Genomic DNA, 113,638 nt, shown 5'->3' on the forward strand with positions numbered 1-113,638 from the left:
TAACCGAAACGCAACCGTCCGAATCCGATCTCGCCGACGCAGACAGGGCAGCGGGAATTCTGCGGGCCATGGGGGCTGCTGATATCGGCCAGGCCTGCGCCGTGTCCAAGGGGCAGGCTTTGGCTGTCGAGGGCATCTTTGGCACAGACTGGATGTTGCAGTCTTTGACACAGCGCCCCGATGCGGGGGGCGGGGTCTTGTTCAAGGCGCCCAAGCCCCATCAGGATCGCCGTGCCGACCTGCCGACGATTGGTCCTGACACCGTTTCGGGCGCTGTGGCTGCGGGGTTGACGGGGATTGTCATTGAAAAGGGGGGCGTGATCGTCCTGCAACAGGACCGTATCATTGCCGAGTGCAACCGCCTAGGATTGTTCCTTTACGTTCGTGAGCGGGCCAGCTGATGCGCGTGTTCGTGGTCGCCGGAGAACCATCAGGCGACCGTTTGGGCGGCGCATTAATGGAGGGGCTGCGAAGACTTGTTCCTGACATACAGTTTGACGGGGTTGGCGGGCCACTGATGCAAGCGCAGGGTTTGGAAAGCCGCTTTCCCATGGCTGAATTATCGGTGATGGGTTTGGTCGAGGTTTTGCCCAAGTTTTTCCACCTGAAGCGTCGGATTTCCGAGACGGCGCAGGCGGTTCTGGACACGCGGCCTGACGTATTGATCACCATCGACAGCCCCGACTTTTCGCTGCGTGTCGCCAAGCTGGTGAAGGCGCAAAGTAACATTAGAACTGTGCATTACGTCGCCCCCAGCGTATGGGCGTGGCGACCAGGGCGCGCGGACAAGATGGCCAAGGTCATCGACCACGTTCTGGCTTTGCTGCCCTTCGAGCCGCCCTATATGGAACGCGCTGGTATGGAGTGCGATTTCGTAGGGCACCCGGTGGCCAGTGAACCTGTCGCTTCGGCTAACGATATCCAAGATTTCCGCGCTGCATATGCGCTTGGCAACGCTCCGATTGTTCTGGCTCTTCCAGGGTCTCGCGGTGGTGAGATTGACCGTCTGGCACCTGTGTTTGGGCAAGCTTTAGGGCTGTACATGAAAGACAAGCCTGACACCCGCGTTGTTGTTCCCGCCGTCGCACACATGGTCGAGAAGGTGACCGAGCAGCTAAAAAGCTGGCCGGGTAACCCCGTCGTTTTAGACCCGCGTGAATTACCGTCGGATCAAGCGGTTCAGCAGAAGCGGGCGGCGTTTGCGGCTGCTGATCTGGCTTTGGCCGCTTCGGGGACTGTTTCGCTTGAGCTGGCCGCGCAAGCTACGCCCATGGTCATTGCCTATAAGCTGAGCTGGTTGACCCAAAAAATGGCCGAACGGATGGTGAAACTGGACACGGTGACGCTGGTTAATTTGGTCTCGGACACTCGGACCGTACCTGAATGCTTGCTGGATAACTGCCAGCCTGAAAAAATCGCTGAGGCCTTGAAGCAAGTGGCCGAAGCACCGGATGCCCAGCGTGATGCCATGGCGACAACGATGGAACGTCTTGGGCGTGGGGGCGAGGCGCCCGGTTTGCGCGCAGCAAGGGCCGTTCTTAGACGGATGAATGTGTGATGCTGGATTTCATTCTATTTGGACTGTCCGCATTCATGGCTCAGATTCTGACCAATCTGGACAATCTGGCGGCGCTTCTTGCGCTGACATTAGTCTCGGGCGCAAAGCGGTCGATTTTTGGGTTCCTTTTGGCCCAAATGGTTGTGATCAGCGCGGCGCTATTGCTTGCATTGGGGGTCGAGGACGTGGTGCCTCATTGGGCCGGTTATTTGGGCCTTATCCCTTTGAGCCTTGGTATTCTGGCTTTGATCCGGCGGAAACGCGGCAAGGACTCAGACTCAAACCCAAATCTGGAAACCGGAGCCTCTGTGATCATGGTAACGCTGCTGTTCATCAGCTTGTCGATGGACACATTCGCGGTACTTGCTCCGCTGTTGGCCGACTCGGCCCCTGCGTTCCGAACCGCGGGCGTTATTGGCGCGGTAATGGCAGCCCTAGGCTTGGCGTCGGTCGCCTTGTTTGGATCTAAAGCACCGTTCATGAGCGGTACACTGGCGCGACGGTTAGAGCGGCTTGTGCCTTATGTGATGATCTGTGCCGGGCTTTATATCCTCAGCAACTCGTGGACTGACGCGGTTTAATATCCGCGCCAGATCCAACCGCCTCCAAAGATGCGGCTACCCTCCGAGGCGTAAAACACGCAGGCCTGACCGGGCGACACGCCTTCCTCGGGCGTCAGCAGCTCGACTTCCGCCGTGGTGTCGGACAGCGGACGAATGATCGCCTCGCGCGGTGGGCGGGTCGAGCGGACCTTGACTGACACGTGCCATTCATCGCGCGATGTGAAGGGTTCATCGCCCAGCCAGTTGATCTCACGTACGGGAATGGTGCGGGTGGCCAACATTTCTTTCGGGCCAACTACTACCTGTTTCTTGTCGACGTCCAACTTGACCACGTAAAGCGGTTCGCTAAGCCCGCCGATACCCAGCCCACGGCGTTGTCCAATGGTATAGTGGATAACGCCGTCGTGCTGCGCCAGAACTCGGCCGTCGGCGTGAACAATCTCGCCGGGTTCAGCGGCACCGGGGCGCAGCTTTTCGATGACGCTGGCATAGTTGCCGTTGGGCACGAAACAGATATCCTGACTGTCGGGCTTGTCGGCTACAGCCAGCCCATATTGCGCCGCCATCTCTCGGGTTGCGTCCTTCGAAGGCAAGTGGCCCAGCGGGAATCGCAGAAAGTCCAACTGCTCGGGCGTGGTCGAGAACAGGAAATAGGACTGGTCGCGGTTGGCATCTTCGGCGGAATGCAGTTCGGGCCCATTCGCTCCCATCTTGCGTTGGATGTAATGACCGGTGGCCATACAGTCCGCCTCAAGGTCCTTGGCCGTTTCCAACAGGTCCTTGAACTTCACCCGTTCATTGCAGCGAATGCATGGAACAGGGGTCGCACCGGCAAGGTAGCTGTCCGCGAACTCGTCGATCACGGCGTCCTTGAAGATGTTTTCGTAGTCCAGAACGTAATGAGGAAAGCCGCGTTCCTCGGCCACACGGCGCGCATCGTGTATGTCGATGCCGGCGCAACATGCGCCTTTCTTGGCCAGTGCCGCACCGTGGTCATACAACTGCAACGTCACGCCCACCACTTCATAGCCCTGATCTGCCAGATGGGCCGCGACAACCGAACTGTCCACGCCTCCGGACATAGCAACAACAACCCGTGTTTCCGAGGGTGGTTTGGCAAAGCCAAGCGAGTTTAGCGGTGTCTCGGTATCGAGGGCCATAACGTGTCCAGTGTGGGTTAAGAAAGACCGGCAGAATATAGGAAAATTCTACACACTCTCAAGGGGCGGTTTCATTCTGCATTAAGTAGCCTGATGTCAGCTTTGTCGCAGCTGGAAAAGGTGAGAATGATGTTTTTGCACAAAGTTGAAGGGCCAAGGTCCGTAACCCTGCCGGATGGCACGGTTTTATCGCGCGCGGATTTACCTCCCGCCGACACGACCAGATGGGTTGCCTCTCGTAAAGCCATCGTGGTTCGGGGGGTGGTTTATGGATTGATCACGCTGTCAGACGCCAAAAAACGGTATGGGTTAAGCGATGAGGAGTTCAATTCGTGGGTGGCCGCCGTCGCAGAGCATGGGATGGACGCCTTAAAAGTCACGGCGTTAAAAAGATATCGACAACCTAAAGGAGAAAATGAATAAATGAATCAACGGTAACGTCAGATTAACCATTTTTGAGCAGGCTCAGATTGAATTGGTAAATTGACCCGAATTGGAGCAGTAAATGCGTATACTTCTTGTCGAGGATGATCCGACCACGTCCAAAAGCATTGAACTGATGCTGACGCACGCCAACCTCAATGTTTATGCAACGGACCTTGGCGAGGAAGGTATCGATCTTGCAAAGCTCTATGACTACGATTTGATCCTACTGGACCTGAACTTGCCAGACATGAACGGGCACGAAGTTCTGCGGCAATTGCGTATCGCACGCGTGGAAACACCCATCTTGATCCTGTCAGGTGCGGATGACACCGAAAGCAAGATCAAGGGATTTGGTTTTGGTGCCGATGACTACATGACCAAACCGTTCCACCGTGAAGAACTGGTGGCGCGAATCCATGCCATTATTCGCCGATCCAAAGGGCATTCTCAGTCCGTGATCCACACGGGCAGGGTCGCGGTGAACCTGGACGCTAAAACCGTCGAGGTGGAAGGCAAAACGGTTCATCTGACCGGTAAAGAATATCAGATGCTTGAGCTTCTGAGTTTGCGCAAAGGGACCACGCTGACGAAAGAAATGTTCCTGAACCATCTCTATGGCGGAATGGATGAGCCTGAACTGAAGATTATCGATGTTTTCATCTGTAAATTGCGCAAGAAACTTAGCAACGCTACTGGCGGGGATAACTATATCGAAACCGTTTGGGGCAGGGGCTATGTCCTGCGCGATCCGCAAAGTAGCGGTGTCGATGAAACCCGTATGGCGGTTGGCGCTTGACCTGAATTTAAGAATGGCCGTTGCCGGTCCGGGGCGGCCCCTCACTCACTGAACAGCACATCTGGACCTGACCATGGCCTCGCCCTATCACTGGGGTCCAAGAACACATGACGGGGCGAGGCCATGAGCAAATTGATTCCGGTATCAGACCTGACCGAAGATGCCGCACAGGCAGAGTTGGCACGGCTTGCCGACCAGTTGGCTCGGGCAAACCGGCGATATCATTCTGAGGACGCGCCAGAGATTTCGGACGCGGAATACGATGCTCTCAAACGTAGAAACGCCGAGATCGAAGCTCGTTTTCCGAATCTAAAGCGCGCAGACAGTCCATCGGACCAAGTCGGCGCCAGACCGGCCGACGGGTTTTCCAAGGTCACTCACGCTGTTCGGATGATGTCATTGGGCAACGCCTTTGACGACGAGGATGTTCGCGACTTCGACCGTTCGGTCCGAAAATACTTAGGGCTGGATGGAACGGCGTCATTGGCATTTACGGCAGAGCCAAAGATCGATGGTTTATCGCTGTCTCTTAGGTACGAACGGGGAAAGCTCGTACAGGCAGCTACCCGTGGTGATGGTGAGGTTGGCGAGAATGTAACGGCAAACGCCCTGACGATTTCTGACATTCCAAGAGTGGTTGAAAACGCACCAGATGTTCTTGAGGTTCGGGGCGAAGTTTACATGTCTCACGAAGACTTCGACCAACTGAACGTTCGGCAACATGAAGCGGGTGAAAAAACTTTTGCAAACCCGCGAAATGCCGCCGCCGGATCGCTGAGACAATTGGATTCCAAAATTACACAATCTCGACCTTTGCGGTTTTTTGCATATGCGTGGGGGGAAGTGTCAGAGCCTTTGGCAGAAACTCAACAGGGGGCAATCGAGCGTTTGCGGACATTGGGGTTTTCCACGAACCCTTTGACGAAGCTCTGCCAAACAACTGACAAGATGTTGGAGCACTACCGAGAGATCGAGGCGCAGCGTTCAACGCTTGGGTACGATATCGACGGTGTTGTTTACAAAGTGAATGACCTTTCGCTGCAGGGGCGTTTAGGTTTTCGGTCCACGACTCCTCGTTGGGCGATAGCGCACAAATTTCCCGCTGAACTGGCCTGGACCCGCCTCGAGGCGATCGACATTCAGGTGGGTCGCACCGGCGCACTCAGCCCTGTGGCCCGGCTTCATCCGGTTACCGTGGGTGGAGTGGTTGTGTCGAATGCAACACTGCACAACGAAGACTATATCGCTGGTAGAGATGCCAAGGGTGGTACGATCCGTGACGGCAAGGATATACGGGTCGGTGATTGGGTTCAGGTCTATCGCGCGGGTGATGTGATCCCTAAAATTGCCGATGTCGACATTTCAAAACGTCCCGAAGGAGCAGAGCCTTTCGACTTTCCCAAAACCTGCCCCGAATGCCACAGCGATGCCGTTCGGGAAGAAGGTGATGCTGTTCGTCGTTGCACCGGAGGCGTGATCTGTCCGGCGCAGGCTGTTGAAAAGCTGAAACATTTCGTATCCCGCAAAGCCTTTGACATCGAAGGGTTGGGAGCGAAGCAGATCGAAATGTTTTACGACGACCCGGATCTTCCGATCCGAGCGCCGGTTGACATCTTCACCTTGCAAGAGCGTGACGCGGATAACCTGAACAAGCTCGCCAATCGCAAAGGCTGGGGGGCGCAAAGTGCCGGGAACCTGTGGACGGCTATCAATGACAAACGGAAAATTCCCTTTGGGCGGCTGCTGTTTGCCCTGGGTATTCGCCATATGGGCGAAGCAGCGTCAAACCTGATTGCTACACATTACGGCAATTGGCCAAATTTCGAGCTTAGTGTCACTGCAGCCGCTGACTTCGAAGGACCGGAATGGGACGATCTTCTGAGTGTCGACGGTGTCGGTGAAGTGATGGCCCGAGCTCTGGTTTCGGCTTTCGCACAGCAAGCTGAGCGTGCCAGCATAGATGCGTTGGTCGCTCAACTGGACGTGCAAGAGGCCAAGCGCCCGGACACCGCCGACAGCCCGGTTGCAGGCAAAACCGTTGTTTTTACAGGTACGTTGGAGAAAATGACCCGTGCAGAAGCCAAGGCCCGAGCCGAGGCTTTGGGGGCCAAGGTGTCCGGTTCTGTGAGTAAAAAGACTGATCTTCTGGTTGCTGGTCCGGGCGCTGGGTCCAAGGCCAAGAAGGCAGCGGAGCTTGGAGTTGAAACGCTGGACGAAGATGGCTGGCTCGAACTGATCGGCCGCACATGAGCGGTCGGCCCGAAATTCTTTTCCCATTGTTTGCCCGTCTTGAAACGCTGGAGGGTGTGGGGCCCAAGACGGCTCAGGTGCTGACGCAAGCGGGCACGGAGTCGCCACGCGACGTGTTGTTCAGCTTGCCCTACGCGGTGATTGACAGACGTCGCCGTGACACCATCAAGGGCGCCGACCTACCGACGACATTGACCGTTGAGGTGACTGTCGGCGCGCACAGACCGGCGCGCAACAAGGGTGGGGCTTACCGGGTGCTTGTCGAGGATAATCAGACGGATTTCCAACTGGTTTTCTTCCACGCACGCGGTGACTATCTGAAAAAGGTGCTGCCAGTGGGGTCGCGCCGGGTGATCTCAGGCAAGCTCGAATTGTTCGATGGCATGGCTCAAATGGTCCACCCAGATCACATGCTACCCCCTCAAGAAGCACAAGAGATTCCTGATTTTGAGCCGGTGTATCATCTGACTCAGGGGATCACCCAAAAGACGGCCTTTAAGGCCGCCCGCAGCGCCTTGGCCCGGGCACCGGATTTGGCCGAATGGATCGATCCTGCGTTGCTGGTGGAGCGTGGTTGGGTGAACTGGACGATGGCCATTTCCGCAGCACATAATCCGCAGGGTGCGGACGATGTTGCGGCCTTTGCACCGGCAAGGGAACGTCTGGCTTATGATGAGTTGTTTGCCCATCAGTTGACCTTGGCGCTGGCCAGGCAACGGGAACGGAAGGCAAAGGGCGTCGTCAGTGTCGGAACTGGCAAGTTGCAGGCGAAGGTTCTGGCGGGGCTGCCATATAAACCGACAGTCGCGCAATTGAGGGCAATTGACGATATTGCAGCCGACATGGCTTTGGGCTCGCGGATGAACAGGCTGCTGCAAGGGGACGTTGGTGCAGGGAAAACCCTGGTGGCCTTCATGGCGCTTCTCGTTGCTGTCGAAGCGGGCGGGCAGGGCGTCATGATGGCGCCAACCGAAATTCTGGCCCGCCAGCATCTGGAGGGTCTGCGCCCCTTGGCCGAACAAGCTGGGGTCGTACTGGAAATTCTGACTGGCCGGGACAAGGGGACCGACCGTCGTTCGAAATTAGCTGCCCTGAAAAACGGCGATATCCAAATCCTCGTCGGAACGCATGCAGTGTTCCAAAGCGATGTGGAATTCAAAGCGCTCAGATTGGCGATTGTCGACGAGCAGCATCGGTTTGGCGTGCGCCAGAGGATGGAGCTATCGGAAAAAGGGCAGGGCGCGGATGTTTTGGTGATGACGGCGACTCCGATCCCGCGCAGTCTTGCGTTGGCGCAATACGGCGACATGGACGTATCGGTGCTGGACGAAAAGCCACCTGGACGAAAGCCCATAAAAACCGCGATTGTCAGTACCGAGCGCATGGGCGAAGTCGTCTCGCATTTGCGCAGTGCAATTGACGAGGGGCGTCAATGTTATTGGGTTTGCCCCTTGGTCGATGAATCCGAGGTTTCGGACCTAACCGCTGCCGAAGAAAGGTTCAAACGCCTACGTGCCATTTTGGGCGAGGGGACAGTCGGGTTGGTACATGGGCAAATGCCGTCTGCGGAAAAAGACGCCGCGATGAAGGCTTTCCAAGACGGGCACACCAAGGTTCTGGTTGCGACAACGGTGATTGAAGTCGGTGTTAACGTTCCAAACGCATCTATCATGGTCATCGAACGGGCAGAGATTTTTGGGCTGGCCCAATTGCATCAATTGCGCGGGCGGGTCGGGCGCGGTGAGGCGGATTCGACGTGTCTTTTGATGTATCAACCCCCGCTCAGCGAAGGCGGTCGCAAACGTCTTGAAGTTTTGCGTGAAACGGAAGACGGGTTTCGGATCTCGGAAACCGATCTGCAAATGCGTAGCGCGGGCGACTTGATCGGTACGGCTCAGTCGGGGTTACCGAAATTCCGTATCGCGGATCTCGAACGTCAGGCCGGGCTGATGGCCATAGCGCAGACGGATGCGCGAACCTTGCTGTCAACCGACCCGCAACTGCACTCGGATCGGGGGCAGGCGGCGCGTGTTCTCTTGTGGCTTATGAAGCAGGATCAGGCAATTCGTTTGATTTCAGTAGGTTAGTCATTATTGTTCCGATAAGTTCGCAAATGTTCTCAAAAAGTTCTTTACCGACTCGGCAAAATATGAGAACAAAAGGTCAACAAAGGATTAAATCTCGACCGGAGGTGAGACTATGCTGACCCAGATCAAGACTGCCATTACCCGTTCGCAATCAACACTTTTGCAAGATGCGGTTGGCGCAGTGTCGCTGGTGGTCATGTTGATGGTTGGTCTTCACTTGCCCGGCGCGTTCTAACCCTTTCTGCCTGCGATCTCGTGCCGACCATACCGTGCTGTCATCCCCATTTCAGTCAAGGGTGACCTGCCTGTCCCAATTCCCTTGAGGGGCCTTGCCTCGGCCCCGTGCGGCTATCCGGACCCCACACGAGAAACGCATTGCCTGCCGCCGCCCTTTCCGCCCGGAAGGAGCGGCGGTTTTTTTTACAACTGTCCGGTTTTCATAATCTCAAGTACCGCAGAAAGCACCGAGTTCACTGCAACCGATGCAAGGATCATCCCCATCACACGGCTAATGATGGCTGCGCCAGAATAGCGAATAAGTCGGATGATCGGGTCGGCCAACAACATCAGAACGAATGAAATCAGGATGACCGACAACATGACCAATGCCGTTATGCCCTGATCCGCTGCACTATAGCGGTTGTTGTCAGTCAGAATGACAATGGCAAGCATCGCACCGGGTGAGGCCAGAGATGGAACCGCCAATGGGAAAATAGCCGGATTGGGTTTGTGCGCCGACAATTCCAGTTCTTCCTCTGCTTCGTGCTGTTCGACGACCTGCTTGCTTTCGCCAAAGATCATTGTCAGCGCAAAGAGGAAAAGGATTATACCACCAGCAACCTGGAACGAGTTCAGGCCGATATCCAGCGCCTCGATCAACAATTGGCCGAAAATCAGAAAGAACAGAAGAACTCCGGCGCTGACCAGCGCGGCAAGCAGGGCGGTTTTGCGACGAGACGCAGCTGTCAGGCCTGCAGTTACTGCTATGAAAACAGGGATTGTCCCGATCGGATCTATGACGACCCAGAGTGTAACAAAGTGCTCAAGCAATTTTTCCATTCCAATCCCCCCAACATCATGCGGGGTGATTAAACCGGATTGCCCGCAAAAAACTATTTTTATGCGCAGTTAGCCTGCTCGGCTTGGTCCATAGCTTCAGCCGTGGCATCCAGCGCCAAGAGAATCGAGGCATGACGGTTCTTGTAATCGCGCGCCGGAATCAGAACCTCGAGCCCATCGAACGGAGCGTCCGGCACGGGGCCGTCCTTTTTCAGCATGGCCGACAATTGATCTCGCGCAGTTTCTACCTGCGCCCGAGTGGCACCAATAACAGCGTTGCCAACGACGGAAGCAGACGCCTGACCCAAAGCGCACGCTTTGACGTCCTGCCCGAAGTCGGTGACCTTCCCGTCCCGCACCTTAACATCGACGGTTACAGTTGATCCGCACAAAGGCGATCGCTTTTTCACCGTAGCGTCAGGTTCCTCAAGCCGGTCCAGATGCGGAATGTCCGCCGCCAGCGCAAGAATGCGGCCGGAGTAGAGCTTAATCAGGTCGTTCTCGCCGGACATGGCTTTCCCTCGTTGTCTGTTCCCCATACATAGTGAGCATCCAACCGGATGCAAAAGGTTTTTCTCATGTCCACAACCGCCGTGTTTGACCCATCGTCATTGAAGTTTAACGAAGCCGGCCTTATCCCTGCCATCGCTCAGGACGAGGGGACCGGTGACGTGCTGATGATGGCCTGGATGAACGTCCAAGCCATAGAAAAAACGCTTGAAACCCGACGTGTTACCTATTGGTCTCGGTCTCGCCAGTCGTTCTGGATCAAGGGTGAATCTTCTGGCCACGTGCAGGAGTTGGTGGACTTCCGCTTTGACTGTGATCGCGATTGTCTGCTTGTCATCGTGCGACAGACAGGCGCGGCCTGCCACACCAATCGGCGCACCTGTTTTTATACTGCAGTTCGCAACGGGGATGAGGTTGAATTGATGTCACCGATGGAGTGACGCGGTTACAGCGCAACCATTTTCCGGATGTCCGCTGGGCTGGCTCCGTCTACGCGATATTTAGAAATTGCACGGGCATCATCCCGTTTTGCCAAACGTTTGCCCGTGTCGTCCCGGATCAGACTGTGATGAACGTATTGTGGCGTCGGAAGACCGAGCAGCGCTTGTAAAATGACATGGATGCGGGTTGCCTCGAACAAGTCCCGACCTCGTACGACATGGGTAATACCTTGCTCTGCATCATCGACGACCACTGAAAGATGGTAGGAAGTCCCCATATCGCGACGAGACAGCACAACATCCCCGATGGTGTCGGTCAGTTCACCCAAGGTGAAATCCACAACACCCGTCTCACCATTCGGCCCTGAACCGGTTTCCAGAAAAGAACCAACTTTTGCGTCAGCATTATCAGAGTCCGCCAGGGTCTGCCCTGCAGCGGCCATGTCCAGTCTCAGTGGGATATCTTTGGGTCGGTGCAGTAAGTCATTCGCCGTTGGGTTCCACTTCTGCCGACATGTGCCGGGGTAAATGATGCCATCCGGACCAAGCAAAGGCGCGCCTTCCTGCGGGGCACTGGCGGCGGCGGCGATATCTTTGCGATTACAATTGCATGGGTATAGCAAACCACGAGACCAAAGCGCATCAAGGGCGGCGTCATAGCTGGAAACCCTGTCTGATTGCCGCATTACGGGCTTCGGCCACTCCAATCCCAGCCATTGCAGATCGTCATATATTTGGTTTTCCCAATGCAGACGCGAGCGCGAGCGGTCAATGTCCTCGATCCTTAGCAGGAACTGCCCATTCTGAGAGGCGGCAAGATCATGTGCAAAGATCGCCGAAAAAGCATGTCCCAAATGCAGGGGGCCCGTTGGGGAAGGCGCAAATCTGGTTTTAAATTTCACGCTTTTTCAACAATATATACGTCTGACTTAAGGTCCATTCCTGGAAGGTGTGGGCCGTACTCCCGAAACAACAATCGGGCTGCTCCCATATCAAGCCAATCATTTAGTCGAGAGGTGTAGGATCTATCCGCAAGTGTGTGATCATTAAAGGAAAAGGCAAGAAATCCACCCAAGGGTAGCGCACGCATGAGCATGTCGAAAACCTCTGGTGGTGCAGCCCCTGTTCCGATAACGCCAATTGCGGTGATCGCTTTGTACGCTCCTTGCTCCAATGGGTCAGGGTCTGTGATTTCGAAAGTCGAGAGGTTTCGGTACACTCCCTTGGCTTCGGCCCCTTCCAGCATCATTGGCGTGGGATCAACCCCGTCGATCACCTCAAACCCCGCGGCACGCAATGCGACCCCAGACAGGCCGGTGCCACACCCATAGTCAAGAATGGGGGTCTGCGGTTCAGGTAATTTGGACCACAACGCCTCTGCCACGCGGCCTGGGGTAGCGTATCCATGTGCGCCCACCTCGGCATCATAGGACGAGGCCCACCTCTGATAATGCGCCCGAGTGGCTTGTGGCGTATCCAAGTCGTAGGCGTCTTTGAGAAATTTATCGCTCATTTGCTAATGGTAAGCCGCCTGGATGGGGTGCGTCCAGTCAGCACTGCGCCAGCCAGCTCGTCCATTTAGCTTTTGCGCGGTCCGTATACGCCTTGTACCTGTCCTTGCGACCGCGACGCCCACCTTTCAGCCCTTCTACAGGGCGGAAGAGGCCAAAGTTCACGTTCATGGGCTGAAAGGTCTTGGCTTCGGCCCCGCCGGTAATGTGGTGGATCAGGGCCCCCATGGCGCTGTCCTGCGGGATCTCGGGCAGGGTTTTGTCCAGAATCTCGGCTGCGGCCATGCGACCGGCCAACAATCCCATGGCCGCGCTTTCGACATAGCCTTCAACACCGGTGATCTGCCCGGCAAAACGGATGTTTGGTTTGGATTTCAACCGCATCTGCGAGTCCAGCAGAGTGGGCGAATTGATGAATGTATTACGATGGATGCCTCCCAAACGTGCAAAGCTGGCGTTTTCGAGGCCTGGAATCATGCGGAAAACCTCAGTCTGCGCGCCGTACTTCATCTTGGTCTGGAAACCTACGATGTTGAACAGCGTGCCCAGGGCGTTGTCGCGCCGAAGCTGAACCACCGCGTGCGGTTTGATATCGGGTTGATGGGGGTTAGTCAGGCCAACAGGCTTCATCGGCCCATGGCGCAGCGTTTCGCGCCCACGTTCGGACATCACCTCGATCGGAAGGCAACCGTCGAAGTAACCCGCTGTCTCGCCTTCGTGAAATTCGGTTTTGTCAGCGGCCAGCAGGGCATCAATGAACGCCTCATACTGATCACGGTCCATCGGGCAGTTCAGATAGGCCGTACGCTCTTCTTCGGTTTCACCTTTGTCGTAACGCGACTGCATCCACGCTTTGCTCATGTCGATGCTGTCGGCATAGACGATCGGTGCGATAGCATCGAAGAAAGCCAATGAGTCAGCGCCGGTCTCAACGCGGATAGCCTCACCCAGAGCCGCGGACGTGAGCGGCCCAGTGGCAAAGATCCAGTGGCCGTCGTCGGGCAGGGTGGTGATTTCCTCGCCTGTAACCTCAACCCGGGGGTGGGCGTGCAATTTGGCTGTCACGGATTCGGCAAACGGATCGCGGTCGACGGCTAGCGCACCACCAGCAGGCAGGCGGTGAGCATCTGCCGTTGTCATGATCAAACCACCGGCCTTACGCATTTCCCAATGCAGCAGACCAACCGCGTTTTGTTCATCATCATCTGAACGGAAAGAGTTCGAACACACCATTTCCGCCAGGTTGCCGGTCTGGTGCGCAAATGTGCCAACTTTGGGCCGCATTTCGTGGATCACAACATCCACGCCCATCTCTGCTGCCTGCCAGGCGGCTTCGGACCCGGCCATGCCGCCGCCCACGATATGCAATTTCTGTGTCATGCGCTGCCACATAGGGCACACCACTACACAACGCAACACAGGCTGCTCGTGATCTGTTTCAAATGGGGGATCTTGGGGTCGCCGCTGCGGGAATGTCTACGCCGGTGAGAGAAACCAGCTTGGAGGGACCTTCCGCCCACGGCGACCCAAAAGAGTCTTCAGAGCCTTTGCTCTGTCCCAGCTTTGCCACAGTGTTGCCCTTTTGGAAAGTGCAAAAATGAGAACAGTGGCGAAAAATGTTGATAACAATCGCCTTATTGGTGCCAATTTGGCGGTCTTTTTTCGATAAATGCAGATATTCCTTCTTCGGTATCCCGGTGCAGCATATTCTGTACCATTACCTCACCGGTATAGCTGTAAGCCTGCACAATCGGCATTTCCAACTGTTCGTAGAATGCCTTTTTCCCGATTTTCACGGCTGTTCCTAGCTTGGTCGCCAGTTGATCCGCCAGCGCATTGGTTTCATGTTGCAACAACATTTCGGGCACGACGCGATTGATCAGCCCCATCTCGGCTGCGGTTTCAGCCGAGATGAATTCACCGGTCGTCAGCATCTCGAAGGCGCGCTTGCGCGGAATGTTCCGGCTAAGCGCCACCATGGGCGTTGAGCAGAACAACCCGATATTCACACCGTTCACACCAAACCGCGTGCCTTCTGCTGCGACCGCCAGATCGCAAGTGGCCACTAATTGGCATCCGGCTGCCGTGGCAATGCCGTGAACTTGCGCTATGACGGGTTGGGGCAAGGTTTGGATTGTCATCATCATGCGTGCGCATCGGGCGAAGAGGTCTTGGAAATAGGCTTTACCACCATCTTCGGACTGCCGACCTGCAGTCATCTGTTTCAGGTCATGGCCTGCACAAAACGCTTTACCTTCCCCCGACAAAACCACCGCACGTATCGAAGAATCGTCTTGCAACGCGTCGAACTCGGATTGAAGCGCCGCCAGCATCTCATCGCTTAAGGCGTTCAGGCGGTCCGGCGCGTTCATTTTCAAATTGGCGACGGCCCCTGTGTCGCTACGTTCCAGAATTGCCATCTTGCCCTCCGATCTGATGTCAGGCCAACTCTAGGTCGGCAAATCGTGGAGGGAAAGTATGACGTTGGAAATGAGCCGGGACGAACTGACGGAATACATAAAGGAGATCTTTCCTCAGGTGTATCGCGACTTTGTTGTCGAGGAACTGAACGAAGATTCGATTGTCATGCGATTGGTCGTCGAGGATAGGCATCTGCGCCCGGGCGGAACCGTGTCAGGCCCGTCAATGTTCGGGCTGGCCGATGTTTGTGTGTACGCGATGATTCTGGCGCGTCGTGGGCGTCAATCGCTGGCGGTAACCACGAATAGTTCATTGGATTTCCTGAGAAAGCCGGGTGGCGGCAAAGATTTAATTGCACATTGCCGCTTGCTGAAACTTGGACGTAATTTGGCAGTTGGCGATGTGCTGATCTATTCAGAAGGTTCAGACCAGCCTGTTGCGCGGGCTGCGATGACATATTCGCTTCCGCCAGAAGGGTCCGCGGCCGCGGCGTTTGGATAAAAAAGGCCGGGCTGAGCCCGGCCAGGAAGAGGTCCCATCAAAGGGACTGGGGAAAATTAATCCTGCCAAAACGGTCGGGTGAATTCCCGACGGGCCTGATACGGAGTCAAACCGACATCCTTCAAAAGCCGATCATCCAGCTTTGACAGATTTATTCTGCTGCGACGTTGACGTTCCCATTTTGTGACTGTCGCTGCAAACCGCACGGCCAGCGCGGCGATCAGCGGCAGCCGGGGACTGTCGTTCAGCAGCATGAGGGCGGGGTTGTGCATTGCGCGTGTCATCTTGGGTATCCTTTCAAATTGTATTGACACAAACGTAATATGTTCGGTATATGTGCTTGATACATTCAGGATTGTGTCAAAATCAAAGGAAGAATTGTAATGGATACAATTTGGCCAGAGGCGTTACCAAAATCCAAAGGGCCTAAATACACACTGGTTGCTGACACAATCCGAAAGGCTATAGATAACAAATTGTTGGAGGTCGGCACAAAACTGCCACCAGTGCGGGAACTTGCGTATCGACTGCAGATTACCCCTGGCACGGTTGCGCGGGCCTATACGATTTTAACAGATGAAGGATTGTTACAAGCCGAGGTCGGACGTGGTACATTTGTGGCGCCTCCGAAATCGCCCATTCTGGATGATGTTTGGGCAAGGCAGCTTCACCTTCAGGACGACAAATACAACGCCAATGTCAGCCTGTTCAGTCCGCGATTGGCAGATGTGGGGCAGGTGGCGTTGATCCGGGAATGCCTGCAAAAGGTTTCGCAGGCCGATCCGGGAATGTTCATGAATTACCCAACGCGCGACGCCTATCAACCCACACGCCAGGTGGTAGTGGATTGGCTATCGGATTTGCCGCTGGGGGCATTGTCACATGACGACATTGTTCTGACCCACGGCGGCCAGAACGGAATATGCCTCGTGTTCCAGACGATTTTACGGGGTGCAAAGCCAATCGTGCTGGTCGAAGACCTGTCCTATGCAGGTTTTCGCCGGGCAGGGGAGCTAATGCGCGCTGACGTAGTTGGGGTGAAAATGGATAAATGGGGAGTTGATCCCTTGGCGATGGAGCACGTCTTGCGCCAGTCTCCGGCGCAGGCGATTTGCGTCTCGCCCGAAGTGCAAAACCCCACCGGGTCACACACCCCCCTTGAACGACGCAAAGAGATTGTCGAAGTCGCCCGCCGTTACGATGTCCAGATTATCGAGGACGACTGCTATCGCATGGGCGATGCGCGCGAACCCAGCTTTCGTGCGTTGGCCCCAGAGCGGGGGTGGCATGTCTCGTCGATTTCAAAAGTTCTGACGCCCTCTCTGCGCGTCGGGTTTGCCATCGCGCCCCGAGAAAGAAGCGTGGATCTTAGGCGGTCTGCCGAATACGGGTATTTCGGGCTGGCTCAGCCGTTGGCTGAACTGACGCGGCTTTTGCTGTCTGATCCAAGAACACGGCAAGTGACCAAAGACGTTCGCGCAAAAATGGGTGAATACGTGCGGGTGGCCGTCAATGCTCTGGGAGGGTTTGAACTAAACTGGGCACCCGATGTACCATTTGTCTGGCTGAGCCTCCCGTCTGGTTGGCGCGCCGCCGCCTTCAGTCGCGCGGCCGAGCGTGAGGGGATACAGCTGCGATCCGCTGACGAATTTGCCCTGCGAGACGGAAGAGCGCCAAATGCTGTGCGCATTGCCATGAACGGGCACGTCTCATTGGAACGGTTTGAGGATGCGATGCAACGATTGCGGCTACTGCTGGACAATCCGCCCGAGCAAATCAGCGTTTGATCGTGGGGTAAAATAATACCTATTTTTTAAAGCATTGTTATTGCAGCGATAAAACTGATTTGCTGCGCTTGACCAGCATTGCACACACCTCTAAACACGCTGCATCGAATTCGGGCCGCTCCGTCGTGGGGCGGTCTTTCACATCAAACAGGACTATCCTGCCATGAAAACCTTTTCTGCAACACCTGCAGACATCGACAAGAAGTGGATCCTGATCGACGCCGAGGGCGTTGTTCTGGGTCGTCTTGCCTCGATCGTCGCCATGCGCCTGCGTGGCAAGCACAAAGCGTCGTTCACCCCGAACATGGACATGGGCGACAACGTCATCGTGATCAACGCTGACAAAATCCAGATGACCGGCAAGAAGCGCGAAGAGAACTTCTACTGGCACACTGGCCACCCGGGCGGCATCAAGTCGCGCACCAAACAACAAATCCTTGAGGGCGCACACCCCGAACGCGTCGTGACCCAAGCGGTCAAGCGCATGCTGCCGGGCAACCGTCTGGCGCGTCAGCAAATGACCAACCTGCGCGTTTACGCCGGTGCCGAGCACCCGCACGAAGCCCAGGCCCCCGAAGTTCTGGACGTTAAGTCCATGAACAAGAAAAACACCCGGAGCTAATGACCGATGGCTGATCAGATCAATACTCTCGAAGAGCTGAGCGCCGTCGCAGGCGTTGAAACCGTGGCCGAAGAAGTCATCGTGCGTGAACCCGTACGTGACGAGCTGGGCCGTTCGTATGCCACCGGCAAGCGTAAAGACGCTGTTGCCCGCGTTTGGATCAAGCCGGGTTCCGGCAAGGTCACCGTAAACGGCAAAGACCAGGACAAGTACTTTGCTCGTCCGGTTCTGCAGCTGATCCTGCGCCAGCCGTTCCAGGTTGCCGGTGTTGAAGGCGAATTCGACGTTGTCGCAACCGTCAAAGGCGGTGGCCTGACCGGTCAGGCCGGTGCGGTCAAGCACGGTATCTCGAAAGCGCTGCAGCTGTACGATCCGTCGCTGCGTGGTGCTCTGAAAGCCGCTGGCTTCCTGACCCGCGACAGCCGCGTTGTGGAGCGTAAAAAATACGGTAAGCGCAAAGCGCGTCGTTCGTTCCAGTTCTCGAAGCGTTAATCGCTACGAAACTTCGAAATGCAAAAGGGCTCGCGTTTGCGAGCCCTTTTCTTTTGGCGTTTGGCTGTGCCGCATCTCTCGAAACCGGAAAAATGCGGATATCTATTTTACCGTCAGGAATGGGCTGCCCTGAACGGGCAACCCGTTAGGTTTATTGCCCGGACAGAAGGTCACGGAGTTCCTGTATCTTCGCTGCAATTGTCTCGGGTGATGCCTTGATGTCATCCAGGATCTCTATGGCTTGTGTTTTCAGGTCCTGCGCCAAAGTGCTTTCCTGAACTGCGGCTACCATAGTGTCATAGTCGAAGTTTTCGAGGGTAAGCGTGCCATCCTCAATCCATGAATTGACTAGATCCTGACCCTGTCCTGCAAGGGCCGCAACTTCTTCACCGGCCTGATTGGCCAGATCCGTAGCTGCCTGGCTGGCCTGATCGGCCGCCTCTGACGCTTGATCGGAAATCGAAGAAGCTGCTTGGCTTGCCTGTTCTGTAACTGCGTCAGCCGCGTCGCTGACCGCGTCACTTGCGTCTTGCGCCGCAGATTGAAGTTGTTCGGCGGGCGTGGGATCAGGTTGGGAGGCGTAGTAATAGATGCCGGTGCCAATAGCGGCGATGACTACAGCTAATAAGATAGTGCGCGACATGTGTCTCTCCTTTTGGAATGTGTCGCCGAGATGGGTTAAAGTTAGCGGGTATCAAAGGGGAATTCCCGGAAAATCCCTTCAAAACGAGGGATTGAGCCGGGGAATGCCAATTGGATGAACCCATACGGCGATTTAACGCCGCCCGGCAGCAGCCCGCTTTGAGCTGAATGTTCTCAAAAGCCGATTAGGAAATGTATGGCAGAGAGACAGGGGTACGAACCCTGGGTAGGCTTGCACCCACAACGGTTTTCGACCCGTTTCTGATATTAAGCTAAAGTCGTCACATTATAAATAAGGGCTTTGCGGCGGCAAAATCGGCACAGTCGGCGCGGAAAGCGGGCAGGGGTGTCATAGAAAAGCGTCATAGTGATTAGAGATGATTGAACCTCTTCAGCGGCTATCGAAACGGCACTGAGGATCGGAAAGGCGGGAAGTAGTCATTCGTTGCAAACTGCAAGAATGTCGGCAGTGAGGAAGGCGCGTTCTATGGAACAAGCGGGGCCATCAATCAAAACCCATCCGATATTTCCGTACTGGTCAGGAACAAGAACCTAATTGGCAAATCTATTACGGCCAATCGGGAAAAGAAGAGAGATCGTCGGGAACAGACCGCATCCTTTGCGCACAGTCCAGTGCAGCGGTTTTGGCACCCAGTATTAACGGCAGCAAGCGGCCATCAGGCGGTAAGTGATCTGGGCAGCGGTGAAATCCCACGCCGCGTCACCGTTGGGCGCGAGTTCTACCACATCAAAGCCAACGCAGCGCCGCCCTTTTAGCGCATTTTCCACCAGGTGAAGCGCCTGATAGAACGACAATCCGCCAGGGACAGGTGTTCCGGTTGCGGGCATTTGGCTTGGGTCGAGCCCATCCACGTCAAAGCTTACATAGATCAGTTCGGGAAAATCTTCGGGCAGTTCTACGGCGTGGATGTTACTTGTTACCAAGTCTTCCGCATCAATGTGAAAGACGTTGTAGGTCACCCGGCTTTCGGCCTCTTGCGGGCACAGAGCCCGCACACCGAACTGGGCCAGACGCACACCGTCCTCGGCCAAGAGATGCATAACCGACGCATGTGAGTGTTTCTGGCCTTGATAGGCAACGCGCAGGTCAGCGTGGGCATCGATTTGCACAATCCCAATCGGCTGCCCCAGTGCACGCACGACGCCAGAAACGGCCCCGTAGCTCAGCGAATGCTCGCCGCCAAGGGTCACGGGAATCTTGCCCGCTTTCACGACGGATTCGGTCTGCGCAGCAATGGCTTCCATAACGTCGGGCAACGCGCCATCACAATCCACTGGCGCGTGGGTATGGATGCCTTCGGCGCAAGGTTCCTTGCCTCTGCACAGGCGCTCAAGTTCATTTGACGCCTCGATGATCGCAGCGGGGCCGGCCGCGGTACCAGATCCGTAGGAAACTGTGCGCTCCAAAGGCACGGGGATCACATGAAATCGCGCCGCTTCGCCGCGTTCGCCTTCAGTAAGCTCACTGTCGAGAAAAACGCTCATGAGAGGCGCTCCTTAAAGTCTTGATAGCCAAACTGTTTCACGATGTGCAGCGCGTCGGTCTCGCTGTTCCACAAGGCTATTGTGGGCAGTGGTACGCCGTTGAAGGTGTTGGTTTTGACCATCGAATAATGGCCCTGATCGAGAAAGGCAAAGCGTTGGCCGATCTCAAGCGGCGTAGCCCATGTGAAGTCGCCAATTACATCGCCTGCCAGACAGGACGGGCCGCCAAGCCGATAGGTGTTTCCCGCCTCAGCTTCGCCCATCAGAGCAGGGCGGTAGGGGGCTTCGATTACGTCGGGCATGTGACACGTCGCGGAAATGTCGGTGATGGCAAGGGGCATGCCATTTACCGGCAAGTCGAGGATTTCACCCACGAGAATGCCTGCATCAAGAGCAACCGCCTCACCGGGTTCCAGATAGACCTCGACACCGTGTTTCGCCTTGACCCCTTTCAGAAATGCCACCAAAGCCTCGCGATCATAATCTGCGCGGGTGATGTGGTGTCCGCCACCGAAATTCACCCACTTCAGATTGGGCAAGTAGGGCGTTAGTTTTGCTTCGACCGAAGCCCAGGTTCGAGCCAAAGGTTCAAAACCCTGTTCACAAAGCGTGTGCATGTGAATGCCGTCTACGCCCGTCATGGTATCCGCTGCCAGCATGCTGACCGGAGTTCCCAATCGAGAACAAGGCGCGCAAGGGTCGTATTTTGGGATTTCGCCCTCGGAATGTTCTGGGTTGATGCGCAACCCAACCTGAACCCTTGCAGCCTGCGCCTGAGCAAGAAATCGGTCTTTCTGGGCGGGGCTGTTGAAGACTACATGATCCGAGAGGTCGAGGATTTCTGCCATCTCCTGCTTTTTATAGCCCGCGCAGAAGGTTGCGACTTCACCGCCATATTCCTCACGGCCCAGACGCGCCTCGAATACACCGCTGGCACACGTGCCGCCGAGATACTGCCGGACCAATGGCGCTAAAGAGAACATGGAAAATGCCTTGAGCGCGCTCAGCACATGGGCACCAGAGCGGTCGGACACGTCCTTGAGAATAGTAAGGTTCCGCTCTACTGCCTTTTGGTCGACGACGAAACAGGGACTGGGCACGCGGTTCAGGTCAAAGTCGCGAAACGCTCCGGCATCACCGGCTTGGGTGGTCATCAACTCGGACATGGCACCCTCCTTGGATTGGAAAGAAACCCGCCCCGGACATGGTCAGGGGCCTTTGGGATTTTTGCGCGACGCCCCGGGTCAGGCCCGGGGCGCACAGGTCTTAGAACTCGACCGGGCCGTCCAACTCATGCACCTGCCACGGCAGACCGTGGTCGTTGAGCATGTCCATGAAGTTGTCCGGGTCGAGCTGTTCCATGTTCCACACGCCGGGTTCAATCCAGTTGCCCTTGAGAACCTGAGCAGTGCCGATCATCGCCGGAACGCCGGTTGTGTAGGACACGGCCTGCGAGCCGACCTCGGCATAGCATTCCTCATGGTCGCAAATGTTGTAGATGTAATAGGTTTTCTCACCCGAGCCGTCCTTGGCCTGGCCAGTAGCGATATCGCCTATGCAGGCTTTGCCCTTGGTTTGTTCGCCCAGATCGCCGGGATCGGGCAGAAGGGTTTTCAGGAACTGGATCGGAATGATCTCTTTGCCATCATGAATCACCGGGTCAATCCGGGTCATGCCGACGTTTTCAAGAACTTTGGCATGCATGATGTAGGCGTCGCCAAAGGTCATCCAGAAGCGTGCGCGCTCGATCTCCGGGAAGTGGGTAGACAGGCTCTCCAACTCTTCATGGTACATCAGGTACATGTTTTTCGGGCCGATACCCGGGAAATCGAATTCGACCTTGTGGGTCATGGCCGGCGTGGTCTGCCAGTCGCCGTGCTCCCAATGACGTGCCTCCTGCAGCACTTCACGCAGGTTGATTTCCGGATTGAAGTTTGTGGCAAAGGCCTGGTCGTTCGAGCCGCCATTGGCATCCAGCACGTCGATCTGTCGGATCGTGTCGAGCTTATGTTTTTTCAGCCAGGTTGCAAAGACCGAGGTCACACCCGGGTCAAAGCCGGACCCGAGGATCGCCACAAGACCAGCTTCCTTGAATTTGTCCTGATAGGCCCATTGCCAATGATATTCGAACTTGGCCTCGTCTTCCGGCTCATAATTGGCCGTGTCGAGATAATGGCACCCCGCTTCAAGGCAGGCATCCATCAATTTCAGATCCTGGTAAGGTAGTGCCAGGTTCACCAGAATTTCAGCTCCGGTTTCGCGGATCAAGGCCACGGTGGCGTCCAAATCCATTGCATCCAGTTGCGCGGTCTTGATGTCCACGCCAACGCGTTCTTTAACGCTTGCGGCAATAGCGTCACACTTGGATTTGGTCCGGCTGGCCAGCGTGATATCCGTGAAGATATCGGCATTCATTGCCATCTTGTGAACAGCGGCATGGCTAACGCCGCCAGCGCCTACGACAAGTGTCTTTCCCATAGGTTCCTCCTGAGCGTGGTTATTCAAAGTAAGTGTATCCGTTCATCGAGTCGCGATAGGCCCCGATCAAAGTTTTGCGTTCGTTGGCCTTGATTTCACCAGCCGAAATCGCTTCGTCCACCATCTTGCGGAAAGCGGCGATGCAATCGGCCGGATCATACTCGACATAAGAGAGCACCTGAGCGATCGTGTCTCCTTCCTGTTCGTGCAGCAGGTCGAATTTGCCGTCTGCCCGAAGGTCGATCGTCACAACATTGGTGTCCCCGAAGAGGTTGTGCAGGTCGCCCAGTGTCTCCTGATATGCTCCAACAAAGAACACGCCCAGGTAATAGGGCTGGTCTTCAGGAAGCGAATGAACCGGCAACGAAGGCGCAACTTCGCCGTTTAGGATAAACTGGTCTAATTTCCCATCACTGTCACAGGTGATATCCGACAGAACCGCACGGCGATCAGGTGCCTGGTTCAACATCTGCAAAGGTACGATGGGATGCAGCTGATCGATCGCCCAGACATCCGGCAGGGACTGAAATACAGAGAAATTGCAGTGATATACGTCCGCTATCTTTTGCAGCTCTCTATCCAGCTCGCTGTTTTGTTCAGCTTCATGCGCAATGTCCTTGATCCGCGCCATGAGATTCAGATAAACGCGTTCGGCCCGCGCCATCTGGCGCAGACCCACATGGCCACGCCGAAACAGGGCGCGCAGTTCGTCCCTGTAGAAACGTGCATCATTCCAACACTCCTGCACCCTTTCCGGGACAAGATAGCCAGAAATTGCCGCCAGATCCGCCAGAAGATGGTGATCGTCAGGGCCTGCCGACGGTGCATCCGGGGCATCATATAGGGTGGTTTCCAACACATCGAAAATCAGCATCGACGAGGTTGCGGAAACCGCTCGCCCGCTTTCAGTTACAAGAACCGGATGATCAACGCCTGCTTCATCCATGGCATAGGTTACGGTTTCCACCACATTGGTACAGTACTCTTCCATCGAGTAGTTGATCGAGTTTTCGGAAGCCCGCTTTTCACCAGTGTAGTCTACCCCGAGACCACCGCCCAGATCCAAATGCGTGAGCGGCACTCCTTCACGGGTAAGCTCGGTAAAATACCGGCAGGCCTCGGTAACGGCCCGGCGCACATCATTGACGTCAGGCACTTGGCTTCCGAGATGGGAGTGCTGCAGTTTCAAACAATGCAACAACCCTTCGCTACGCAAACGGTCCAGAACCCGCATAAGCTGTTCGGTGTTCATGCCAAATGCCGAGCGATCACCCGAGCTGCTTTGCCACTTTCCGCTGATCTTATTGGTTAGTTTCACCCGAACCCCAAGCAGCGGTTCGATCTGCAATTCCCGGGCGGCTTCAATGACAATCTCGACCTCTTTCGGGCTTTCCAATACAATGACTGTGTTGAACCCCAAGCGCCGGGATAGGATCGCAAGGCGGACAAATTCAGCGTCTTTCACCCCATTGCAGATGATGAGCGCGTTTTTCGACAAACGATGGGCCAGCGCGACCACCAGTTCCGGTTTTGACCCGGCTTCAAGCCCGTAATCGTACTGGCGGCCAAACTCGACAATGCGATCCACCACTTGGGCCTGTTGATTCACCTTGATCGGGAACACTCCGCGATAGGGCGCCTGATATCCAGTCTTGCGAATTGCATCAGCAAAGCTGTCGTTGAGGTGACGGATCTCCGCCTCCAGAAAGCTTTTGACGCGCAGCACCAGTGGGCTTGCGATGCCGCGCTGCTGCAGGTCATGCAGAATTTGCGGCAAGCTGATGGCAGCGGCCTCGGGGTGGGCTGGATCACACAGGGCAACATCGCCGTTGGGTAAAACGGTGATCAGGCCTTTGCCCCAATGGTCGATGCCATAAATGGAGGCGGAAGGAGGTCGTTCTTCGGTCATTAGAACAAACCTTTTTCAAAGATGTATTGAAGATAGGAGTGCAGGCGCGGAGTTAGTCCCGAGATGGACTACGCGGGTTCGATCTGTCCGGCATTATTGAGATGAAGCCATTTCATCTACGAGCACTCCTGGTCAAACTCTCCTCAGAAAGTTGGACGGCAAGTATATATGCCGGGGCAGTGAGTCAATAATAGAATTCGATGCCCAACACGCAAATGCTTCTGACTTCCCTCCGATACTGTCAATACTGGTACCAGCGCCGTTTCGAACAAACCGTTCGTATTTGTTAACAAACTGACGGCTATTAAGCTGATCTTTTCGGACAGCACCTCTAGGGCCAACTTTGAAAACAAACCGGACCTTCGTCGAGAGCTGGGAATTTGTCGGCTCTCGGCTGCCCATATTGGCGACCCAATTGTTCTAGATTTCAATCGCTTCAGCGATGGCCATGGTATCCTCAAGTTCGACGCCACGATACCTGACTCTGCTGTCCATCTTTGTGTGCCCTAGTAGAAGCTGAACGGCACGAAGGTTGCCTGTTTTCTTGTAGATCTGGATGACTTTCGTTCGCCACATCGAATGTGTGCCGTAAGCACTGGCTTCCAATCCAACCATAAGTCCGTCTTCCATCCATTTCTCGACGGATGCTCGGGTGCCTTCCTAAATCTCAATCCGGACTTGCTTGAGCGTCTTGCTCTACAGGACTGAAGCGCCCTCCTTAATCTGGCCGGACGCCATTACAACCACAATTTTCATCTTAACTAGGTCGCAGCCACTAAGCTTGCTGTCGATAGCCATATTGAACAGGGCTGGATTCCGATGATTCCCTGCCAACTCAAGGCGTACCCGGATCACCCAGACATGCCTAGGTTTCAGTAGTCGGTTCTGACGGACAATTCTGCCTTTGTTCCAGAGTGTTCGAAGCACGAATGGCAGGTAAGTTTGATGTTTCCATGATTGATCCTTTGAGCCGACATTCCCTCCCAAAACGACAACCCGACATTGGCGCAGACTTGAAAACGCAAGATGCCGCGCCGCCTCCGGCGACGGCAGTGAGCCCTTAGCGCACTTTCGTGTGGATATAGTATGCCAACCGAAATGACCCGAGGGGTTGCGGGCCCTTAGTTGTGACTAACGTGTGTTGTTTCAAAGGTCTCAGCCCTTGGGCGTATACCAAATTGGCGAAGTGTACGCGCGTTCCTGCGTTGACGTCGGGACCTCTGCAGGAAGTTCATCCCCGAACCGGACGGCGTCGTAAATTGTCCACCTTGGGGTGGGAATTTCCAGGACGCGGGCATAGTAGAAAGCGGGCGTAGAGGGATCGAAATCGGGGTCTGTCCAAACGGTGATCAGTTCCGGGGACCCAATCGAATTGGTAAACGTACCCGTTGCAACATCCACGGTATTCCCCACCGCCGGCAATTTTCCGTCAGCGTCCAGTTCTCGGTCTCCCGACCAAGCCACGTCATAAACCCGCTCTTCAGTGTCGCCGTTGGCATTTAACCAACCCTTCACAATCTGAATACGGTCGAGATTGCCGGAAAATGGGTCTTTCAGGGCAGCGATGAGGAAAGTTGGGGCGTTTGCGCTCTCAGGGGCTTGTGAGAGGTCTCCACCCATCGGAACGCCTTTTTCGTATCCTATTTCGGCGGGCAAACGGGATCTTGCATCTTCTTCCGTAAAGTCCCAGGCACCAAAGAAACGGACCGCAATGCGACTACCGGTTGTCCCGTAAACCTCTTTCCGTTCCATGGCGTCGAATATGGCTTCGCGTGTGTTGTCTTCAGCCCAAACTGCTGCGTAGCCAGAGGCCGCCATTTCCCACCCGAGAATCCTCAAGGCATCAAACTCTCCAACGACATGCTGCCAACGGCCAGGTTCCGGCTCGACACCGGAGTGTTTGCCAAAGAAATTGTCTTCTTCCGCCGTTGCCAAAGCCGTATGGCTGTCGGTCGAGCCCACTACTCCGAACTTGTATGGATTGGTGCCGAGCTGAGCCTCTAGTTTGAGACCATTCTTCAAAGCCTCGCGCGCGTATTCGTACTGAAGCATCCAGTCTTCTTTGGGTGTCGGACCCAGATTGGATTTATCCCAGGTTTCATAGTCGGCAAACTCATCGTTCGGGCTGAGAAACGGGTGAGTTTCTCCATCACCCTTGATCTGGGTGATCTCATACATCGGCTCCCACTTAGCACGCCGCTCTGCGTAGTCTTCGGTCAAAGGCTCACCCGTTTCCGGGTTGGTTTCGACCGGAAACATCAGGCCGTTGGAGACGTTGCCGTTGTGGGCAAGGGCCAGTACACGGCCGCCAGTCTCTAGTTCATAAGTTTCCATCCAGTCCCACAAACGTTCGGGATTAAAGGTTTCTGCGGTTGTGAAAGGCAGCATCTGCCGTGCGCGAATGGCATCATCTCGGTAGATCACGTTGCGGTGCAGGTTGTTGCCAGCTTCGGTGGACGTCCATTCGTATCCGATGAACGCTGTGAATGTGCCGGGGTCATTATGATGATCCGCAGTTTGCGTGAAATCGTCCCAAACGGATTGTACAAACCTTCGATCTGAAACAGCCTCGGGAAGCGCGTCTCCGGTGATGCCCGCAAAGGTTTCAATAACTTCCATTGTTGCGCCAAGCGCAACGTCCCCGCCGGCGTTAAGGCGTTCGTTCCAGTCTCGAAGTGTGGGATCACGCATCAGCGTGGAGTTCCCTGCAACGATCTCATTCATAGCGCCCATGGCATCTGAGTGATCGGATACGACAAGCCAGTCGAGCGGGCGCGACAACTGCACGCGGAGGCCATGCGATGTGGTGACTTCCTCACCACGTGCAAACCTATAGGCATCGTCCGGGCTCAGAATGACGCCAAATCCGCGCGCGTCGAGCGAATTTGACGTGTGCAGGTGAGTGTCACCCCACAGCGGGCGTGTAGGAAAGTCTCGACCTGCATAGGGCGAGAAATCAGCAGGCGCGGGTTCACGCATATCATCAACAGAGATGGTCATCTCTCCAACTTGCCCACCTTGACCGGCCTCTTGAGCATTTGAAGAACTTGCTATGAATGCTGCGGAAACTATTGCTGTCGATGTCGTCAGAAAAAACTTCATTGGAACCTCCCAGCCGAGCTGAATGCCAGCCTATGGCAACACCGAAGTGGTTGTTCGTCAAGGAAAACAACGGTTTTTCTTAGTTCTGCACAAAAGATCTCGGACGGCAGCTTCGCCCGTAACTTTGACGTTCAGACGCTGTGCTAAAGTTCCGCAACGAATGGATGTTCTTGACGACTGGTTACTTGGTTCTTCAGTCTTGAGCCCGTGATCTTGTTTGGAGGCGTTGTTATGAAGTGGTTGTCGCGCACATTCCTACTGTCTTTATCTCTTCTATTTGCCACGGGCGCTTCAGCTCAAGAAAAACCCAACATCGTATTCATATTTCTAGATAATTTTGGTTGGGGCGAACCTGGGTTTAATGGAGGCGGCATAATCCGAGGTACAGCGACTCCCGAGATGGATGCCCTCGCTGCGGAGGGATTGCGACTCACAAATTTCAACGTGGAAAGCCAGTGCACACCGTCCCGCGCTGCGACTATGACAGGACGGTACGGTATCCGAAGCGGTAACCACACAGTTCCACTGGGAGGCGGCGTTTACGGTCTGACCCAATGGGAAATCACCATGGCCGAGATGCTAAAGGATGTTGGATACAACACAGCCATGTACGGCAAGTGGCACCTTGGGTGGACCGAAGGGCGCTATCCAACGAATCAAGGATTCGACGAATTTTACGGCGTTGAGACCACTGACGTTACAGTCTGGCGTACGCTTCCTGGATTTGCTGAAGCCAATATGGATGAGCCTGTGGTGATGCAAGGTATTGCAGGCGAGCAAGCAACCATCGCGCGTGACTACGATCTGGACTATCGCGGCGAGATAGATGGCGACCTAACAAAAAAAGCTATCGACTTTATCGAAGCAAAAAGCGCCGAAGAGGTGCCGTTTTTTGTCTACCTTGCCTATACACAGACCCACTATCCAAACATCGCATCCGATGAGTTTGATGGCGCCACTGGTAATGGAGTCTGGGCCGACATTCTACTTCAGACAGATACGTACATCGGGCGCATAGTCGATGCGCTTGAGGCTGCAGGTGTTTCGGACGACACAGTGGTGATCTTTACTGCCGACAACGGTCCCGAAGCTCTTCCAGTTGGAAACGCCAATGTCTCGCCCGTGCCCGCGGTGCATGGCACCGCCGGGCCTTGGCGCGGTACTCTGTTCACCAGCCTCGAGGGCAGCATGCGCGTGCCTTTTGCGATCAAGTGGCCAGGAAAGATCCCTGCTGGTTCAGAAAGCAACGATGTTGTCCACTCAATGGACCTCTACCCGACACTTGCGGCTTTTGCAGGAGGCAAGGTGCCTGACGACAGGGCGTTTGATGGCGTCGACCAGTCCAAGTTCTTTCTTGGTGCCCAGCCAAACTCAAACCGAGAAGGCGTGATCGTTTACATGGGAGAGCAAATATTCGGTGTGAAATGGAAAAATTGGAAAGTTCTCTTCAAAGAGAATACGACGGCTTTCGGAGCAACAGAGTCCTTCGATACACCAAGGGTCTACAACCTTCTGAATGATCCACACGAGCGTGAAAGCGTACTATTCCCGCACACATGGGCGGCCGAAAAGGCGCTGCCTCAATTGCAAGAGCACATTGTAACGTTCGAAGAATACCCTGCAATCCCACCAGGAACGCCTGATCCCTACGAACCACCCAATAACTGAGCAGCTGTTTCGTCTGCGATGTGTGAGTTCGCGCGACACTAGATCATTCTCATGCATCGAATGCCTCCTTTGACGGACCGCGACTTAGCATTTTGCCTCACCGGTTGCGTCTCAGGTCAGGTTCCGATCCCAAAGGTATTTTCGCCATTTTTTAGAGTTGTTAAGCTTCTCGGGTGGCCCTGTTCCGGGATCAACCTAGCCCCATCAACTCAAGGGTGGTCGCACCGTTGGTGAGCCTTTTCATGGAATCAGCTTCTTTTGCCTCGCGGGCAATACCGGCAGCGACGGTGGCTTCCACATTTATGGCAGGCAGAACCAGAACGCCGTCGGTGTCAGCCTCAACCAGATCGCCCGGGGCCACATCCACCCCGATCATGTTTATCGGTTTGACCCAGGATAGTGCGCAGGCTTTGGCGGTGCCAACCATTGAAATGCCGCAGGCAAAGACTGGGAAAGCGCGCGCCTCGAGCGTGTCGATTTCGCGGGCGATTTTGGCGACCTCTTCAGCATGTTCACGGGGAACGACGATGACACCATTAGTCACTACTAAATGGTGCAATGCGATGGTGGGCGAAGCCAAAGCCATCCATCCCAACCCGGTTTCGAATAGCTGGTCTGGCAACAAGCTCGGATTGACGGCAATGGGTTTCTTACGCCAGCAAAGGGTTTCTGCGCCGGAAGCACTGCGTGAACAAAAATTCGGAATGACCGCTGTCCCACCATAGAAGCACTCATAAGTCGAAGCCTTGCCCTAATGTCCGCAATGCAGTCGGCAAGCGCAGCATTGCAACATCCAATCGAGAGTCCAGTGCGGGCCGATAACAGCCATTGAGAGGGAGTTTGTTGAGCCCTGGAATTCTATCGGGAAGAAAATCAATTTTGATCTAACAGAAGGAAAACCCTTCTATTGTTCAACGAATAGTACATACCGACAAGCGCGGCGCCGGAACGCATTCGTTAGGGAGTTAGCTGCTCGCGAAATAGTGGCGGAGAGACAGGGATTCGAACCCTGGGTGGGCTTGCACCCACAACGGTTTTCGAGACCGCCCCGTTCGACCACTCCGGCACCTCTCCGCGGGGGTCTGTGAGGGGGGGATGTAGTGAGGAACGCGCGGGGGTGCAAGCAGAAAATTCCCGAATTAGACAACAAGGGTATTTTCCATTGCCAGACGCCCGAAAACACCTAGGGTTTCATGTATGACTTATCTTATTCGCCGCACTGCTCTGACCTTATGCTTGTTGCTTTTGTCAGTGTCCATTCTGCCATCGCCATCCGCTGCCGCCGGGCGCGACCGGATAGAGGCATTTCTGACCACAACCGGTTTTGACGTTGCCTTGGAGAGTATCGCGCTTTCGTCGGCCTCGGCTCCGCAGATGTTGGGAATTGACCCTGAAGGGTTCGGTTCGGATTGGACGCGATTGACGGAAGAAGTCTTTGACACCAAGGACATGCATGAAATTGCGGTATCCATTCTGGAGCAGACACTCAGCGACGAAGCGTTGAATCACGCTGTCGAGTTTTACGCCTCGGATCTGGGGCAGCGGTTGGTCGAGGCGGAAAATGCTTCTCATATGACTGACGATGACGAGGCAAAGCAGCTGCAAGGCCAGGAAATTGTCGCTGAGTTGATCAAGGCAGGCTCCCATCGTGTTGAGGAACTCAAGCGAATGAACGCTGCGATTGACTCCAGTGGGACGGCACTTCGGGCACTGCAGGAGATTCAATTGCGGTTCTTGTTGGCGGCCAGCGCCTCGGGCGTCATTGATCTTCAATTAAACGCGGATGAGTTGCGCGAGATGATGCGGCAAAACGAAACCGGCATGCGGCAGGCTCTACAACTGTCCGCGCTGGCAGGGGCGGCTTATACATACCAGGGTTTTTCCGATGAAGAAGTTATTGCCTATGCTGATGCGCTGGAACAGCCCCTGATGCAGGAAGTCTATGAACTGCTGAACGCTATTCAATACGAAATCATGGCGATGAAATTCGAGGTACTGGCCGCTCGCATGGCGGATTTGCACCCGGCGCAGGACATCTGATGCGTCTAATCACGGCTTTCGCAACGCTGTTCCTTTGGACCATGCCCTTACAGGCAGAAGAGAAAGTCGAACGGCTTTTGCAGGCGCTGCAACTGGATGAGGTCATCGACATCCTGCGCGATGAAGGAAGCACAATGGGGCAGGAGCTTCAGAAAACCTTCCTGAATGACAATGGCGGCCCTGTTTTTCTGGCGCAAGTCGACCGGATTTACGACGCAGAAGTGATGCGCAATCATGTTGAAGAAGTGTTTTCACAAAACCTTACCGACAGCCAGTTGGACCGTGCCATTCTGTTTTTCGAAAGCGATCTTGGTCAGAATATTGTCTCACTTGAAATTTCCGCCCGTGTCGCCTTTGGCGATGATGCCATCGAGGAAATGGCGCAGGAAGCTTATAACTCAAGTGATCGAAACGCCGGGTTTTATCGTCTGGTCGATGAATTTATCAGTGTAAATGATCTAGTTGAGGAAAACGTCCGAAACTCTATCAGCGCGGATTTCAGTTTCTTTCGCGGGATGAATGTTGGGGGCGAAATAGACGACACAGATCTGTTGGCCCAGCTTTTGGCCCAAAAAGACAGCGTGACAAACGAGACGCGAACATGGCTGTATTCGTTCTTTCTGCTTGCCTACCAACCCTTGAGTGACGCTGAGATGCGCGAGAACATCGCATTTTCACGAACGGAAACGGGCAGGGCGGTCAATGACGCCCTCTTCGAAAGCTTCAATCGAATGTTTGACACAATCTATTTTCAAATGGGGCAGGCGGTGGCTCAGGTCTTAAAAGGGTCTGATCTTTAGGGGCGTATTTGATGTTGACTTTCCCCTGTAATCCTTGGATAAGCGCGCATCCCGGCCGGATCTTCCGCGCCGGGTCTCGTTATTATTGACCTATAGGGCATGTCCCGGGGTCGTCACACAGCCCGAAATCGGGCGCGCTGTTCGAGGTGGCTTTGGCCAAAACGCCCGAAAGGGGACCACAGAACGCGGGTTTGAAAAGGAAAGACGCATGTTTGCGGTCCTCAAGACTGGCGGCAAGCAGTACAAGGTTCAGGCGGGCGATATGCTCCGCGTTGAAAAGCTGGCTGCCGACGCAGGTGAAAAAGTTCAATTCAACGATGTTCTGATGCTGGGCGGTGACGCACCGGTTGTTGGCGCACCTTTCGTTGAAGGCGCAGGCGTTCAGGCCGAAGTGATCGAACAGATCAAAGGTGACAAGGTCATCAAGTTCGTCAAGCGCCGTCGTAAGCACAGCTCGAAGCGTACCGTTGGCCACCGTCAGAAACTGACTCTGGTCAAAATCACCGACATCCTGTCGTCGGGCGCTGACAAGTCCGGCATCAAAGCTGCAACCGGTTCGGCTCCGGCTGGCGAAGCTGCTCCGGCGGCAAAAAAGCCTGCCAAGAAAGCTGAAGCCAAGGCAGAGGCACCTGCTGCTGCTGCCGCTGACGATCTGACCAAGCTGAACGGTGTCGGCCCCGCCGCTGCCAAAAAGCTGGCAGAAGCCGGTATCGAGAGCTTTGCCGCTCTGGCCGCCTTGTCGGATGAGCAGATTGCTGCTATCGACACCATCAAAGTGAAGCCCGAATGGGTTGAGCAAGCCAAAGAGCTGGCTCAAGGCTAAGGAGAGAGAGAATGGCACATAAAAAAGCTGGCGGTTCCTCCCGTAACGGTCGCGACTCTGCGGGTCGTCGCCTTGGCGTGAAACTGTATGGTGGCCAGGCAGCCATCGCAGGCAACATCATCGTACGTCAGCGCGGCACCAAGTTCTGGCCGGGTGAAGGCGTAGGCATGGGCAAAGATCACACTATCTTTGCAACCACTGATGGCGCCGTGAAGTTCCACAAGGGACTCAAGAATCGCACCTTCATTTCGGTCCTGCCAGTGGCGGAGGCCGCAGAGTAAGCCGAAACCCATAAGGTTTGAAAATTCATGGGGGACCGGCAGAAAATGCCGGTCCCCTTTCTCGTTTTGACACAATTTTGATCGATGGTCGTAATGACAAACGCCACAAGCATTTTTCCGACCCTTATTCAGGGCAGGTTCTCCCACGCGGTTGAAGATCGCGTGGGGCGCAAATATCTACTGTGGACTTTAATTGGTTTCGCAGTTGTTTCCGTATTTTACGTGTTGTTCGGAGGAGGGACGCACCAATGAAACTTGAGACAATAATAAACCAGCCGGTCATAGAAACCGAGCGGTTCGATCTGCGCCCGCTGCGTCGGTCGGATATGGGTCTCATTGAACATTACGCGGGCGATGAGCGCGTGGCGCGAATGACTACGTCAATCCCGCATCCCTTGCCGCCCGGCTCGGTCGAAGCGCTTGTGACGCGGTCCATGGCAGATGACCGTGATGAAGACGTGTGGGTCATGGATGCCACCAAAGACGGTGGTCCAGAACTGATAGGTCTGATCTCACTGACGCGGCTGGATCGCAATCAATCCGAGGTTGGGTATTGGGTCGCGCCTGTGTACTGGAACACGGGTATTGCCTCGTTGGCGGTAGAAACGCTTGTATCTGCCAACCCGCTGGAAAACGGCAACATGTTCGCCAGCGTGTTTCAGGACAATCCGGCTTCGGCTCGGGTGTTAACCCATTGCGGGTTTCAATACCTTGGTGATGCCGAAAGCTATTCGGTGGCGCGCGATGCGAATGTGCCCACCTGGACATACAGCAAAAAACTCTGACTTGTGGCCGATGGGGCCTTTGCAGTAGGGGACAGTCATGAAATTTCTCGATCTTGCAAAGGTCTACATCCGGTCTGGGGCCGGCGGTGGAGGGTGCGTCAGCTTTCGGCGCGAAAAGTACATTGAATACGGCGGTCCCGATGGTGGTGACGGTGGTAAAGGCGGGTCTGTCTGGGCTGAGGTCGTAGAAGGGTTAAACACCCTGATCGACTTTCGATACCAGCAGCACTTTTTTGCCAAAAACGGTCAACCCGGCCGCGGCCAGCAACGCACAGGCAAAGATGGTGACGACATCGTGCTGCGCGTCCCCGTTGGGACCGAAATCCTCGACGAGGATGAAGAAACCGTCATCTGCGATCTGACGGAAGTTGGTCAACGGGTTTTGCTGGCAAAAGGTGGGAATGGCGGTTTCGGCAACCTGCACTTTAAATCAGCAACCAACCAGGCACCACGCCGTGCAAATCCCGGTCAGGCAGGCATTGACCGGACCATTTGGCTGCGGTTGAAGCTGATTGCTGATGTGGGTTTGTTGGGGATGCCCAACGCTGGAAAATCCACCTTTTTGGCGGCAACCTCAAACGCGCGCCCGAAGATCGCTGATTATCCGTTTACCACTCTGCACCCCAACCTGGGCGTCGTTGGTGTCGACAATGTTGAATTTGTCGTAGCCGACATTCCCGGTCTGATCGAAGGCGCGCACGAAGGTCGCGGGATTGGGGACCGGTTCCTTGGGCATGTGGAACGCTGCGCCGTTTTGTTGCATCTGGTCGATGGAACCTCGGAAAGCGTTGCCGAGGATTATCGTACGATCATCCATGAACTCGAAGCCTATGGTGGCGAGTTGGCCGATAAGCCGCGGATCACTGTCTTGAACAAGGTGGACGCGTTGGACGATGAAGAGCGTGATCTGGCCAAGGCTGAACTGGAAGAGGCCGTAGGCGGCCCCGTCATGAGCATGTCCGGCGTAGCGCATCTGGGTGTAACCGAAGTGCTGCGTGCACTGCGCGCCCAGATCGACGAAAACCGGCTGCGGGAAAAGAAAGTCGAGGAGACTCAACCTTGGCAACCCTGACCGCAGCAAAGCGTCTGGTGGTTAAAATCGGGTCCGCCTTGCTGGTGGATCGGAACACCGGGTTATTACGCTCAGATTGGTTGCACTCGGTGGCGCAGGACGTGGCTTGGCTTAAAAGGCAGGGGACGGATGTCATTCTGGTCTCTTCCGGCTCCATTGCATTGGGACGGGGCGTGCTGGGCTTGCCGACGCAGGCCCTGGCCCTTGAAAAATCGCAGGCCGCTGCCGCAGTCGGCCAAATTCGTCTGGCCCGCGCCTACGAAGAGGCTTTGACACCCCACGAAATCACCACGGCGCAGGTTCTGGTGACACTGGAAGATAGCGCCAACCGTAGGCGGTACCTCAATTCTCGCGCCACCCTCGAGACGCTGCTGACACTGGGCGTGGTTCCGATTGTTAATGAAAACGACACAGTCGCGACCGACGAAATCCGTTACGGGGACAATGATCGCCTGGCAGCACAGATCGCGGTCACAGTGGGTGCGGATCAGTTGATACTGTTGTCAGATGTCGACGGGTTCTACACCGGCAACCCGAACGACGATGCCGCGGCCAAGCGGTATGATGTGATCCACGATATTACCCCTGAGATCGAAGCGATGGCCGGTGATGCTGGGTCTGGTTTATCCAAAGGCGGTATGAAGACAAAGCTACTGGCCGCAAAGATGGCAACGTCGGCGGGTTGCGACATGGCAATCACTGAAGGGTCACCTCGGAACCCGCTGAAAAAACTTGAAAACGGCGCAAATTGCACCTGGTTCACAGCCACGCTGGACCCGCACGCTGCGCGGAAACGTTGGATCTCGGCAATGAAGCCGCGCGGTGAGATCGTCATCGACGAAGGCGCCGCGCTAGCACTCGGCAATGGCAAAAGCCTGTTACCCGCCGGTATTGTCGAGGTAAGCGGAACTTTCGGGCGCGGCGATCCTGTCGCCATCCTTGACCGGACAGACCACCGGCTGGCTCTGGGCCTCAGCCGTTATACCGCGCAAGAGGCCGACGCGATCAAAGGGCGTAAATCCTCGGAGATCGAGGCCATACTTGGGTATCCGGGGCGGGCAGCATTGATCCACCGGGACGATTTGGCGCTGTAAGCGCGCGATGCTAGAACACGAGTAAGACCGATCGAAAGGCACATGAGATGAAGGATTTCGACAGCATTCCCACACTGATGGCCGATCTTGGAAAACGCGCCAAAGCAGCCTCGGCGGAACTGGCCTTTGCCAACGCCGAACGCAAGCACGCGGCTCTGATCGCAGCGGCTGATGCGGTTTGGGCCAACCGTGCCAACATTATCGAGGCTAACAAAAAAGACCTGGAGTTCGGCCGTGAAAAAGGTTTGAGCCCTGCAATGATGGATCGCCTGATGTTGGATGAGTCCCGCATACGAGGCATGGTCGATGGTCTGCGTACGGTAGCGGACCAGGCTGACCCAGTTGGTGAAGTGATGACCGAATGGGACATGCCTTCGGGGCTGAACATCCAGCGTGTACGTACGCCGCTGGGTGTGATCGGTGTGATTTACGAAAGCCGTCCAAATGTGACAGCAGATGCGGGCGCTTTGTGCTTGAAGTCGGGCAATGCGGTGATTTTGCGAGGCGGGTCCGAGAGTTTTCACTCATCGGGGGCCATTCACGCCTGTTTGGTCGAAGGTCTGAAGGCCGCCAATTTGCCCGAGGATTCAATCCAATTGATTCCGACACGCGATCGCGCCGCAGTTCAAGAGTTGCTGACCCTGACAGACTATGTCGACGTTATCGTTCCCCGCGGTGGTAAGGGGTTGGTCGGGCTGGTACAGCGCGAGGCGCGCGTTCCGGTTTTTGCCCATCTCGAAGGCATCGTGCACATCTACATCGACAAGGCGGCTGATCCGCAGAAAACCCTGGATGTGGTGCTGAATGCCAAGACCCGGCGTACCGGCATCTGCGGGGCGGCTGAATGCCTTTTGATCCATCAGGATGTGGTTGATACTCTGGGTCGGGACGTCATCGCAGCTTTGCTTGCAGCTGGTGTTGAAGTTCACGCCGAAGGATCACTTGCCGCAGAAGGGACTATTGCCGCCACTCCCGAAGATTGGGGCAAGGAATTTCTCGACAGCATAATTGCGGCCAAACCGGTTGCAGATATTGACGCTGCCATCGCGCATATCCGCGCATACGGTTCAAACCACACCGACTGCATCATGACCGAAGATGCGGAAGCAGTGGCCCGGTTTTTTGAACGGCTCGACAGCGCAATCCTGATGCATAACGCCTCGACCCAGTTCGCTGATGGTGGCGAGTTCGGGATGGGTGCCGAGATCGGCATCGCCACAGGCAAGATGCATGCACGTGGCCCGGTAGGCGCAGCGCAATTGACCAGCTTCAAATATCTTGTCCGAGGGAACGGAACGACCCGGTCCTAAAACCGGATCTCAACGCGGGTTGAGGTGGTTTCCGCCGAAACCCGCCGTCCCATGGCCGCTGCGGTCTTGGGCAAAAGAGCAAACTGTACCTGTGCGGGCGTGACTTTCCCTGGATAGCGCCCCACGGGCAGGTTTTTCCAAAGAACGTCATCCAGATTCAGTTTGTCGGCCACACCGGTGACGGTCCACTTGCCGCCAACATGTTCAATCGAGACCTCGCCGCCAAATGGCATGGCACTTTCGCAGCACATCAAGCTCAGAAAAGCCAGTTTAACTTGATTGCGAGGTACAGCCTCGGTCAAAGGCCAGCTGACGCGTACACGGCCAGCGCGCTCGACGTCTTTCAGCAATTCCGACACCTCTGCCCGACCAAGCGGTTGATCACTGGCTGAACCGAACGCAACACGGAAGAACCGAATTCGCGCACCGGCGCTGCCAACACTACCCGAGATCAGGTCCATCTCGGGCCCTTCAACCGCGCCAACCATCTCGAGCAGTTCAAGCCCGTTGGTAATTGCACCAATCGGGCTGATCAGATCATGACAAATCCGCGAACCGATCAGTTCGGCTAGGTTGACTGTGGTGTCGCTCATGCGTACCTCCTGCTGCATCTGCCACCGGACCGGAGCCCTTGCATGACAGACCTCAATGCTATTCTTGCACCGGGCATGTATGTCCGCCACCCCGATTTCCCCGACTGGGGCGTTGGACAGGTGCAATCCAACATTGGGGGCAAAATTACCGTTAACTTTCGCGAGCAGGGGAAAGTGGTAATTGACGGAACACGCATCGCCCTGATGCCAGTCTTTGATCCGTGAAACTGGTTTAGGAATGGTTAACGTTCCATCTGATCTACCCTTGTTGCCATCCCATGTTGAACTGCGGTATCAGCGCGCAAACAAGAACGGAACCACTGATGCCGGACGCAGGCCCTTCCTTTACCGTCAAACTCGCCAAGACCGATGCCGACCTGCGCGCGGCCCAACGCTTGCGGTATGACGTGTTCGTGCGTGAATTGGGCGGTGGCGGCGAGATGGTCGATCATGACGCGGGGTTAGAGCAGGACAAATTCGACCCGTATTATGACCACATGCTGGCATTCGACGACCAGACGGGGGAAGTTGTGGGCGTTTACAGGCTGTTGCCGGGTGAACGTGCTGCAGATCTTGGTCAGTTTTATTCCGAGGATGAATACGATCTGACCGTCCTCAAACAAGGCGGTCGCAAACTGTTGGAGCTTGGCCGATCCTGTCTGCACCCCGATTACCGCGGCGGCACGGCCATGTACCATCTATGGAACGGGCTGGCCGCGTATGTCACCGAACGCGAGATCGAAGTGCTGTTTGGCGTGGCCAGCTTTCACGGAACGGATGTACAAGACCTTGCACAGCCCTTGTCGATGCTGCACCACAACCATCTTGCGCCACCGGATCTACGGGTTAGGGCTCAGCCAGACTATTTTCAATCCATGGACCTTGTCGCAGCTGACGATTTGGATCGACGTGCTGCCATGGTGCGGGTTCCAGCGTTGATCAAAGCCTATCTGCGATTAGGCGGTTTCGTTGGCGAGGGGGCTTTCATTGATCGTGCCTTCAATACAACCGATGTCTGCCTGATCCTCGACACAGACCGCATGAGCGAGCGTCAGAAACGCATCTACAGCGGAGCGTGAACACAGTGAGCAACCCACTTTGGCACAGTGAAGAGGCTCCGGACTCACTCAACCTCGGCCTCTTGGGGTGGACGCTTGTCCTGTTGCGCGGATTGCCGTTGGCGGTATTGGTATTTGGCGGGCTGATCATTCTTCTGACTCTCCGCCTGATCGAGCGGCCGATTTTCGGAGTGAAACGCCCCGTCACGCCCTACATATCGCAATTTGTGTGCCGCAATGCGTTTCGGATCATCGGTATGGGGTATCGGACCTCTGGCGAGTTGATGCACGAGCAAGGGGCGGTGGTCGCCAATCACACCTCGTGGTTGGATATTTTCGCCCTTAATGCGCGCAAACGGATCTACTTCGTGTCCAAGGCCGAAGTTGCGAAATGGCCCGGTATCGGCTTGCTGGCACGCGCGACGGGCACCGTGTTTATCGAGCGGGACCGAAAGAGGGCAAAGGAACAGACCAAAATATTCGAAACGCGCCTGAAAGCTGGCCACAAGCTGCTGTTTTTTCCCGAAGGCACCTCTACCGACGGTTTGCAGGTTTTACCTTTTAAAACAACGCTCTTTGCGGCGTTCTTCGCGGATGAACTGCGTGACTTTATGTATGTTCAGCCCGTCACGGTCGTATTCCATGCGCCCAAAGGACAACCCGACCGGTTCTATGGCTGGTGGGGAGAGATGGATTTTGCTCCGCACCTTCTCAAGATTTTGGGCGCGCGCAGGCAGGGATCTGTTGAGTTGATCTATCACACCCCAGCCAAAGTCAGTGACTTTGAAAGCCGCAAGACGCTGGCCGCGCATTGTGAAGACGCAGTTCGGCATGCGCATGGGCTAGCGCGTCTTGAAAAATAAGGGCAAAAGGCCCTTGCACTGAAAACAAACCTGCCGTATACGCGCGCCATTCAAACCCGCAGGCGGGGTTTGGCCTTTTTGAGGGAGACATCCTCATCAAGACCGCCGGTTGGAGCAATCGCTTCTTTCACCCCCGCCCAGGCGTAAACCGGAAAAGGAAAATAGCATGGCTCTTCCCGAGTTCACCATGCGTCAGCTGCTGGAAGCTGGCGTTCACTTTGGTCACCAGACACAGCGTTGGAATCCCCGCATGGGCCCGTTCATCTACGGCTCGCGCAATGGTATCCATATCATGGACCTGACCCAGACCGTTCCGATGCTGGACCAAGCTCTGCAGGCTGTTCGTGACACCGTCGCAAAAGGTGGCCGCGTTCTGTTTGTCGGCACCAAGCGTCAGGCCGCTGGCCCGATCGCTGAAGCTGCTGAAAAGTCGGCTCAGTACTACATGAACCACCGCTGGCTGGGCGGCACTCTGACCAACTGGAAAACCGTTTCCCAGTCGATCAACCGTCTGAACCAAATCGACGAAGCCATGGAATCGGGTGCCGAAGGCCTGACCAAGAAAGAGCGTCTGGGCATGGAACGTGACCAGGGCAAACTGCAAGCGTCTCTGGGCGGCATCCGCGAGATGGGCGGTGTTCCTGACCTGCTGTTCGTCATCGACGTCAAGAAAGAAGCTCTGGCCATCGCCGAAGCCAACAAACTGGGTATCCCGGTTGTGGCTGTGGTTGACACCAACTGCTCGCCCGATGGTGTGGATTACATCATCCCCGGCAACGACGACGCATCGCGCGCGATCGCTCTGTACTGCGATCTGGCAGCCCGTGCCGCTCTGGACGGTATGACCGCTCAGATGGGCGCAGCAGGCGTCGACCTGGGCGCGTTCGAAGAAGCACCGGTTGAAGAAGCCGTTGCCGAAGAAGCGCCTGCCGAAGCAGAAGCCGCGCCGGAAGCCAAAGCCGAAGCGTAAGCTGCCCGTCACGTAAATGACATATGGGGCAGGGTAGACCTGCCCCAATTCCGTTTGAATTGAGGAGAGCCAAAAGATGGCAATCACAGCAGCAATGGTTAAAGAACTGCGCGACTCGACCGGCGCAGGCATGATGGACGCAAAAAAAGCGCTGACCGAAACCGGCGGCAACATGGACGAAGCCGTTGACTGGCTGCGCACCAAAGGCCTGGCCAAAGCGGCCAAGAAATCGGGCCGTACCGCAGCAGAAGGTCTGGTTGCTGTTCACGTCAACGGCGGCAACGGCGTTGCTGTCGAAGTGAACTCGGAAACCGACTTCGTTGCGAAAAACGCCGATTTCCAAGAAATGGTTGGCAAAATCGCTTACGCCGCTGAAGGCGTCGACAATATCGAGGCACTGCTGGCTGCAGATCTGGGCGGCAAATCTGTTGCCGACACCCTGACAGACAAGATCGCCACCATCGGCGAGAACATGTCGGTTCGCCGCATGGCCAAACTGTCGGGCGACACTGTTGTGTCCTACGTCCACAATGCAGCCACAAACGGTATGGGCAAAATCGGTGTTCTGGTTGCTCTGACCGGTGGCGACGAAGCGATTGGTAAACAGGTTGCAATGCACATCGCGGCAGTGAACCCGGCGGCCTTGTCCGAAGCGGACATGGATGCATCTGTTGTCGAAAAAGAAAAACAGGTTCAGATGGACATCGCCCGCGAATCCGGCAAGCCGGAGCAGGTGATCGAAAAGATGATCGAGGGCCGTATGAAGAAATTCGTGGCGGAATCGACCCTGTTGAACCAGCAGTTCGTTGTGAACCCTGACCTGACCGTTGAAGCAGCGGCCAAAGAGGCAGGCGCAACCATCACCGGTTTCATCCGTCTGGAAGTTGGCGAAGGCATCGTTGTCGAAAAAGAAGACTTCGCAGCCGAAGTTGCCAAAGCCGCTCAGGGCTAAAAATAGACCCGGACTGCTTGGTCCGGGTGTTCTACCCGTACCGGTTACGCGAAAGCGTAGCCGGTTTTTTTGCCAACAAAAAAAGGACGCGTCAGCGTCCTGTTTCTCATCCTGAGGAAGGAATGAGGGGCCCCGCATGATGGGGATGGTCGAGGCCCCCCAAATTTCCGACAAAGAGACGCGGACAAATAAACGCCCTCAAGTCAGTGCGGTTGGAGAGCTATGATATTGCAAAGATCCAACCAAAACGTTCCCTGGCTAAAGCCACCACTCACGGAACATTAACACTTTGCAACCAGCCCCAATGATTGGAAAGTCATGTTTTCCTTACCTAGGGTAAATTGACGCAATACAGCGTCACATTTTTGATTGCCTGTGTTCGTTATGCCTCCATAACGAACATCTGGTTTTGCAACGAAGCTTTCAGGACGGCCTGAGCCGTCGTTTCCACTGACAGAGCCTCGCGCGCGAGCCTTAGGTGTTTCTCGACCGTTGCTGCCGTCAATCCCATTAGCAGGGCAATATCCTGCGTTGTTTTTCCATCGCCGACCCATTGCAGTGCCTCACGCTGACGTTTGGTGAGCGCGCGATTTGGGGCATTGTAGGGCAAGGTGAGGATCTTCAGGTGCGCGACGTTATTCATCAACAGGATGTCATCACCATGTTTAGCCCACATCTCGTCCACTTCATCCTGATTGGACGCGCCCCCGGAAGACAACGAGATTGCGCCCTTCGACCGCATTGAGACCGATGTGAAACTGACTGTGTACCCAAAAGACACGCCTTGCGATCTGTTGAATTCCAGAACCTGCAGCTCCTGAGCTGTCAGATTCCCATCGGCTACCATGTCCTGTGCAATGTTCCAACTGGCCGCACCTTCATTGTGTAGCGCCCATTTCAGCATAGGAGCATGAAAGTACAGACCGCCGCGCAGGAAACCGTCCAGATAGGGCTTGTCATGGTTGGTCAGAATGACGAAATCCTCTGGGTCTCCCAAAGAGGTTTCCGTACGGTATTGTGTGTGCCCATAGATCAATCGGTCAAAACCGTAATTGGCCATCTGGCGGCAATGGGCATCCCAAAGCTCTTCCAGAGTCTTTGTGTAGCTGAGAAAGTGAAGGTATTCGCTCAGCTTCATGCGACAGATCCACCTTTCAGGTGCGCACACAGTGCGTCCAACGCCAGTACATAGCCCTGCGCGCCAAAGCCACAAATCTGCCCCACGGCAACTTTTGAGATATAGGACACATGCCTGAATTCCTCGCGCGCGTGGATATTCGACAGATGCACCTCGATCATTGGTAGTTCGACCGAGGCAATCGCGTCCATCAAGGCGATGGATGTATGAGTGTAAGCCCCAGCGTTCAAAATGATCCCGTCCTGCACACCTTTGGCGGAATGGATAGCGTCAATCAGCGCACCTTCGTGGTTGGACTGAAAGCACGACACTTCTATCCCAAGGGTATTGCCGTGGCTGAAGCACAAATCTTCCACCATTTCCAAAGTGGTGCTTCCGTAAACCTCGGGCTGCCTCGTGCCAAGAAGGTTGAGGTTTGGACCGTTTAAAATCAGAGCTTTGAGCATTACTTCACTGTTCCCATAACAGGTTCATAAACGCGAATTGGTGGTAATGTCCACCTGCCAACGCGCGCATAAGGCGAGGCGTGCAATTTTGACTGAAGGTTCGCCGGGGAGTTTGGTCTCAGTTGGGCATTGTTATGACGATTTTACCCAGTGCAGTACGGTCTGCCAAATGGGCCAAAGCCTCGGGCGCATGGGTCAAATGATACTTCGCACTGATCCTGGGTTTGATCTTACCTTCGGCATATAATTCAAACAATTCCTGGACATTTTCAGCGTGTCCTTTTGGGTCTTGAAAGACAGAGGCGCCCCAGAAGACGCCAACGATCTGGCAACCTTTAAGAAGCGGCAAATTTAGCGGAAGCTTTGGAATGCCAGCAGGAAACCCCACCACCAGAAACCGCCCGTTCCATGCCATGCAACGCAGTGCGGGCTCGGCATAGTTCCCACCGACGGCGTCATAAACGACATCCACACCGCCGGGGCCGGACAGGGCTTTGATTTCATGGGAAAAGGATTTTTGCGCCGCTTTGTCCATCTCGCGGGCATAAACGAGTGTGTCGTCAGCCCCCAGATCGCGGCAGAAATCAGCCTTTTCAGGCGAAGATACCGCCGCTATTACGCGCGCGCCCATGGCCTTGCCCAGTTCAATTGACGCCGAACCGACGCCGCCTGCCGCGCCCAGGACTAACAATGTTTCCCCCTGTTGCAGTGCCGCACGATCCTTAAGCGCGTGATACGACGTGCCGTACGTAAAGATAAAGCACGCCGCATCTTCGAACGGCATAGAGCCCGGAATTTTAACGGCGGCTTCTGATTTCAACGTCAGATGCGTTGAGAAACCGCCATGTCCGGTCAACGCCAGTATGCGGTCACCGACGCTAAAGCCAGTTACGCCATCTCCAAGCGCCAAGACCTCACCGGCGATTTCGCCGCCGGGTGCAAACGGGCGGGGCGGCTTCATCTGGTAAAGGTCACGTATGATCAAAGTATCGGGGAAATTAACGCCTGCAGCCTTTACACCCACCAACAACTCACCTTTACCAGGCGTGGGATCGGGCAGGGTGGTCAGTTCAAGTGTGTCCGGTCCACCAGTAACGACGCTGAGTAAAGCTTGCATATTAGCCCTGTTGTCCTTGTTATTCAGTTATGAGGAGCTTTGGCGCAGCTTCAGGGGTTGTCAAGAAATCGAAAGGTTCTGTGACAGCAGCCGAACACGCTAATGCCAAGCCTTTAACGACTTAGGAGCAGACTATGACACCAGACACGCTTTTCTCGTTGCAGGGCAAGACGGCATTGGTCACCGGAGGTGCGACTGGGATCGGACGGATGGCGGCCGAGGCGTTGGTGCGGGCCGGTGCGCGCGTCCTGATTGCCTCTCGCAAAGCCGATGCCTGCGAGGCTGTGGCCGAGGAGCTGAACGCGCTGGACGCCCCCGGCCACGCCGAGGGATTTGGGGGCGATGTCGCCTCTCGTGAAGGGGTCGAAGCACTGGCGGCCGACGTTCAAAGCCGCACGGAAAAGCTTGATATTCTTATGAATAACGCTGGAGTGTCGTGGGGTGCGCCGCTTGGGCAATTCCCTCATGAGGCGTGGGAAAAGGTCATGTCAGTCAACGTCTCAGGGCTATTTCACTTGACCCAGAAACTTTTGCCTATGTTGATGCAATCTGGCTCGGCCGACGATCCGGCTCGAGTCGTCAATGTAGGGTCGGTGATGGGAGAGGTCCCGATGGGTGATGGGGCATACAGCTATTCGGCGTCAAAGGCCGCTGTTTTACACCTGACCAAGATCATGGCCAAGGAATTCTCACCTTACCATATCACGGTCAATGCTTTGGCGCCGGGCCCTTTCGTCTCACGCATGACTGCATTTGCCACCGCGGACGAAAGCACACGCGAAAAGGTGGGCAATTCCGTTCCTTTGAGGCGGGTTGGTCGCGAAGAGGACATCGCTGGCTGTATGCTATTCTTGTGTGGTCGCGGCGGCAGCTATGTCACTGGCGCTGTTATCCCTGTCTCAGGTGGCATCAATGTGGTGACGGCCGGAAACATCTTTGCGGAAGCTCTCTGAGCACGATCATGGAGGCAGCGGAATGAGCGAAAGTTCACACCTGAACCATGAAGCCATAGATGCCTATCTAGGCACCCATCTTCACGGGTATCAGGGCCCCATGACGGCGACAAAATTCGCGGTCGGACAATCCAACCCGACTTTTTTACTGCAGACACCGGAAAAGTCCTATGTGCTGCGTCGAAAGCCGCCCGGAATTTTGCTGAAATCCGCACATGCAGTTGATCGGGAATACCGCGTGCAATCCGCTTTGGCCGACAGTGCAGTTCCGGTTCCACAAATGTACCAGCTGTGCGAGGACGACAGCGTTATAGGCTCGGCCTTCTATGTCATGGAACATCTCGATGGTCGGGTTTTTCTGGAGCCAAGCATGCGTGGGGAAAGCAAGGAAACCCGCAGTGCCGTTTTGGATGAAATGAATCGGGTTCTGGCCGCGTTGCACATGGTTAATATCGATGCGGTCGGACTGTCCGATTATGGCCCACCCGGAAACTATTTTGAACGCCAGATTGCGCGGTGGATTAAACAATACCGCGCGTCCGAGACCACCTACATACCCGAGATGGATGCACTGATTACCGGCCTTGAGGGCTCGGTGCCGGATGACGATGGACAAAGGACACTTGTCCACGGCGATTATCGGATCGACAACCTGATGTTTGAAAAGGGCGGCACACGGTGCATTGGCGTTTTGGACTGGGAGCTGTCAACAATCGGACATCCCTATGCCGACCTCGCCGCAGTGATCATGCAATGGCGAATGCCGGCAGGCAAAGACGGTAGGGGGCTTGCAGGCATTGATCGTGACAGTTTGGGCCTGCCGTCGGATCAGGCGTTTATCGACCAGTATTGTCAGCGGCGTGGTCTTGGTGGCATCGAGAATTTTGGGTTCTACCTGGCATTCAATTTCTTCAGAATGGCGGGTATTTTACAGGGCGTTTATAAACGCGCGCAGGACGGGAACGCGTCCGACCCAGAGCGTGCCGTAGCACTTGGGGCGTACGTTCCAATGTTTACTAAGCATGGGCTGAAGGCTTTGGCGGAAACCTAAGACTCGCGGGATAACTCCAAATCCAAATTCCCCAAGCTGTTCTTACCGAAGAACATCTCAGACCCCACAAACATGCTGGGAACACCAAATACCCCTCGTTTTACGGCAGATTTGGTTTGCTCTTTGAGTTGTTGCTTCACGTCTTCACTGGTCATCGCATCGCGGATCTTGCGAACCGGCAACTCGTTTTCGTGTAGGATTTCGGTCAGAACACCCAACTCATCGACCTTTTGACCATGCACCCATATTGCATCAAATATCGCGCTTATATATTTGTTTTCCCATGATTTACCGGACGCAAACAACGCACCGCGCATAGCGAATTTTGTATTAACCGGAAAGTGCGGACTCATGTGGAAACTCAACCCTCGTGAGCGTGCAAACCGGTGCAGATCATGGGTTAGGTAAGCCGTTTTTTGGCGGTTCTCGGAAAATGCCTGAAATGGACTTTGGTTGTTGGTGGCTTTGAAGACACCCGCCAATAGAACAGGAATGTAGTTCACAGTAGCGCCGCGCCCATCGGCCAATTCCGGCAAGGTCTTATATGCGAGAAAGGCATTCGGACTGCAAAAATCGTAAACAAAATCGATATGTTGCGCCATGTTTCTCCTCCGGAGTTTGGATTTAGATAATGCACATACTCGTCATCAGCGAATCCACTACACCCACAGTGTAACAGCCCGGCACAACAACACGTATCGAACTTGTCGATTTCCCTGTCAATTCAGCGCTTAAGGCCTCAGTATTCCAAACATCAACCGGAGGCTGAGCATACATGACAACGTTCGACCCTAATCGTTTGGGCCGCATTGCTGACTGGATGCAGCGATACGTCGACGAAAAAAAATATGCGGGCAGTTCCTTGTTGGTTAAGCATAAAGGCCATGAGGTGTTCTTTCGTGCGTGCGGTAAAAGAAGCGTGGAGAACGATCTACCATTCCAGCGGGACACTGTAGCGCGCATCTATTCGATGACCAAACCTGTGACGACGGTTGCGTTAATGATGTTGGTCGAGCGCGGCCAATTCCATCTGGACGCCCCATTGTCAGACTTCCTTCCTGAATTTCGCGACATGCAAGCCCTTGTCCCTGGGGCTGAGCGACTGGATCAGACCGAGGACGCACCGACACCAACGCTGCATGAAATGCTGACGCATACCAGTGGGTTCAGTTATCCGTTCAACCCCGGCGTGCTGCCGATGGCAATGGATGAGCGGGATCTGATCTTTGGCCCGGATCAAGGCATTCTGGCGGACCGCGTGAATGATCTGGCCCAACTTCCGCTTGCCTTTCAGCCGGGTTCGAGGTGGGAGTATTCGGTCGGCATAGACGTGTTGGGACGAGTGATCGAGGTGGTTTCAGGACAACCCTTGGATCAATTCCTGACACGAGAAATTCTTGATCCTCTAGACATGTCGGAAACCAGTTTTGCAGTGCCATCAGGGGCAGGGGACCGGTTTGCATCGCTCTATACTCCATTGGTTGGGGACGCGATGGCGCTGAACTCTGCTGAAACCGGTGGCGACACTCTGAGATTGGTGGACGAGGCCCGTGTTTCTCCGTTTGAAAGAACCACCACGTGTTCCGGCGGCGGTGGTTTGGTCGGCACCATCGACGACTATTCATGCTTTGCTGAAATGCTGCGGAACCGGGGGCAGGGCAACGGTCACCGCCTGTTGGGGCCCAAAATCGTGGACTACATGATGCGAAACCACTTGCCCGGTGACATTGCGTCAATGGGACCGCAGAGCTTTGCGGAACAACCAATGGAGGGCACCGGCTTTGGGCTAGGTGGTGCGGTGATCACAAATCCTGGCAGAACTCGCGTGCCTGGTTCCGTGGGCGATTTCAGTTGGGGCGGCATGGCATCGACGTTCTTTTGGATTGATCATGTCAATGAACTGAGCACAATCTTTTTTACACAGCTGTCGCCGTCCAGTTCATACCCGTCGCGCGCTGAATTAAAGGCGCTTGTTCTTGGGGCCATGATTGAATGACTTTCTCAGCACTGATACCCATGCCGGATACGCCAATCGGAGGCTAAATATGACCGAGGCTGAGCAAATTCTTTTGAACCTGCTGGATATCGAAAGGTTAGAAGTCGACCTGTTTCGGGGCACGGGGTCTGGTGGAGAAACGCCCACGCGTATCTTTGGTGGTCAGGTGATTGCGCAAGCACTGGCTGCGGCGTATCGAACCGTCGACAATCGCCTTTGCCATTCTCTGCACGCCTACTTTATTCGAGCCGGAGACCCATCTATTCCCGTTGTTTATCAAGTGGATAGGGCGCGAGATGGAGGATCTATGACCACCCGGCGCGTTGTTGCCATTCAACACGGCAAACAGATCCTTAACATGTCTGCATCCTTTCATGTGCAGGACGAAGGCTGGGACCATCAGCACGTCATGCCTAAGACTGAAGAGCCAGAGCATTATCCGGCCAGAACGGACTTGCGGCAAAGGTATGTGGATCTTGTTCCCAAAAGTCTCCGCCGCGAATTGATGCGTGAAAGGCCGATCGAAATACGTGAAGTGAACCATCTGAATCCTTTTGCTCCCGAAAAGACGGATGACCACAATCAGATCTGGTTTCGTATGCGGGCCGCAGCCGGAACCGATCCGGTGACCCAACATCTTTTGTTGGCTTACGCGTCGGACATGTACCTAATGTCATCAGGCATGCGACCACATGGACTTAGCTGGTTCACCGGTGAAGTGAATGGCGCAAGTTTAGATCACGCTCTGTGGTTTCACGCGCCAGTTCACTTCGAAAACTGGCATCTCTATGCGATGGATTCACCTTGGAGCGGTCATGGCCGTAACTTTAACCGGGGATCTATCTTCGCCCAAGATGGTACTCTGGTCGCATCAGTTGCTCAGGAAGGTTTGATGCGGAAAGCGCGACGAGGACATTAACGCATCCATATAACCAACGGATTTATAGCGGTAAAACCGCACTGTTATTGCTCCATAGTATTGGTTGAACCCAAATCGGATTACACTTTGGCATCAGGTTATTTTACATAATACCAATTACACGAATAATGTATTGCCTTAGTAGAAGGCCTGCAACCCAGTCTGTGCTCGTCCCAATATCAACGCATGCACATCATGCGTCCCCTCATACGTGTTAACGGTCTCAAGGTTGATCATATGACGAATGACCTCAAACTCCAATGAGATGCCGTTGCCGCCATGCATATCCCGAGCCATACGTGAGATATCCAGCGCTTTGCCGCAGTTGTTGCGTTTAACGATCGAAATCATCTCAGGAGCAGCATTTGCCTGATCCATCAAACGCCCCACGCGCAGGCTTGCCTGAAGCGCAAGCGCAATTTCTGTTTGCATGTCCGCCAGTTTGCGCTGGAAAAGTTGCGTCTGCGCCAGAGGCCGATCGAACTGTTTCCGGTCCAACCCATATTGACGCGCGGCATGCCAGCAACTCTCTGCTGCGCCCATGACCCCCCAGCTGATGCCATAGCGCGCGCGGTTGAGGCACCCGAACGGTCCTTTCAACCCCTGGACATGCGGCAACAGTGCACTTTCTTCGACTTCGACGCCATCAAGTACGATTTCACCGGTTATCGACGCACGCAGGCTAAGTTTGTTTTTAATTTTCGGCGCACTTAGACCCTTAAGTCCTTTATCCAAAACAAATCCGCGGATTTTACCACCATGCGCGTCTGACTTAGCCCAGACCACGAACACGTCCGCAATCGGAGAGTTGGAAATCCACATCTTGCTGCCGGTCAGACGATAGCCACCTTCGATCTTTTCGGCCCGCGTTTTCATACCTGCAGGGTCAGAACCGGCATCAGATTCGGTAAGACCGAAACACCCGATCCATTCACCGCTCGCAAGCCTGGGAAGGTACTTTTGCCGTTGTTCTTCAGTGCCATAAGCGTAAATCGGATACATGACCAACGAGCTTTGAACCGACATCATTGAGCGATAGCCCGAATCTACACGCTCAACTTCGCGCGCGACCAGCCCGTAGGACACGTACCCTGCCCCAAGGCCGCCATATTCCTCGGGGATCGTGGTTCCCAAAAGGCCCATTTCACCCATTTCGCGGAATATCTCGGGGTCGGTTTCCTCGTTCTGAAACGCATCCATCACACGAGGTTGCAGTTTCGCCTGCGCATAAGCCTGTGCGCTGGCGGCGATCATGCGCTCATCCTCGTTCAATTGGTCGGTCAGACGAAAGGGATCATCCCATGCAAACGTGCCCATATCAGGTGCATCTTTGGCGCGCAAAGTTGGCTTGGTTTCAGGGGCGTTCATACTGCTACTCCGCTTGGCCGGTTTTAAGACAAACTAACCCGGCCAAGCAGTGAAAAACAGCAAGAGTTTTGCATCAGGCCATGAGCATTACTCATACCCCTGCCCTTTTTTACCCCAGTGCATATCCTGCACCACGGACCGTACGCACCGGGTCATTGCCGCCATGTTGCGTCAGAGCCTTGCGCAGACGGCCGATATGGACATCGACGGTACGAGTGTCGACATAAATATCGCGGCCCCAGACGCGGTCGAGCAATTGTTCACGGCTCCAAACCCGGCCCGGCTTTTCCATAAAAGTGCTCAGCAGGCGAAACTCGGTTGGGCCCAGCTTCAATTGTTTGCTGCCTCGGCTGACTTTGTGCGTCTCAGAATCCAGCACGATGTCGTCGAATTCCAACCGCAGCCCAACTGTTGCCGGGCGCACCCGGCGCAACTGAGTACGCACCCGCGCCATAAGTTCCACAATTGAATACGGCTTAACCACATAGTCATCGGCGCCGGTTTCAAGCCCACGCACCTTGTCTACTTCTTCCGAGCGAGCCGACAACATTATGATCGGTATCGACCGTGTTTCCGCGCGAGATTTCAGGCGGCGGCAAACTTCAATCCCGCTCAAGTTCGGCATCATCCAGTCCAGCACGATGATGTCGGGGCTTTCCTCTTCGACCAACAGCATGGCTTCGTCACCGCTGGCGGCCTTGGACACGCGGAAACCTTCGGCTTCGAGGTTATAGGCAAGCACCTCGCGCTGCGCTGGTTCATCCTCAACAACCAGAACAGTCGGTTGATCGGCGGGCATTTGTCAAATCTCCTGGACGGTATGCGAGGTTATATCAGCTTTTGGGCGGGCCTCTGCCGGACGCTCACCGGTGACAAGATAGACCACCTGCTCAGCAATTGCTGTGACGTGGTCGCCCATACGCTCAATGTTCTTGGCGATAAAATGCAGGTGCATACAGGACGATATGTTGCGCGGGTCTTCGGCCATGAAAGTCAGGAATTCGCGGAACAGCCCGTTATACATCTGATCCACTTCTTCGTCGCGGTCGATTACATCCGAAGCAAGCTCGGCATCGCGTTGAATATAGGCGTCAAGCGCGTCCCGCAGCATACGCTCAACCTCGCGCGCCATACGACGCAAAGCAGCGGCGCTACCGTTGATTTCTCCTGCGTTGACCAGAACTGTGGTGCGCTTGGCAATGTTCTTGGAGTAGTCGCCAATACGTTCCAGATTGGCCGAAACCTTCAGCACCGACAAAACCAGACGCAAATCACCCGCTGTCGGTGCGCGCAGCGCAATCAAACGAGCGGTTTCTTCGTTGATCAGTTCTTCCAACGCGTCGATGGCCTTGTCGTCCTGACGAACTTGTTGGGCCAGTTCCTCGTCCCGTGTTTCCAGCGAGCGGGCCGAGCTCATGATGGCGGCTTCGACCAGCCCGCCCATCTTCATGATATGGGCCTGAATCGCCTCGAGATCGCGGTCGAATGCAGATGCAATATGTTGTTCGGTCATAAGAATTTACCTGTCTTCAGCCAATACGGCCGGTGATGTAACTTTCGGTGCGGGGATCTTCGGGGTTGGTGAAAATCTGCCCGGTCTCGCCGAATTCGACCAGATTTCCGAGGTGGAAAAATGCAGTTTTCTGGCTGACGCGCGCGGCTTGCTGCATCGAATGGGTTACGATCACAACAGAAAACCGCGAGCGCAGCTCGTCGATCAGTTCCTCGACCTGAGCTGTTGCAATCGGGTCCAGTGCACTGCATGGCTCATCCATCAGAAGGACCTCGGGCGCGGTCGCAATCGCCCGCGCAATGCAAAGGCGTTGCTGCTGACCGCCTGAAAGGCCAGTACCCGGAGCATCCAGACGATCCTTGACCTCATCCCAGATGGCACCGCGCCGCAGAGATTTCTCAACGATTTCATCCAGTTCCGCCTTGTTCTTGGCAAGACCGTGGATACGTGGGCCATAAGCCACGTTGTCGTAAATCGACTTGGGAAACGGGTTCGGTTTCTGGAACACCATGCCCACCTTGGCGCGCAACTGAACCGGGTCCACGCGTTTGTCATAAATATCTTCGCCGTCCAGAAGGATATCCCCTTTGACCCGGCAGATGTCGATCGTGTCGTTCATTCGGTTTAGACAGCGCAAGAAAGTAGACTTACCACAACCCGACGGGCCGATGAACGCGGTTACGGTCTTGTCTTCGATGTCCACATTCACGTCTTTGATGGCGTGGGTGTCACCGTAATAGACCTGAACATTGTTCGCAGCGATCTTGATTGTATTGGAGTCCACGGTTCTCTCCACTCGTGTCATGTCTTTCATAGTAGCCCCTCTTACCAGCGGCGTTCAAAGCGGCGGCGCAAGAGTACCGCGATGGTGTTCATTGTGACGAGGAAGATCAACAGGATGATGATTCCCCCCCAGGCCCGTTCATAAAAGGCCGGGTCAGCGCGCTTGGACCACTCAAAGATCTGCGCGGGCATGGCCGAATTGGGTGACAGGAACCCAGCGACAATTCCGTCGGGCGGGTTCGAAGCGATAAAGCCCACCATCCCGATCAGAAGCAACGGCGCGGTTTCCCCCAGCGCCTGCGCAAGACCAATGATAGTGCCTGTCAGGATACCCGGCGCAGCCAGTGGCAGTACATGGTGGAATACCGCCTGCATTTTCGAGGCCCCTACCCCAAGTGCGGCATCGCGGATCGACGGCGGCACAGCCTTCAGCGACGCTCGGGTCGAGATGATGATCGTCGGCAAGGTCATCAGTGTCAGAACCAAACCACCAACCAGCGGAGCTGACGTCGGCAGGTGCATGTAATTGATGAACACGGCCAGGCCCAGAATGCCGAACACGATGGACGGCACGGCAGCCAAGTTCGAGATGTTCACCTCAATGATATCCGTCAAGCGGTTCTGAGGCGCGAATTCTTCAAGGTAGATCGAAGCCGCAACGCCAATCGGTAGCGCCAGCGCCAGCACCACAAACATCATGAACAAGGAACCCAGCATCGACACGCCAATACCAGCTGCCTCAGGCCGTTGATCAGAGGCGTCTGCGCCAAAGATGAAGCCTGGATTGAAGGCTTTGTAGAGAACACCTGCGTCGCGCAGTTGATCCACGAAATCAAGCTGTTCGACCGAAATGCTCTTGTCGTTGGCAATCGAATCGCGGGTCACGCGGCCCTTCATGTAGCCATCCACGCGGCTGTTGGTCAAAAAGCGGAAGCTGACTGTTTTACCGATTTCATCAGGGTTCGATATGACATAGTTCCGCAGTTCGGCCTGTGCCGCCTTGGACAGGATCTTACCCATATCCTTGGGTGACAGGACGGTCTGGATACCCAGTTTTTCGACCTCGCTTTCCAAGGCAGACGCGATCAGAGGTGCATACCCAAAGGTAGAAACCTTTTTGATATCGTCGATATTGCGATTGCCTTTCTTGTCCAGTTTGTCTGCCTTTAGTTCGACACTCAGTTCAAGATAGGTTTGTTGAAACGCACCCAGTCCCGAAGTCACGATATTAGTGACCAGTACGATCAGCATCAGCAGACCAATAGCGATCGCTACGATACCGTACATTTTAAATCGGCCTTCGGCTGCGTTGCGGCGTTTGGTGCGCGCGTCCTTTTCAAACAGCGATCCACCTTTTGGCTTCGCGGTCGGAGCAGCGCCAGGCGTTTGGGAAATATCGGTCATTCGTACTGCTCCCGGTATTTGCGTACGATGTAGAGGGCGAAGATATTCAGCGCCAACGTGATAACGAACAGCGTCAGGCCTAGCGCAAAGGCCACCAGTGTTTCGGGGCTGGCAAAGTCGGTATCGCCGGTCAACTGACTGACGATCCGGGTAGTAATGGTCGTCATCGCCTCGAACGGGTTGCCCGAGAATTTGGCGATGGCACCCGCGGCCATCACAACAATCATCGTCTCACCAATGGCGCGGCTTGCAGCCAGAAGGATCGCGCCGACGATACCCGGTAGGGCTGCAGGCAGGATCACCCCGCGTACAGTTTCGGAATGCGTGGCCCCCAACCCGAGCGAGCCGTCGCGCATGGATTGCGGCACAGCGTTGATAATGTCATCTGACAGGGACGAAACAAATGGGATCAGCATAATTCCCATGACCAGGCCAGCAGTCAGAACCGCGTTCGAGCTGGCCATCCAACCTACCCCCAACGCGCCATTTTGCCCAAAAAGCGCAACCAGTGCTGGGCCAACCGTCAGCAGGGCAAACAGACCGTAAACAATGGTTGGGATACCGGCGAGGATCTCAAGCAGAGGCTTGGCGACCGAACGCACTGCACCTGAAGCGTATTCTGAGAGGTAGATCGCAGCGAACAGACCGATTGGCACAGCAACCAGCAAAGCAATCAGCGAGATATAAAGCGTACCCCACAGCAGCGGCAGGATCGACAACTCACTGCCACCACGGAAATTCGGAGCCCAAGTGGGGCCAAAAAAGAAATCCTTCCAGGAATGCAGCTGGAAGAAGTTCATCGTTTCAAAAAGCATCGATAGAACGATACCGACTGTGGTCAGGATCGCGATCGAGGCCGCCAACAGCAACAGCGCGAGAATGCCCTGCTCTACCACGTTGCGCGCCCGGAATTCTTTGTGTGTGCGGATATAGGCAAATGCCGCCCCCAGCAACGCCAGCGCCAGAACAACTACTTGCATCACAATCGAACCGGTGCTCGTCATGCTGCGATGCTTCTGGGCGGCCGCAAGGATGGGCTGAGTTATGTCTTGTGTCAGAACCTGCCCTGAGTCCTTCAATGCGGTCGTGAGTTTTTCAATATCCGCATTGGCATCTTGCGCCTGTGCCTCGGTCAGTGAACCGGTAGAAACAGCACCGTTCAAACCCTGCGCTACTCTGCGCACCTCGCTCATGATCAGGCCGCGATCCGACCCTTCCGGAATCGCCTGTTCTGGTATGAATCCAGACACCGTGGTGTTCACGATCATGGGCTGTATCAGAAGCCAACCAATCAACACACCCAATGCAGGGATCAAAGCCGTCAAAGCAACGTTGTAGCCATAGTAGGATGGCAGCGAGTGCAACTCGCGCACGTCACCCCCCGCGCTAGCCAAGGCACGGGAACGTCCCGTGAAATAACCGATCACTGCCAGCGCAAGCAGGATAAGCAACAGCCAGGATAGTGCCATGAGAACTCCGTGGGGATGGCAGTGTTGGAGTCAAAAAGAACCGGGGCGCACGAAACGCGCCCCGGTTCCATTCATCTAAGTGATCAGGAACCGCCGCCCAGTACGGTTTCGTTGGCTACCGTTTCCTGAACCTGGATCAGTTCCGGATCAGAGACCAGACCATATTCGGCCAGCGGGCCATCGGGGCCTGCAATCTCATCCGCAACGAAGAACTCGGCGTATTCTTTCAGGCCGGGGATCACGCCGATGTGGGCTTTCTTCACGTAGAAGAACAACGGGCGCGACACCGGATATTCGCCGGTTGCGATCGACTCGGTCGAAGGAACGACGCCGGACATGGTCGCGACCTGCAGCTTGTCGGTGTTGTTTTCGTAGAACGCCAGACCAAAGACGCCGATGCCGTCTTTGTTGCTGTCGATGCGGGCCAGAGTTTCGGTGTAGTCGCCGTCGATGTCGACTGAAACGCCATCGGTACGCAGAGCGATACAGGCTTTCTCAGCAGCTTTCTTGTCGTCACCGTTGGCGGCTTTGTAGACGTCGAAGTCACCCAGGTGCTCACAACCAGCCAGGATCACCTTGTCTTCGAACACTTCGCGAGTGCCGTGCTTGGTGCCCGGTACGAATGCTGCAATCGGCTGCGCCGGGAATGCGGGGTTCACGTCGGCCCAAGTTTTGTTCGGGTTGTCGACCAGTTCACCATCAACGACGATCTGAGCGGACAGGGCTTTGTACCAATCTTCCGGTGTGAACTCGAACGAGTTGCCGTTGATGTCGGAAGCAAAGACGATGCCATCATAACCGATCTGAACTTCGATGATATCGGTCACGCCATTGTCGGCACACGCTTTGATTTCTTTTTCGCGGATAGCACGCGACGCGTTGGCGACGTCGATGGTGTTTTCGCCAACACCTTCGCAGAAACGCTTCAGGCCGGCAGACGATCCACCCGATTCAACAACCGGTGTAGGGAAGTCAAAATTTTCACCGAAGGCTTCAGCCACAATCGAAGCGTAAGGAAGCACGGTAGACGAACCGGCAACCTGAACTTGATCACGAGCGGCGGCCGCAGTGGCCGATACAGCAGCGATGGCGAGAGCCGAAGCCGACAGTTTTACAAAGGACATTTCAGTCTCCTTGAGAGCAACAGTTATTGATCATCCCCATGATGATCTTGCGCGAACCATTAAGAGGCGCTCGTAAGCCTTTTGTGACAGGCATGTAACAGCTTTATGACAGTTGGTGGGAAAAGATCTGAAAATAGCACAATGCAGTTATGCACCATTCACATAGGCAACAGAAACTTAACAAAAACTCACTGTTATCGTGGCAGTATAACGGTAAACGTCGCGCCCTTTCCCAATTCGCTTTCAACCCGCAATCGACCGCGATGACGATTGATAATGTGTTTAACGATAGCCAGACCCAGCCCGGTGCCCCCCATTTGCCGGGATCGGTGGCTGTCGGCACGATAGAATCGCTCTGTCAGGCGGGGCAAATGAAGCGAATCTATACCGGGCCCCTTATCGATCACTTGAACCCTAACCGCAGGACCACGCGTGGCAGCGTCGCGTTCAGTTGACAGAACCCGAACCTCAACGCTGCCGCCACTGCCGCCGTATTTGATTCCATTTTCAATCAGGTTGGTGAACACTTGACGCAGCTGATCGCTATCCCCGGTGAGAGATATAGGGCCTTCAGGTGCGCTCAAAGTCAGGGTGACCTCGGCATCCTCTGCTAACGGACGCAACGAGTTCAGCGTGGATTGTAACACTCCCGTCAGTTCAAGTTGTTCCTTGGGACGTACTCGTTCTTCGCTTTCCACACGGTTCAACGACAGCAAATCCCCGACCAACCGGTTCATGCGATTTGCCTCATCGGTCATGATTTGCAGAAACCGCTCACGGGCGGCTTCGTCATCACGGGCAGGGCCGCGAAGCGTTTCTATGAATCCCATCAGCGCAGTCAAAGGTGTGCGCAATTCATGACTGACGTTCGCCACAAAGTCCCGCCGCATCTGGCTGGCTTGTTCCACATGCGTGACGTCCTGAAAAATGGCCAGTGACGCGCCACCTGACACGGCGCCTACACCTTCCATATAACGGCACTGCACTTCGAACGTCGTATCCTGCGCGCCATCGTTTGACAGGTGCCGGGTGTTTGCCGGGCCTTTGGAGCGCAGGCTCTGTTCAAAAGCTTCGATGACCTGAGGTTGCCGCAAAATCGTGGCAAAGTGCCTGCCGACAATATTTTGCCCCAGCAAGGTCTTTGCATCGGTATTCGCTGCGATGATCCGCTCGGTCTGGTCCACCATAAGGGCGGGCATCGGGATGGCCGAGACAAATTCAGCAAGCAGATCGTCTGACATTCTTTTGTACTTTCGGCCGTATCGAGTGTTCTAGGAAACCGGTTTCAACTGATCCCGGAACCTGCGCATGTTTTCCTGATAATGCAGGGCGCTGAACGTGATCCGCTGAGCACCAGCAGCATCCAGTTGTCGTACGACTTTGCCGGGCGATCCCATCACAAGCGAGTTGTCGGGAATTTCCTTGCCTTCCGTAATCAAGGCCCCCGCCCCAATCAGGCAGTTCTTTCCGATTTTGGCACCATTGAGAACAATAGCCCCCATCCCGATCAGCGTATTATCCCCGATTGTGCATCCATGCAGCATGACCTTATGGCCGATGGTGCAGTTCTTGCCGATGGTCAGCGGGTAACCGGCGTCGATATGCATGACGCAGTTTTCCTGCACGTTGCTGCCCTCGCCCACGCGAATTTCTTCATGATCCGCCCGGATGGTACAACCGAACCAGACCGAGGATCCCTGCTCCAGCACAACTTTGCCCACCAGATTGGCATCCGGTGCAACCCAAGTATCGTCGTGGATTTGCGGAGTATGTTCACCCAGAGCGTAGATGGTCATGACAATCCTTCAAATTCGTTTTGCAGAATCCGCACGTGGTTTTGCAGACTTGGTTGCTGGATGCGGCGCATGCGCTCGGCGCTGACGATGGTTTTCAGCTTTGCTTCGGTGGCGTCCAGATCGTCGTTGACCAGCACATAATCGTAGTACCCCCAGTGGCTGATTTCATCCCAGCTTTTCAACATACGCTTGGCAATCACGTCTTCACTGTCCTGGCCGCGGGTCTCAAGCCGACGCCGCAATTCTGGGATCGAAGGCGGCAGGATGAAGATCGACAATGCATGTTTCCCCAGATCCGAATTGCGGATCTGCACCTCGCCTTGCCAATCCACGTCAAACAGAACATCCCGCCCTGAATTGATCGACTTTCGAACTGGTTCGGCGGGCGAGCCATAAAAATTGCCAAAGACGTGAGCATGTTCCAGCATTTGGCCGTCGGCAACCTGCTGTTTGAACTCATCGTCCGACAGAAAGTAATACTCGCGCCCATGTTCTTCGCCCGGACGCGGTGCCCGGGTCGTGGCCGAGACCGAAAATTCCAATCCGGTATCCCAGGCCATCAGCCGCCGGGCCAAAGTGGACTTTCCCGCACCCGAGGGCGATGACAAGATGATTAGTAGGCCGCGGCGATCTGCCATTTCAGTCGTTCCCATTGTCATTCAACGTTTTGCACCTGCTCCCGCATCTGATCTATTACAGCCTTTAACTCAAGCCCTACCGAGGTCAGGTCCGCGCTTTGCGCCTTTGAGCACAGTGTATTGGCCTCGCGATTGAACTCCTGCATTAGAAAATCCAGTTTGCGCCCGACGGCCACATTCTGCGAAAGCAAATCACGGGCCGCCGTGACATGCGCTTTTAGGCGATCGATTTCCTCAGTTATGTCTGATTTTACGGTTATCAACGCCAATTCCTGAGCCACACGGTCTGGGTCCGCGCCTTGCGAATTTTCCAGTACACGCGCCAAGTTCTCGCGCAACGCCTCGGCTGTTTTGTCTTTGCGCTGTTCTGCTAACTCGGCGGCTTGTTCCGTGAATACTGCAACCTGATCAAGCTGCCCGCCCAATATCCCTGCCAGCGCCTTGCCTTCAGCCTGTCGCATGTCCACAAAAGCGACCAACAGAGGGGCGAACTCAGCCGACAGCTGTTCGACCAGCGGTGCGGGATCATCCACGTCGCTGCCTACCTCCAACATTCCCTTTAACGAAATCAAATCCACTGCAGTCGACGGAGCCAGAGTTACACCGTTTGCTTCGGCCATTTCGTGCGTGCGGGCCAAAGCGACTAACGCCGCGTTCATGGCTGTTTCGTTCAGGGCAAGATCGGGCGTGGATTCGTCCCGGCTCAGCCTTAGGGACAAGGTTACATTGCCTCGTGTCAAAGCCTTGGACAGTTGGGCACGCAACGCAGCTTCAAGCCCGGTCAGCCACTCGGGTACGCGCAGCCGCATGTCCAGCCCCTTGCCGTTCACACTACGCAGTTCCCACGTCCAGCTATGGGGTCCAAACGTTCCCTTGCCCGACGCGAATCCGGTCATGGATCTGATCATGCCTGCCCTTTCAGTCGCTGCCCTTTGGTGTCTTGCTTGCCGCACCTAACGGCAACACCGGTGGCAGAGCAAGAGTTTGCTGAGTTTTGCGTTGTGCCCCAGTAGTTAACCATTCGTTAAAGAATTCCTCCAAAATTGACTTAACCCGTGTCAATCTGACCGCAGTCAGGGTTTGGTCGGACTAACTTGGCCCCGATACTTGGCATTTTAGAAAAAGACGGTCGATTGGTACTAGGGTAATGAAAATGAAAACCTTTTTCGGTAACGGTTCCGGGTCAAAATTTGGAAAGATCGTCGCAATGGATCGTTTTGACAGTGGGCGTAGCCTCTCGCCCATCCGACAGGCCGAGGCATATTGGACGGCGTTGCTGACAGGCGACGACGTTCCGATGCGCTCGCAGATTGATCCGCGCGGGCTCGAAAATATTCTGGAATACACCCTTATTCTGGAACGCATCGCCCCAGGTCTGGCCCGGTTTCGCCTGGCCGGTAGCCATCTGAACAAAGTAGCTGGCATGGAGGTGCGAGGAATGCCTTTGACCGCGTTCTTCGAACCCAGCGCGCGCAACCAGATCTCAGAGATTTTGGAACAGGTGTTCGCAAGCCCAGCCATTGCAGAATTGAGTATGGTCTCGGCGGGTAAACTTGGGCGAACTCAGTTACAGGCGCGCATGATCTTGCTGCCTCTGAAAAGCGATCTGGGGGATGTCAGCCGCGTATTGGGTGTTATGGTCAGCGACGGCACGATCGGCACGACACCCCGTAGGTTTACAATTCCTGACTGCCGATTGCGCGCAGTGTCCGATGTCCAGGCGCCGCAACATCATATTCAGAAAGAGGCGGCCGGATTTGCCGAAGACCAAATGGACTTCCATCGCCCGGGCTCACATCTGCGACTAGTCGTGTCCCGCGACGACTGACGCCTATAAAAAAGGCGGGCCAAATCAGCCCGCCTTCGCAATAGGTTTATTCTGATTTAACTGGCCGCGCGTTTGTTGCGGTCGCGGCGCAGGTTCGTCAGTTCTTCGGCCACAAGGAACGCCAGTTCCAACGACTGCGTCGCGTTCAGACGCGGATCACAGGCTGTGTGATAGCGATCCGACAAATCCTCTTCGGTCACGGCCCGAACACCGCCGGTGCATTCGGTCACGTCCAGTCCGGTCATCTCGAAATGCACGCCACCGGGGATTGTTCCCTCAGCCTGATGCACGCCAAAGAAGTCGCGTACCTCGCGCAGAACCGAGTCGAACGGACGGGTCTTGTAGCCCGTCGCCGACTTGATCGTGTTTCCGTGCATCGGATCGCAAACCCAAGTGACCTTGGCGCCTTCTTCTTTGACGGCTTTGATCAGACGCGGCAGGTGTTCACCGGCTTTACCCGCGCCAAAGCGCGCGATCAGCGTCAGGCGACCTTCTTCGTTTTCGGGGTTCAGCTTGGACATCAGAACCTTGAGGTCTTCGGCTGTGGTCGTCGGACCACATTTCAGACCGATCGGGTTCAGGACGCCGCTACAGAATTCCACATGCGCACCTTCCGGCTGACGTGTGCGGTCGCCGATCCAGATCATGTGACCTGATCCTGCAAGCCAGTTGCCAGACGTCGAATCAAGACGGGTCAGCGCCTCTTCGTACTCCAGTAGTAGGCTTTCATGGCTGGTGTAGAACTCAACGGTCGAAAACTCATGCGTTGTGTCCGCAGTGATACCGGCGGCGCCCATAAAGTCGATCGTATCCTGAATGCGGTCAGCGATTTCCGAGTATTTCTGAACATCCTGCTCATCCGTGAATCCAAGGGTCCAGGAATGCACCATGCTCATATCGGCAAAACCACCGGTCGAGAATGCACGCAACAGATTCAGCGTTGCCGCTGCCTGTGTATAGGCCTGCAGCATTTTTCCGGGGTTTGGAATTCGAGCTTCGGGCGTAAAGGCCAATTCATTGATGATGTCACCGCGATAGCTGGGCAGTTCCACGCCATCCACCACCTCGGTCGGGGCGCTACGCGGTTTGGCGAACTGGCCGGCCATGCGGCCTACTTTGACCACCGGCACTTTGGCGCCGTAGGTCAGAACCATCGCCATCTGCAGCATCACTTTGAACGTATCGCGGATCGCGTCCGCACTGAATTGTTCAAAGCTTTCGGCACAATCGCCCCCTTGCAGCAAAAAGGCCTCGCCGCGACCGGCGGCACCCAAATGTTGCTTCAGACGCCGTGCTTCGCCCGCAAAGACCAGCGGGGGATACTGCGAAAGCTGCGCCTCGACTTTGGCCAGCGCGGCCGCGTCGGTATAGTCTGGCATCTGAACCCGGGGCTTATTGCGCCAGTTCGTTTTTTGCCATTCAGTCATAGCTTTGATCTCCGCTGAAGTATTCAGGTCGTCTCTATACAAAATGCATTGAAGACTGACCATATACGATTTGCGCCCCTTGACGCCGCAATCAAGCTTTGGTCATGGTGGCTGATAAATCTGTCGCTGGATGTTCGTTCTAAAGCGCCGAATCAAGGACACCTCGCCATGCAAGAGCAACGCCAAGTTGTCACGGTGGAAAACACTGCGGCCAACCCTCGAAATTTTGTATTTGTCCTATTGGACAAATTCTCGTTGCTGTCGTTTGCTTCGGCACTGGATAGTTTGCGAATTGCAAACCGAATGGCAAACAAACAGTTGTATTCCTGGGTGCTGTTGGGTGAAGGCGGAGAGTCGGTCAATTGCTCGGCTGGCACGACATTTCAATTGGATTCGGATCTGGTTGAGCTTCAGCGCGACGATACCGTTCTGATCTGTGGCGGTGTGGACGTACAAGCTGCTACGACCAAAAAGATACTGAACTGGGTTCGCCGCGAAGCACGGCGGGGATTGCGTATCGGCGGTCTGTGTACGGCGGCCTATACGTTGGCTAAGGCAGGGTTGCTGGACGGCAAGCGCGCGACTATTCACTGGGAAAATTCGGACAGTTTCATCGAAGAGTTCGACGAAGTTGAGTTGACTAAATCCGTCTTTCTGATCGACGGCAACCGAATGACTACCGCTGGCGGAACGTCATCCATCGACCTGTTGCTAAAGATAATTGCCGATGATTACGGCGAAGACCTTGCTAATGCTGTCGCGGATCAGATGATCTACTCTTCAATTCGCACCGATCAGGATACACAACGTCTGTCGACTCCGACCCGGATCGGTGTGCGCCATCCCAAGCTGAGCCAGGTCATTCTGATGATGGAGAAGAACATCGAAGAGCCGATCTCGCCTTCGATTCTGGCCAAGGACGTCGGCATGTCGACCCGGCAGTTGGAACGCCTGTTCCGCCGCTATCTCAGCCGGTCACCCAAGCGGTACTACATGGAATTGCGCCTGCACAAAGCACGGAATTTGCTGATGCAGACGGATATGAGTGTGATCAATGTCGCGCTGGCCTGCGGCTTTGCCTCGCCCAGCCATTTTTCGAAATGTTACCGGGCGCATTACAACACCACGCCGTACCGCGAGCGCGGCGCGCAGGGTGATCGGTTGTCGGTGTAAAGCAAGTTTAGTCGGGGGTCATGCGATACACGGCCCCCTGCCCGACTGAAATGAACCAGATCGCCCCGTCCGGTGCTTCGACAATATCGCGAACACGCTCTGTTTCGGGTCCTTTGATCTGCTCAACTTCGCGCAATGGCTTACCTTCAAGCCGCGCAATGTAGTCGAACTTTAGCGAACCGACAAAGATGTCGCCTTTCCATTTTGGCCACAACTTGCCGGAATACACCAGCAACCCGGACGGCGCGATAGATGGGACCCAGTAATATTTGGGCTGTTCCATGCCGGGTTTAGACGTGCCCTCGCCTATTTTCTGGCCGGAATAATGGACCCCATAGGAGATGACCGGCCATCCATAATTTAAGCCTGGCTGAACCAAGTTGACCTCGTCTCCGCCCTTTGCCCCGTGTTCGGAAACCCAAAGCTGCCCGCGTGCATCCAAACCGGCACCTTGCGGGTTGCGATGTCCGTAGGACCAGATTTCCGGTCGCACTCGTTCGTTACCGAAAAAGGGATTATCCTGCGGAACAGACCCGTCGCGGTTGATTCGGATTACCGATCCCATGTGGTTCGACCTGTCTTGCGCATTGGGGCGATCTCCACGATCCCCGATAGTGACGAACAGGGTTCCGTCATCCGCTTCTACCACACGCGAGCCGAAGTGCCGGCCGCCCGACCCGCCTGGGACGGCCTCGAAAATAACGCGCAGGTTGGTGAGCCGGTCGCCCTTTTCCGACAGGCGCGCGACGGCCAGCGCAGTTCCGGCACCATCGCGCTGACCTTTGGAGAACGTAAGGAACACCTCGCGTGTTTGGGAAAAATCACGCGCTACGGTGATATCCAACAGCCCGCCCTGACCGCGGGCTGACACTTGGGGAACACCTTTAACTCGGGTTGCCTGCCCGTCAGAGACATAGAGCAGCTCTCCTTCACGCTCGGTCACCAAAAAGGATGCGTCTGGCAAGATTCCGATTGCCCATGGCGTGTCCAACCCTTCGACCAGAGGGGCGACCCGAACCGGCCCCGATGATGTCTGCAAAACCTCTGCACTGACCAAAGTTGCGCTGTACGACAGGACCAGAACCGCCAAGGCTTTCAACATCGTTTTCTCCTCAAACCGCCGGGCACCGTTGTCAGCGGCATCCCCAACAAAACAGTTAGAGCAGTAGTCGACAAAAACACGATTGCGTTAGGACTTTTCTTTTCCAAACAGCTTGCCTAGGGTCGTGCCCAGAACGAACACGTTCCAATATGGGAGTAACCTAATGAAAAAGCTGCTTACCGCAACTGCAGCAACCGCTCTGCTGGCTGGCACTGCAATGGCTGAGGACGTCACGCTGGGCGTTCTGTTCGGCTTCACCGGACCGATTGAATCGCTGGCACCTGCCATGGGTTCGGGCGCAGAACTGGCGATGGCCGAAGTCACCGAATCCGGCAAACTGCTGGATGGTTCAACCGTCACCGCATCGCGCGCCGACACCGGCTGCATCGACAATGGTCTGGCGACCTCGAACGGTGAACGCATGATCGCAGACGGCGTTGCCGGCATCGTCGGTGGCGACTGCTCGGGCGTGACCGGCGCTATCCTTCAGAACGTTGCGATTCCAAATGGTATGGTCATGATCTCGCCGTCTGCGACCTCGCCCGGCCTATCGACCATGGAAGACAACGGTCTGTTCTTCCGTACCGCTCCGTCGGATGCGCGTGAAGGCGAAGTGATGGCCGACATCCTCAAGGATCGCGGCATCAATTCGATTGCCCTGACTTACACCAACAACGACTACGGCAAAGGTCTGGCGGATGCGATCCAGTCCTCGTTCGAAGCTGCTGGTGGCGAAGTAACTATCGTGGCGGCGCACGAAGACGGCAAGGCCGATTATTCGGCTGAAGTGGGCGCACTGGCCTCGGCTGGCGGCGACATTCTGGTCGTAGCTGGTTATCTGGACCAGGGCGGTCTGGGCATCATCCAGTCGGCCTTGGACAGCGGTGCTTACGACACATTCGGTCTGCCGGGTGGCATGATCGGTGACTCGCTGCCTCAGAACGTTGGCCCGGATCTGGATGGATCGTTCGGCCAGATTGCCGGTTCGGGTGGTGAAGGTGCCGAGAAATACTTTGCCATGGCTGAAGAGGCGGGTTTCGATGGCACATCGCCCTATTCGCCGGAATCTTATGACGCCGCTGCGCTGTTCATGCTGGCCATGCAAGCCGCCGGTTCGACCAACCCGGCTGACTACGGCCCGAAGATCATGGACGTCGCCAACGCTCCGGGCGAGAAAATCTATCCCGGTGAATTGGCCAAAGGACTGGAGCTGCTGGCCGCAGGTCAGGACATCGACTATGTTGGTGCATCCGGTGTTGAGCTGATCGGCCCCGGTGAAAGCGCGGGTTCTTACCGTGAGATCGAAGTGACCGACGGCAAGAACGAAACCGTCAACTTCCGGTGATCCTGTCACTATCGTCTTAAAAACAAGCAGCCCGGGCCTTGTGTCCGGGCTGTTTCAATGAAAAAAGACCGCACCTCTTACCAGGGGTTGGGGACACAAGAACGCCGACAACGGCGGCTAGGGGAAAACATGATCGTCGTCGAAGACGTGCATAAGCATTTCGGCGGTTTTCACGCGGTGGATGGGGCATCGCTGGAAATCCAAAAGGGTTCCATCACCGGCCTGATTGGTCCAAACGGGGCCGGAAAAACTACTCTGTTCAATGTGATCGCGGGCGTTCTTCCGCCGACTAGCGGCAAGGTGTTCATGGACGGCGAGAACATCACCGGCCTGCCCCCGCATGATCTGTTTCACAAGGGCCTGTTGCGCACTTTCCAAATCGCGCACGAATTTTCCTCGATGACCTGTCGGGAAAACCTGATGATGGTGCCCGGCGCACAATCCGGTGAATCGCTTTGGAACACATGGTTCGGTCGCAAACGCATTGCCGATGAAGAGCGCGCACTAAAGGCCAAGGCGGATGAGGTGTTGGAATTCCTGACCATTGAGCATCTGGCGAATCACAAGGCGGGTCAGGTCTCGGGCGGGCAAAAGAAATTGCTGGAACTTGGCCGCACCATGATGGTGGACGCCAAGATCGTGTTTCTGGACGAGGTTGGTGCCGGCGTGAACCGCACCTTGCTGATGACTATTGCTGATACGATCCTGCGCCTGAACAAGGAACGCGGATATACTTTCGTCGTCATCGAACACGACATGGATTTCATCGGCAAGATCTGCGACCCGGTCATTTGTATGGCCGAAGGTAAGGTTCTGGCCGAAGGTACGTTGGACGAGATCAAAGCCAACGAGCACGTTATCGAGGCTTATTTGGGCACCGGCCTGAAGAACAAAGACAAGCTGGAGGCCGGGGCGTGAGCGACAATCCTTATCACGACGACAAGGGCAACAAGGACGCCTCGATCACCAATACGCATGGCGTCGGCACCATGACCCCCGCGCATCAGACCAGCGGCAAGACGCACTATGTCGGCGGCGGCCCGTTCCTGATCGGAGACACTATGACCGGCGGTTATGGCAAGGGTCCAGATATCCTGCATGACTGCACCATCGCCGTCGACAGGGGTGAGATCGCCGTGATCGTCGGCCCCAACGGCGCAGGAAAATCGACCGCGATGAAAGCGGTTTTCGGTATGCTCGACGTCCGCGCCGGGTCTGTGCGACTGGATGGAGAAGATATTACCAATCTCTCACCGCAGGACCGCGTGATCAAAGGTATGGGCTTTGTGCCGCAGACTTCGAACATCTTTACGTCCATGACGGTTGAAGAAAACCTAGAAATGGGCGCCTTCATCCGCCGCGACGACATAAGCCAGACGATGGAGCAGGTCTATGATCTGTTCCCCATCCTGCGCGACAAACGTAATCAAGCGGCCGGAGAGCTGTCGGGCGGGCAACGACAACAGGTCGCCGTGGGCCGCGCGCTGATGACGCAGCCGAAGGTCTTGATGTTGGACGAACCTACCGCCGGTGTCTCACCCATCGTGATGGATGAGCTGTTTGACCGGATCATCGAAGTCTCACGCACCGGGTTGCCGATCCTGATGGTCGAACAGAACGCCCGCCAGGCCTTGGAGATCGCGGACAAGGGATATGTGCTGGTTCAGGGGCGCAACGCTTACACCGGCACGGGCAAAGAACTGCTGGCCGATCCCGAAGTGCGTAAGAGTTTCTTGGGGGGATGAGGATGAAGTTACTAATAATCTCAATGGCCGTAGCTTTGGCCCCCGTTCAGTTGATCGCTGCCGAACTCACAAAATGCATCTTTGAGTACACCTGCGCGAACACCCGACCATGCCAAACTACAAAGACGGGCGAAGGTGTCGATTTCGCCTACGAAAAACTGCCGGACAATCAGCTTCGAATTGATCTTGGAGACGGTGGGTTGCCCCTGCTCAATGTTGTTCAAGTATCAGACGAGTTGATGACTGCGTACGGCTGGAGCGAAGACCGTTCAGCCTCCTATACGTTCAGTGCATTTTCGGATGGCATCGTCGCTTACACAACACATGTATTTACCGGCATTGGCATTAGCCTAACGGCCCTTGGCCGCTGCGAGGTTTAAGACTAATGGACTTCCTCAACGCCCTTGTGGCGCTCTCCAACTTCGTTCTTGTTCCAGCAATCGCCTATGGCAGCCAGTTGGCTCTGGGCGCTCTGGGGGTCACTCTGATCTATGGTATCCTGCGGTTCTCGAACTTTGCCCATGGCGATACGATGGCCTTTGGCGCGATGATTGCAGTGCTGGTGACCTGGGGGCTGCAAGCCGCCGGTATCAGTTTTGGGCCATTGCCGACCGCACTATTGGCTCTGCCTTTTGCCATTCTGGGCTGTATCGTTCTGGTGTTGATCACCGACCGGCTGGTGTACCGGTTCTACCGGGTACAAAAGGCCAAACCGGTTATCCTGGTGATCGTCTCGATGGGCGTGATGTTCATCATGAACGGTCTGGTGCGGTTCATCATCGGGCCGGATGACCAGAGGTTTTCTGATGGCGCGCGGTTCATCATTTCGGCGCGTGATTTCAAGGCCATGACCGGGCTGAAAGAGGGGCTTGCGATCAAGACTTCTCAGGGCATTACGGTGCTAGTGGCGGTGATCGCCGTGGCGCTGCTGTTCTGGTTCCTCAACAAGACGCGCACCGGCAAGTCAATGCGCGCGTATTCCGACAACGAGGATCTGGCGCTGCTGTCTGGTATCAATCCTGAACGGGTGGTTATGATCACATGGATCATTGTCGCAGCACTGGCAACCACGGCTGGGGTTCTCTACGGCTTGGACAAAAGCTTCAAACCTTTCGTGTATTTCCAGCTGTTGCTGCCGATCTTTGCCTCTGCCATCGTCGGTGGCCTCGGGAACCCACTGGGTGCTATCGCAGGTGGCTTCATCATCGCGTTCTCTGAGGTGACAATCACCTATGCCTGGAAAAAGGTGCTGACATACGTCGCCCCCGAAAGCCTTGCACCGTCAGGATTGGTTCAATTCCTGTCCACCGACTACAAATTCGCCGTCAGCTTTGTCATCCTGCTGATCGTGCTTCTGTTCAAACCCACGGGTCTGTTTAAGGGGAAAGCGGTATGACCGAACCTGTCAAAAACACGCTGCTTTTCGTCATTGTCGGTTGCCTGATCCTGATGACGGGTTTCACGCAGAGCTGGAACGCCGCAATCCTTATTCTGAACATGGGGTTGATCTCAGCTATCATGGCGATCGGAGTGAACCTGCAATGGGGCTTTGCAGGCCTGTTCAACGTCGGTGTCATGGGCTTTGTCGCGCTGGGCGGATTGGCGGTGGTGCTGGTCTCGACCCCCCCGACGGCTGGGGCGTGGAGCGCCGGTGGATATGGTATTATTCTTGCCTTGTTACTTGGGGCCGCAACCGTCGTTGCCGCTGTGTTGGTATCGCAAAAGATGCCCAAGGGCCGGGTGCGCACCTTATCCATCGTTGGCATTCTGGTCGCCGGATTCTTTATCTATCGCGCTGTTTTTGATCCTAGCTCTGCGGCTGTTGAAGCGATCAACCCTGCCGTCGAAGGCAACCTTGGCGGTCTGAATCTGCCGGTGCTGCTGGCCTGGCCCGCAGGAGGATTACTGGCGGCTGGCGCTGCTTGGCTGATCGGAAAAACGGCATTGGGCCTGCGGTCAGATTATCTTGCAATTGCCACCTTGGGCATTGCCGAGATCATCATCGCGATCATGAAGAATGAAGACTGGCTGGCCCGTGGGGTCAAGAATGTTTACGGCATCCCGCGCCCTGCCCCTGTGGTGGGTTACGAAGTAGAGCTGCAACAAGACCCCGGCTTTATCGCGCGCGCCGAGTGGTTTGGTCTCGACCCGGTCACCGCGTCGACGTTGTCGGTCAAGCTGGGGTATTCGCTGTTGTTCCTGATCGTGCTGCTGGTGCTGCTGTGGATGGCTCAGAAAGCGCTTCACAGCCCTTGGGGCCGCATGATGCGCGCCATTCGAGATAATGAGGTTGCGGCCGAAGCGATGGGCAAGGACGTCACCCGCCGGCATCTGCAGATTTTTGTTCTGGGCTCCGCCATTTGCGGGATCGCTGGCGCAATGATGACCACACTGGACGGACAGCTGACACCCAGCGCGTACCAGCCCTTGCGCTTTACCTTCCTTGTGTGGGTGATGGTGATCGTGGGTGGCTCGGGCAACAATTTCGGTGCAGTTCTGGGGGCATTCCTGATCTGGTTCCTGTGGGTACAGGTTGAGCCCATTGGCCTTTGGCTGATGAACCTGATCACCGCGTGGATGCCTGATGGCAGCGCTTTGAAAGCGCATCTGATAGAAAGTTCGGCACATATGCGGCTGTTTACTATGGGACTGGTGCTGCTGATTGTTCTCAGATTCAGCCCCAGGGGTCTTATCCCCGAGAAATAGGACCAGAGTATTGAACCGCGTCGGATATTCGGCGCGGTTTCTTGATTCATCAACAGAACCTGAATAGACCAATCTATAGTTGGGCTAGTTCTAATTCGCCTTCACGTTTAATTAGTCAATCGACGCTGATACTGCAGGTCACCTCTTGAGAGTAAAAAGACGACAGATGAAAAACACTATAATCCCCAAAATCCTTATGTTGCCCATTGTCGTCAGTATGACTGCTTGCATTCCGTCTCCTGAAGATCTGGAGACCGAGCCGGTTAAAGTTCAAACCCCGAAGGGTGAAGTGACCTGCCAGCTTTATCGTCAGGATCGAGTGATTTGGGATCGGGCCACCAATTTCCCAGCCAGCAAAATGTCGGTCTCAGAGGCAGATGCCTATTGCCGTCAGGAAGGCCAACGCCGGTTGAAGTGACGCGTCGGGCGCCGGTCAGCTGATATACAGCCCGGCGCCCATCTGTTATCTAGCCTTGAACAATCCACCCAGAATACCGCGCACGATCCTGCGACCGGTGGTGCCCTTGAGCTCTTTAATGACTGCCTCACTCATGGCAGACGCAAACGTATCCTTGGGCCGGTTTAATCGCGAGGAAGACCGTCCAACCCTGCTTCCGGAATAGCGCCGCGCGGTTGCAAATTCACGTTCGGCCACGGACTGGGTTTCCTCTTGCTCTTCTGCTTCGGCCGCTGCTAGTGCAGCCTTATCAGCACGGGTCTGAAGTATCTCAAAAGCTGATTTTCTATCTCTTAGAGTCCCATATTTTACTTTCATGGGAGAAGCTTCAAGAACGGCCTGACGCTCGGTTTCCTTAATCGGGCCAAGCTGTGATCCGGGTGGTCGTATCAGTGTCCGCTCAACAATCCCCGGAACCCCTTTTTTCTGCAGCATCGATGTTACCGCCTCGCCGACGCCAACCTCTCGGATCGCGGCTTCGGTATCAAAGGCAGGATTCTCGCGATAGGTTTCAGCAGCAAGGCGCAGGTTTTTTCGGTCCCGTGCCGTGAAAGCACGCAGGGCATGTTGCACGCGGTTGCCGAGCTGCCCCAGAATATCCTCGGGGATGTCCGCCGGATTCTGAGAAATGAAGTAAACGCCAACTCCCTTGGATCGGATCAGTCGCGCCACCTGTTCCACCTTATCGACAAGAACTTTCGGAGCGTCGTCAAACAACAGGTGCGCCTCGTCAAAGAAGAATACCAGCTTGGGTTTGTCAGGATCGCCAACCTCGGGCAATTCCTCGAACAACTCGCTCAACAGCCAAAGCAGAAACGTCGCATAAAGACGCGGTGAGCCCATCAGTTTGTCCGAGGCAAGAATGTTCACCATCCCCTGCCCGTTTGCATCCGTACGCATCAGGTCTGCCAATTCCAGAGCAGGTTCGCCAAACAGGTTGGTCGCACCCTGGTTTTCCAGCACCAGCAGACGCCGCTGTATCGCTCCGATCGAAGCGGTCGAGACATTGCCGTATCGCAAAGACAACTGCGCCCGGTTTTCGCCGATCCACACCAGCAGTGCCTGCAGGTCCTTGAGGTCCAGCAGAGGCATTCCCTCTTCGTCAGCCACGCGGAAGGCGATGTTCAGAATGCCTTCTTGCGCCTCGCTCAGATCCATAAGTCGAGACAGCAGCAGAGGCCCCATCTCGGTTACCGTCGTTCTAACAGGATGCCCTTGCTGGCCGAACAGGTCCCAGAACGTCACCGGACAAGCAGCATAGGAAAAGTCGGTAAATCCGATGCGTGTAGCCCGGTCCTGAAACGCCTGATGCAATTTATGACTTTCGCTGCCCGCCTTGGCCAACCCAGATAAATCGCCTTTGACGTCCGACAAAAAAACCGGAACGCCTGCTTGCGAGAACCCTTCGGCCAGGATTTGAAGTGTCACCGTCTTACCGGTACCCGTCGCCCCGGCGATCAATCCGTGCCGGTTTGCATATTTCAACGTCAAAGATTGCGGCTGGCTGTAGTCATCACCTGCGCCACCCAGAAAAATGTTCTTATCCATGTAAGCTTGGCCTTAATTTCCACCGATCTGCTCCCAGCATACTAAGTTAACCATTGGCTGCGATAGTCAATTCGCTGCCTTTACGGTTCCCGGACAAGGCGGCAGACTTCCTCCCTGTCGACTAGCCGCGCCTTCGGGCGCGGTTTTTTTAAAGATTTCTGTCGTTGGCATTAAATTTTTCGGTTTGCAGTTGACCACTGCGCTCGCCTTTCGTAACGTCTGCGCATAACTAAGTCGGCCAGTCCGACGGGGAGAAAAATTTATGAAAGGGAGCCGCTCCACCGGCTCCCTTTTTCGTTGGAACGAATGGGTTGAAACGGCAAGAATCCGATCACGACCTACCCTTTTTGCGGCTTTGAGACTGACACCTTTGCCGAAGGGTGTTATCACCAACAAAAAAATGTTCACTCACACTGTCGAGGCATTCATGATCAAGAAACTTCTCCCCATTCACATCCTGGCCGCTGCCCTTTGGTGCGGTGCCGCAATTGCTCAGGAAGCTTCACAGGATAGCCAAACCCAGACTGAAACGCCGCAGACCGAAACTGGGAGCGATCTGGACTTGGGCGAAAGCGGCCCCCGTGTCGGCGAACAGTACGCGAAAGAAGAATCCGGCGACTGGACTATCACGTGCCTCAAGACAGCAGAGGGCAATGATCCCTGCCTGCTAAGGCAGATACTGACAGGGCAAGATGGCCAGCCAGTCGCAGAAATTTCCTTGAACAAGCTTCCCGAGGGTACTGCAGCTGTTGCAGGTGCAAGTCTGATAGTTCCGCTTGAGACTCTCCTACAGGCGCAAATCGCGCTTTCCATCGATGGTGCGCCCGGCAAGCGCTACGATTATCACCACTGCAACCCGATTGGTTGCGTCGCGCAGTTGGGATTTACCCAGGGTGATATCGACGCGATGAAAGCAGGTAGCAAAGCAACAATCTCACTGGTTTCAGTCCTTGCGCCTAGTCAACTGCTGCAACTTGATATGTCGCTGGCTGGCTTTACCACCGGATTCGACAAGCTTGAGATCCTGCAAAACTGATACCACGCCCAATAAAGAAAACGCCGCCGGTCTGAAACGGCGGCGTTTTCTTTTATTCCTTACCCTAAGTTTCAGGCCCTTTTAAGCGCCAAAACCGCATTCAAACCACCAAAGGCAAATGCATTGCTCAAAGCAACGTCAACCTTGGCTTCACGGGCGTCATTGGGCACAACGTCCAACGCACATTCCGGATCCGGTTCTTCATAGCCAATCGTCGGGGCGATCACGCCATCACGCAGCGCCATGATACAGGCCAGCAGTTCTACTGCGCCGGTTCCGCCAATCAGATGTCCATGCATGGATTTGGTGGACGAGATCATCAGATCATCCGCGTGTGGGCCAAAGACATCAGCTACTGCCGCGCATTCGGTTTTGTCATTCGCAGCCGTACCAGTTCCGTGTGCGTTAATATAGCCGACCTGTTCCGCATTCAGGCGGGCATCGGCCAAAGCGCCCGCCATGGCCCTTGCCGCCCCCTGTTTGCTGGGCATGACGATATCGGACGCGTCGGATGACATCGCAAAGCCCGCAACTTCACATAGAATATCGGCCCCCCGAGCCCGAGCGTGTTCATATTCTTCAAAAACGAAGATGCCCGCGCCTTCGCCCTGCACCATTCCGTTTCTATTGGCGCTAAACGGACGGCAGGCGTCTTTGGACATGACGCGAAGACCTTCCCAAGCTTTTACGCCTCCAAAGCAAAGCATGGATTCAGAACCACCGGTGACCATGACCGGCGCCGCACCGCTGCGAACCATTTGAAAAGCCTGTGCCATTGCGTGATTGGACGACGCGCAGGCGGTCGATACAGTGAAGCTTGGACCTTTGAGGTTATGCTCCATGGACACATGACTGGCCGCGGCGTTGTTCATCAGTTTTGGAACAACAAATGGGTGAACGCGGTTTTTACCATCCTCATAGACCGAACGGTAATTGTCATCCCAAGTCGAAACGCCGCCGCCTGCGGTTCCCAGAACCACACCGGAACGGGCAGCAAGGTCACCGTGAAATTCGATCCCGGATTGCTCAATCGCTTCTTTTGCTGCTGTCAGTGTGAATTGGGTAAATCGATCGTACAGGCTCATCTGTTGACGATTGAACCGGCCTTCCGCCTCAAATCCGCGAACCTGACCGCCGATTTTGATGGAAAGCCGCTCAACATCACGGAATTCAAGCTCGGAGATGCCGCAACGCCCTTCGCGCATAGCCTCAAGCGTATCGGGGACGGAGTGGCCCAGCGAATTGATCGTCCCGGCCCCGGTAATGACAACGCGTTTCATAGTCTTATGTCAGACCTTTTCCGACACAAGCTTTTCGATACCCGCGATGATCGCTGCAACGTTCGATATGTCGAAATCGCTGGCCGACGGTTCGTTGGCATTGAATGGAACCGAGATGTCAAACTCTTCTTCGATGGCAAAGATGCTTTCGACCAGCCCCAGGCTGTCGATCCCCAGATCCTCGAGCGTACTTTCGGGCGTGACGTCCGAAGGCTCCAGCACGGCCTGCTCAGCAATGATTGCGATGACGCGGTCGGTGATGCTCATGTCGATCCTCTGATTGTCAGGTTGAGGATGATTTAATCGCTCTGCGGCTGTTTGAAAACAGCCTTTTTCAACGCCTCTACGTCACGTGCCATGCGCGGCAACCTGCGCTGTGCCTTATAAACGTCTGTATGCGTTTCCATTTTGATGCCGGGATAACCCATGATCACGCGGCCAGCTGGCACGTTGGAAAGGATCTTCGTGCCCCCACCTGAAATTACGCCATCCCCGATAAAGATGTTATCGACAACTCCGGTCTGGCCACCCAGAACCACACTGTTGCCAATTTCGACCGAGCCGGACACGCCGGTTTGCCCACACAGAAGGCAATCCTGCCCCACCCGCGTGTTGTGGCCAACGTGTACAAGGTTATCCAGCTTTGAGCCATTACCGATACAGGTGTTGCGGATCGTTCCGTTATCGACAGTGCAATTCGCACCCACCTCTACATCATCTCCGATTTCAACAGCGCCAAGCGAGTGAATCCGCAACCAGCTTTGCGCCCGCGCGTCGCCTTGATCGCCCATTGTCTTGCGGGCGTTTTCTGCGCCAGAGACCTCGGGCGTGACGAAACTAAAACCGTCCCCACCGATCCGTGCGCCGGGTTGTGCGATAAAGCGATCACCGATCTGCGCTCGGGCACCGATGCTGACCATCTCGCGCAGCGTTGCATCGTCGCCTAATACAGCATCCATGCCGATTACGCAGTGTGCACCGATGACCGCATTTCGGCCGATACGAACCCGAGCGCCAATGACGGCCAGCGGCGCGATAGATGCACCTTCACCTATTTCTGCGGTTGGGTCGATCACTGCGGACGGATGAACACCTGGTTCAACACCCTGTCCACGATCCAGCATCGCTGTGATCCCGGCCATTGCCATGCGTGGCCGAGGCACGAAAATCGCTGCCGCCAACCCCATGGCCTGCCAATCTGCGCCTTCCCACAAAATAGCAGCCCGAGCGGAACCGTCGTTCAGTGCTCCGGCATATTTGGGGGACATGGCCATTGCCAGATCGGACGCTCCGGCATTTGCGGGTTCGGCCGCGCGCTCGATGATCAGGCTGGTGTCACCCTGGGATTCGGCGCCAAGGGCGTCGGCGATCTGCTGAATGGTGTACTGCATGTTCAGGCTTTCCGGTTTCAAGACCTGCCCCGGTGATTACCCCTGAACGTCCGGCAGGGCTACCCCTGCTTTTTGCAGAGCTTCCCAGATTTTCCGATCCCGGTCGTAAACGTCCCGACGGTACTGTACCTGCCCTTTTGGCCCAATATAGGCGGTGCGATAGATCAGATGGACCGGAACGTGCTGCTCCAAATGTACCGTGGTCTCCTTGCCGGTGGCCAAAACTCGCTGAAAAAAGGCTTTGGGATTCTCTTCCTGCTTGGCCAACAACGCATAGGCGAAATCAAATGGGTCTGCCAACCGAATACACCCGTGTGAGAAAGCACGTACCTCACGCGCAAACAGACTTTTCTGAGGCGTATCATGTAGATAGATGTTGTACTTATTAGGGAACATGAACTTTACCAACCCCAGTGCATTCTTGCTGCTCGGTGGTTGACGCATCGAAAACGGAAAATTCCGCGCGTTGAATTGTGTGAAGTCCACTGCCCCGCGGTTGACCTGACGACCACTGCGGTCGGTGATCTGGATATGGCCGACAGCGTTGGGATTTGATTGCAGCTTTGGCAGATATTCCTTGGTGATGATCGAGCGCGGTACATACCAACTAGGGTTGATGACCATATGCTCCATCTCATCCGAAAACTCCGGGCTACGCCGGTCATGCGTGTTCTTTCCGATTACGGCACGCGTTTCGAATGTGACCAATCCGTCGTCCACGATCTTTGCCGAGAAATCGGCCTGATTCACCAGAATGTGCCGCTCACCCCGCTCACGCGGCAACCAGCGCTCACGTTCGAGCGCAACATAAACCGCCCTGAGGCGATCAGCAGCACTGCGGTTGAGCTCGGTGATCGTGCCTTGCCCAGCTACGCCATCCGGTTCCAGACCATGATCAATCTGAAACTTCTGAACCGCTGCCAAAAGCTCATCGTCAAAGTTCGGGGTAGCAGTGGGGCGAAGATACCCCATGGAAACCAACCTATTGCGGAGCTTAATTACATTAGAACCAGTGTCGCCGTATTCCAGCTTGGCGACAGGCACAGTCGGCCCCCAGCCACCCTGTTTGACTAGGTTTTCAAGGACCAGCTTCTGTTTCATCAAGGCGCGATATTGGGATGACTGTGGGGCAAGTTGATCGAAATACGCAGCATTTTCATTGGATATCAAACCCTGCAGGTGATCTTTTGCAGATACCCTCTGGACCTTTCGAACAAGCCCATCGTCGATTGAGGATGGTCGCAAAGCCCCTGACTGCAGGTTGCGTGCGTATTCGACAAAAGCACGGCTCAGCTTGATTTCAACCGCGCCTAAATCGCGGGTTGTTCGCGCAGCCTGCATCTGGTCCACAAGTGACTGTACGCTGTATTTGCCCTGCGGCAATCCGTGAACGTCAGCCGTGGACAACGCCCGGATCAACCGCGCGCGCCGGGCTCTATGTTCCGACGAGTCACCCACCCAAACCGGAGAATACTGGTTCTCTCGGTAAAACGCTGCAACTTGCGACCCCGTCGGTGCATATTCAGCCACAGCCATCTGGAACGCTGTGTCCGACGAAGTATCAGCGTTGGAAATACCGGCAGATGCTACAAAACACGCCGTTAGAACAATTCCAGTACGTGTACGAATACCTGAGAACATAAGATGGCCTTGTTTATTCTTTATTTTAAGCCGCCAGAGAGCGTGCCGATCAAATATGATTGTGCCCTGGCCGGCTTGTCTATTCACAAAGTTATCATTTCGGCGCTTCTATCTGTGCGTGATGCCTGTTTGCATCGGCCAACTTAAACACGCCGCTAATTACTTCATGAGTATACGTAATCGCATCATCTGCGCAAAAAACTGCCGAAAATTCCCCCTAGAAATGGTGAATTTGAAAGACTTGTTGGCGGATGACTCCGTCTGTGGCATAAATCCCGCATCTGGGATGGGATAAAAAATTAAGAACGCGCGCGTAACATCGTGTGCAGGCAGGAACAGTACGGGACGAAACTAAAATGACTATGAGCAGTACTTCGGGCTTGACCCGGCGTGCCCTATTGGGCGCATTCGCAGCTACAGCAGTCGTGGCAGCACCGACTTATTCCAATGCAGCAGGGTTTCTTCGCGGTGGCGGAGACATTCGTCGTATCCGCATGTACTCTGGTCGCACCGGTGAGCGTATCGACATGATCTATTGGGTCGATGGCAAATACATCAAAGATGCCGTGAAGGAAGTGAACCACTTCATGCGCGACTGGCGCACTGATCAGGTCAAGGACATGGACCTGCGCACCATCGACATCATGGCCGCATCACACAACCTGCTGGACGTTAATGAGCCATACATGCTGCTGTCGGGCTATCGCTCGCCGCAGACCAACGCAATGCTGCGTTCGCGCTCGCGCCGGGTTGCCAAGAATTCATTGCACATGAAAGGCCAGGCGGCCGACTTGCGTTTGTCATCACGTTCCGTGTCGCAGATGGCTAAGGCTGCTATGTCCTGTCGCGCAGGTGGGGTTGGCAAATACTCGAGGTCAAATTTTGTCCATATGGATTGCGGTGAAATCCGCTCTTGGGGCGGTTAACTTCTAGCAGCCCCAACTCTTATGATGGTCTCAGGGCAATCCGTATAAGAACTCTCTCAACAACTATGCGCCCTTCGGACAGTTATTGAGGTAACCATCTCTACGTATTCGTCAGGGAAAAAAGATTCCTCAAAAATTGTGGAGTCGCATCTCCACGTATGACTGCAATTTACCCAATCCACGACTGTTTTTGCCGCCAAAGTCTGGCAGATTTAGTGGCGCTCTTCTTCTTTTGATCGGGATCAGCCGTCTACATCACCAGAATCCAACGCAAGACGGTGAAACCTTTGCCGTCTCATCGCGCATGCAAGGCTTAAGAGTACAAAAATGATTGTAAGCGATTGAATTGGATGGCGCACCTGAGAGGATTCGAACCTCTGGCCTCTGCCTTCGGAGGGCAGCGCTCTATCCAGCTGAGCTACAGGTGCCTTGGCCGTTAGCTAACCTTGTTCCGATCCGGGTGCAACTGCAAATCTGCCCGGATCGGATAGGATTTAAGCAAACAGATCATGCGCCAGTTCCAGCGCATCGATCAGAGTATCGACCTCTTCCTTGGTGTTATAGAGCCCAAAGCTCGCACGGCAGGTAGCTGTAACACCGAAGAAATCCATCAGAGGCCCGGCACAGTGATGTCCCGCGCGAACAGCAACGCCTTTCTTGTCGAGAATGGTCGAAACATCATGCGCATGCCCCGCTCCGTCCATTGTAAAGCTGAAGATGGCAGCTTTGTCCGGCCGCGTGCCCTGTACCTGCAGCCAATTCAGGCCGGTCAGGCGTTGCAATGCATAGTCGCGAAGCGCGCCCTCATGTGCGGCGATGTTTTCCATCCCCAAATCCATCATGTAATCCAGCGCGACACCCAAACCGATAGTCTGCACGATTCCAGGCGTTCCGGCCTCGAACTTCATTGGGGGATCGTTGTAGATCACCTGATCTTTGCTGACTTCTTTGATCATATCTCCGCCACCAATGAAGGGGCGCATTTCCGCCATGCGTTCGGATTTTATGTAGATGGCGCCTGAACCCGAAGGACCATAGAGTTTATGCCCGGTGATGGCATAGAAATCACAACCGATATCCTGCACATTGACCGGCATATGCACAGCGCCCTGGCTGCCATCGACCAGCACCGGAACACCCTTTGCATGCGCGCCTTCGGTGATGGCCTTCACATCAACGACGGTTCCCAGCACGTTCGAGCACTGGGTCACGGCGACTAGCTTGGTCTTGGGTCCAATCGCATCGATCACAGCCTGCGGGTCCAGCGCCCCGTCCGGGGTGATATCCACCCATTTCAGCACAACACCCTGACGCTCACGCAGAAAATGCCAAGGAACGATGTTGGCGTGATGCTCCATTACGCTGAGTACAATCTCATCCCCGGCCTGCAGGTGCGGCATAGCCCAGCCATAGGCCACAAGGTTTATCCCCTCGGTCGTGCCCGAATTCAAGACGATCTCATCTTCGCTTGCAGCGCCCAAGAAGCGGGCAATAGTTCCCCGGACTGCTTCGTATTTCTCGGTCGCCAGATTGGACAGGAAATGCAGACCGCGATGCACGTTCGAATACTCTTCGGCATAGGCGCGGGTTACGGCATCGATAACGACCTGAGGCTTCTGGGCCGAGGCACCATTATCCAGATAAGTCAACGGCTTGCCATTCACCTCTCGCGACAGAATCGGAAAGTCCGAGCGGATTTTTTGCACATCATACATGGTCTTCTTTTCCCTATACCGGAGCACTGGGCGTCAGGGCGAGGACAAATGGCACTGCAATCAAAGCAGACAGCAAAATGACCCCGAACGATTTCCAGAGCGATCCGAATTTGTGGGCTTCATTCAGGAAATGGAGCGTGACGTAAAGGCTCAGCACCGCTGTGGCGAGCAAAAACATCAGCATTAGGAACGGTAAGGCAACCGAAACGACAAGCGTAATTACCAACGCCGCAATCTGCAGAAACTGCAACCAGATCGTCAGGATCAGAATGTCATCGAAGGTTGCAGTGCCACCAAGCATCCGCCCGATAAACAGAAATGCCACGACGCTCAGTAGCATAGCTCCAGCAGAGCGAAGCAGGTTCAGGAATACGGGATCTGTTGGTGGTGCCGCCTGCCCCTCTGGTACAGGAACAAAATGATCGATGCCGACCTGCACCAAGCCATTCAGAACAACCGCCAGGAAAAAGGCCAACCACAAAACCTCTCGGCCAGGGTTCAGAGCCATCAGGCGGCGGGCTGCTTCGGACGGATTGGCCAGAGTTTGCACCGCAAGTTCGCTGATCGAGACACCTTTCATTCAGGATACCTCTGCACCTGTACAAGACCTGAAAGCCAAAACCAGCCAAAGAACCCTACCCAGACAACCCCTACCAGCGTCAGCGCTGGACCCGAGCCGACGAAACCCGCGACAAGCCCATGCAGCAGAACCAATGGTGTTGATGACAGCAAGGCCCAGAACAATGCCAAGCGTGCACCATAGGATGTTCCCCGTCCTCCAACCAACCGGGCCGCACCAAAAGACACAAACGCCAGAGCATAGAAGAACAACGGAAGGATGAAGACGGTACCCAGCAAGGCTCCGCCCATCAGCATATTCAGCTCTAACCCTTCCAGATGGGCACGCCGTGCAAGGCTTGGCATTTGTGCAATGAACGCCACCACACAAAACGCCATGACAAAAACAAGCGCCCGGTCTTCCCGCTGCCCCAGATCAAGAAGCCGGCGCACTACACGCCCCGGCCCCCTGTAAGTGGCCACGATATCTGTAGTGACAGGCATCAGCTGCGCCGCGCCAACCAACCTTCCAGACGGCCCACAATGGCCTCGGCCAGAGAGCTGTCTTCGATCTCATCCACAGCCTCGGCCAGAAAGGCCAGAGTCAGCATGTTGGTAGCGTCCTTGACTGGAACCCCGCGCGACCGCAGGTAGAACAATGCCGTCTCGTCAATCGCACCCGAGGTCGATCCGTGTGAGCACGCTACGTCATCGGCATAGATTTCAAGTTCCGGCTTGGCTAGAAACTGGCTGTCGTCATCCAACAGCAGCGACTGGCTGATCTGATAACCATCAGTTTTCTGCGCGCCTTCTTTCACAAGGATTTTCCCTTGGAAAACGCCGGTCGCGCCATTGCGCAGAACCTTCTTGAACACCTGACGGCTTTCACAGTTCACGGCGTCATGGGTAACAAAAACCGTATCGTCGTGATGGAAATCACCGTCGCCAACACAGGCCCCCGCCACGTGGGCCACCGCATCATCACCAGTCAGTTCAATGACCTGCTCGTTGCGTGTCAGGACGCCGTTCACAGTCAGGGTAAACGACTTATAGACGGATTCCTTACCCAGGCGCGTGAACATATGTGTCGCCGCACGGCGTTCATGATCCCTGCCCTGAGCGCGAACATGGTGCAGCGTTCCGCCATCGGCGATGTCGATTTCCATGCACTTGTTGAATCGCGACGCTGCTGGACCATTCTCAAGAATGGTCACCTCGGCACCGGTTTCAACGCGAACGATGTGATGCAACATCGCATCCGAGGTTTCCGACGCGTGACGGTATATCAAGCTGATCGGCTTGCTCGGCTTGCCCGTCACGTGGATGGCGACGCCATCGCCCGCAAACGCCGTATTCAACGCCGCCAAAGGCCGCTGGACCGGAGTTTGTCCACGCGCTTCAAGAACGCCGTACAACTCTTTGCCCCAATGGATATCTTTGCAGCAGATATCTTCGATCCTGTCGATCGTGACCCCTTCAAGCGACAGATCATCAGACTCGTCGGGGCTGAAGACACCATCAATGAACACGATTTTCAGACGATCCAGATCATGGAACATCAACGGCTCGTCGGATTTGAACAAAGCCGCCTGAGGTGCCTCGGGCGAGATTAACGTATCGGGCCGCGTGTATTTCCAATACTCGTCGCGCCGACCGGGCAGACCCATTTCCAACACTCGAGCCAGCGCACTTTCACGTGCTGCGCGGGTGCATCCGGCATCGGGCATGACCAAACTGGCCAGCCGCGCCTCGGTCGCTGTTTGTTTGACTTCAGGCAGCCCCATCAGTTCACCTCGGCCAGAATGTCGGCATAGCCGTTGTTTTCAACTTCCAACGCCAGATCAGGACCACCGGTTTTCACGATCCGACCATCGGCCATAATGTGCACAACATCCGGTTTGATGTGGTCCAGCAGACGCTGATAGTGGGTGATAACAAGGAACCCGCGCCCCTCGTCACGCAGCGCATTTACACCTTCAGCCACCAGCTTCATCGCATCGACGTCGAGACCCGAATCCGTTTCGTCCAGAATGCACATTTTGGGCTCCAGCATCGCCATCTGCAGGATTTCGTTGCGCTTTTTCTCACCGCCCGAGAAACCGACGTTTACCGGACGCTTGAGCATATCCGCGTCGATCTTCAGCGATTTCGCCTTGGCGCGCACATCTTTCAGGAAATCCGCGGCGGACAGTTCCTCTTCGCCGCGCGCTTTGCGCTGCGCGTTCACAGCGGTGCGCAGGAATGTCATGTTACCGACACCAGGAATTTCAACCGGATACTGGAACGCCAGAAATACACCGGCCGCAGCACGCTCTTCTGGTTCCATCTCCAACAGATCTTCACCGTCCAAAGTGGCCGAACCTTCAGTCACTTCATACCCATCGCGGCCCGACAGCACATAGCTGAGCGTCGACTTGCCCGAACCGTTCGGCCCCATGATTGCGTGCACCTTGCCGGCCTCAACCGTCAGATCCACACCTTTAAGGATTTGCTTGTCTTCTTCTTCAAGCTGCACGTGCAGGTTCTTGATTTCCAGCATTTTTTGTCCTTTTGCGTATCGCAAGGGGCATCCGGCCCCGATAATTTTCTAGCCCAACACTTTGCGGATCAGACGCGCGGCGATCCATCCAAGAACCGCTCCTCCGCCAATCGCCCAGACCGGGTTGATGAAAGCCATGTAGTTGATGTTGACGAAAACCACGCCCAGCAAACCACCCAGAACTGGCAACGCGTATCCCAGCCAGGTCAGCACGTCATCCTTTTGGATGCGGTTCCGCGGTGTCTGCGTCATCAACCGACAGAACCTTCGAGTGAGATAGCCACCAACTGCTGCGCTTCCATCGCGAATTCCATCGGCAGAGCTTGCAGAACGTCCTTGCAGAACCCGTTGACGACAAGCGCCACAGCCTCTTCCTCATCCATGCCGCGCTGGCGGCAATAGAACAGTTGATCGTCGTCAACCTTGGACGTTGTCGCCTCGTGCTCAACCCTGCTCGAGTTGTTTTTGACCTCGATATACGGAACCGTGTGCGCCCCGCATTTGTCACCGATCAACAAGCTGTCGCACTGGGTATAATTGCGGCTGTCTTTTGCCTTGGGATGCATGGAAACCAGACCGCGATAGGTGTTCTGGGCCTTACCCGCGCTGATCCCCTTCGATACGATCCGCGACTTGGTGTTTTTACCCAGATGAACCATCTTAGTGCCAGTATCGGCCTGCTGATAGTTGTTGGTGATCGCGATCGAGTAGAACTCACCCTGGCTGTCATCGCCACGCAGGATGCAGGACGGGTATTTCCAGGTCACGGCCGAGCCAGTCTCGACCTGTGTCCACATCACCTTGGAACGATCACCTCGGCAATCGGCGCGTTTGGTCACGAAGTTGTAGATGCCGCCTTTGCCGTTCTCGTCGCCTGGGAACCAGTTCTGAACGGTCGAATACTTAACTTCGGCATCTTCTTCGACGATGATCTCGACGACAGCGGCGTGTAGCTGCGCCGTATCACGTTGCGGCGCGGTGCAGCCTTCCAGATAGGAGACGTATGATCCCTTGTCGGCGATGATCAGCGTGCGTTCGAACTGACCTGTGTTTTCCGCGTTGATTCGGAAATAGGTGCTCAGTTCCATCGGACAGCGCACACCCGGAGGGATGTAGACGAAAGACCCATCGGAGAACACGGCCGAGTTCAAAGTGGCATAGAAGTTGTCCGATACCGGAACCACTGTACCCAGATACTTTTTGACCAGTTCAGGGTGTTCCTTAATCGCTTCAGAGATTGAACAGAAAATCACACCCGCTTTTTTCAGTTCGGCCTGAAAGGTCGTGCCCACAGAAACCGAGTCGAACACTGCATCCACAGCAACCTTGCGACCTTCTGCAGGTGCGTCTTCTGCCCCCTCAACGCCAGCAAGAATCATCTGTTCTTTCAGCGGGATACCCAACTTTTCGTAAGTTGCCAGCAGTTTTGGATCAACGTCCTCAAGCGACTTGGGTTTTTCTTCCATCGACTTGGGGCGGGCATAATAGTACTGATCCTGAAAGTCGATTTTGGGATAGTGAACCATCGCCCAATCCGGCTCGTCCATTTGGGTCCAGCGGTCGAACGCTGCCAGACGCCATTCGGTCATCCATTCGGGTTCTTCATTCTTTTCAGAGATCAGACGGACGATATCCGGGTTCACGCCCTTAGGCGCGTATTCCATTTCAATTTCGGTTTCCCAGCCATATTTATAGGTTCCGACCTCGCGTACCGCGTCCACGGTTTCCTGATCGACACCTTCTTTTACCTGGGTCTGGTCCAAAGCGGCCATATGACACCCTCCGTCAGATCACGCGGCACGCGCGCGATGCTTTTTCTCTTTCTCAAGCCACGTTTCAGCGAAACGCAGCACGTCTTCTTCCGTTGTCCGAGGGCCCAGCGAAACGCGGATCGCGCTGGCTGCTGTGACCTCATCAAATCCCATCGCGGTGAGAACCGCACTGGCGCGAACCTTGCCGCTGGAACAGGCTGAACCTGCGCTGATTGCAAAACCCGCCAGATCCATCTGCATCACCTGCGTTTCGCCTTTCCAACCGGGGGTGGCGAAGCACAGGGTATTGGGCAGGCGTTCCTGATCTTTCCCGACAAAAATAGTAGATTTAGAACCAGCCTCAAGGGCCTTTTCTAGAATATTTCTAAATTCTTGGATTTGCTCCCAGACCCCGTCGGACAGCTCTTTAGCCGCTGCTTCAGCAGCCGCGCCGAACCCCGCGATTCCAATGACATTTTCCGTACCGGAACGACGGCCCATTTCCTGCCCGCCACCCTTGATCTGAGAGGGCAAATCCGTACCGCGTTTCAACACAACTGCTCCGACGCCTTTTGGGCCACCCAATTTGTGCGCAGAAACAAGAGCCATCTGCGCGCCGAGCCAATTGAAAGCCATAGGCAGTTTCCCAAAAGCCTGGGTCGCATCCGTTACCGCCAAGCCTGTCGGCAGCTTCTGAATGATTCCGGTTTCAGAGTTCGCCAATTGCAAGGTCGATTGTACAGGGTCAAGAATCTGCACCTGACCAGTAGCGGACACAGACAGATCGTCGGTAATCCAGGCCCTTACGGCGTCATGCTCGATGGCCGACCCGTGTAACCCACGACCCGCCAGCGACAGCGCCGCCCCTTCAGTGGATCCCGAGGTAAAAACGATATCAGCTCCATCTGCGCCAAACGCTGCAGCCACCTGGGCGCGCGCACGCTCGACCAGAGCCTTTGCCGCCCGGCCTTCGGCATGTACCGATGACGGGTTTCCGCAAACATCCATAGCTGCAACCATGGCGTCACGCGCCTTGGGGTGCAGCTGGGTGGTCGCGTTATGATCCAGGTAAACACGTTTCATAGATACATCTTTTCCCGCGCAAAACTCGTGCCCGAGCTCATACTCCTAGTCATCCACGACAGCAAACAGGCTCGGTACTGCCGGGCACGGGGCCAGATCGTTTTTGATTACATCGGACAAGCGGGTTTGATGCAGAAAGACGTAGACATGAGCGCTCAGCCCTTCCCACAACCGATTGGTCAGCGATTGCGCCCGGCTGCCAGAGGACGCGCCGGATGCCCCTGCACCCTTCTGCAATGCATCAACGTTTTCATCGACCGCGGCCAACACCTCGACCACGCGAATTTCCGAAGGCGACCGAGTTAGCCGGTATCCCCCGCCTGGACCGCGAACAGAAGTAACCAGTTCAGCGCGACGCAGCTTTACAAACAACTGCTCAAGATAAGGCAATGAAATATCCTGGCGTTCGGAAATTTCACCCAATGTCACAAGGCCATCGCCGGGTTGTAGGGCGATATCGGCCAATGCAACCATTGCATAACGACCCTTGGTCGATAGCTTCATTGTCTTTCCCTCATGGCAGGTTGCGCGCGAAAACATTGACGCCGCCGCTGCCAGTGCGTATCTCCGACTGGCAGTGCCTTGCGCAAAGCATTACAATTAGAACCGTTCTAAGGTGCCTGACGATAACCGTCAAGTATATCCCGGCACCAAGAAGAAAAAGACAGGACCAAAGCACACATGCCCGAGGTGATTTTTCCCGGACCCGAAGGCCGCCTGGAAGGCCGTTACCACCCGCAAAAGGAAAAAGACGCACCGATAGCTATCGTGCTTCACCCGCATCCACAGTTTGGCGGGACCATGAACAACAAGGTGGTCTATAATCTGCACTATGCGTTTTACAACATGGGATTCACCGTGTTGCGCTTTAACTTTCGCGGCGTAGGACGTAGCCAGGGTGAATATGATCAGGGCGTAGGCGAGCTAAGCGATGCCGCATCCGCGCTGGATTATCTGCAATCGATGAACAACAACTCGAAGCATTGCTGGGTCGCAGGTTTCTCGTTCGGGGCCTGGATCGGTATGCAGCTTTTGATGCGCCGCCCCGAGATCACAGGTTTTATCAGCGTCTCACCCCCGGCAAACATGTACGATTTCTCGTTCCTCGCACCCTGCCCTTCCTCTGGCTTGATCATCAACGGGTCGGCTGACCGTGTTGCTCCTCCGGCGGATACCACGTCGCTTGTGAATAAACTGCACGAGCAGAAAGGCATTACTATTACCCACAACGAGGTCGAGGGCGCTGATCACTTCTTCCAGGAACGGCACATGGACACTCTGATCACAGACGTTTCCGACTATGTGAAACGCCGCCTGACCGAGAACACGCGCTGATGTCCGATACCATCACCACCCTTGCGGCCAAATTGGCCGAAGACACGATGAAAGTGATGGATGAAACCGGCAATGACCGCTTCTTTGTTGAAGTCGGCGAGCATTTGGGCGCGTCGTCTCAAACTCTGGAAGAGGCGTTTCTGACAGAAATTCGTGTGCGGCTGGCAGAACGAAAGGCCCGCAAGTTCGTCATTCAGAAACTGGCAGAACACCGTTCGAAAATGAAAGCGATCGAGAAACAATGACCGAAAGACTGTCTGCGCAAATCGAATTTTTGAAATGCGCGGACAGGCTGAAGTCAGTCGAACGCGCAAATAATCTTCTGGATCAGTCCCGCCCTGAAAATGCGGCCGAGCATAGCTGGCAACTGGCGTTGTGGGCACTGGTCATGGAGCCTCTGGCCGGCGAGAAAGTCAGCATCGGTCGGGTGATCCGGATGCTGTTGCTGCATGATCTGGTAGAAATCATCGTGGGCGATCATCCCATTCACCTACAAACCGACTGGCACGCGGTCGAGCAGGCCGAACAAGCTGCAGCTGCGCAGTTGTTTGGTCTGCTGCCTCAAGATCAGGCGTCGGAGTTTCTTGCGCTCTGGCAGGAATTCGAAGCAGATCAAAGCCCGGATGCGAAATTCGCCAAATACCTTGACCGGTGCCAGCCGATGTTTCAGGTCCTGTGCGCACCAAATCCTAAGCCGGAACATCGGGCAATTGCCCGCGACAACTTGAACGGCGGACGGGCGGCTTATCTTAAGACCGAGTTTCCAGACGCCTACACTGCCGCGCAAAACCTGCTTGATGAAATCCCAACCGGTGATACAGCGTTTTCACTTCGTCTTCCGTTTCTGACCGAGACTGACCAACTGAAATCTGTCTACCGCGCCTCACGCCTATTGAGCGGTGAACGGTTCGAAAATTCCGCCGAACATTCATGGCACGTCATGCTGTTTGCCTGGGTTCTTTCAGAACATGCCCTGCCCGGCATCGCGCTGGACCGCGTTCTGAAAATGCTTTTGCTTCACGACATCGTCGAAATTGACGCTGGCGACCACCCCATTCACGGACATGTCGATCACGCGGCACAGGAAGCCGAAGAACAAGCTGCCGCACAAAGACTGTTTGGGATGCTGCCCGCTTCCCAAAGGAACGCGTTCCTGTCCCTGTGGACGGAATTTGAAGCGGCAGACAGTATTGACGCTCATTTTGCCAAGGCAATTGATCGCTTTCAAACTCCGATCGGCAACCTCGACACGGGCGGCGGTTCCTGGGTTGATTATGACGTCACTTATGCTCAGGTCGAACGGCGTGTCGGCACCCCGATACAACGTGGTGCGCCCAGACTTTGGGCATGGCTTCAACCGCAGTTGGCCGCTTACTTTTCAGCAGAAGCAAAGGTGTGAGAGTACGCAGAGAAAAAGAGGCAAAATTGCCCCTTCTTCCCGCGTTCCGACAAGCGCTTAAACCTGAATACTCTCTAACCGTTCAACAAATTCGGCTGCATTTTTGTCAACGGACCCCCCGTCGGCAAGCCACCCAAGCGCAACTATAAGCGCCGAAACAAACACGACATATCTTGCGAATTTCGTCATGGAAAACACTCAGTAAACAAAAACCTTTAAAAACAACGGGTTTATACTACTAAGCGCAGTAAAATAAAAGTCAGGTTATCCTGACCTCCCCGCCACTTGGCCGACACAGGTATCAGTCTGTTATTTTCGCCCGGGTATCGAGAATTTTCTTGCCCGCTCGTCTTATTTTGTGCTCATCCTCGCGAAACTTTTACCGAGAACGTCGCAATGCCCAAAGCTTACCTGATCCTATTGCTGGCGGTCATAGCAGAGACCATCGGCACATCATCCCTCCAGGCCAGCCAGCAGTTCACCCGTTTTTGGCCCTCTGTACTCGTCGTGGTCAGCTATGCCGTTTCATTCTATCTTCTCGGTCTGACGCTAAAATACATGCCTGTCGGGATAGTCTATGCAATCTGGTCGGGGCTGGGCATCTGCCTGATTGCCTTCATCGGATTTATCGTCTTCGGCCAAAAGTTGGATTGGCCTGCCGTCGCCGGACTAGCCATGATTTTGGCGGGAATCCTTGTCATTCACCTGTTTTCCAAGACAGCCGGTCACTGATCGCCGGTTAGGGCTGGTCTATTTGCTCAAACCGCGCTATGCGCGCGGCAACTTCCCGTTCAAAGGCTGACCTCTCATGGACCTGCGCAATATCGCAATCATCGCTCACGTTGACCACGGCAAGACGACCCTGGTGGACGAGCTGCTCAAACAATCCGGTGCATTCCGGGAAAATCAGGCTGTGGCGGAACGCGCCATGGATAGCAACGATCTGGAACGTGAGCGCGGCATCACCATCCTTGCCAAGGCGACCTCGGTTGAATGGAAGGGCACGCGAATCAATATCGTCGACACCCCCGGTCACGCCGATTTCGGGGGCGAAGTCGAGCGGATTCTCAGCATGGTGGACGGAGTTGTTTTGCTTGTCGATGCCGCCGAAGGCCCGATGCCTCAGACCAAGTTCGTCACCTCCAAGGCGCTGGCATTGGGCCTGCGCCCAATCGTGGTTTTGAACAAAGTCGATAAGCCCGATGCTGAACCCGACCGCGCGCTAGACGAATGCTTTGACCTGTTCGCCAATCTCGGTGCCGACGACGATCAGCTGGATTTCCCGGCCATGTATGCCTCGGGCCGCTCTGGCTGGGCAGATATGGAGCTGGACGGACCCCGCAAGGATCTGACCGCTCTGTTCGACCTGATCGTCGATCACGTCCCAGCCCCAAAGCAGGCCGAACGCAAGGGTGAGCCTTTCCGCATGCTGGCCACCACTCTGGGTAGCGACCCGTTCATCGGCCGCATTCTGACTGGCCGCGTGGAAAGCGGAACACTTAAGGCCGGTGACAGCCTCAAGGCGCTGTCCCGTGATGGAACGCTGATCGAAAACTTCCGCGCTTCGAAAATTCTGGCTTTTCGCGGCCTGGCTCAGCAACCAATCGACGTGGCCGAAGCCGGGGACATCGTCACCATCGCAGGTATGAGCAAGGCAACCGTGGCCGACTCGCTGGTCTCACCACAGGTCGAAGAGGCCCTGCCTGCCCAACCCATCGATCCGCCGACGATCACAGTGACCTTTGGCATCAACGATTCACCCTTGGCCGGACGCGACGGTAAAAAGGTGCAATCCCGCGTGATCCGCGACCGCCTTATGAAAGAAGCCGAATCCAACGTCGCCATTCGCATCACCGACACCCCCGGTGGTGAAGCCTTCGAGGTTGCCGGTCGTGGCGAACTGCAGATGGGTGTTCTGATTGAAAACATGCGCCGTGAGGGGTTCGAACTCAGCATTTCCCGCCCTCAAGTTCTGTTCCGCGAGGAAGACGGTCAACGACTGGAACCAATCGAAGAAGTCACCATTGACGTTGATGATGAATACTCAGGCGCCGTAATCGAAAAGATCACAGGCGCGCGCAAAGGTGAACTGGTCGAGATGCGCCCGGCCGGCGCCGGCAAAACCCGCATCATTGCACATGTGCCCTCGCGCGGGCTGATCGGCTATCACGGAGAGTTTCTGACCGACACCCGTGGAACCGGCGTTTTGAATCGAGTGTTCCATGGTTGGTCCGCTCACAAGGGGCCAATCCCTGGTCGCCGCGCCGGTGTTCTCATTTCGATGGAGAACGGTCATGCCGTCGCTTATGCCCTGTGGAACCTCGAAGAACGTGGTCGCATGTTCGTCGGCCCCCAAGCAGACGTCTATCAAGGCATGGTGATCGGCGAACACTCGCGTGACAACGACCTTGAGGTAAACCCACTTAAAGGTAAAAAGCTGACCAACGTACGAGCCAGCGGTTCGGACGATGCAGTCCGGTTGACTCCGCACATCCAATTCTCGTTGGAAGAAGCGATTGCCTACATTGATGACGATGAATTGGTCGAGGTCACGCCGAACGCCGTTCGTTTGCGCAAACGCTTTTTGGATCCGCACGAACGGAAACGCATGGCAAGGTCAGCCTGAAGAATTCACTGAATAATTCACATTGTTGAAACAATGTCACAATTGAAGCAATATTGCCTCCGATTACCAAGGCAATAACCTGTAGAAAGCCCGCCATGTAGGCGGGCTTTCTCTTTGATTTTATGATATTTCTTTTATCAGCAAGACAAAATATTAATTAATTTTACATTAACCGGCCTTGAAAATAAGACGAGAATTAGGTGTAATTGTGGTTGAAGTGTGGCACGAAAGTTGTACGTAAGCGTGTAACACTAAGCGTTAGTGCAAAGGTGTGAGTAACGAGTTCCGAAGGAGTGGCGCAATGCGCGTGAAGTCCCGTTTGTTATCTATTGTTTTCGTATCAGCAGCATTTCCCTTGATCTCTGCCGGTTCGGCTCAAGCAGAAAAATGTACCATCAAAACTGTCAGGCAATCAGTGTCCACAGACACTTTGTGCGGATGCACGGTCGTTGATAGACGGATGCTTCGATACATCCAACGGCGAGCGGATTTCGAGGACATTCTGGCCCGAACACTGGACAACTGCCCAGCTTTCGCTGCCGTTTTAACTGACCTCCCAACAGCTACCACTTCCCCCCCCGACAACGATAACGGCAACGATGGCGACGACGGTGGCACCGGTGAAGGAAGTACAGGCGGCGGGAGTGATAGTCCCGGCGGTGACAACCCTGGCGGCGGTAGCGATACCCCAGGCGGTGGAAACCCTGACGGCGGGAGCGATACCCCCGGCGGCGGTGATCCTCGCGGTGGAGGCGACACCCCCGGTGGCGGTAACCCCGGTGGCGGTGGCGATACCCCCGGCGGCGGCGGCGGTGGCAGCGACACCCCCGGTGGAGGCGGTGGCGACGGTAACGGCGGCAACAACGATGGCGGCGGTTCCGGTGGCAATGGCAACGGCGGTAACAATGGCGGCGGTGGTAACTCCGGTGGCAACGGTAACGGCGGCAACAACGGCGGCGGTGGTAACTCCGGTGGCAATGGCAACGGCGGTAACAATGGCGGCGGTGGTAACTCCGGTGGCAACGGTAACGGCGGCAACAACGGCGGCGGTGGTAACTCCGGTGGCAACGGCAACGGCGGCAATAATGGCGGCGGCGGAAACTCCGATGGCAATGGCAACGGAGGTAATAACCGCTCGGGTCATAACGACGGAACCAATCCCGGAGGTCAGGACCAAAACTCCAACGGTTCAGACAATCCCGGTGGCAAGAATGGTAACGGCGGAAGCAATGGCGGCGCCACTGGCGGCAACGTCGGCGGAGCTGGCAAAGGTGGCACGTTCAACTAACGCGTTAGGCTTGGCGGCTTAACAAACCCAAAATGGGTCCGAACGAGCCTCCATGTCACCAAACAGAAAGGGCGGCTAAATTGCCGCCCTTTGTAATGTGCAAGAGAAAATAAGACGTATCCACAAACAGTCTATAGACAAATATGTCAACTACGACCGTAAACACCTACCCAACCGCTGGGCTTTCTGGGGTTTTGCATTCTTAGGAACAGGTACCGAGTTGCCGACCACGGCTTGATTTGATTGGTTAGATTATCCAGCACAAGATCTCCGCCCGCTGACCGATACACCAAAACAGCATGGGAATTGCGCTTGGTATCCAGAACTGTCGCAATGAGCAGCTTGCTGGGATCGACACCGGCTCGGATCAGGTCCCTTTTCTTCAACAGCGCGAAATCTTCACAATCTCCACCCCGCGACGTAGGCAAAGCCCACCGCTCCTCTGTCTTGTACTGAGACCGGTCTGTAACCGAACGCGTCGTCGCGTTCACCTTTCGGTTTACACGCCTAATTATCTGCAATTCCTGTTGGCTTGACATCGACACAGTAGCCTTGGTCGAACAGGCCCAGTTGTATTGACGGCATAACTGTCGCGCTCCTGACGGTGGCGGTGACACTGCAATACTTGGAATAAAGCGACCTTCGCTGGCCTCGGCATTGGAACCGATTAAAGCAGGGGTAAATGCCAACGCAGTTGCGATGCACAACTGACCCGTAGAAAAGGTTAAGCGCGCGACAACGATTCTGAGTTTCGTGCTAAACGGCATTGTGCCAGTCCCTCAATCCATTTTTACCTTCGATTGCAGGCAAATCGGACCGTACCTATTGAAACTTAAATATCGGTAGACACGTCGCCATCGCAATCAAAGTGGAAGCTGCAAGGCAAAAGAGGCGGAAATTCGTCACTCAATATGACCATTTAAGGCAAGAATTGTGCGCGCCAAGCCACAATCTACGTGGCTGACTTGAAAAAATCATTTTTCAGGCTCTCTTCAAGCCCCTGTAAGTAAGTGATAATTCAAAGCACAAAAAAAACCGGGTCGCATAAAATGCGACCCGGTATATCAATTGGCTAAATTCCGCTCACCAAGACAGAATTCCGGCTTTGGCGGATGGTCCTGCTTTAATCAGTGATCTCGACAACCACCAGTTCACGCTCACTCGCGCCACGCGCATGGTCGAGTGCTTCTTGGTATTCCGAGGAGTTGTAGCACTCCACAGCGGCCTCGACCGATGGAAAGCGGGCAACAACGTTTCGTGGCCTCTCCTTGCCCTCAAGCTGGACATACCTCGCAGCACGGGCGATGAATTCACCCCCATGCTTAGCAATCGCAGGACCGGCCAATTCGGCATATTTCCCGTAAGATTCAGCATCCGTCACAGTCACATGTGCGATCCAGAGTGCAGGCATATTACCCTCCCAATACTTGCTCGGCGGCTTTGATCGCCGCATCTGAATTAGAGGCATCGCGGCCACCGCCCTGTGCCATATCGGGACGACCACCGCCGCCCTTCCCGCCCAGTTCGACCACCGCTGCGCGAACCAGATCCACGGCCGAAACCTTATCGGTCAGATCTGCTGTTACCCCGGCCGCGACGGCAGCTTTACCACCCGCGTCAGCGATCAACAGAACTGCACCTGATCCAAGGCGGCTTTTGTGCTCATCAATCAAAGCGGGCAAGTCTTTACCAGAAACGCCGCTGAGGGCCTGAGCCAAGAAAGGTACGCCATTTACATCGCGCGCTTCGGAACCGCCCTGACCTGAGCCACCGGCCATTGCAAGATCACGGCGCAGCTGAGCAACCTCGTTTTGGAGCGATTTACGTTCGTCCAGCAATGCTTTGACCCGGCTAACTACGTCGTTCGGCTGAGCCTTCAATTCCGATGCAATTTGCCCAAGTCGCTGGTCTTGTTCAGAAAGATGCCGGAATGCTTCGTTTCCGGTCAATGCCTCGATCCGACGCACACCGGCGCTGCTGGCACTGTCGCCCAGTACAACAAACGTTCCGATATCCCCGGTTTGGCGCACATGCGTTCCGCCACACAGCTCGATCGACCACGTATCGCCGTCATGCCCTTTGCCTGTAGGCGCCTTGCCCATGGACACAACCCGAACCTCATCGCCGTATTTTTCACCGAACAGAGCCTGAGCGCCCAGTTCACGGGCATCGTCTGGCGTCATGACACGAGTTTCTACGGTCGAGTTCTGACGGATGAATTCGTTCACTTCGCGCTCGACCTTCTGAATTTCTTCTACGCTCAGCGCTTTGGAGTGGCTGAAATCAAACCGCAACCGGTCCGAGGCATTCAGCGACCCGCGCTGTGCCACGTGATCGCCGAGCGTTTCCCGCAACGCCTCATGCAGCAGGTGAGTGGCCGAATGGTTCGCTCGGATGGCGGTTCGGCGGTCGTGATCAACCTCAAGCTCGACAGAATCTCCCTTGGACAAGGCGCCGTTCTCGACACTGACCCTGTGGGCATAAACCTTGCCGTCGGCGAATTTCTTAGTGTCTGCAACGCGGGCAATGTCGTTACGCTCGTCCAAGCGACGAATCTCACCCGTGTCACCGACCTGACCGCCGGCCTCGCCATAGAACGGGGTCTGGTTTACGACCACCCAACCGGTTCCACCCTTTTCGATTTTATCGACCAGAGCTCCGTCAACGATAAGGGCAGCCACCTGACCCTCGGCCTTTTCGGTGTCATATCCGAGAAAGTCCGTGGCGCCGGCACTGTCCAGAACGTCGAACCAAACCGCCTGATCCGCAGCCTCACCCGACCCTGCCCAAGCCGCTCGAGCTTTGGCCTTTTGCTCGGCCATGGCCACGTCGAACCCGTCCGTATCAACAGTCAAACCCTTTTCGCGTAGAGCATCCTGTGTCAGGTCCAGTGGGAACCCATAAGTATCATACAGCTTGAACGCTGCATCGCCGGGCAGCGCCGCACCCTTAGAAAGGCTGGCAACCTCGTCATCCAACAGCTTGAGGCCACGATCCAACGTCTGCTTGAATCGGGTTTCCTCCAACAACAAAGTTTCCTCGATCAATGGTTGCGCCTGACCCAATTCAGAATATTGCGCGCCCATCAATTGTACCAAGGTCGGAACCAGGCGATGCATGACCGGGTCTTTCGCCCCCAGTAGATGCGCGTGGCGCATGGCGCGGCGCATGATCCGACGCAGGACATAGCCACGCCCGTCATTCGACGGCATCACACCATCTGCAATCAGGAACGAGGTCGAACGCAGGTGGTCCGCGATTACACGGTGATGCACGTTCTGATCGCCATAGGGGTCAACACCGGTCGCAACCGCTGACGCCTCGATCAGTGTTTTGAACAGGTCTGTGTCATAGTTGTCATGGCTGCCCTGAAGCAGAGCACCGATCCGCTCCAACCCCATGCCGGTATCGATCGACTGCATATCGAGCTCAACCATTGAGCCGTCTTCGAACTGTTCGTTTTGCATGAAAACGATGTTCCAAATCTCAATGAACCGGTCACCATCTTCTTCGGCCGAACCCGGAGGACCGCCCCAAATATGATCGCCGTGGTCATAGAAAATCTCGGTACATGGACCGCACGGACCAGTAGGCCCCATCTGCCAGAAATTGTCATTGGTCGCGATGCGGATGATCCGATCTTCGGGAACCCCGACTTTCTTCCAAATTTCAAACGCCTCGTCGTCGGTGTGATAAACCGTGGTCAACAAGCGGTTCTTGTCGATTCCGAATTCCTTGGTAATCAATTCCCAGGCAAAGGGGATCGCCTCGGGTTTGAAATAGTTCCCGAAAGAAAAATTCCCAAGCATTTCAAAGAAAGTATGGTGGCGCGCGGTATAGCCCACATTGTCCAGGTCATTGTGCTTACCGCCCGCACGCACACATTTCTGCGCCGTCGTGGCCCGCTGGTAGTCGCGTGTTTCCACACCAGTGAACAGATTTTTGAACTGTACCATGCCCGAGTTCACGAACATCAAAGTCGGGTCATTGCGTGGGACCAGAGGGCTGGACGCCACCACTTCGTGTCCCTGTTTGGCAAAGTAGTTCAAAAAGGTCGATCGGATATCGTTCAGCGTGGGCATAAGGCTCTCTCAGCGCGCAATCGTTTTGTTCAAAACGGGTTTATCCCTGTCCCTGCGGATAGTCCACAGCATTGGGGCCCCGGAACGAAACAAGGCGGTCCAGATGGACCGCCTTGCTCTAAGCTAGCTTTAAACCGTTAGATGTCGGTGAGTGTTTTTCCGGTCAGCGACCGTCATGCCTCTAGGATATCGTCGTCTTCTGCCACGCCCGGAGGCATGTCGAAATCCAGCCCATGCGCGGCGCGAATCTTGTCCTCGATTTCAAGTGCGGCACGGCTATTATCGCGCAGATATTGCTTGGCATTCTCACGCCCCTGCCCGATCCGTTCGTCCCCATAGCTGAACCACGAACCTGACTTTTCGACCACACCAGCCTTGACACCAAGATCCAGCAGCTCACCCATTTTCGAGATACCTTCACCATACATGATGTCGAATTCCACCTGTTTGAACGGTGGCGCGACCTTGTTCTTTACGACCTTCACGCGGGTTTGGTTACCGACCACCTCATCGCGGTCTTTGATCGCGCCGATACGGCGGATGTCGAGGCGAACCGAGCTGTAGAACTTCAGCGCGTTGCCACCGGTTGTGGTCTCCGGGCTGCCGAACATCACACCGATCTTCATCCTGATCTGGTTGATGAAGATTACCATGCAGTTCGAACGGCTGATTGAACCAGTCAGTTTGCGCATCGCCTGGCTCATCAACCGGGCCTGCACGCCCACGTTGCTGTCGCCCATGTCGCCTTCCAGCTCGGACTTCGGGGTCAGAGCCGCAACCGAGTCGACCACAACCATGTTCACAGCACCGGATCGTACCAGCGTATCGGTAATTTCCAACGCCTGCTCACCGGTGTCCGGCTGCGAGATCAGCAACTCATCCAGATCAACACCAAGCTTGCGGGCATATTGCGGGTCCAGCGCATGTTCCGCGTCCACGAAGGCACAAACACCGCCTCGCTTTTGCTGTTCTGCAATACAATGCAGCGTCAGCGTGGTCTTACCGGAACTCTCCGGCCCATAAATCTCAACAATCCGGCCCATCGGCAATCCGCCGATCCCAAGCGCAATGTCCAGCCCCAATGAGCCGGTCGAGCTGGCCTCGATGTCCTGTTTGGCATCCTCGCCCAGTTTCATGATTGAACCCTTGCCGAACTGCCGCTCGATCTGGGCCAACGCGCTGTCGAGCGCCTTTTGCTTGTCTGCGTTTTTCTTGTCGCTCATTGTCAGAAGATCCGCCATTGTCCTGTCGCCTTCCCTTTTGTCACACCCTTCAACGGGCGGCAATCGCTGCTTTGTTCGCCTCTTGTTCCTTATGGGACCAAAAAGAGAACATTTCAACTAAAACTTACAATGGTTACTGTTCGGCAATTGTGTTAAAGAGTCGTTTACGCCAATGTGCCCCGATAACTTAAATCGGCAGGAGGCGAATAAATGCTTGTTTTCTATAAGGAACGTTTGGCGCTTTTAGCTGTTCCGAAAACAGGCAGCACAGCCTACCACTCGGCCCTACGCGATCGGGCCGATATGGTGGTAACAGGCCCACCAGAGCTGAAACACGCACCAGTACGTCGATATGATCGTTTTTTTCAGAACATCTTTCGTAAAATGTACGACACCGAGATGGAGATCATGGCCGTAGTGCGTGAGCCACTAGACTGGTTGGGCAGTTGGTATCGGTTCCGCAGTCGTCCCGAACGTGTTGGTCATCCGCATTCCACCCACAACCTAAGTTTCGATGAATTCGTGCAGGCGTATATGCAATCACCCCGTCCCGAATTCGCCGATGTTGGCAGTCAAAGTCAATTCTTCCGCACCAGAAGCAACGGGTTTGGGGCAAGCCACATCTTCAAATACGAAAATCAGGACACTATCCTGGATTTCTTGCAAGACCGATTGAACATGCAAATCGACCTGAAACGCGAAAACGTCTCACCTAAACGCAACCTTTCCCTGAAGCCAGAGACCGAGCACAAATTTCGAGAACGACATGCAGCCGAGTTTGCCTGTCACACCGCGGCGCGTTAGCAGCAATCAGTTAAGCTGTTGAAAAACTGCCTCTGTCAGTTGGTTCAGCGAAAACGGTTTTGGAAGAAACGTCGAATTCGCAATCTCCGGCCCTGAGTCTCCGAAGGCACCTTCTGTGTAGCCGGACATAAAGATTACCCTTACATCCGGTCGCGTCTCCATTGCTTTGCGCACCCAAGTCGGTCCGTCCATCCCGGGCATGACCACATCGGTAACAAACGCGTCTACATTCAGCGATCCGTCTTCCAGCAAACTCAGCGCCTCCTCTGCCGAATCCGCCTCGAGCACGGTGTAGCCCTTCAGCCGCAAAGCCCGAGTTGCAAAGGCCCGCACCGGAGCCTCATCTTCAACAAGCAGCACAACCCCTTCGCCCTGTCGAGAATTCTGAGTGCCGGCCGAGGAGATGTTGTTTTGCTGTACTTCCTGCGGTGCAGCAGAAACCGGCAGGTAAACAGTAAATTCGGTTCCGTGTCCCGGAAGGCTATCGACGAAAATGAAGCCGCCCGTCTGTTTGACAATCCCATAAACCGTCGACAAACCTAAACCAGTACCTTCGCCGGTTCGTTTGGTGGTGTAGAACGGCTCAAACACTTTTTGCAGCTTGTCAGCGGGAATACCAATACCACTGTCGATCACCTTTACGGTCACATACTCTCCGGGCTGGACGGTAGCGCGATCACGCCGGAGCGGCTCGCCCAATACCACAACTTCCGTCTCAATCCGAACTTCGCCACCGTCTGGCATTGCGTCGCGAGCGTTTACGACAAGGTTCATAATTACCTGTTCCAGCTGCCGTTTATCAGCGCGAACAGGTTTGAGAACCGGATCGTGACTGAGAATCAGACGCACTTTCTCTCCCACCAGCCGGTTCAGCAAATGAATCAGATCCGAGATCGTATCCCGAAGGTCCAGCACTTCGGGCTGCAATGTCTGTTTGCGCGAAAACGCCAGCAGTTGGCTGACCAGCGCAGCCGCACGATTGGCGTTTTGGTTGATCTGAACGAGATCACCATAGTTCGGGTCACTCTGGTCGTGTCGCAACAACAGCAAGTCGCAATGGCCGGAAATCGCCGTTAGCAGATTATTGAAATCATGCGCGACACCGCCGGCCAATTGCCCGACAGCTTGCATCTTTTGCCCCTGAACAAACTGCGCCTCAAGTGTTTTGAGTTCCGTGGCGTCATTCATCACTGCAATCAGCCTGACCTGCCCGTTATTAACAACGCGGTTCAGCGTTACTTGAACAAAAACCTCTTTATCTTCACGGGTAAGGCGCAGAAACTCAGACCGCATCGCGGGTTCTTTCGCCGCAGTACGCTCCAGCCAGTCCAGAATTGGATGCCCCAACCCCTGCATAATCTGGTCAACATTGGATTCACCGGGCTGAACATTCCCGATCAGTTTTTCGGCCAGACGATTAACCTCAAGGATTCGACCCTCGGGAGAAAGGCACATGATCGGCACCGGCAGATCAGCAAAAGACGCACCACTCGTTCCAGTGTCAGAAGCTTTCAAGGGCAGCATCAGTAAATCACGAACGGATCCCGAGCGGCCAAGCTCACAAACGGCAGTTGAAAGCGGCCCACTTGTAGTATGCGCTTGCACGATGTCCCCCTGCCCATTCAGTTCGTTCGAAAATACCTGATGCAACATGTCAGGCCGGTGTCCCAACAGATGCTCTGCCGCAGCATTGACGCGCAGCAAAGCGCCGTTGCGTCCTTCGGTCAGAACCGGCACGTCGACGTCGTCCCACTGTCCGGGCATGCCCAGATGAAAGCGCCAGCAAAACCTGCCACCTCCTACATCAAAAACGGATATTGGGATGGTTGAGCCTACGGTCACGATGTCTTCGCGCGCTCTACCGTAAATTTCGGCCTTGGATTGCAAGCGCAACAGGATGGCTGATGGGTTTGCAAGTTTTGATTTTAAGCAATCTTCCAGCCGGGCTCCGGTCAAAGCCTGAAACTGTGTACGCGCCTCAGAATTGACGGTCAGAATATCCCCCTGAGCATTTGCGATCATGCATGGAAAAAGGTCTTGTTCCGCCACTACAGCCATCGCCTCGACCGCTTTTTTCGCGCCGTTATCCGCGATGATCCCTCGCAACATGACCAAAATGGCCGCAGCCAGAAGCGATATACTGGCAACCAAAAACCCCGTATTCCAGGCTGCAGGAAAGAAACCCAACACAGGTGCAAGACTGAGCAGAGCGGCAATTGCCACAAGAGTCGCAAGACGTATACTAGACGGGGCTTTTTGAAGAGACGGGTCAGAATAAACTTCTGCTGTATCGGACATAACCAACTCAGTTTGATGGGCTTTTTCAACAAACAGCCCAAATAAGGTTAAGGCCCGCTTAACAGAAACCAGCCGCTCTCCCTATAGTTGCTATGACCTGACGCACTACCGCGTCAAGTGTGACGTAAAGAATCCGTCCGTCCCGTGGGACACAAGCCACGTTTTACGAAAACACTCTGACCAATCGGGGTTTTCTTGCAGGAATGCGTCGACCACAGCAGCGTTTTCATCCTCAAGCATCGAGCATGTTGCATAAGCCAAAGTCCCACCTGGGCTGATAAAGTGCGATACTTGTTCCAGTATCTCACCTTGGATGGACGTCAATTCCTTGAGACGATATTCCGTCAAGGCCCATTTCCCCGCAGGAGCCCGCCTCCATGAACCGCTGCCCGAACATGGCGCATCCGCAAGGATCACGTCGAAAGGTCCTTGCCGTGCGATCTCGTCAGTCTGCAAAATCTGCACTTGTGCCCCTGCCCGTTTGGCACGTGCTGGTAGATCCTGCATCCTTGCAGGATTCACGTCATGGGCGAACACCTTGACCCCTTGATGTGCCGCCACTGCCAATGACTTGCCACCGCCGCCTGCACAATAATCCAGAACCTGCATCCCCGGTTTCAGATCCAGAGCGGCAACAACCGCCTGACTGGCCGCGTCCTGAAGTTCGATCAACCCATCTGTATAGGCACGGCTGCGCGCAACTTTGCGCGCGCCTTCGGTAACTTCCAGCGCCGTGTCACAGGCAGGACTGGCAATGGCGCTGATCTCTTCCTTGGCCAATGCAGCTATCGCACCGGACACATCCGTCTTGATCAGATTCACGCGCAGATGCACTGGCGCACGGCGTTGCAACGCCTGCGCGACTGGTACAGCTTTATCCCCAAGCGACGATTGAAATCTACCCCAAAGCCATTCAGGAATGTCGTTCTGTTCGGACTGGGATTTAAACTCCCGTGCAACTTCGGATTCAGAAACAGCGGCAGGCGCGTGCCGAGCACCCGAAAACAACGCCCCCAGATCGTCCCCCGATGCGCGCACCGATCCAATCATCAACCCACGACCGGTCTCCGCCCCTCCGAGCGCCGCAAAGGAACGCTTGCAACGCAAAGCCGAAAACACATGATCCCTGATTGCTGCCCGATCCTTGGACCCCGCAAATCGGCTGCGCCGCGCCCAATTGGTTAGGGCTTTTTCAACCGGCACACCGGAAAGAACCTCATCAAGGATCTCAATTGATGCCTGAACACGCGCGGCGGGAATCATTGCAAGTTCCGATGCTTGAAAATGTCAGTGTCGAAACGCATCGCAGCGCCCCATTCAGAGCGCCGCAAAGCATATCAGATCAGATTACATGATCCTGTAATTCGGGCTCTCACGGGTGATCTGAACATCATGCACGTGGCTTTCTTTCAGCCCTGCCCCCGTGATCTTCACGAAATTGCAATTTCTGCGCATTTCCTCGACCGTTGCGCAGCCCGTATAACCCATCGCCGCGCGAAGACCACCAACCAGTTGGTGAACAACTGCGCTGGCCGAACCCTTGTACGGTACCTGACCTTCGATCCCTTCGGGCACCAGCTTGTCGTTGGCAGCATCCTTCTGGAAGTACCGATCGGCTGAACCTCGCGCCATCGCACCTAGACTGCCCATACCACGATAGGACTTGAACGACCGGCCCTGATACAGGATCACTTCGCCTGGGCTTTCGTCGGTTCCAGCAATCATCGAACCAACCATGGCGCAGGATGCACCCGCCGCAATGGCTTTGGCGAAATCGCCCGAGAATTTGATGCCACCATCCGCGATGACCGGAACATCACCTGCCGCCGCCGCGCAATCCATGATCGCCGTCAGTTGCGGCACACCAACGCCCGCAACCATCCGAGTTGTACAGATCGAGCCCGGCCCGATACCAACCTTGATCGCATCGGCGCCTGCATCAATCAACGCCTTGGTCGCGTCGCCAGTCGCGACGTTACCTGCAATGATCTGTACCTCGTTCGACAGAGCCTTGACCCGTTTCACCGCGTCCAGAACCCCTTGCGAGTGCCCATGCGCCGTATCAACGACGATAATATCGACACCCGAATCCACCAACTGCTCGGACCGCTCAAACCCTGCATCTCCAACCGACGTCGCCGCAGCCACCCGCAAACGCCCCAGAGGGTCCTTGCATGCAGTCGGGTTTAGCACCGCTTGTTCGGTATCCTTCAGGGTCAGCAAACCGGTCAGCTTGCCTGCACCATCAACCACCAGCAGTTTTTCAATCCGGCGCGCCCGCATCAGGCTTTTAGCCTCTTCCAAATCGGCAGGCTCTTGCAACATCGCCAGATTGTCCGAGGTCATCATCGCATGAATCGGTGTGTCCTCTGACGTCGCAAAACGCATGTCGCGGTTGGTCACGATGCCGACCACACGCCCTGCATCATCAACCACCGGAAAACCGGTAAAATTATACCGCTGCACCAGCGCCTGCGCATCCGCCAGCGTCTGATCGGCACGCAGTGTCACCGGATTATAGACGATACCGGACTCGAATCGTTTGACGCGCCGCACTTCACGCGCCTGCTCATCCACCGTCAGGTTCTTATGAATAACGCCGATGCCACCAGCCTGAGCCATGGCGATGGCCATGCGCGCCTCGGTCACCGTATCCATCGCCGAGCTGAGCAACGGAATATTCATAGTGATATCACGCGTCACGCGTGTGGCTGTATCTGCCGTTGCCGGCAGGACCGACGAGGCCGCCGGAACCAATAGAACGTCGTCAAAGGTGAGTGCCTCACGAATCTGCATCTGCTAACCCCATGCAAAAGCCCGTTTGGCGGTGACCCTATTACATGGATTCATGGCAAGTAAAAGCCCCTGACCTAAACTAGTTTTCACCATCAGGCCGATGCTGCGGCAAAAAACGACGCTCTGCGTCCCAAAGGTGCCGCTGATTGTCCTTTCCCTTTGCGCGCAAACCCATATCTTGCCCAGCAAACGCGCGAATACAAAAGGCAGGCCAATCATGACCACCGATCCCCTTGTTGTTTTTACCCCGTCGGGCAAACGCGGGCATTTCCCCCTGGGCACACCGGTCTTAACCGCTGCGCGGCAGCTGGGTGTCGATCTGGATTCGGTCTGCGGCGGTCGTGGGATTTGTTCAAAATGTCAGATCACGCCCAGCTATGGCGAGTTCCCCAAGCACGGCGTGACCGTTTCCGAGGACGCGCTGAGCGAATGGAACGCGGTCGAACAACGCTATGACGATAAACGCGGTCTGAAACCAGGTCGTCGTCTGGGCTGTCAGGCAACAGTACAAGGCGATATCGTAATTGACGTTCCCCCCGAAAGTCAGGTGCATCGGCAGGTGGTCCGCAAAGCCGCCGCTGCGCGCGCCATCACGATGGATCCAGCAACCCGCCTGTACTTTGTAGTCGTGGAAGAACCCGACATGCATTCGCCGACCGGCGATCTGGAACGTCTGGAACGGGCCCTGCGTGAACAGTGGAACATCGACGCCGTCACCGCCGATCTCTCTCTGTTATCAAAGCTGCAACCTGTGTTGCGCAAGGGTAAATGGGAAGTCACCGTTGCCGTTCACAAGGGCCACAAGGACACTGTCGCCCGGATTACTGAAATCTGGCCAGGGCTGCATGAAAGTGGCCTATATGGCCTGGCTATTGATTTGGGCTCGACCACGATAGCGGCTCACTTGACCGATCTGGAAACCGGCGAGGTCAAGGCATCCTCGGGTCTGATGAACCCGCAGATTAGGTTTGGCGAAGACCTTATGAGTCGCGTTTCCTATTCGATGATGAACCCCGGCGGCGACAAAGAAATGACCAAGGCCGTTCGCGAAGCGATCAACGACCTGACCACCTCAATCGCGGACGAGGCCGGGATCAACGCCGAGCTGATCGTGGAAACCGTTTTTGTGTGTAACCCGGTCATGCACCACCTGCTGATCGGGCTGGATCCGGTTGAATTGGGGCAAGCCCCGTTTGCACTGGCAACATCGGAAAGCATGTCCCTGCCTGCACGTGAGATGGACCTGACGACCATGAACCCTCGCGCGCAGGTCTACATCCTGCCCTGTATCGCGGGCCATGTCGGAGCTGACTGTGCAGCTGTTGCCCTGTCGGAAGAACCCGGTAAATCCGAGGATCTTGTTTTGATCGTCGATGTCGGCACAAACGCCGAAATTCTACTGGGAAACACCAGTCGCGTGCTGGCCTGCTCCTCGCCCACTGGTCCGGCCTTTGAAGGCGCTCAGATCAGTTCCGGCCAGCGTGCCGCGCCCGGCGCCATTGAACGCATCGAGATTGACCCTGTCACCAAAGAGCCCCGCTTTCGCGTGATCGGGTCCGAGAAATGGTCTGACGAAGAAGGGTTCGATCAAGACATCGCCACCACAGGTATCACCGGCATCTGCGGCTCGGGCATCATCGAAGCCGTAGCCGAAATGCGGATGGCAGGTTTGCTGGACGAAAGCGGCCTGATTGGGTCCGCCGAACAGACCGGAACTGCCCGCTGTGTCCCCGAAGGGCGCACCCATTCCTATCTGATCCACGATGCCAGCGCCGTGGGCGGCCCGCGCATCACTGTAACCCAAGGTGACATTCGTGCCATTCAACTGGCCAAATCCGCGCTATACGCTGGCGCGCGTCTTCTGATGGATGAAATGGAGATCAATACGGTTGACCGCGTCGTTCTGGCCGGTGCGTTTGGGGCCCATATCTCGACCAAACACGCGATGGTTCTGGGCATGATCCCGGATGCGCCGCTGGACAAGGTCTCAAGCGCGGGCAACGCCGCCGGAACCGGCGCTCGGATAGCCCTGTGCAATATCGGATCGCGTGCTGAGATCGAGCGCGTCGTGCGCGAGATCACCAAGGTTGAAACCGCCATCGCTCCGAAGTTCCAGGATCATTTCGTCGCCGCCAATGCGATTCCGCACAAAACAGATCCCTTCACGGAACTGGCACACGTAGTCACCCTGCCCGCCCCGTCATTCAACACAGGTGGTGATGAGGAAAAATCTGGTCGTCGCCGTCGCAGGCGTTCATAGTCGCGACATCGACAGGAGATCGTGATGCAATCGCCCAATGAGGAACAGGCTGAATACTGGGGCAAGTCCGAATCCGGGGCCAAGTGGCTGACATTTGAAGATCAGCTTGATCATCTAATGGCACCGGTTCTGAACCTTGTGCTGGAACGGGCCGGGCTTCAACCGGGCATGCGGGTTCTGGACATAGGCTGCGGTACGGGCATTAGCGCGCTGTCTGCCGCGCAGGCCGTTGGGTCCCAGGGGCAAGTTCTTGCAGCAGATATATCGGAGCCCTTTCTAAAACGCGCCAAGGCTCGCGCTGCGTTAGAGGGGCTGGACAACATCAGCTTCCAATACGCTGACGCGCAGACTTTTGAATTTGATTCCAATCGGATGGACGCTGCGATTTCGCGGTTTGGCGTAATGTTCTTTCAAGACACTGTCGCTGCGTTTGCCAACATCGCCCGCGCTCTTAAACCCGGAGGGCAAATGACCTTCGCCGCGTGGGGTCCGCTGGACGTGAACCCATGGTTCAAAATTCCGCATATTGCAGCCGTCAAGCGGTTGGGGCAGCCGCCACGCGTGGATCGCTATGCCCCCGGGCCACTGGCGTTTCACGATCTGGATCACGTTTCGGGTAAATTGGAACAGGCCGGGCTTATGGACGTGAAAGCCGATGCCGTAGCTCTGTCACTACCCGGTGTTGGAGGCCTTGAGGGCATGTCATCTTTGTGCACCCGCGTCGGGCCAGCAGCCCGCGTGATCGCGCATTTCGAGGGCACTGCACAAGACGCACAGGCAATTCAAAAAGATGTCCATCAAGAGTTTCGGCAATTTCTGTCTGGGACGGATATACACATCCCGGCAGTCATAAACCTGTATCAAGCGCGGCGAAATGAGTGATTGGGGCGGGAAGAACCTACCCCAACAAAGCCACATTCGTACGCAGATTTTTCTTTAAAGCCGCTCAGCCGGTGATGACTGCGCGGCTTTCCGACATTTCAACCATTTCGACAGCCTTGTTTATCAGGAACAAAGCTTCCATCTTGGTTTGAGCTTTCAGCATGACTTCTTCGCTAACCAGAAAGCCTACTGACCCCCCTGTAGCGGTGTCGCCGGAGATCTCTTTCAGCGCTTCTGGGATTGGCGTAACTAACCCATCTGCGCTTAGATCGCTTTCACTGTCGTAGATCATCAAGAATACGCCATTGCCCCAATAAGTCGCCACTCTGCGTCCTTCCTGATTTGCCGAAAGAAGAGCAGCTCCAGCCAACGACATCGCATTCCGAAACTCGTTTATCGAACCGGAACGGTAAATTCGTTCAGCGTTAGCGCATTTTACGGCAACGACTTTTGCCGCCATGGAATGCATCGTTGAAAGCTGAATGACGTAATTCTCGAATTCGGCGAACCCAATGAATCCGGGCAAGTCTCCGAAACATTGCGGGTCACTGAGACGGACATCTGGATTAATGTCTGACTCCAAATCCCAGTCTGCGTCCGCTTCGAGCACTTCGATTGCAGCTCGGCGTTCAGCAGCCATTCTATATGCATCAGAAAGCCGCTTCTTCAGATCAGAAAACTCAAACGGCTTTGTCACATAGTCCGTAGCACCAGCTTCGAAAGCCTCGTCAATGTACTCTTTCTGCACCATGGCAGTTACCATGATAATAGGTGTGTATGTGAGATCCGGAAGTTTCCGGGCTTCTTCGCACAAGGTAATGCCGTTCATATTCGGCATCTGAACATCCAGCAGCAAACAGTCGAACACTTCGTCGGGTTTCTGCAAGATTTCCAGGGCCTCCCGACCACTACGGGCGGTGACGACATCATTGTATCCAAAAGATTCCAGAACTTTTTCCAGCAGCTCAAGGATGCTCGGGTCGTCGTCAACAGCAAGTATACGCATAACTTCTCACCAACCTCTTGCACCAAACCAACCATTGGGCATTGCAGACCAAGTGCAACGATTGGCTGGTGCGTAAAACACTCAGGATTGATTAAGCATGTCTCAAGAAGGCGGCAAAACGGTGACCTAAGATAGGCTTCCTTATGTCTGTGCTTCTTTTTCAATCGACACAAACTTTCTTTCGTGACTGCTCACCTCAAGAAAGAGTTTAAAAATGTTATTTCACGCCAAATAGCCAATGGTTCAGTCGGCACGATGGCCCGCTGAGGCTTGCCATCAAAAGTTCTGAATTCGCCTACCTCTAATACAACCTGAACGCACTGCTCACTAGTTGCCTCTTCTTTTCAAGATCTTGCCAGAAACTAGGTGAAGATCGAGATCTTTGACAGAAACGAAAAGGTCCGAACACATCCAGAGACGGTAAACTAACTACCAACTAATCCACTTAAGGGAGGAAAATAAGACACACATGTTCAGGATTCCATAAAAATACCGCAATGGGTTGTAGACTATCAAAGTTGAATCTTGCCATAAGTGTGTCAAAATACGAGCTAAACATGGACCGACCACTCAGGTTTCAACAAGAATACCCGGCACTGGATACATTTTCGGAATTGAATCCCGCCGACAACACCGCAGGCGCTCCGACCTCGTCGGCGCGTCATGAATTCTGTGCCACTCCCTATTCGCCAATAGCCCAAAATGAACTTGGCAATATTCGCGCGGCAACGCTGAGCTTTCGCAATATTTCCGACTATGGGCCGCTTCTCTCAAAGTACCTGGAAACCAGAAAGTCGATATTTATTGATCAACTCAGGTGGCAGGTCGGAGAAGCCGATGGTATGGAATTCGACCAATACGACACCCCGGCTTGTCGATGGGTAATTTTACATGAATTCGGAGAAGTAATAGGTGGCGTCCGGCTTGTGCCTAGCACGGCAAAATGCGGGGTCTATAGCTATATGCTCCGGGACGCTCAGCGCGGAATTCTCGACGGATTGCCGACTGATGTTCTGTTTTTCAACGCTCCGGTAGATCCGGAGATATGGGAGGCATCCCGATTCTTCGTGGTAAAGGGTGTCGAGGCTTCGCGCAGGCTGTTGGTCCAGCAGGAATTATTTCACCAAATGACGGTAGTAGCACGAGAAGGCGGCGCATCCACCATACTTGGAATTGTTCCATCAGTCTGGGCGCGGTGGTCACGGCGACTGGGTGTCAATGCCACTCCTGTTGGTGAAAAATTCTCTATCGACGGAACAATAAGTCAGTCGGTTTTGTTCAACATTTACAACCGAGTCGAATAATTTTTCACCCTGCACCAAAGCTTCCGCTTTATGTCTCTTGTGGTATGGTGAGCGTCACTTAACACCTAAAAACCTATCGAATTGAATAGTTTTATAACGGCTTTCCGACGCTTATCACGGCACTCGTTTCCTCTGCTGATCGCATCTGAACAGCTGTAATAAACCGGATATATTGTGCATGTTTTCTCACCAATACTAAATCAGCACCGATATTGTCTCGCTCACGGCGAATCAATAATTGCTGATAAGCTGACATTAAGGCCGTTAGAGACAAACAAAGGTCAAGAAATTACCTCTTTTTCTAATGGTTTTTTCTCATTTTGCCGCTGTTTCGTCCCAGTCGCCACATAGGCTGACACCGTTACGATAATATCGGCGGTTCACCAGTTATGAGACATTCCACTTTCGAAAACGACCGGTTTCAGAGCAAACTTGAGCTCCGTGCACAAAGAAACACGGCACTGAATGTTTTGGCCGTGGATGATGAACCCAGTATTCTTGAATTGCTCCAATCGGCCCTTCCGGAACTTGAAAACTGCAATGTGACTGTTGCTCGTTCGGCAAATGAAGCACTTCGACATATTGAATCAACGCAATCTCCGTTCGACTGCCTGCTTCTAGATATTCAGATGCCGGGAACGTCGGGGATCCAACTGCTGAAGCAAATCAGGCAAACGCCGGACAATCTGGAAACGCCCGTGATAATGCTGACTGCAATGGACGACAGGACGAATATCGAACAAGCCTTTCTGGAAGGTGCGTTCGACTATATTACCAAGCCATTCAACTTTTTTGAGCTTCGCAGCAGAATGAATGCCGCTCATCTTATGATGATGGAGCGGAAAAAGGCGCAAAACTCGTCCGCGTCTATAAAGCACCTTCGTGAAGAACTGGACTATAACCAGCAATTCAATTTTGAAGACCCCTTATCGATCGACGGGCAGGAACAATGCCTGGGCTATGTCGAATTCGACAATTATGTCCATCAGTTGTCACGGGGCCGCCGCTTTGAATCTTGGGTAACGGCGATCAAACTGAGGGATGCCGAGTATCGCTTTGAACTAAGGAATTTTGGCGCATTTCGCAGAGCGATTTTCGACATAGGACATTGCCTCGAAAAAGCATGCAAAGCTTCAGGTGGAATTTATTCCTATCGAGGCAGCGGCCTCTTTCTCGTGGTGTCGCATGGACGAGAGCATACCCGCAACCTTCCAACAGAGGCCTTTCTCAACCAGGAACTGGGGTCAGTTCGCAGCAATCGTTGCGCGTCTGCGCATCTCAGTATGGTCAAAAGCCCCTCGGTTTCGATGCGTTCAATTACCAAGGCTGGTTCGCTTGGCGCATTGAAAAAGGCAATTGAGAAAGTGAACACCCGAGAGATAAACCTCAGAAAAGGTATCGTCACGGTTGCACCTACATATTCCGAGCAAAGCAACACGGCCAATGATCGTCTGTTCGATACGGTAATGCGAGAAATGTACGGCGATCAAACCTACCTCGGTCGCCGCTAGCATACATTGTCACGCCGGTGACTTGCCCATCAGATAGGCGTAGAAACTGCTCTCTTAAACACCCACAGGTGCACGTTCGGCGTTAAGGATGAGCGGACCGCTTGTGCGCATCGTAAACGTCAAAATCGGTTCAGGCATCGGCGCCTCAGTAAACGAAAAGTTAATGCGACGCAGAACCGAGGCCATCAAGACCGAGATTTCCGTTTCAGCATACTGAGCCCCGATGCAGATTCTCGGCCCATCGCCAAACGGGATGTATTGGCCACGTGGCAACGAAGAGCCCAAAAACCGTTCTGGGCGGTAGTGCTCAGGAGAGTCCCACAGTTTTTCGTTTCTGTGCAGAGAGTAGACCGGGAAGAATAAGGCATCGCCGTTTTTGATCTCGACGCCTTTAATTTCTACGTCTGCTGATGCGTCCCGGGCAAAAAATGCGGCAGAAGGGTAAAGGCGCAGTGTCTCTTTTATATGCGCTCGCAAGAGAGGCATTGCTTCCAGATCCGCGAATCCGACCGGGCCTTCTGGGCGAACAGACCGTATTTCTTGCCGTATCCTGGCTTGCATATCCTGGTTCAACGCCAACAGGTAGTACCCCCAAGCCAGCGCATTTGCAGAAGTTTCATGACCAGCAACAACGAAGGTCAAAAGATTGTCGACTGTCGTCTCTTCATCCTCGAAATCGGTTTTAAGGGCCTCAATCATGAAATCCAGGAAGTCCTGCGGCTCGCTTCTGTTTTCGGACCGGCGATGATCAATAACCTGCCGGGCAAGATCGCGCATAGTTGTGACCGGAGCCAGACTGCTGAACCACTTCTTACGCGGCAGCCATTTTGGCAAACCCATAAGGTCGAACAGGGACAAATCGGAGATATACTCAAAATATTTGATCAGCCCGACACGTATCTGTTCTGAACTGACTTCTTTGTTCCCCGAAAAGATCACCCTCGAGATATTCGTCAGCGTCGATGCAGGTGCAATCTGCGCAACATCTACTGGCCCTTCGTGTTCAGCCAGAGAGTCAGCGACTTCAGCCCCGGTTTCCGCAAAATGACGGGCGAGAATCGGAAGGTTTCTGGCGGCAAACAATGGAGAATACCTGCGCCTCTGCTGACGCCACTTTTCCCCCTCGGAAAGTATCAATCCATTGCCGACAGCTGATCCGATAATGTCTTTAGTAAACTTGGCCTTAGGAAACGAACGGCCCTGCCCCACTAGCAACTCGGTTATCATTTCCGGGTCGCAAATGTAATGTATGTTCAGGGGCCCGCGAACATAGGTTTCCCGCAGGGTCTCGGCAGGTATAACTTCCAACATGTTACGGCCAGCTGATCGTGCAAACTGAAGCAGCGTCACCGGCTTTTCCGCAAGCCTTGCTGACACAGGAGCAACGTCGAACTGCCTAAACTTCGTCATTTCAACTACGGTCAACCCCCGACCCTTCTAAGAATTTCTGCCCTTGTCCGGTTACATTAAGATAGAAAAATCTCTACTTCGCAACGAGATCGCCGAAATTGGACGCCCTACCAAGCATTTGCGCAACAAAGCCCCTTATTCCTATAAAAGGAGGCTTGGTCGTGTCCCTGAACAATTGGAAAGAGTTTTCAGGGATTAGCGCCAAACTGTGAACTAAATTCAGACCAATTAAGTCCTCATTGTGCCGGTATTAGTACCCTATCGAGAGCAATGAAGACCTTTTGATGACAGCCATCGACGCAACACTGCCGAACCGGGA

Annotated in this window: 110 protein-coding genes, 2 tRNA genes and 1 pseudogene (2 of these 113 running past the window's edge); 54 read left to right on the forward strand and 59 right to left on the reverse strand. The window is 55.0% G+C overall.

Translation table 11 applies throughout. The features are described from left to right. The 3 genes in view from ACR0IY_RS02225 to ACR0IY_RS02235 are tightly spaced (each overlapping or abutting the next) and all read left to right on the forward strand, a layout consistent with a single transcriptional unit that may run on beyond the window. Positions 1-401, forward strand: partial view of an LpxI family protein gene (locus ACR0IY_RS02225; protein ID WP_480670223.1) — the 3' portion only. The gene continues 394 nt to the left of window position 1, outside the view; only the last 401 of its 795 coding nucleotides appear in the window; the start codon falls outside the window, past its left edge; the stop codon is at positions 399-401. Further along, entirely contained in the window at positions 401-1,558 is a 1,158-nt protein-coding gene (gene lpxB / locus ACR0IY_RS02230; RefSeq protein WP_480670224.1) for a lipid-A-disaccharide synthase, read from the forward strand. Before ACR0IY_RS02225 ends, lpxB begins: the two co-directional genes overlap by 1 nt. After that, entirely contained in the window at positions 1,558-2,139 is a 582-nt protein-coding gene (locus tag ACR0IY_RS02235) for a cadmium resistance transporter (RefSeq protein ID WP_480670225.1), read from the forward strand. Before lpxB ends, ACR0IY_RS02235 begins: the two co-directional genes overlap by 1 nt. On the opposite strand, the gene mnmA is transcribed toward ACR0IY_RS02235, so the two are convergent. Then, positions 2,136-3,281: a tRNA 2-thiouridine(34) synthase MnmA gene (gene mnmA, locus ACR0IY_RS02240; RefSeq protein WP_480670226.1), complete on the reverse strand. Its 1,146-nt coding sequence runs from the start codon at positions 3,279-3,281 to the stop codon at positions 2,136-2,138. The genes ACR0IY_RS02235 and mnmA overlap by 4 nt on opposite strands. A gap of 129 nt (positions 3,282-3,410) precedes the next feature. Between mnmA and sciP the strand changes: the two genes are divergently transcribed. The 5 genes from sciP (at position 3,411) to ACR0IY_RS02265 (ending at position 9,075) form a co-directional block, all read left to right on the forward strand. Next, positions 3,411-3,704: a CtrA inhibitor SciP gene (sciP, locus tag ACR0IY_RS02245; protein ID WP_480671106.1), complete on the forward strand. Its 294-nt coding sequence runs from the start codon at positions 3,411-3,413 to the stop codon at positions 3,702-3,704. 82 nt (positions 3,705-3,786) lie between these two features. Beyond that, the gene (gene ctrA, locus ACR0IY_RS02250) at positions 3,787-4,503 is read left to right on the forward strand and encodes a response regulator transcription factor CtrA (protein WP_480670227.1); all 717 of its coding nucleotides are present in this window, start codon (positions 3,787-3,789) and stop codon (positions 4,501-4,503) included. 123 nt (positions 4,504-4,626) lie between these two features. Beyond that, the gene (ligA, locus tag ACR0IY_RS02255) at positions 4,627-6,753 is read left to right on the forward strand and encodes an NAD-dependent DNA ligase LigA (protein ID WP_480670228.1); all 2,127 of its coding nucleotides are present in this window, start codon (positions 4,627-4,629) and stop codon (positions 6,751-6,753) included. Continuing rightward, positions 6,750-8,840: an ATP-dependent DNA helicase RecG gene (gene recG / locus ACR0IY_RS02260; protein WP_480670229.1), complete on the forward strand. Its 2,091-nt coding sequence runs from the start codon at positions 6,750-6,752 to the stop codon at positions 8,838-8,840. Before ligA ends, recG begins: the two co-directional genes overlap by 4 nt. 112 nt (positions 8,841-8,952) lie before the next feature. Further along, on the forward strand, positions 8,953-9,075 hold the full coding sequence (locus ACR0IY_RS02265; protein WP_480670230.1) for a hypothetical protein: 123 nt from the start codon (positions 8,953-8,955) through the stop codon (positions 9,073-9,075). A gap of 185 nt (positions 9,076-9,260) precedes the next feature. Here ACR0IY_RS02265 and ACR0IY_RS02270 read toward each other — a convergent pair whose 3' ends face one another. Next, a complete protein-coding gene (locus tag ACR0IY_RS02270) occupies positions 9,261-9,899 on the reverse strand; it encodes a MarC family protein (protein ID WP_480670231.1) in 639 nt (212 codons plus the stop codon). Between the two features lie 59 nt (positions 9,900-9,958). After that, positions 9,959-10,411, reverse strand: coding sequence for an iron-sulfur cluster assembly scaffold protein (locus ACR0IY_RS02275; protein WP_480670232.1), 453 nt, complete (start codon positions 10,409-10,411; stop codon positions 9,959-9,961). A 48-nt stretch (positions 10,412-10,459) separates the two neighbouring features. On the opposite strand from ACR0IY_RS02275, the gene hisI reads away from it, so the two are divergent. Further along, on the forward strand, positions 10,460-10,849 hold the full coding sequence (gene hisI / locus ACR0IY_RS02280) for a phosphoribosyl-AMP cyclohydrolase (RefSeq protein WP_480670233.1): 390 nt from the start codon (positions 10,460-10,462) through the stop codon (positions 10,847-10,849). A gap of 5 nt (positions 10,850-10,854) precedes the next feature. Here hisI and gluQRS read toward each other — a convergent pair whose 3' ends face one another. The 4 genes from gluQRS to ACR0IY_RS02300 all read right to left on the reverse strand — a co-directional run bounded on the left by gluQRS (position 10,855) and on the right by ACR0IY_RS02300 (position 14,780). Further along, positions 10,855-11,751 carry a tRNA glutamyl-Q(34) synthetase GluQRS gene (gene gluQRS / locus ACR0IY_RS02285; protein WP_480670234.1) on the reverse strand — a complete coding sequence of 299 codons (897 nt, stop codon included), beginning with the start codon at positions 11,749-11,751 and terminating at the stop codon, positions 10,855-10,857. Then, positions 11,748-12,362: a class I SAM-dependent DNA methyltransferase gene (locus tag ACR0IY_RS02290; protein ID WP_480670235.1), complete on the reverse strand. Its 615-nt coding sequence runs from the start codon at positions 12,360-12,362 to the stop codon at positions 11,748-11,750. The genes gluQRS and ACR0IY_RS02290 overlap by 4 nt, the downstream gene beginning before the upstream one ends. 37 nt (positions 12,363-12,399) lie before the next feature. Further along, positions 12,400-13,740, reverse strand: coding sequence for a methylenetetrahydrofolate--tRNA-(uracil(54)-C(5))-methyltransferase (FADH(2)-oxidizing) TrmFO (trmFO, locus tag ACR0IY_RS02295; protein WP_480670236.1), 1,341 nt, complete (start codon positions 13,738-13,740; stop codon positions 12,400-12,402). A 254-nt stretch (positions 13,741-13,994) separates the two neighbouring features. Then, the gene (locus tag ACR0IY_RS02300; RefSeq protein WP_480670237.1) at positions 13,995-14,780 is read right to left on the reverse strand and encodes an enoyl-CoA hydratase; all 786 of its coding nucleotides are present in this window, start codon (positions 14,778-14,780) and stop codon (positions 13,995-13,997) included. Between the two features lie 58 nt (positions 14,781-14,838). On the opposite strand from ACR0IY_RS02300, the gene ACR0IY_RS02305 reads away from it, so the two are divergent. Further along, a complete protein-coding gene (locus ACR0IY_RS02305; RefSeq protein ID WP_480670238.1) occupies positions 14,839-15,282 on the forward strand; it encodes a PaaI family thioesterase in 444 nt (147 codons plus the stop codon). A 56-nt stretch (positions 15,283-15,338) separates the two neighbouring features. On the opposite strand, the gene ACR0IY_RS02310 is transcribed toward ACR0IY_RS02305, so the two are convergent. Beyond that, on the reverse strand, positions 15,339-15,566 hold the full coding sequence (locus ACR0IY_RS02310; protein WP_480670239.1) for a DUF1127 domain-containing protein: 228 nt from the start codon (positions 15,564-15,566) through the stop codon (positions 15,339-15,341). Between the two features lie 99 nt (positions 15,567-15,665). On the opposite strand from ACR0IY_RS02310, the gene ACR0IY_RS02315 reads away from it, so the two are divergent. From ACR0IY_RS02315 to rpsI, 3 genes are all read left to right on the forward strand, one after another. Then, a complete protein-coding gene (locus tag ACR0IY_RS02315; protein ID WP_480670240.1) occupies positions 15,666-17,069 on the forward strand; it encodes an aminotransferase-like domain-containing protein in 1,404 nt (467 codons plus the stop codon). 163 nt (positions 17,070-17,232) lie between these two features. Next, complete coding sequence (gene rplM, locus ACR0IY_RS02320) at positions 17,233-17,691, forward strand: 50S ribosomal protein L13 (protein WP_039536983.1); 459 nt, start codon at positions 17,233-17,235, stop codon at positions 17,689-17,691. A 6-nt stretch (positions 17,692-17,697) separates the two neighbouring features. Further along, a complete protein-coding gene (gene rpsI, locus ACR0IY_RS02325; protein ID WP_039535473.1) occupies positions 17,698-18,183 on the forward strand; it encodes a 30S ribosomal protein S9 in 486 nt (161 codons plus the stop codon). Between the two features lie 151 nt (positions 18,184-18,334). Here rpsI and ACR0IY_RS02330 read toward each other — a convergent pair whose 3' ends face one another. The 7 genes and pseudogenes from ACR0IY_RS02330 to ACR0IY_RS02360 all read right to left on the reverse strand — a co-directional run bounded on the left by ACR0IY_RS02330 (position 18,335) and on the right by ACR0IY_RS02360 (position 27,820). Continuing rightward, positions 18,335-18,826 (reverse strand): hypothetical protein, encoded by a 492-nt coding sequence (locus ACR0IY_RS02330; protein WP_480670241.1) that lies wholly within the window; start codon positions 18,824-18,826, stop codon positions 18,335-18,337. A 656-nt stretch (positions 18,827-19,482) separates the two neighbouring features. Beyond that, positions 19,483-20,331, reverse strand: coding sequence for an agmatinase (gene speB, locus ACR0IY_RS02335; RefSeq protein ID WP_480670242.1), 849 nt, complete (start codon positions 20,329-20,331; stop codon positions 19,483-19,485). Continuing rightward, positions 20,328-21,497 carry a carboxynorspermidine decarboxylase gene (locus ACR0IY_RS02340; protein ID WP_480670243.1) on the reverse strand — a complete coding sequence of 390 codons (1,170 nt, stop codon included), beginning with the start codon at positions 21,495-21,497 and terminating at the stop codon, positions 20,328-20,330. The genes speB and ACR0IY_RS02340 overlap by 4 nt, the downstream gene beginning before the upstream one ends. Before the next feature lie 100 nt (positions 21,498-21,597). Then, positions 21,598-22,809 carry a saccharopine dehydrogenase family protein gene (locus ACR0IY_RS02345; RefSeq protein WP_480670244.1) on the reverse strand — a complete coding sequence of 404 codons (1,212 nt, stop codon included), beginning with the start codon at positions 22,807-22,809 and terminating at the stop codon, positions 21,598-21,600. Between the two features lie 19 nt (positions 22,810-22,828). Further along, positions 22,829-24,718 carry a biosynthetic arginine decarboxylase gene (speA, locus tag ACR0IY_RS02350; protein ID WP_480670245.1) on the reverse strand — a complete coding sequence of 630 codons (1,890 nt, stop codon included), beginning with the start codon at positions 24,716-24,718 and terminating at the stop codon, positions 22,829-22,831. A gap of 420 nt (positions 24,719-25,138) precedes the next feature. Further along, positions 25,139-25,673: pseudogene (locus ACR0IY_RS02355) on the reverse strand (site-specific integrase). A 200-nt stretch (positions 25,674-25,873) separates the two neighbouring features. Then, positions 25,874-27,820, reverse strand: a complete 1,947-nt coding sequence (locus tag ACR0IY_RS02360; protein ID WP_480670246.1) for a DUF3604 domain-containing protein — start codon at positions 27,818-27,820, stop codon at positions 25,874-25,876. A gap of 231 nt (positions 27,821-28,051) precedes the next feature. Between ACR0IY_RS02360 and ACR0IY_RS02365 the strand changes: the two genes are divergently transcribed. Beyond that, positions 28,052-29,488: an arylsulfatase gene (locus ACR0IY_RS02365; protein WP_480670247.1), complete on the forward strand. Its 1,437-nt coding sequence runs from the start codon at positions 28,052-28,054 to the stop codon at positions 29,486-29,488. Positions 29,489-29,678: 190 nt separating this feature from the next. Here ACR0IY_RS02365 and ACR0IY_RS02370 read toward each other — a convergent pair whose 3' ends face one another. Together ACR0IY_RS02370 and ACR0IY_RS02375 are read right to left on the reverse strand one after the other, a co-directional pair. After that, entirely contained in the window at positions 29,679-30,110 is a 432-nt protein-coding gene (locus ACR0IY_RS02370) for an RraA family protein (RefSeq protein WP_480670248.1), read from the reverse strand. A 362-nt stretch (positions 30,111-30,472) separates the two neighbouring features. Further along, positions 30,473-30,562 (reverse strand) — tRNA-Ser (locus ACR0IY_RS02375). 123 nt (positions 30,563-30,685) lie between these two features. Between ACR0IY_RS02375 and ACR0IY_RS02380 the strand changes: the two genes are divergently transcribed. From ACR0IY_RS02380 to ACR0IY_RS02415, 8 genes are all read left to right on the forward strand, one after another. After that, positions 30,686-31,528 (forward strand): DUF2059 domain-containing protein, encoded by an 843-nt coding sequence (locus ACR0IY_RS02380; RefSeq protein ID WP_480670249.1) that lies wholly within the window; start codon positions 30,686-30,688, stop codon positions 31,526-31,528. After that, positions 31,528-32,328: a DUF2059 domain-containing protein gene (locus tag ACR0IY_RS02385; protein WP_480670250.1), complete on the forward strand. Its 801-nt coding sequence runs from the start codon at positions 31,528-31,530 to the stop codon at positions 32,326-32,328. Before ACR0IY_RS02380 ends, ACR0IY_RS02385 begins: the two co-directional genes overlap by 1 nt. A 208-nt stretch (positions 32,329-32,536) precedes the next feature. Further along, the gene (locus ACR0IY_RS02390) at positions 32,537-33,151 is read left to right on the forward strand and encodes a 50S ribosomal protein L21 (RefSeq protein ID WP_480670251.1); all 615 of its coding nucleotides are present in this window, start codon (positions 32,537-32,539) and stop codon (positions 33,149-33,151) included. An 11-nt stretch (positions 33,152-33,162) separates the two neighbouring features. Continuing rightward, entirely contained in the window at positions 33,163-33,432 is a 270-nt protein-coding gene (gene rpmA / locus ACR0IY_RS02395) for a 50S ribosomal protein L27 (RefSeq protein WP_039535512.1), read from the forward strand. 248 nt (positions 33,433-33,680) lie between these two features. Next, on the forward strand, positions 33,681-34,217 hold the full coding sequence (locus ACR0IY_RS02400; RefSeq protein WP_480670252.1) for a GNAT family N-acetyltransferase: 537 nt from the start codon (positions 33,681-33,683) through the stop codon (positions 34,215-34,217). Between the two features lie 37 nt (positions 34,218-34,254). Continuing rightward, a complete protein-coding gene (gene obgE, locus ACR0IY_RS02405) occupies positions 34,255-35,289 on the forward strand; it encodes a GTPase ObgE (protein WP_480670253.1) in 1,035 nt (344 codons plus the stop codon). Further along, on the forward strand, positions 35,277-36,383 hold the full coding sequence (gene proB, locus ACR0IY_RS02410) for a glutamate 5-kinase (RefSeq protein WP_480670254.1): 1,107 nt from the start codon (positions 35,277-35,279) through the stop codon (positions 36,381-36,383). The genes obgE and proB overlap by 13 nt, the downstream gene beginning before the upstream one ends. 47 nt (positions 36,384-36,430) lie before the next feature. Beyond that, positions 36,431-37,693 (forward strand): glutamate-5-semialdehyde dehydrogenase, encoded by a 1,263-nt coding sequence (locus ACR0IY_RS02415; RefSeq protein WP_480670255.1) that lies wholly within the window; start codon positions 36,431-36,433, stop codon positions 37,691-37,693. Here ACR0IY_RS02415 and ACR0IY_RS02420 read toward each other — a convergent pair. Next, positions 37,690-38,286 carry a histidine phosphotransferase family protein gene (locus ACR0IY_RS02420; protein ID WP_480670256.1) on the reverse strand — a complete coding sequence of 199 codons (597 nt, stop codon included), beginning with the start codon at positions 38,284-38,286 and terminating at the stop codon, positions 37,690-37,692. The genes ACR0IY_RS02415 and ACR0IY_RS02420 overlap by 4 nt on opposite strands. 42 nt (positions 38,287-38,328) lie before the next feature. Between ACR0IY_RS02420 and ACR0IY_RS02425 the strand changes: the two genes are divergently transcribed. The 5 genes from ACR0IY_RS02425 to tsf all read left to right on the forward strand — a co-directional run bounded on the left by ACR0IY_RS02425 (position 38,329) and on the right by tsf (position 42,129). Beyond that, complete coding sequence (locus tag ACR0IY_RS02425; protein ID WP_010440107.1) at positions 38,329-38,511, forward strand: DUF3553 domain-containing protein; 183 nt, start codon at positions 38,329-38,331, stop codon at positions 38,509-38,511. Positions 38,512-38,609: 98 nt separating this feature from the next. Beyond that, complete coding sequence (gene olsB / locus ACR0IY_RS02430) at positions 38,610-39,365, forward strand: L-ornithine N(alpha)-acyltransferase (RefSeq protein WP_480670257.1); 756 nt, start codon at positions 38,610-38,612, stop codon at positions 39,363-39,365. 5 nt (positions 39,366-39,370) lie between these two features. Next, complete coding sequence (gene olsA / locus ACR0IY_RS02435; protein ID WP_480670258.1) at positions 39,371-40,207, forward strand: lyso-ornithine lipid O-acyltransferase; 837 nt, start codon at positions 39,371-39,373, stop codon at positions 40,205-40,207. A 166-nt stretch (positions 40,208-40,373) separates the two neighbouring features. Beyond that, entirely contained in the window at positions 40,374-41,177 is an 804-nt protein-coding gene (rpsB, locus tag ACR0IY_RS02440) for a 30S ribosomal protein S2 (RefSeq protein ID WP_480670259.1), read from the forward strand. 76 nt (positions 41,178-41,253) lie between these two features. Next, on the forward strand, positions 41,254-42,129 hold the full coding sequence (gene tsf / locus ACR0IY_RS02445; protein WP_480670260.1) for a translation elongation factor Ts: 876 nt from the start codon (positions 41,254-41,256) through the stop codon (positions 42,127-42,129). Between the two features lie 382 nt (positions 42,130-42,511). On the opposite strand, the gene ACR0IY_RS02450 is transcribed toward tsf, so the two are convergent. From ACR0IY_RS02450 to ACR0IY_RS02460, 3 genes are all read right to left on the reverse strand, one after another. Next, entirely contained in the window at positions 42,512-43,267 is a 756-nt protein-coding gene (locus tag ACR0IY_RS02450) for a helix-turn-helix transcriptional regulator (RefSeq protein WP_480670261.1), read from the reverse strand. Further along, entirely contained in the window at positions 43,264-43,713 is a 450-nt protein-coding gene (gene aroQ, locus ACR0IY_RS02455; RefSeq protein WP_480670262.1) for a type II 3-dehydroquinate dehydratase, read from the reverse strand. The genes ACR0IY_RS02450 and aroQ overlap by 4 nt, the downstream gene beginning before the upstream one ends. Positions 43,714-43,831: 118 nt before the next feature. After that, positions 43,832-44,830 carry an NADPH:quinone oxidoreductase family protein gene (locus ACR0IY_RS02460; RefSeq protein WP_480670263.1) on the reverse strand — a complete coding sequence of 333 codons (999 nt, stop codon included), beginning with the start codon at positions 44,828-44,830 and terminating at the stop codon, positions 43,832-43,834. A 134-nt stretch (positions 44,831-44,964) separates the two neighbouring features. On the opposite strand from ACR0IY_RS02460, the gene ACR0IY_RS02465 reads away from it, so the two are divergent. Further along, complete coding sequence (locus ACR0IY_RS02465) at positions 44,965-45,783, forward strand: SDR family oxidoreductase (RefSeq protein WP_480670264.1); 819 nt, start codon at positions 44,965-44,967, stop codon at positions 45,781-45,783. 22 nt (positions 45,784-45,805) lie between these two features. Next, positions 45,806-46,834 (forward strand): phosphotransferase family protein, encoded by a 1,029-nt coding sequence (locus tag ACR0IY_RS02470; protein ID WP_480670265.1) that lies wholly within the window; start codon positions 45,806-45,808, stop codon positions 46,832-46,834. Here the strand turns inward: ACR0IY_RS02470 and ACR0IY_RS02475 are convergent. Further along, a complete protein-coding gene (locus ACR0IY_RS02475; RefSeq protein ID WP_480670266.1) occupies positions 46,831-47,436 on the reverse strand; it encodes a DsbA family protein in 606 nt (201 codons plus the stop codon). The two genes, ACR0IY_RS02470 and ACR0IY_RS02475, sit on opposite strands and share 4 nt — an antisense overlap. A gap of 173 nt (positions 47,437-47,609) precedes the next feature. Here ACR0IY_RS02475 and ACR0IY_RS02480 point away from each other — a divergent pair, with 173 nt between their 5' ends. Further along, positions 47,610-48,830, forward strand: a complete 1,221-nt coding sequence (locus tag ACR0IY_RS02480; RefSeq protein WP_480670267.1) for a serine hydrolase domain-containing protein — start codon at positions 47,610-47,612, stop codon at positions 48,828-48,830. 49 nt (positions 48,831-48,879) lie between these two features. Further along, on the forward strand, positions 48,880-49,749 hold the full coding sequence (locus tag ACR0IY_RS02485; RefSeq protein WP_480670268.1) for an acyl-CoA thioesterase: 870 nt from the start codon (positions 48,880-48,882) through the stop codon (positions 49,747-49,749). A 138-nt stretch (positions 49,750-49,887) separates the two neighbouring features. On the opposite strand, the gene ACR0IY_RS02490 is transcribed toward ACR0IY_RS02485, so the two are convergent. The 11 genes from ACR0IY_RS02490 to ACR0IY_RS02540 form a co-directional block, all read right to left on the reverse strand. Next, positions 49,888-51,117: an acyl-CoA dehydrogenase gene (locus ACR0IY_RS02490; RefSeq protein WP_480670269.1), complete on the reverse strand. Its 1,230-nt coding sequence runs from the start codon at positions 51,115-51,117 to the stop codon at positions 49,888-49,890. Positions 51,118-51,226: 109 nt separating this feature from the next. Beyond that, on the reverse strand, positions 51,227-51,916 hold the full coding sequence (gene phoB / locus ACR0IY_RS02495) for a phosphate regulon transcriptional regulator PhoB (RefSeq protein ID WP_480670270.1): 690 nt from the start codon (positions 51,914-51,916) through the stop codon (positions 51,227-51,229). A gap of 3 nt (positions 51,917-51,919) precedes the next feature. Continuing rightward, entirely contained in the window at positions 51,920-52,630 is a 711-nt protein-coding gene (gene phoU / locus ACR0IY_RS02500; protein WP_480670271.1) for a phosphate signaling complex protein PhoU, read from the reverse strand. Between the two features lie 16 nt (positions 52,631-52,646). After that, positions 52,647-53,444 (reverse strand): phosphate ABC transporter ATP-binding protein PstB, encoded by a 798-nt coding sequence (pstB, locus tag ACR0IY_RS02505; RefSeq protein WP_480670272.1) that lies wholly within the window; start codon positions 53,442-53,444, stop codon positions 52,647-52,649. A gap of 11 nt (positions 53,445-53,455) precedes the next feature. Beyond that, the gene (gene pstA, locus ACR0IY_RS02510) at positions 53,456-54,817 is read right to left on the reverse strand and encodes a phosphate ABC transporter permease PstA (RefSeq protein ID WP_480670273.1); all 1,362 of its coding nucleotides are present in this window, start codon (positions 54,815-54,817) and stop codon (positions 53,456-53,458) included. Further along, positions 54,814-56,286, reverse strand: a complete 1,473-nt coding sequence (gene pstC, locus ACR0IY_RS02515; protein ID WP_480670274.1) for a phosphate ABC transporter permease subunit PstC — start codon at positions 56,284-56,286, stop codon at positions 54,814-54,816. Before pstC ends, pstA begins: the two co-directional genes overlap by 4 nt. Positions 56,287-56,369: 83 nt before the next feature. Further along, a complete protein-coding gene (locus tag ACR0IY_RS02520; RefSeq protein WP_480670275.1) occupies positions 56,370-57,410 on the reverse strand; it encodes a substrate-binding domain-containing protein in 1,041 nt (346 codons plus the stop codon). Positions 57,411-57,604: 194 nt separating this feature from the next. Further along, the gene (locus ACR0IY_RS02525; RefSeq protein WP_480670276.1) at positions 57,605-58,651 is read right to left on the reverse strand and encodes an ATP-binding protein; all 1,047 of its coding nucleotides are present in this window, start codon (positions 58,649-58,651) and stop codon (positions 57,605-57,607) included. 30 nt (positions 58,652-58,681) lie between these two features. Continuing rightward, positions 58,682-59,206 carry a gamma carbonic anhydrase family protein gene (locus tag ACR0IY_RS02530; protein ID WP_480670277.1) on the reverse strand — a complete coding sequence of 175 codons (525 nt, stop codon included), beginning with the start codon at positions 59,204-59,206 and terminating at the stop codon, positions 58,682-58,684. Then, entirely contained in the window at positions 59,203-59,844 is a 642-nt protein-coding gene (gene gmk / locus ACR0IY_RS02535) for a guanylate kinase (RefSeq protein ID WP_480670278.1), read from the reverse strand. Before gmk ends, ACR0IY_RS02530 begins: the two co-directional genes overlap by 4 nt. Before the next feature lie 17 nt (positions 59,845-59,861). Next, entirely contained in the window at positions 59,862-60,752 is an 891-nt protein-coding gene (locus ACR0IY_RS02540; RefSeq protein WP_480670279.1) for a YicC/YloC family endoribonuclease, read from the reverse strand. 245 nt (positions 60,753-60,997) lie between these two features. Here ACR0IY_RS02540 and ACR0IY_RS02545 point away from each other — a divergent pair, with 245 nt between their 5' ends. Continuing rightward, positions 60,998-61,672: a PAS domain-containing protein gene (locus ACR0IY_RS02545; RefSeq protein WP_480670280.1), complete on the forward strand. Its 675-nt coding sequence runs from the start codon at positions 60,998-61,000 to the stop codon at positions 61,670-61,672. A 56-nt stretch (positions 61,673-61,728) separates the two neighbouring features. Here the strand turns inward: ACR0IY_RS02545 and ACR0IY_RS02550 are convergent, their stop codons facing one another. Then, complete coding sequence (locus ACR0IY_RS02550) at positions 61,729-63,099, reverse strand: class II 3-deoxy-7-phosphoheptulonate synthase (protein ID WP_480670281.1); 1,371 nt, start codon at positions 63,097-63,099, stop codon at positions 61,729-61,731. Positions 63,100-63,267: 168 nt separating this feature from the next. Here ACR0IY_RS02550 and ACR0IY_RS02555 point away from each other — a divergent pair, with 168 nt between their 5' ends. Next, complete coding sequence (locus tag ACR0IY_RS02555; protein WP_480670282.1) at positions 63,268-64,272, forward strand: GlxA family transcriptional regulator; 1,005 nt, start codon at positions 63,268-63,270, stop codon at positions 64,270-64,272. Between the two features lie 7 nt (positions 64,273-64,279). On the opposite strand, the gene ACR0IY_RS02560 is transcribed toward ACR0IY_RS02555, so the two are convergent. After that, positions 64,280-65,374: a PQQ-dependent sugar dehydrogenase gene (locus tag ACR0IY_RS02560; RefSeq protein ID WP_480670283.1), complete on the reverse strand. Its 1,095-nt coding sequence runs from the start codon at positions 65,372-65,374 to the stop codon at positions 64,280-64,282. Positions 65,375-65,537: 163 nt separating this feature from the next. Here ACR0IY_RS02560 and ACR0IY_RS02565 point away from each other — a divergent pair, with 163 nt between their 5' ends. From ACR0IY_RS02565 to ACR0IY_RS02595, 7 genes are all read left to right on the forward strand, one after another. After that, positions 65,538-66,719, forward strand: coding sequence for an ABC transporter substrate-binding protein (locus ACR0IY_RS02565; RefSeq protein ID WP_480670284.1), 1,182 nt, complete (start codon positions 65,538-65,540; stop codon positions 66,717-66,719). A 129-nt stretch (positions 66,720-66,848) separates the two neighbouring features. Further along, positions 66,849-67,637, forward strand: coding sequence for an ABC transporter ATP-binding protein (locus tag ACR0IY_RS02570; protein WP_480671108.1), 789 nt, complete (start codon positions 66,849-66,851; stop codon positions 67,635-67,637). Further along, the gene (locus ACR0IY_RS02575) at positions 67,634-68,464 is read left to right on the forward strand and encodes an ABC transporter ATP-binding protein (protein WP_480670285.1); all 831 of its coding nucleotides are present in this window, start codon (positions 67,634-67,636) and stop codon (positions 68,462-68,464) included. Before ACR0IY_RS02570 ends, ACR0IY_RS02575 begins: the two co-directional genes overlap by 4 nt. Positions 68,465-68,466: 2 nt before the next feature. Next, the gene (locus tag ACR0IY_RS02580) at positions 68,467-68,844 is read left to right on the forward strand and encodes a hypothetical protein (RefSeq protein WP_480670286.1); all 378 of its coding nucleotides are present in this window, start codon (positions 68,467-68,469) and stop codon (positions 68,842-68,844) included. A gap of 5 nt (positions 68,845-68,849) precedes the next feature. After that, positions 68,850-69,860, forward strand: coding sequence for a branched-chain amino acid ABC transporter permease (locus tag ACR0IY_RS02585; RefSeq protein WP_480670287.1), 1,011 nt, complete (start codon positions 68,850-68,852; stop codon positions 69,858-69,860). Beyond that, on the forward strand, positions 69,857-71,170 hold the full coding sequence (locus tag ACR0IY_RS02590; RefSeq protein ID WP_480670288.1) for a branched-chain amino acid ABC transporter permease: 1,314 nt from the start codon (positions 69,857-69,859) through the stop codon (positions 71,168-71,170). The genes ACR0IY_RS02585 and ACR0IY_RS02590 overlap by 4 nt, the downstream gene beginning before the upstream one ends. 166 nt (positions 71,171-71,336) lie before the next feature. Then, complete coding sequence (locus ACR0IY_RS02595; RefSeq protein WP_480670289.1) at positions 71,337-71,588, forward strand: hypothetical protein; 252 nt, start codon at positions 71,337-71,339, stop codon at positions 71,586-71,588. A gap of 45 nt (positions 71,589-71,633) precedes the next feature. Here ACR0IY_RS02595 and ACR0IY_RS02600 read toward each other — a convergent pair whose 3' ends face one another. Further along, the gene (locus ACR0IY_RS02600; protein ID WP_480670290.1) at positions 71,634-73,175 is read right to left on the reverse strand and encodes a helicase HerA-like domain-containing protein; all 1,542 of its coding nucleotides are present in this window, start codon (positions 73,173-73,175) and stop codon (positions 71,634-71,636) included. A gap of 427 nt (positions 73,176-73,602) precedes the next feature. Here ACR0IY_RS02600 and ACR0IY_RS02605 point away from each other — a divergent pair, with 427 nt between their 5' ends. Further along, positions 73,603-74,211: an invasion associated locus B family protein gene (locus ACR0IY_RS02605; RefSeq protein ID WP_480670291.1), complete on the forward strand. Its 609-nt coding sequence runs from the start codon at positions 73,603-73,605 to the stop codon at positions 74,209-74,211. A gap of 71 nt (positions 74,212-74,282) precedes the next feature. Here the strand turns inward: ACR0IY_RS02605 and ACR0IY_RS02610 are convergent, their stop codons facing one another. Genes ACR0IY_RS02610 through ACR0IY_RS02625 form a run of 4 tightly spaced genes read right to left on the reverse strand, consistent with a single transcriptional unit; the run spans position 74,283 to position 78,523 of the window. Continuing rightward, positions 74,283-75,491 (reverse strand): beta-ketoacyl-[acyl-carrier-protein] synthase family protein, encoded by a 1,209-nt coding sequence (locus tag ACR0IY_RS02610; RefSeq protein ID WP_480670292.1) that lies wholly within the window; start codon positions 75,489-75,491, stop codon positions 74,283-74,285. A 9-nt stretch (positions 75,492-75,500) separates the two neighbouring features. Next, complete coding sequence (locus ACR0IY_RS02615; RefSeq protein WP_480670293.1) at positions 75,501-75,758, reverse strand: acyl carrier protein; 258 nt, start codon at positions 75,756-75,758, stop codon at positions 75,501-75,503. Between the two features lie 32 nt (positions 75,759-75,790). After that, entirely contained in the window at positions 75,791-76,882 is a 1,092-nt protein-coding gene (lpxD, locus tag ACR0IY_RS02620) for a UDP-3-O-(3-hydroxymyristoyl)glucosamine N-acyltransferase (RefSeq protein WP_480671110.1), read from the reverse strand. A 36-nt stretch (positions 76,883-76,918) separates the two neighbouring features. Continuing rightward, a complete protein-coding gene (locus ACR0IY_RS02625; RefSeq protein ID WP_480670294.1) occupies positions 76,919-78,523 on the reverse strand; it encodes a L,D-transpeptidase family protein in 1,605 nt (534 codons plus the stop codon). A gap of 356 nt (positions 78,524-78,879) precedes the next feature. On the opposite strand from ACR0IY_RS02625, the gene mepK reads away from it, so the two are divergent. Then, positions 78,880-79,449: a peptidoglycan L,D-endopeptidase MepK gene (mepK, locus tag ACR0IY_RS02630; RefSeq protein ID WP_480670295.1), complete on the forward strand. Its 570-nt coding sequence runs from the start codon at positions 78,880-78,882 to the stop codon at positions 79,447-79,449. A 351-nt stretch (positions 79,450-79,800) separates the two neighbouring features. Here the strand turns inward: mepK and ACR0IY_RS02635 are convergent. The 10 genes from ACR0IY_RS02635 to iscR all read right to left on the reverse strand — a co-directional run bounded on the left by ACR0IY_RS02635 (position 79,801) and on the right by iscR (position 87,599). Then, positions 79,801-79,877, reverse strand: a tRNA-Arg gene (locus ACR0IY_RS02635). Positions 79,878-79,943: 66 nt separating this feature from the next. Then, positions 79,944-81,164, reverse strand: a complete 1,221-nt coding sequence (locus tag ACR0IY_RS02640; RefSeq protein ID WP_480670296.1) for a cysteine desulfurase — start codon at positions 81,162-81,164, stop codon at positions 79,944-79,946. A gap of 13 nt (positions 81,165-81,177) precedes the next feature. Continuing rightward, on the reverse strand, positions 81,178-81,744 hold the full coding sequence (locus tag ACR0IY_RS02645; protein WP_480670297.1) for a YIP1 family protein: 567 nt from the start codon (positions 81,742-81,744) through the stop codon (positions 81,178-81,180). After that, entirely contained in the window at positions 81,741-82,226 is a 486-nt protein-coding gene (locus ACR0IY_RS02650; RefSeq protein WP_480670298.1) for a YIP1 family protein, read from the reverse strand. The genes ACR0IY_RS02645 and ACR0IY_RS02650 overlap by 4 nt, the downstream gene beginning before the upstream one ends. After that, positions 82,226-83,506 carry a Fe-S cluster assembly protein SufD gene (gene sufD, locus ACR0IY_RS02655; protein ID WP_480670299.1) on the reverse strand — a complete coding sequence of 427 codons (1,281 nt, stop codon included), beginning with the start codon at positions 83,504-83,506 and terminating at the stop codon, positions 82,226-82,228. The genes ACR0IY_RS02650 and sufD overlap by 1 nt, the downstream gene beginning before the upstream one ends. After that, on the reverse strand, positions 83,506-84,261 hold the full coding sequence (gene sufC, locus ACR0IY_RS02660) for a Fe-S cluster assembly ATPase SufC (RefSeq protein ID WP_480670300.1): 756 nt from the start codon (positions 84,259-84,261) through the stop codon (positions 83,506-83,508). The genes sufD and sufC overlap by 1 nt, the downstream gene beginning before the upstream one ends. 48 nt (positions 84,262-84,309) lie before the next feature. Then, positions 84,310-84,513 carry a hypothetical protein gene (locus tag ACR0IY_RS02665; RefSeq protein WP_480670301.1) on the reverse strand — a complete coding sequence of 68 codons (204 nt, stop codon included), beginning with the start codon at positions 84,511-84,513 and terminating at the stop codon, positions 84,310-84,312. Next, positions 84,513-86,033, reverse strand: a complete 1,521-nt coding sequence (gene sufB / locus ACR0IY_RS02670; protein ID WP_480670302.1) for a Fe-S cluster assembly protein SufB — start codon at positions 86,031-86,033, stop codon at positions 84,513-84,515. Before sufB ends, ACR0IY_RS02665 begins: the two co-directional genes overlap by 1 nt. Before the next feature lie 18 nt (positions 86,034-86,051). Next, positions 86,052-87,095, reverse strand: coding sequence for a cysteine desulfurase family protein (locus tag ACR0IY_RS02675; protein ID WP_480670303.1), 1,044 nt, complete (start codon positions 87,093-87,095; stop codon positions 86,052-86,054). 45 nt (positions 87,096-87,140) lie between these two features. Beyond that, the gene (gene iscR, locus ACR0IY_RS02680; RefSeq protein WP_480670304.1) at positions 87,141-87,599 is read right to left on the reverse strand and encodes a Fe-S cluster assembly transcriptional regulator IscR; all 459 of its coding nucleotides are present in this window, start codon (positions 87,597-87,599) and stop codon (positions 87,141-87,143) included. 177 nt (positions 87,600-87,776) lie between these two features. On the opposite strand from iscR, the gene ACR0IY_RS02685 reads away from it, so the two are divergent. The 6 genes from ACR0IY_RS02685 (at position 87,777) to ACR0IY_RS02710 (ending at position 93,743) form a co-directional block, all read left to right on the forward strand. Next, positions 87,777-88,430, forward strand: a complete 654-nt coding sequence (locus ACR0IY_RS02685; RefSeq protein ID WP_480670305.1) for an alpha/beta hydrolase — start codon at positions 87,777-87,779, stop codon at positions 88,428-88,430. Next, complete coding sequence (locus ACR0IY_RS02690) at positions 88,430-88,675, forward strand: hypothetical protein (RefSeq protein ID WP_480670306.1); 246 nt, start codon at positions 88,430-88,432, stop codon at positions 88,673-88,675. Before ACR0IY_RS02685 ends, ACR0IY_RS02690 begins: the two co-directional genes overlap by 1 nt. Then, the gene (locus tag ACR0IY_RS02695) at positions 88,672-89,829 is read left to right on the forward strand and encodes an HD domain-containing protein (RefSeq protein ID WP_480670307.1); all 1,158 of its coding nucleotides are present in this window, start codon (positions 88,672-88,674) and stop codon (positions 89,827-89,829) included. The genes ACR0IY_RS02690 and ACR0IY_RS02695 overlap by 4 nt, the downstream gene beginning before the upstream one ends. Before the next feature lie 396 nt (positions 89,830-90,225). Further along, a complete protein-coding gene (locus ACR0IY_RS02700; RefSeq protein WP_480670308.1) occupies positions 90,226-90,561 on the forward strand; it encodes a DMT family transporter in 336 nt (111 codons plus the stop codon). A 76-nt stretch (positions 90,562-90,637) separates the two neighbouring features. Continuing rightward, positions 90,638-92,455, forward strand: a complete 1,818-nt coding sequence (typA, locus tag ACR0IY_RS02705; protein ID WP_480670309.1) for a translational GTPase TypA — start codon at positions 90,638-90,640, stop codon at positions 92,453-92,455. Between the two features lie 460 nt (positions 92,456-92,915). Next, the gene (locus ACR0IY_RS02710; protein WP_480670310.1) at positions 92,916-93,743 is read left to right on the forward strand and encodes a hypothetical protein; all 828 of its coding nucleotides are present in this window, start codon (positions 92,916-92,918) and stop codon (positions 93,741-93,743) included. 146 nt (positions 93,744-93,889) lie between these two features. On the opposite strand, the gene ACR0IY_RS02715 is transcribed toward ACR0IY_RS02710, so the two are convergent. The 4 genes from ACR0IY_RS02715 to recA all read right to left on the reverse strand — a co-directional run bounded on the left by ACR0IY_RS02715 (position 93,890) and on the right by recA (position 99,066). Then, positions 93,890-94,510 (reverse strand): transglutaminase-like cysteine peptidase, encoded by a 621-nt coding sequence (locus ACR0IY_RS02715; RefSeq protein ID WP_480670311.1) that lies wholly within the window; start codon positions 94,508-94,510, stop codon positions 93,890-93,892. 356 nt (positions 94,511-94,866) lie between these two features. Further along, positions 94,867-95,154: a DUF1330 domain-containing protein gene (locus tag ACR0IY_RS02720; protein WP_480670312.1), complete on the reverse strand. Its 288-nt coding sequence runs from the start codon at positions 95,152-95,154 to the stop codon at positions 94,867-94,869. Between the two features lies 1 nt (position 95,155). Then, complete coding sequence (gene alaS, locus ACR0IY_RS02725; protein WP_480670313.1) at positions 95,156-97,825, reverse strand: alanine--tRNA ligase; 2,670 nt, start codon at positions 97,823-97,825, stop codon at positions 95,156-95,158. Between the two features lie 173 nt (positions 97,826-97,998). Further along, complete coding sequence (gene recA / locus ACR0IY_RS02730; RefSeq protein WP_480670314.1) at positions 97,999-99,066, reverse strand: recombinase RecA; 1,068 nt, start codon at positions 99,064-99,066, stop codon at positions 97,999-98,001. Positions 99,067-99,258: 192 nt separating this feature from the next. Here recA and ACR0IY_RS02735 point away from each other — a divergent pair, with 192 nt between their 5' ends. After that, the gene (locus tag ACR0IY_RS02735; RefSeq protein ID WP_480670315.1) at positions 99,259-99,852 is read left to right on the forward strand and encodes a gamma-glutamyl kinase; all 594 of its coding nucleotides are present in this window, start codon (positions 99,259-99,261) and stop codon (positions 99,850-99,852) included. Between the two features lie 6 nt (positions 99,853-99,858). Here the strand turns inward: ACR0IY_RS02735 and ACR0IY_RS02740 are convergent, their stop codons facing one another. The 3 genes from ACR0IY_RS02740 to guaB all read right to left on the reverse strand — a co-directional run bounded on the left by ACR0IY_RS02740 (position 99,859) and on the right by guaB (position 104,946). Further along, complete coding sequence (locus tag ACR0IY_RS02740; protein WP_480670316.1) at positions 99,859-102,150, reverse strand: ATP-binding protein; 2,292 nt, start codon at positions 102,148-102,150, stop codon at positions 99,859-99,861. 105 nt (positions 102,151-102,255) lie between these two features. Then, positions 102,256-103,413, reverse strand: coding sequence for an RsmB/NOP family class I SAM-dependent RNA methyltransferase (locus ACR0IY_RS02745; RefSeq protein WP_480670317.1), 1,158 nt, complete (start codon positions 103,411-103,413; stop codon positions 102,256-102,258). Positions 103,414-103,497: 84 nt separating this feature from the next. Then, entirely contained in the window at positions 103,498-104,946 is a 1,449-nt protein-coding gene (guaB, locus tag ACR0IY_RS02750) for an IMP dehydrogenase (RefSeq protein ID WP_480670318.1), read from the reverse strand. A gap of 217 nt (positions 104,947-105,163) precedes the next feature. On the opposite strand from guaB, the gene ACR0IY_RS02755 reads away from it, so the two are divergent. Together ACR0IY_RS02755 and ACR0IY_RS02760 are read left to right on the forward strand one after the other, a co-directional pair. After that, entirely contained in the window at positions 105,164-107,206 is a 2,043-nt protein-coding gene (locus tag ACR0IY_RS02755; RefSeq protein ID WP_480670319.1) for an ASKHA domain-containing protein, read from the forward strand. A 24-nt stretch (positions 107,207-107,230) separates the two neighbouring features. Further along, a complete protein-coding gene (locus ACR0IY_RS02760) occupies positions 107,231-108,088 on the forward strand; it encodes a class I SAM-dependent methyltransferase (protein ID WP_480670320.1) in 858 nt (285 codons plus the stop codon). 64 nt (positions 108,089-108,152) lie between these two features. On the opposite strand, the gene ACR0IY_RS02765 is transcribed toward ACR0IY_RS02760, so the two are convergent. Next, positions 108,153-109,094: a response regulator gene (locus ACR0IY_RS02765; RefSeq protein ID WP_480670321.1), complete on the reverse strand. Its 942-nt coding sequence runs from the start codon at positions 109,092-109,094 to the stop codon at positions 108,153-108,155. Between the two features lie 557 nt (positions 109,095-109,651). Between ACR0IY_RS02765 and ACR0IY_RS02770 the strand changes: the two genes are divergently transcribed. Continuing rightward, the gene (locus ACR0IY_RS02770) at positions 109,652-110,398 is read left to right on the forward strand and encodes an acyl-homoserine-lactone synthase (RefSeq protein WP_480670322.1); all 747 of its coding nucleotides are present in this window, start codon (positions 109,652-109,654) and stop codon (positions 110,396-110,398) included. 389 nt (positions 110,399-110,787) lie between these two features. Further along, positions 110,788-111,909, forward strand: a complete 1,122-nt coding sequence (locus tag ACR0IY_RS02775) for a response regulator (RefSeq protein WP_480670323.1) — start codon at positions 110,788-110,790, stop codon at positions 111,907-111,909. 54 nt (positions 111,910-111,963) lie between these two features. Here the strand turns inward: ACR0IY_RS02775 and ACR0IY_RS02780 are convergent, their stop codons facing one another. After that, positions 111,964-113,259 (reverse strand): cytochrome P450, encoded by a 1,296-nt coding sequence (locus ACR0IY_RS02780; protein ID WP_480670324.1) that lies wholly within the window; start codon positions 113,257-113,259, stop codon positions 111,964-111,966. Between the two features lie 344 nt (positions 113,260-113,603). Here ACR0IY_RS02780 and ACR0IY_RS02785 point away from each other — a divergent pair, with 344 nt between their 5' ends. Next, positions 113,604-113,638, forward strand: partial view of a sensor histidine kinase gene (locus tag ACR0IY_RS02785; RefSeq protein WP_480670325.1) — the start only. Its footprint extends 1,378 nt past the window's final position; only the first 35 of its 1,413 coding nucleotides appear in the window; it begins with the start codon at positions 113,604-113,606; its stop codon lies beyond the right edge, outside the window.

Source organism: Ruegeria sp. BC1 (assembly GCF_056539305.1).

Excerpts from the sequence above, each read along its gene's own strand:
- lpxB (WP_480670224.1), top strand. The coding sequence starts at position 401 with ATGCGCGTGTTCGTGGTCGCCGGAGAACCATCAGGCGACCGTTTGGGC.
- ACR0IY_RS02235 (WP_480670225.1), top strand. The coding sequence starts at position 1,558 with ATGCTGGATTTCATTCTATTTGGACTGTCCGCATTCATGGCTCAGATT.
- mnmA (WP_480670226.1), bottom strand. The coding sequence starts at position 3,281 with ATGGCCCTCGATACCGAGACACCGCTAAACTCGCTTGGCTTTGCCAAA.
- sciP (WP_480671106.1), top strand. The coding sequence starts at position 3,411 with ATGTTTTTGCACAAAGTTGAAGGGCCAAGGTCCGTAACCCTGCCGGAT.
- ctrA (WP_480670227.1), top strand. The coding sequence starts at position 3,787 with ATGCGTATACTTCTTGTCGAGGATGATCCGACCACGTCCAAAAGCATT.
- ligA (WP_480670228.1), top strand. The coding sequence starts at position 4,627 with ATGAGCAAATTGATTCCGGTATCAGACCTGACCGAAGATGCCGCACAG.
- recG (WP_480670229.1), top strand. The coding sequence starts at position 6,750 with ATGAGCGGTCGGCCCGAAATTCTTTTCCCATTGTTTGCCCGTCTTGAA.
- ACR0IY_RS02265 (WP_480670230.1), top strand. The coding sequence starts at position 8,953 with ATGCTGACCCAGATCAAGACTGCCATTACCCGTTCGCAATCAACACTT.
- ACR0IY_RS02270 (WP_480670231.1), bottom strand. The coding sequence starts at position 9,899 with ATGGAAAAATTGCTTGAGCACTTTGTTACACTCTGGGTCGTCATAGAT.
- ACR0IY_RS02275 (WP_480670232.1), bottom strand. The coding sequence starts at position 10,411 with ATGTCCGGCGAGAACGACCTGATTAAGCTCTACTCCGGCCGCATTCTT.
- hisI (WP_480670233.1), top strand. The coding sequence starts at position 10,460 with ATGCAAAAGGTTTTTCTCATGTCCACAACCGCCGTGTTTGACCCATCG.
- ACR0IY_RS02290 (WP_480670235.1), bottom strand. The coding sequence starts at position 12,362 with ATGAGCGATAAATTTCTCAAAGACGCCTACGACTTGGATACGCCACAA.
- trmFO (WP_480670236.1), bottom strand. The coding sequence starts at position 13,740 with ATGACACAGAAATTGCATATCGTGGGCGGCGGCATGGCCGGGTCCGAA.
- ACR0IY_RS02300 (WP_480670237.1), bottom strand. The coding sequence starts at position 14,780 with ATGGCAATTCTGGAACGTAGCGACACAGGGGCCGTCGCCAATTTGAAA.
- ACR0IY_RS02305 (WP_480670238.1), top strand. The coding sequence starts at position 14,839 with ATGACGTTGGAAATGAGCCGGGACGAACTGACGGAATACATAAAGGAG.
- ACR0IY_RS02310 (WP_480670239.1), bottom strand. The coding sequence starts at position 15,566 with ATGACACGCGCAATGCACAACCCCGCCCTCATGCTGCTGAACGACAGT.
- ACR0IY_RS02315 (WP_480670240.1), top strand. The coding sequence starts at position 15,666 with ATGGATACAATTTGGCCAGAGGCGTTACCAAAATCCAAAGGGCCTAAA.
- rplM (WP_039536983.1), top strand. The coding sequence starts at position 17,233 with ATGAAAACCTTTTCTGCAACACCTGCAGACATCGACAAGAAGTGGATC.
- rpsI (WP_039535473.1), top strand. The coding sequence starts at position 17,698 with ATGGCTGATCAGATCAATACTCTCGAAGAGCTGAGCGCCGTCGCAGGC.
- ACR0IY_RS02330 (WP_480670241.1), bottom strand. The coding sequence starts at position 18,826 with ATGTCGCGCACTATCTTATTAGCTGTAGTCATCGCCGCTATTGGCACC.
- speB (WP_480670242.1), bottom strand. The coding sequence starts at position 20,331 with ATGAGCGTTTTTCTCGACAGTGAGCTTACTGAAGGCGAACGCGGCGAA.
- ACR0IY_RS02340 (WP_480670243.1), bottom strand. The coding sequence starts at position 21,497 with ATGTCCGAGTTGATGACCACCCAAGCCGGTGATGCCGGAGCGTTTCGC.
- ACR0IY_RS02345 (WP_480670244.1), bottom strand. The coding sequence starts at position 22,809 with ATGGGAAAGACACTTGTCGTAGGCGCTGGCGGCGTTAGCCATGCCGCT.
- speA (WP_480670245.1), bottom strand. The coding sequence starts at position 24,718 with ATGACCGAAGAACGACCTCCTTCCGCCTCCATTTATGGCATCGACCAT.
- ACR0IY_RS02360 (WP_480670246.1), bottom strand. The coding sequence starts at position 27,820 with ATGAAGTTTTTTCTGACGACATCGACAGCAATAGTTTCCGCAGCATTC.
- ACR0IY_RS02365 (WP_480670247.1), top strand. The coding sequence starts at position 28,052 with ATGAAGTGGTTGTCGCGCACATTCCTACTGTCTTTATCTCTTCTATTT.
- ACR0IY_RS02380 (WP_480670249.1), top strand. The coding sequence starts at position 30,686 with ATGACTTATCTTATTCGCCGCACTGCTCTGACCTTATGCTTGTTGCTT.
- ACR0IY_RS02385 (WP_480670250.1), top strand. The coding sequence starts at position 31,528 with ATGCGTCTAATCACGGCTTTCGCAACGCTGTTCCTTTGGACCATGCCC.
- ACR0IY_RS02390 (WP_480670251.1), top strand. The coding sequence starts at position 32,537 with ATGTTTGCGGTCCTCAAGACTGGCGGCAAGCAGTACAAGGTTCAGGCG.
- rpmA (WP_039535512.1), top strand. The coding sequence starts at position 33,163 with ATGGCACATAAAAAAGCTGGCGGTTCCTCCCGTAACGGTCGCGACTCT.
- ACR0IY_RS02400 (WP_480670252.1), top strand. The coding sequence starts at position 33,681 with ATGAAACTTGAGACAATAATAAACCAGCCGGTCATAGAAACCGAGCGG.
- obgE (WP_480670253.1), top strand. The coding sequence starts at position 34,255 with ATGAAATTTCTCGATCTTGCAAAGGTCTACATCCGGTCTGGGGCCGGC.
- ACR0IY_RS02415 (WP_480670255.1), top strand. The coding sequence starts at position 36,431 with ATGAAGGATTTCGACAGCATTCCCACACTGATGGCCGATCTTGGAAAA.
- ACR0IY_RS02420 (WP_480670256.1), bottom strand. The coding sequence starts at position 38,286 with ATGAGCGACACCACAGTCAACCTAGCCGAACTGATCGGTTCGCGGATT.
- ACR0IY_RS02425 (WP_010440107.1), top strand. The coding sequence starts at position 38,329 with ATGACAGACCTCAATGCTATTCTTGCACCGGGCATGTATGTCCGCCAC.
- olsB (WP_480670257.1), top strand. The coding sequence starts at position 38,610 with ATGCCGGACGCAGGCCCTTCCTTTACCGTCAAACTCGCCAAGACCGAT.
- rpsB (WP_480670259.1), top strand. The coding sequence starts at position 40,374 with ATGGCTCTTCCCGAGTTCACCATGCGTCAGCTGCTGGAAGCTGGCGTT.
- tsf (WP_480670260.1), top strand. The coding sequence starts at position 41,254 with ATGGCAATCACAGCAGCAATGGTTAAAGAACTGCGCGACTCGACCGGC.
- ACR0IY_RS02450 (WP_480670261.1), bottom strand. The coding sequence starts at position 43,267 with ATGAAGCTGAGCGAATACCTTCACTTTCTCAGCTACACAAAGACTCTG.
- aroQ (WP_480670262.1), bottom strand. The coding sequence starts at position 43,713 with ATGCTCAAAGCTCTGATTTTAAACGGTCCAAACCTCAACCTTCTTGGC.
- ACR0IY_RS02460 (WP_480670263.1), bottom strand. The coding sequence starts at position 44,830 with ATGCAAGCTTTACTCAGCGTCGTTACTGGTGGACCGGACACACTTGAA.
- ACR0IY_RS02465 (WP_480670264.1), top strand. The coding sequence starts at position 44,965 with ATGACACCAGACACGCTTTTCTCGTTGCAGGGCAAGACGGCATTGGTC.
- ACR0IY_RS02470 (WP_480670265.1), top strand. The coding sequence starts at position 45,806 with ATGAGCGAAAGTTCACACCTGAACCATGAAGCCATAGATGCCTATCTA.
- ACR0IY_RS02475 (WP_480670266.1), bottom strand. The coding sequence starts at position 47,436 with ATGGCGCAACATATCGATTTTGTTTACGATTTTTGCAGTCCGAATGCC.
- ACR0IY_RS02480 (WP_480670267.1), top strand. The coding sequence starts at position 47,610 with ATGACAACGTTCGACCCTAATCGTTTGGGCCGCATTGCTGACTGGATG.
- ACR0IY_RS02485 (WP_480670268.1), top strand. The coding sequence starts at position 48,880 with ATGACCGAGGCTGAGCAAATTCTTTTGAACCTGCTGGATATCGAAAGG.
- ACR0IY_RS02490 (WP_480670269.1), bottom strand. The coding sequence starts at position 51,117 with ATGAACGCCCCTGAAACCAAGCCAACTTTGCGCGCCAAAGATGCACCT.
- phoB (WP_480670270.1), bottom strand. The coding sequence starts at position 51,916 with ATGCCCGCCGATCAACCGACTGTTCTGGTTGTTGAGGATGAACCAGCG.
- phoU (WP_480670271.1), bottom strand. The coding sequence starts at position 52,630 with ATGACCGAACAACATATTGCATCTGCATTCGACCGCGATCTCGAGGCG.
- pstB (WP_480670272.1), bottom strand. The coding sequence starts at position 53,444 with ATGAAAGACATGACACGAGTGGAGAGAACCGTGGACTCCAATACAATC.
- pstA (WP_480670273.1), bottom strand. The coding sequence starts at position 54,817 with ATGACCGATATTTCCCAAACGCCTGGCGCTGCTCCGACCGCGAAGCCA.
- pstC (WP_480670274.1), bottom strand. The coding sequence starts at position 56,286 with ATGGCACTATCCTGGCTGTTGCTTATCCTGCTTGCGCTGGCAGTGATC.
- ACR0IY_RS02520 (WP_480670275.1), bottom strand. The coding sequence starts at position 57,410 with ATGTCCTTTGTAAAACTGTCGGCTTCGGCTCTCGCCATCGCTGCTGTA.
- ACR0IY_RS02525 (WP_480670276.1), bottom strand. The coding sequence starts at position 58,651 with ATGTCAGACGATCTGCTTGCTGAATTTGTCTCGGCCATCCCGATGCCC.
- ACR0IY_RS02530 (WP_480670277.1), bottom strand. The coding sequence starts at position 59,206 with ATGACCATCTACGCTCTGGGTGAACATACTCCGCAAATCCACGACGAT.
- gmk (WP_480670278.1), bottom strand. The coding sequence starts at position 59,844 with ATGGCAGATCGCCGCGGCCTACTAATCATCTTGTCATCGCCCTCGGGT.
- ACR0IY_RS02540 (WP_480670279.1), bottom strand. The coding sequence starts at position 60,752 with ATGATCAGATCCATGACCGGATTCGCGTCGGGCAAGGGAACGTTTGGA.
- ACR0IY_RS02545 (WP_480670280.1), top strand. The coding sequence starts at position 60,998 with ATGAAAACCTTTTTCGGTAACGGTTCCGGGTCAAAATTTGGAAAGATC.
- ACR0IY_RS02550 (WP_480670281.1), bottom strand. The coding sequence starts at position 63,099 with ATGACTGAATGGCAAAAAACGAACTGGCGCAATAAGCCCCGGGTTCAG.
- ACR0IY_RS02555 (WP_480670282.1), top strand. The coding sequence starts at position 63,268 with ATGCAAGAGCAACGCCAAGTTGTCACGGTGGAAAACACTGCGGCCAAC.
- ACR0IY_RS02560 (WP_480670283.1), bottom strand. The coding sequence starts at position 65,374 with ATGTTGAAAGCCTTGGCGGTTCTGGTCCTGTCGTACAGCGCAACTTTG.
- ACR0IY_RS02565 (WP_480670284.1), top strand. The coding sequence starts at position 65,538 with ATGAAAAAGCTGCTTACCGCAACTGCAGCAACCGCTCTGCTGGCTGGC.
- ACR0IY_RS02570 (WP_480671108.1), top strand. The coding sequence starts at position 66,849 with ATGATCGTCGTCGAAGACGTGCATAAGCATTTCGGCGGTTTTCACGCG.
- ACR0IY_RS02580 (WP_480670286.1), top strand. The coding sequence starts at position 68,467 with ATGAAGTTACTAATAATCTCAATGGCCGTAGCTTTGGCCCCCGTTCAG.
- ACR0IY_RS02585 (WP_480670287.1), top strand. The coding sequence starts at position 68,850 with ATGGACTTCCTCAACGCCCTTGTGGCGCTCTCCAACTTCGTTCTTGTT.
- ACR0IY_RS02590 (WP_480670288.1), top strand. The coding sequence starts at position 69,857 with ATGACCGAACCTGTCAAAAACACGCTGCTTTTCGTCATTGTCGGTTGC.
- ACR0IY_RS02595 (WP_480670289.1), top strand. The coding sequence starts at position 71,337 with ATGAAAAACACTATAATCCCCAAAATCCTTATGTTGCCCATTGTCGTC.
- ACR0IY_RS02600 (WP_480670290.1), bottom strand. The coding sequence starts at position 73,175 with ATGGATAAGAACATTTTTCTGGGTGGCGCAGGTGATGACTACAGCCAG.
- ACR0IY_RS02605 (WP_480670291.1), top strand. The coding sequence starts at position 73,603 with ATGATCAAGAAACTTCTCCCCATTCACATCCTGGCCGCTGCCCTTTGG.
- ACR0IY_RS02610 (WP_480670292.1), bottom strand. The coding sequence starts at position 75,491 with ATGAAACGCGTTGTCATTACCGGGGCCGGGACGATCAATTCGCTGGGC.
- ACR0IY_RS02615 (WP_480670293.1), bottom strand. The coding sequence starts at position 75,758 with ATGAGCATCACCGACCGCGTCATCGCAATCATTGCTGAGCAGGCCGTG.
- lpxD (WP_480671110.1), bottom strand. The coding sequence starts at position 76,882 with ATGCAGTACACCATTCAGCAGATCGCCGACGCCCTTGGCGCCGAATCC.
- ACR0IY_RS02625 (WP_480670294.1), bottom strand. The coding sequence starts at position 78,523 with ATGTTCTCAGGTATTCGTACACGTACTGGAATTGTTCTAACGGCGTGT.
- mepK (WP_480670295.1), top strand. The coding sequence starts at position 78,880 with ATGACTATGAGCAGTACTTCGGGCTTGACCCGGCGTGCCCTATTGGGC.
- ACR0IY_RS02640 (WP_480670296.1), bottom strand. The coding sequence starts at position 81,164 with ATGTATGATGTGCAAAAAATCCGCTCGGACTTTCCGATTCTGTCGCGA.
- ACR0IY_RS02645 (WP_480670297.1), bottom strand. The coding sequence starts at position 81,744 with ATGAAAGGTGTCTCGATCAGCGAACTTGCGGTGCAAACTCTGGCCAAT.
- ACR0IY_RS02650 (WP_480670298.1), bottom strand. The coding sequence starts at position 82,226 with ATGCCTGTCACTACAGATATCGTGGCCACTTACAGGGGGCCGGGGCGT.
- sufD (WP_480670299.1), bottom strand. The coding sequence starts at position 83,506 with ATGGGGCTGCCTGAAGTCAAACAAACAGCGACCGAGGCGCGGCTGGCC.
- sufC (WP_480670300.1), bottom strand. The coding sequence starts at position 84,261 with ATGCTGGAAATCAAGAACCTGCACGTGCAGCTTGAAGAAGAAGACAAG.
- ACR0IY_RS02665 (WP_480670301.1), bottom strand. The coding sequence starts at position 84,513 with ATGACGCAGACACCGCGGAACCGCATCCAAAAGGATGACGTGCTGACC.
- sufB (WP_480670302.1), bottom strand. The coding sequence starts at position 86,033 with ATGGCCGCTTTGGACCAGACCCAGGTAAAAGAAGGTGTCGATCAGGAA.
- ACR0IY_RS02675 (WP_480670303.1), bottom strand. The coding sequence starts at position 87,095 with ATGAAACGTGTTTACCTGGATCATAACGCGACCACCCAGCTGCACCCC.
- iscR (WP_480670304.1), bottom strand. The coding sequence starts at position 87,599 with ATGAAGCTATCGACCAAGGGTCGTTATGCAATGGTTGCATTGGCCGAT.
- ACR0IY_RS02685 (WP_480670305.1), top strand. The coding sequence starts at position 87,777 with ATGCCCGAGGTGATTTTTCCCGGACCCGAAGGCCGCCTGGAAGGCCGT.
- ACR0IY_RS02690 (WP_480670306.1), top strand. The coding sequence starts at position 88,430 with ATGTCCGATACCATCACCACCCTTGCGGCCAAATTGGCCGAAGACACG.
- ACR0IY_RS02695 (WP_480670307.1), top strand. The coding sequence starts at position 88,672 with ATGACCGAAAGACTGTCTGCGCAAATCGAATTTTTGAAATGCGCGGAC.
- ACR0IY_RS02700 (WP_480670308.1), top strand. The coding sequence starts at position 90,226 with ATGCCCAAAGCTTACCTGATCCTATTGCTGGCGGTCATAGCAGAGACC.
- typA (WP_480670309.1), top strand. The coding sequence starts at position 90,638 with ATGGACCTGCGCAATATCGCAATCATCGCTCACGTTGACCACGGCAAG.
- ACR0IY_RS02710 (WP_480670310.1), top strand. The coding sequence starts at position 92,916 with ATGCTTCGATACATCCAACGGCGAGCGGATTTCGAGGACATTCTGGCC.
- ACR0IY_RS02715 (WP_480670311.1), bottom strand. The coding sequence starts at position 94,510 with ATGCCGTTTAGCACGAAACTCAGAATCGTTGTCGCGCGCTTAACCTTT.
- ACR0IY_RS02720 (WP_480670312.1), bottom strand. The coding sequence starts at position 95,154 with ATGCCTGCACTCTGGATCGCACATGTGACTGTGACGGATGCTGAATCT.
- alaS (WP_480670313.1), bottom strand. The coding sequence starts at position 97,825 with ATGCCCACGCTGAACGATATCCGATCGACCTTTTTGAACTACTTTGCC.
- recA (WP_480670314.1), bottom strand. The coding sequence starts at position 99,066 with ATGGCGGATCTTCTGACAATGAGCGACAAGAAAAACGCAGACAAGCAA.
- ACR0IY_RS02735 (WP_480670315.1), top strand. The coding sequence starts at position 99,259 with ATGCTTGTTTTCTATAAGGAACGTTTGGCGCTTTTAGCTGTTCCGAAA.
- ACR0IY_RS02740 (WP_480670316.1), bottom strand. The coding sequence starts at position 102,150 with ATGTCCGATACAGCAGAAGTTTATTCTGACCCGTCTCTTCAAAAAGCC.
- ACR0IY_RS02745 (WP_480670317.1), bottom strand. The coding sequence starts at position 103,413 with ATGATTCCCGCCGCGCGTGTTCAGGCATCAATTGAGATCCTTGATGAG.
- guaB (WP_480670318.1), bottom strand. The coding sequence starts at position 104,946 with ATGCAGATTCGTGAGGCACTCACCTTTGACGACGTTCTATTGGTTCCG.
- ACR0IY_RS02755 (WP_480670319.1), top strand. The coding sequence starts at position 105,164 with ATGACCACCGATCCCCTTGTTGTTTTTACCCCGTCGGGCAAACGCGGG.
- ACR0IY_RS02760 (WP_480670320.1), top strand. The coding sequence starts at position 107,231 with ATGCAATCGCCCAATGAGGAACAGGCTGAATACTGGGGCAAGTCCGAA.
- ACR0IY_RS02765 (WP_480670321.1), bottom strand. The coding sequence starts at position 109,094 with ATGCGTATACTTGCTGTTGACGACGACCCGAGCATCCTTGAGCTGCTG.
- ACR0IY_RS02770 (WP_480670322.1), top strand. The coding sequence starts at position 109,652 with ATGGACCGACCACTCAGGTTTCAACAAGAATACCCGGCACTGGATACA.
- ACR0IY_RS02775 (WP_480670323.1), top strand. The coding sequence starts at position 110,788 with ATGAGACATTCCACTTTCGAAAACGACCGGTTTCAGAGCAAACTTGAG.